We start from the raw sequence: 115,343 nt of genomic DNA, 5'->3' as shown, positions 1-115,343 counted from the left end.
AAGACTGCTCGTGATAATCATGTTCCATCTTATATAATTTTCTCTGATAAAACTATAATTGATATTTGTAATTATAAACCAAAGGAAAAAGATGAACTTCTAAAAATAAGCGGAATTGGTGAAGCTAAATTTGAAAAGTATGGTAATGATATCCTTTCTATTGTAAATAACTATATCAAGGGATAAATTTTGAGCTTTATTATATGTAAAAAAGAGATAACTTTATAAGAATATATCGTTATCTCTTTAATTAATTCTATTTAAAAATCATGATTTGACTGCTGCTTCCAATTCTATATGGAATCATCCAAGTTCCTAGTCCTGAACTTACATATGTATGTGTATCTCCAATTTTTTTATATCCACCAGAATTTTCATACATATAATCTACTACTAGATTAAAAGGAAATATTTGTCCTTTATGTGTATGGCCAGATAAATACAAATCTACTTTTTCATTTCCTAACTCTTTTAAAGATTGAGGATTATGATCAACAACTATAACAGAAGTATTTTTATCGATATTTTTTAAAAGTTCATCTAATGACTTTCTCTTTTTATTATGTCTATCATCTCTTCCTACAATTGTTATCCCTTCAATTTCAACTATTTCATCTCTTAAAATATTTATACCAAGACTTTTAATATATTCAATATTTCCATCTATTCCACCATAATATTCGTGATTTCCTAAGACCAAATAAATTCCATGTTTAAAGTTTGTTTTATCAATTATACTTTTAATATCATCTGTTACACTTTTATATGAATTATCTAAAAAATCTCCACCTATAAGAACTAACTCAACATTTTCATTTTTCATTTTTTCAAAAGCTGCTTTTAATTTGCTCCCATCAAATTTTCCATTTAAATGAACATCACTTATGAAAGCAAATTTTAAGCTTTTTTCATTTTTAATTATCTCTCTTGGTGTTTCATAATTTTCTACAACGATATTCTTAAAGTTTTTATATCCTAAAATTGACAAAATACCTAAACTGAAAATCATAAAAATATGAAGGCTCGTTTTTCTATAGCTAACTTCTTTTAGAATATCAATTGAAAATACCTTAAAAATAAAGGCTATTAATAAAAGAAGTAGAGCTCCAAATATTATGTAGTTGAGATAAAATAAATAATGTCCTAAAAAAATTTCTAAAGATATACTTCTTTTATTTCGATAAAAATAAAAAAGAACAAAAGGTAAAAAAGTTAAAACTGGTATAAAAAGAAAATACCATAAACTCCCATATATTTTATAAAAAATATACGCTACTCCTAATATAGGAAGTATTAAAAGTAGCAATCTTTGTAAAATCCAAATCATAATTATTTACCAATGTCATTTTCAGCACCAGAGTAGATAATTCCATTCCAGTTAACCATGTTTCTTTCAATTGCTACTTCTTCTAAGTTAACCCCTTCTAATGCAAACTTTTTAAACTCATTGAATCCTGTTCTATCAACAATATATCCAATATGTTCTTTTGGAAGTGCTCTATTAATATATGTATCTACATATCTATATGTATTTTTAATAATTTTTATTATGCTCTCTTCATCAGCCCATAAAATCCAATCTTCAGCAAGTCTTGGATTTTTCTTTCCTGTTCTACCCATAATAGCAAGTCTATAGTATTTTTTATCGTCTCTAACCCAAGCAGATGTAGGACAATTTAAAATGCACTCTCCACATCCAATACATTTACTATGCTCTCTTATAACAGTATAATTTTCCGCTCTTAAAGCACCTGTTGATAATCCTTTACATTTTTTTACACATGCTCCGCAAGAAACACATCTTTCTTTTTCATATAAAGGCATAGCCATTCCAATTATACCAAAGTCATGCATTCTTGCTTTTATACAATCATTTGGACATCCAGTTAAAGCTATTTTAAAATGAAAGTCATTAGGAAAAACTTCTTTCTCTATTTTTTTAGCAAAGTTTGTTGTATTATATTGAGCTTTAGGACAAACACTATTTCCAATACAAGCTGTTATATTTCTTGTTCCAGCTGCTGGATAACCATTTCCCTCTCCATTTGGTTGATTAATATCAAAACCATCAATTAAAACTTGGATCTCTTTATTTACTTCATCAATTTTTGTAATATCGATCCCTTTAATTTCAAATCCTTGACGTGTTGTTATATGAACTTTTCCATTTCCATATTTTGAAGCTATTTCAGAAACTTTTAAAAGTAGCTCTGCTGTTATCTCTCCACCAGGAACTCTAACTCTTAAAGCTGTTTTTTTTCTATCCTTTGTTATTCTATATGCATTTTTTGTAAAACTTTTTCTACTTAACTCTAAAGCCATGGTCTCCTCCTAATCTAAAAGCTTTTTAGCTTTTACATAATTAAATATAGGTCCTTCTAAACAAACATATGTTTCATCAATTTTGCAATGTCCACACTTTCCTACAGCACAAGACATATTTCTTTCAAAAGAAACCCAAATTTTTTCCTCTGGAATTCCTAATTTTAAAAACTCTAAAGCAGAGTATTTCATCATCATAGGAGGCCCTACTATAACAACTTCTAAATTATCAAAATTTTCATACATTTTTAAATGAGGAATGTACTCAGTTACAAGCCCTACACACTCTCCATCAATTCCACAACCTTTATCCACAGTTAAAATCATAGGAGTTTTTTTTCTCCATTCATCTATCTCTTTTTTAAATAATATAGACTCTTGATCTTTAAATCCAAAAATTAGCTCAATATCTGTATTCTCATCATCTATAAAATGTTTTATTAGTGGTCTTACTGGAGCAGTTCCACTTCCACCAGCAACTACAATCACTCTTTTACCAGAGTATGTATCCATAGGGAAACAGTTTCCGTAAGCCCCTCTTAAAAATATTGAATCTCCTGGTTGAAGATTAAATATTGCATCAGTAACTTTTCCAACTTTTCTTATTAGAAACTCAATCCATTCCTCATCGTGATTATAATTAGCAACAGATATTGGTGCTTCTCCAACCATAGGAATAGATAGTTGTATAAATTGTCCTGGAGCTGGTTTTATAGTTGTTTTAACTTTAAATAACCACTCAATTGGACTCTCTTGAACTATTGATAAAATTTCTCCTTTTTCAGGCATATATATATTACTCATTATTATCACCTAACTTTTTCGATAGTTTATTTATACAGTTTATATAAGATATATACTCTGGGCACGCATCGTCACATCTTCCGCATCCTATACACATATGAGTTCCAAATCTTTTTTTATAGTCAGAGATTTTATGCATAACTTTAAATCTCATTCTATCTCCAGATTTTTGTCTAAATTCATGTCCACCAGCCATAGTTGAAAATCCATCTACATGGCAAGAAGCCCAAACTCTTCTTCTTTCTCCTGTTTTAGAGTTGTCTCTATTAAAGATATCTTGAGTTGTAAAACAAGTACAAGTAGGACAAACAAAATTACATCTTCCACACTTAATACATCTATCGTAATCTCTCCACATCTCGTCATTTATAATATCTTCTAACTCTATATTTTCAGGAACTATAACTTTTTCAACATTTTCTGTTACAAACTCCATTTGAAACTCTTCATCTTTTCCATTATTGAAGAACTCGTTTAACTCTTCATCTTTTATATGAGTATAAACTGCACCATCTTTAAATGTAAGGCCTAAGTTATAGTTCTCTGTTGTATTTGTTCCCATTGAAGCGCAGAAGCAGCTCTCCCAACCTTTTCCTGGACAACCAATAACAGCAAATTTAACCATTTTTTTTGCATCAGCATAATATTCATCTGCAAATTTGTTATTTAAATATATATTATCCACTCTTTCAATAGCATGAAGGTCACAGCTTCTTAATAAAACTAAAGCTTTTTTTGTTCTTCCTTCTGGTTTTTTAAACTCATTCTCATTGAAATAAAATATTGTTTGTCTTATTGGTAGTAGAATCTCTTTAGCTGAATAGTAACTTTTGTCTTTTAGATTGATCTCTTCTAATTTAGTTATCTTTTCATATTTAACTAAATCAGTATCAGAGAATGTTCCTTTAAAAGGAAGTGTAACTGGAGCATAGATATCATACTCTTTTGATAAATTTAATAAAACACTATTAAATTCATCATTTGTTAATAATTTTTTCATCTCTTCACCTCTTATACGACTGTTTTTATACTAGTATCTCATTCTATTACTTTATATAGAAAAAAATGTGTGACTCTAGTCACACATTTCTATATTGACAAAAAATAAATTTTTTTAAGATCAATTTGTAATCTTATTATTTCTCTCCTCTAAAAAGTTCAGTGATTCCCTTAATAAATACTCTAACATATTTATCTCCAGCTTCTCTGTAATTTTTGTGGTCTGGTCTTCTGAAGATTGCACTTAATTCTGATTCAGACATATTAACTCCACCAGTTTTAAATGCATCTATCATATCTTCACTTCTAAAAGCTAAAGCAATCTTTAACTTTCTTAAGATATAGTTATTTATATTTTTGTTATTTGGTACCTCTTCAACTCTTTGCGGAGCATCTTTTTGAGGTCCTCTTTTATAAGTGATAAGTCCACTTAAAAAGACATCTAAAGTTTTATTATTACAAGTTTTAAAGTTTTCATCTTCAGGTTTACTTAATAGAGCAGTTAACTCTTCTAAAGAGATATTCATTCCTCCTAATTTGAAAACTTCTAACATTGCTTTGTCATTTATTCTTAAAGCATATCTAACTCTTCTTAGAACGTCATTATTTGTCATTTGTTCCTCCTAATTTTTTAAATTTACTCATAATTATACCACAAATATAGGAGTATTCCTATTTTTTATTTTAACGTCTATAAAAATCTTTGATTTCAGTTTTAAGTATAAAAATCTGTCCATTTTCAACTTTTACAAGACCTAGTTCTTTAAGTTTTTTTATTCCTCTAGAAACTGTTTCTCTATTTGTACCTAACATATCAGCTAAATACGTGTTATTAACTTTTACTGTAAATCCATGAAATTCCTTGTATTCGTATCCAAAATCTTTTGCTAATTTCCATAATTTTGCAGCAATTCTTTTATCCATAGATATTGTTGTTGTATTTTTTAATTGTCTATATAGACGTTTTGTTTTTTTCGAAAGAGATTTTATCATTAAGATAGCTAAATCTGGATGATTTGAAATCAATTTTTTTAGCTCTTTAATTGGGATAATTAAAACTTTAACATCTGTAAATGCATCGCAACTAATATTTGTTTTTGAAGGATTATCGTAGATTGCTGTATCATTTAAAAATGAATCTTTTCCCAACAAATAAATTATCTTCCTTTTTCCATCTGAATTATCTTTATATACGGTAACATTTCCACTAATTATAAAATATACATTTTCACAAAAGGCGTGCTCTAAAAAAAGAGTTTCTCCCTGCTTAAACTCTTGGCATTGAGAAACTCTTAATAAATTATTTAAGCACTCTTTTGAAAGTGAGTTACTTAAGTAATCTTGATTCATAATTAATATTTATTTGGATCTGCAGTTCCAGTAGTTACTAATTCAACTCCTGAACTTGTTCCTAATCTTGTTACACCTAAAGATATATATTTTTCTGCAGTTGCTAAATCTCTTACTCCACCTGCAGCTTTTAATTCAGCTTTATCTCCAACAATCTCTTTCATTAACATAATATCTTCAAATGTAGCTCCACCTGTTCCAAATCCAGTAGATGTTTTTACAAAATCTGCCTTTGCATCTAAACATAATTGAGTAACTATTTTTTTCTCTTCATTTGTTAAGTAACAATTTTCAATTATAACTTTTAATACATTTGTTCCAATAGCCTCTTTAATAGCAGCTATTTCATTTTTAACATATTCTGTTTCTCCAGCTTTTAACATTCCAATATTGATAACCATGTCAATTTCAGATGCTCCATCTTCTATGCAAGTTTTTGCTTCAAAAACTTTTGCTTTTGTTGACATAGCTCCTAAAGGAAATCCAATTACAGCACAAACTTTTACCTCTGTTCCTGCAAGCTCTTTTGCTGCAAGTTCAACATAACATCCATTTACACAAACTGAAAAGAAGTTATGTTCTTTAGCCTCTGCACATAATTTTATAATATCCTTTGGTTCTGTTGTAGCTTTTAATACTGTGTGATCAATATATCTGCTTAAATTCATTTTCTCCTCCTAAAATATTCTTTTATTTATTATAACCCAATATTAGATAAAATTTCTAGAATAACTTTATTTTTTTCTACTTTTTTATCCACTATTGTATAAGCTCCCTCTAAAAATCTAATAGAAGATTCTAAATTTTTATCATTATGTTGAATAAATGCTAAAACTTCTCCTGCCTCAACATAATCTCCAACTTTTTTAGTTAATAATATTCCAACTGAGTGATCTATAATATCGTCTTTAGTCGCTCTTCCAGCTCCTAAAACCATTGCAGCTTTCCCTATCTCTTCAGCCTCTATCTTAGAAATCCAACCTGATTTTTTAGATTTAAATTCATATTCTGACTTAAATTTTGGAAGAAGTGTGTAATCTTCAACAAGTTCAGGATTCCCTCCAGCAGCTTCTATAAAATCTTTTAGATGTTGAATAGCTGCACCATTAGATATAACTTCAGCAACTCTCTCTTTTCCTTCTTCTAAAGATTTAACATCTCCTTTAATTTGAAGAGCAGTTGCTACTATTGTTTCAACAAGTTCAGTAAAATCTTTAGGTCCTCTACCTTTTAAAGTTTCAATTGCTTCTATAATTTCATTAGCGTTTCCAACAGCATATCCAAGCGGTTGATCCATATCTGTTAATAAAGTTACAACTTTTCTACCGAAAGAATCTCCTATATCGATCATAGTTTTTGCTAACTCTTCAGCTGTTTTTAAATTTTTCATAAATGCACCAGATCCAACTTTAACATCTAAAATTATTCCATCAGCATAAACAGCTAATTTTTTACTCATAATAGAACTAGCTATTAAAGGAATGCTAGATACTGTTGCAGTTACATCTCTAAGTGAATATAATTTTTTATCTAAAGGAACTATAGTATCTGAATATCCCATAATACCAGTTCCAACTTTATTTACCATTTTTACTAATTCATCTCTTGTCTCAGGAAAAACAAATCCAGGGATAGCTTCGAATTTATCTATTGTTCCACCTGTATGTCCAAGACCTCTTCCAGAAAGTTTAGCAGTTCCTATATTAAAAGCAGCAAATAATCCTGCTAAAGCAATAGTAGTTTTATCTCCCACTCCACCTGTTGAATGTTTATCAATTAGAAACTTTTCTATTCCGTCAAATTTTATAACTTCCCCACTATTCATCATAAGCTCTGTAAATACTTTTAATTCATCTTTTGTCATTCCATTAAAATAAACTGCCATAAGAAATGAAGACATCTGATAATCAGGAACTCTATTTTGTAAATACTCCCCTAGTAAGAAGTTCATTTCTTCAGATGTTAACTCAATATTGTCTCTCTTTTTTTGAATAATATCTACCGCTCTCATACTCCACCTCGTTTTATTTTCATATTTTATATATTTTTCTAGTATTTTTCTTATTTTTATGATATATAAATTCTTATATAATAGATAGGACAATTGGCCCAATAAGGAGAATTTATGAAAAAAATAGAAAAATATATAAATTTTTACCATTTAGACGAAATTTTAAGCAAAGAAGTTCATGAAAAACTATTGATAAAGCATTATAAAAAAGGTGAATATATTTTAGAAGCTCATAAAGGAGCAAATAGCATTTATTTTATAGTAGAAGGAACAGTTGAAGTTTCCTGTATCTTAGACAATGGAAACCAAATTTGTCTAAATATTTTGAGACCTTTAGAAATTTTTGGAGATATTGAATACATAAATAAAGAGGAAGTTCTATTTGATGTGGTAGCTAAGAGTGATGTAGTTGTTCTTCTTCTTCCATTTCAAATTGCAAGAGAAAATCTTGAAGAAAATATAAACTTTTGGAGATTCTTAGCTATTGAAGGAAATAAAAAACTTTTAAATACAAATAGAGCAATTTTTTATAAAAGTACACTTAAAGCCAAAGATATTTTTATAAAATATTTAGAAGATAATGGAGGAGAAATTACTTTTAAATCTTTAGATGAACTCTCTAGCAGACTCAATATTAGCTATAGAAATCTAACTAGAATCATAGCTTTTTATGTTGATAGTGGTACTATAGTTAAAGAAAGAAATTCTATTAAAATTTTATAGGAGGAAAATAATTATGAAGAATTTTATTTACGATGTTCCAACAAGAATTTTGTTTGGTCAAGGACAAGTTTCAAACTTAGGAAAAGAAGTAAAAAAGCATGCTTCTAAAGTTTTATTACTTTATGGAAAAAATAGCATTAAAAAAAATGGTTTATACGATGAAGTTATAAAATCTTTAACTGAAGAAAATATAGAAATTATAGAACTTTCAGGAGTTGATCCTAATCCTAGAATTGAAACTGTAAGAGAAGGAGCTGATCTTTGTAGAAAATATAATTTAGAATTAGTTTTAGCTGTTGGAGGAGGAAGTACAATTGATTGTGCTAAAGGCATTGCGGCACAAACCAAATATCATGGAGATATTTGGAAAGATCTTTGTGTTGATAAAAAATTTAATTTGTTAACTGAAGCACTTCCTGTAGCATCTATCTTAACTCTTGCTGCAACAGGAAGTGAAATGAATGGAAACAGTGTTTTATCTAATCTAAAAGAAAATTTAAAATTAGGGTTTAGCAGTTATCTTTTAAGACCTGTATTTTCTATACTTGATCCAACTTATACTTTCTCTGTTAGTAAATATCAAACTGCAGCTGGTGCTGTAGATATAATGAGTCATATTTTTGAACAATATTTTTCTCCTGATAAAAAAGGATATCTTCAAGCTAGAATAATGGAAGGTCTCTTAAAAACAGTTATTCATTATGCTCCAATAGCTTATATAGATCCTATAAATTATGAAGCAAGAGCTAACATTATGTGGGCGAGCTCTCTTTCTTTAAATGGATTGACATCTGCTGGAAAAGAAACAACAGACTGGGCTACTCATCAAATAGAGCATGAACTTAGTGCTAAGTATGATATTACTCATGGAGTTGGATTAGGTATTTTAACTCCATATTGGATGGAATATGTTTTAGATAAAGAGAATGTTCACAGATTTGTGGAATATGCTAATAATGTTTGGAATATATATGGCGATAATGATTTTGAAGTTGCTAAAAAGGTAATAAAAAAAACAAGAGAATTTTTTGATACATTAGATATTCCATCTACTTTAACAGATGTAGGAATAGATAGCTCAAAATTTGAAGAGATGGCAACAAGTGCAACAAGATTAGGTCCAATTGGAACTATGAAAAAGTTAGAATATAAAGATGTTTTAGAAATATTAACAATGTCTTTATAGATTAAAAGTCTGAGATTTTCTCAGACTTTTATATTTTTCTTATTTAATTTGATTATAGGCTTTTTATAATAATTAGTAAATTTATATAATATACTAATTCCTAAAATTCCTCCTAATGTATCTATTCCTACATCTTTAAACGCAGGCCCTCTTCCTGGAACAAAGCTCTGATGGAATTCATCTGTACATGCATATAAAAAAGTTAACACTATACTCAATATTCCAGCTTTTTTATCTAAGTTTTTAAAACTTAAGAAATAGCAACTTCCAAGTATTAAATAAATTGTAAAGTGAGCTAACTTTCTAACGTCTAAATTAAATATTGCTAATAATTCTTTTAAATACTGTAAAATTAAATTAGATTGCTTTAAAGATTCTTCACCATCTTGATTAGAAAACCAAAATATTATTCCCATAACACAAAAGGATAAAATTTTAAATAAATTTGCTCTTCTCATTAGTATCTCCTATTTTTCATTTTATACAACTCTATATCAGCTTTTTTATATAAACTTTTTAAACTCTCACATTGATCTCTTTCGGCAAATCCTACGCTAATTGAAAACTTTAAATCATTTAATAACTTCTCATTTGAAATATCACTTTCAACTCTTTCATAAATTTTTCTAAGATCTTTTAAAGAGCCTTCAACAATTATTGCTAACTCATCTCCACCAATTCTTATAATAAAATCATTGTCTTTTCTAACATTTCTTTTTAAAAGCTTTGAAAAATTTTTTAAAACTAAATCTCCAATATCGTGGCCTTGAGTATCATTTATTTCTTTAAATTTATCAATATCCATAAGCATAATAGAAAACTTTGTATTTTTATTAACTTCAAAAATTCTTTTTATTTTTTCTTCATAAAAATTTCTATTATATATTCCAGTCAAAATATCTTTATAAACTTTCTCCTTTAAATCAAGATCTTTTTTCTTTGACTCTGTTATCTCTTTAATCATACCTAAAATTCCAAATTCATTATTTTCTAAATCAACTCTTGATTTAAATGTATGGTACCAGTTATCTTGAAAATTTTCTTCTTCATAAAAATTACCATATTTTAAAGCTTTTTTATTATTCTCTTCGCATTTACAAGCCATCTCTTTTGAGAAAAACTCACTTTCTTTTCTACCAATTATATCTTCATAAGATCTTCCTATAAAATCTGCATAAGCTTTATTAAAGTATTCTATTCTTCCCTCTGAATCTAGATAAAATATAAAATCTTGAACTGTATCAAGCATTGCAACTAACTTATTTTCAGAATTTTTATTTATTTCATGGAATTCTAACTGTAAAAATTTTTCTGTATTATTTTCTATACTATAACTTTTTATTTTATATCCATTAATACTGTAAAGTTTTTCTAAAGAAATTTCAGAATTATTAAGCATTATATTTTGATCTATTAATATTTTTTTCATTAATTTATTTAAATAGTTAATTTTAAAATTACTATCTAAAACTAATATACCTACTGTTAGATTGTCTAATAAAATATTTTCAAACATTCTATACCTCTTATACTTCCTAAATTTTATTTCTACTTTATATTTTATCACATTTCTTAAAATAAAAAAATGTTTTTATCTTTATAAATTATTTTATTTCCACACTTAATATAGAATTTCTTGTAAAACTATGTTAAACTTATTACAGTTTAAATTAAAATTTTGGAGGCATTATGAAAAAGAAAATTATAACTACTTTAATAACATTATCATTACTTTCTTTAAGTGGATGTAAGGATGAAAAAAGTGAAGAGAGTTCTAAAATGATAATTCCCATTAAAGTAGGTTTTAACTCTATAGCTCCTAATACTGACGTTTCTGCTGCTACAAAAGAGGTTATTAGAAATATAAACTCTGGATTAGTAAAATTTGATCCTGATTCTAAAAAACTTGTTCCAGCATTAGCTGAATCTTATGAGATAGAAAATGAAGGAAAAACCTATATTTTTAAATTAAGAGATAATATAAAATTTCATAACGGAAAAAATATAACTCCTGAAGATATAAAATACTCTTTTGAAAGAGTTTCAGGTATAAACACTGGTCGAGCTATTGTTGGTGAGTGGAATAAAAAATTAGATAGCGTAAATATACTTAATGACAACACTGTTGAAATAAATATTAAAGATGATGTTAAAAGTAGTTCTGATATCTATAATATAGCTGATGTTTCTATTATCCCAGCTGGAATTTCTGAAGATCAATTGGAAAAAAATCCTATTGGAGCTGGTCCATATAAATTTGTAGAATATATTCCTGGACAAAAAATTGTATTAGAAGCTTTTGATGACTATTATTTAGGAGCTCCTGAAGTAAAAGAGGTTGAATTTAAAGTTTATAAAGAGGGAGCTGGTCGACTTTTATCTTTTAAAAATGGAGAAATTGATTTTCTGCCCTTAAATCTAGAATCATTAAAAGAGATTGAAAAAGATAAAAATATTGAGATAGTCTCTTCTTTAGGAAATGATGTTAATGTTCTTTATCTTAATAACTCTTTCAAACCTTTTCAAAATAAAAATGTTAGACAAGCTATTTGGCAAGCCATTGATATGGATAGAATTGTAAAAAATTTGTCTTTGCCTAAAACTGAGAAACTTTACACACATATGTCTCCTTATTTAAAAGAGATCTATGAGAATAGCGTTAAAAAAAGTTATCCATATAATCCAGAAAAAGCTAAGGAACTATTAAGAGAATCTGGGTACTCTGCTCTTAATTTTACTTTAACTACTATTTCTGAAAATACTTTTGAAAATGACTTAGCTCTCTTTATTAAAGAAGATTTAGCTAAAGTTGGTATTGATATAACAATCAACCCTATCCCATGGGGACAATATCTTCCTGAAGTTTATAAGGGACATAAATACGAAGCTGCTCTTTTAAGAGTTGCTGGTTATCCAGACCCACAAAGGATTCTTCAAAGATATGAAACAAATTATTCATCAAATATGAGTAGTTATTCAAATGAAGAGGTTGATAACCTTTTAAAAGAAGCAGCACAAACTTATGATGAACAGAAAAAAATTGATATCTATAAAAAAATTCAAATTTTACTAAATAAAGATATTGCATCAGTTTATTTAATAGATCAAGGGGTTTCTGTAGCTCTTTCTTCTAAATACACAGGATATAAAACTTATCCTTTTGCTTTCATAGATGTTTCAACTATAAAATTAAAAAATAATAATAAGTAGGTGAAAATTTTGAACTATTTAAAAAAGATTTTTTCATCTTTTATAACTATATTTATAGTTTCTTTAATTATTTTTTTACTTTTTGAATCTTTGCCTGGAGATCCTGTTTTAGCTAGATTAGGAGTTGAAAGTGATCCGTTATTAGAAGCTCGGTTAAGAGATGAGTTTGGATTAAATGCACCTTTATATACAAGATTTTTCAAATGGTGCTTTCAAGTTATAAATGGAAACCTAGGTAAATCATTCTCTTATTCTAGTTATACAGTATTAGAGCTAATAAAATCTAGGTTTCTCACTACCTTTATAATTACTATTACTACATTAATAATTGTAATAGTCGTTTCTATTCCTTTAGGAACTATTTTAGCTAAAAATCATAAAAGAAAAGCTTTTAAATTCATAAAAGTTTTTTCTCAAATTGGATTTTCTATTCCAGCATTTTGGATAGCTATAGTTTTAATCTATATATTTTCTTTAAAATTAAAACTTCTTCCAACTTTAGGAACTATAAATTGGAATAGATACCCTATTACTTCTATAAAATCTTTAATTCTTCCTATTTTGACTTTAAGTATTAGTAAAGTCCCATTAGTTAGTCACTATCTTTGCAATAGTATGATTGAAGAAAGTTCAAAAGATTACGTTAGAGTGGCTCGAAGTAAGGGGTTAAACCAAAGCGAAATTTATAAAAGGCATATTTTAAGAAACTCTTTAATTAGTGTTATTACAATTATAGGAATGATTACGATCTATCTTATTACTGGAACTATTGTAATTGAAAATGTTTTTGCTCTTCCTGGATTAGGAACACTTTTAATGGAAGGTATTAATCGTAAAGATTATCCTCTTGTTCAAGGTATAGTTCTTTATATAAGTTTTTCTGTTATCTTAATAAATTTTATTATTGATATAATTTATAACATAATTGATCCAAGAATTAGAAAAGGAAAGGAAAAAAGATGAATATAAAAAAAAATACTAATTTAAAAATAGGACTTTTAATCATTGGAACTCTTTTCTTTTTTATGATTTTAAGTATTTTTTGGACTCCATATGATCCTTATTTAATTGATGAGATTAACAGATTAAAACCGCCATCATTTAAACATATTTTAGGAACTGATCAATTAGGAAGAGATATCTTTTCTAGAGTTATGATTGCTTCTCAAGGAGCTTTTTATGTTGGTCTTATTTCTGTTCTTATTGGTGGGATTATCGGTAGTTTTTTAGGAACTATATCTGGTTATTTTTCTAATTGGATTGATGAAATTCTCTCTAAAATAATAGATGCTTTTATGTCTATTCCATCTATTTTATTTCTTTTAGTTTTTATAACTATTTTTGGGAAAGATCTTAAAAATACTGCTATTTCCATTGGTATTTTAAATATACCTACATTTTTTAGAATAAGCAGAAGTAAAGTTATGGAAGTTAAAAATCTTCCTTATATAACTTGGGCTAAAATTATGGGGATTAAAGAGTTCAAAATTATCTATTCTCATATTTTTCCAAATATACTTTCAACAATAATTGTTGTTGGTGCTTTATCTTTTTCCACTGCAATTTTAACAGAGGCTAGTTTAAGTTATTTAGGTATGGGAGTTAATCCTCCTAATCCTACTTGGGGAGAAATCATTTATAGAGCTCAAGAATACATCACTACAAACCCATCCTACGCTTTTGTTCCAGGAGTTTTAATTAGCTTAGTTGCCATTGGATTTAATCTTCTTGGTGAAGGAATTAAAGAGTATATAAAAAAATAGGAGTATATATGATTATTTTAAAAGTTAAAAATTTATCCATAAAAGAGATTTCAAAAATTAATCGAGTTGTTGTTGAGGATGTATCTTTCACTTTAAAAAAAGGCGAGGCTTTAGGAATTGTTGGAGAAAGTGGAAGTGGAAAAACTGTCACTGCTATGAGCCTTTTAAATCTTTTGTCTGAAGATTTAATGGTTTCAAATGGAAGTATCAAATTTCTAGGAATAGATATGTGTAAAAGTTCTGAAAAAGATTTAGAAAAAATTAGAGGTAATCAATTTTCTATTATTTTTCAGAATCCTATTAGTTCATTAAATCCATTGATGAAAGTTGGAAAACAAATTTTAGAAGTTATTGAAAAACATCAAAATCTAAATAAAAAAGAGAGACTCAATAGAACTTTTGAAGTTTTATCTGATGTTGGTTTTAAAGATAATTTTTTAGAGATATTCAATAAATATCCTCATGAACTTAGTGGAGGACAAGGCCAAAGAATCGGGATTGCTATGGCTATTGCCAATAACCCTAAAATTATCATCGCTGATGAACCAACTACAGCTCTAGATAAAAATATTCAAAATCAAATTTTAAATCTATTAAAAGATATACAGAAGAAATATGAGACAGCTATAATATTAATATCCCATGATTTAGAAGTTATTGAGAATTTTACAGAAAACTCTCTTATTATGTATTTTGGACAACTTGTAGAGAGTGGAACAACAAAGGATATTTTCTCCAAACCAGCTCATCACTATACTGCTGGTTTACTTGCTTCTCTTCCTAAAAATTTTAAAAAAGGAGAACCTATTAAGGTTATGAGTGGTGGAATTCCAGGAGTAAATGATATAATTGAAGGTTGTGTATTCTCTCCTAGGTGCCCTATGTCTTTAGAAAAATGCAAACAACAAAAAATAGAATTTATATTAAATGAAAAAAATAATACGGGTATTCGTTGTATAAATCCCATAAAGGATAATTCTTATGAAAAATAATATAATTTTAAAAATAAAAAACTTAAATAAAAATTTTAGAAATTCTATTGTCTTAAAAGATGTTTCTTTTGATATCTTTGAAGGTGAAACTTTAGGTTTTGTAGGTCCTAGTGGATGTGGAAAAAGTACCTTTGGAAAAATTCTTCTTTTACTTCTATCTCAAGATTCTGGAGAGATCATATATAAAGACAAAAATATCTTTAATTTCAATAAAAAAGAGATTTTAGAATATCGAAAAGATTTACAAATGGTTTTACAAGATCCTTATCTTTCACTTAATCCTAGGAAAACTATAGGCTGGCATCTAAATCAACCTTTAGATATTCTAAACTATCCAAAAGATAAGCGTTTAAATAGAATAGTGTCTATGATGGAATTAGTAGGTTTATCTAAAGATTATTTAGATAAATATCCTAATCAACTGAGTGGTGGCCAAAAACAAAGAGTTTTAATTTTAGCAGCTTTATTAATAGAACCTAAAATTATTGTTTTAGATGAATCTGTATCAGCTCTAGATATTTCTGTTCAAGCTCAAATTTTAAATCTATTAATTGAATTACAAAAAAAACTAAATCTAACATATATTTTTATATCTCATGATGTTAATGTTGTAAAATATATGTGTGACAGAGTTATCTCTTTAAAAAATGGAGAAATTTCATATATATAAAAAGAGGGATATAAATATCCCTCTTTTTATATTATTATTGCTTATTTATAAATTTAACTGCATTTTCTCCTGCTATACGCCCAAATATAACAGCTGCACTGTAAGCTGCACTACTATTTGTAACTTCTCCAGCAGCGAATACACCTGGTACTACGTTACCATCCACATCTAATACCTCAGTTTTTTCATTTGCTACTACTCCACCTCTAGTCATATGAACTGCTGATTCTACTTGAACTCCATAGAATGGCCCCTCTGTTCTAAACTCTCTTTTAAATGGCTTTTCTCTAAATGGATCTTGTTCCTCTCCACGTATAGCCTTGTTAAAATGATCTCTTGTAGCAACTAATTTATCTGCTGGTACTCCAAGTTTTTGTGCTAACTCTTCTAATGTATCAGCTTTTACATGATATCCTTTTGCTGTATGTTTTTGTAAACGATAGCTTGACTCGTATAAAGCTTGATCATATACATAGAATGCTTTTCCTTCTGGTTGTGCAAGAATTGTTTGAGCAGCTTTAAATCTGTCATTTTTAGAGATATTTTCATTTAAGAATCTTTCTCCATTTGCGTTAACTAGCATAAATCCATCTCCACCACCAGTTAAATCTCTAGTAGTTCTAACTATAAATGGAAATAAATTTAACTCATCTAAATTAGCTAATTGTATATTATTTTCTTCAAATACAGGTATAAAATCTCCAGTTGCTCCAAGTTGATTTGAAGTTTGTAATTTTTCTGTTCCAGGAGAATACTTTGCTAATAGATCTTTATTTGCTGAGAATCCTCCAGTTGCCATAACAATAGCTTTTGCCTTTATTTCATAGAAGTTATTTCCATTTTGAACTTTAATCCCTTTAATAACTCCATCTTCTACAACAAAATCTGTTCCTCTAGTTCCTGTTCTTATATCTATTCCTAAGCTTTTAGCTTTTGCTTCCATTCCATCTTGAACCTCTTCTCCAGCATAAGCATCTTTTTCAGCCATATGACCTCTTTTTCCATAATAATGGTTTAGCTTTACTCCCATACTTCTTAACCAAGAGTCTAACTTTGATGCTCCTTCTGCTTGGGCTTTAGTTCTCTCTGGAGTATCCATCCAGTTTGTATTATCAGCTATTAATTTTTCAACAGAATCCTCTACTCCTGCATTTTTTTCTGCTTCTGAATTAATTAGATCATAGAAATTCATATCGTATTTTCCATTTCCACTTAATATATCTAATTTTTCTATTAATATTATATTATTTAATCCAGCTTCTTTTGCAGATATTGCTGCTGCAAGACCTGCTGGTCCTCCACCAACTATGACTAAATCTGTAGATACCGGCTCTAAATAAGCTACTGGTTGCTCTGGCCCCGCTGTTTTAACAGTTATTCTACCAAAATCCTTTCCACCCTCTTTTAAAGCTGCAGCTACTGCTCTTTTAACTCCTAAAGATGTATAAGTTGCTCCTGATACACTGTCAACAATTGGAGATTGAGCTTTTAAAATTCTATCTTTTAAAATTGGAAATGATCTTGACATTATATGTGAAGTTTCATTATCTGAAACTAACTCAAGATTTTCAATCTTATCCCCTTTTGTAATTACATTTACTTTAATCTCTCCAGAAAATCCGTTTCCTTTACCTATAATAGATTTTTCCTTCTCACCGCAAGCCATTAACATTAAACTTGCCAAAAATATTGCTAATTTACACCTGTTTACTTTCATTATTACCCCTTTTTCTTTTATATCTGAACAAATATTCAAAGAAAATTTTAGCACATAATGATTTTTTTAGCAATGTTTTTAACTATTTTTTTAAAAAATATATTCAAAACCACATCTAATTTTTATATATAGTCCAGATTCAGAAACACTTGAAAATTTTGTTTTAACCTCTTCAAAATTATATCCTACAACTCCAACCTTAGCAAATATACGGAATTCATCAGTTATATCTTGACTGTACAATATATATGGACCTATATTAAATTTAAAAGATTTATCTTGATCTGTATTTCTAAAATAGTTATACGAATCTATTTCTGAATCTATTGACAAAGCAAATTTTTCACTAAGATCGTATGTCCATCTAAAGTTATTTTCAACTCTAAATAAATATGTTCCTCTATTGTTAGCATAATCTAAATACTCGTTGTAAATTGTGAAAAAATTCTGAAAACCATATCCTAAATTTATATTTCCTGTGAAGTTTCCCTCAAAAGAGTATCCATCTCTTGAGTTTGTATCAATAGATGAAATAAAAAAGTCAACTCCCCAATAAGCTCCACCTAAACCTAAATCTGAATTTGTTCTGACTCTGTATCTCAAAGAATATTTATTTTCTTTAAAATCTTCACCAAAATCTCCAGCTATATCACTTACATTATATTTAACATATGGTCCTATATCCATATACCAACTTTTTCCAAAAATCTCTTTTTCTGTTAATTTTCTAGATAAAGAAAAGGTATTTTCCCATCCATCAGTATTCTCCTCTTTATCATATTTTTTTTCTATATCATAGTCAAAAATCCAATTTTCATTAAGATTTGATGATCCAGTTCCTATTTTCCACTTATAAAATTTTTTACCAGCCTTACTTTCTAACTCTCCATAATTTTGATAAATATTGTTTTCTGATTCCTCTATATAAAAGTTTAAGATCTCTCGACCAACAGCAAAAGAGGTCATATTAAATAGAAAAAATATATAAACTATTTGCTTAATATTCATCTCCCACATACACCCCTTTTCTATTAAATCCTTCTCTATTTACTCCATTTTCATCATAACCGTATTTATCGTAACCATCCTTATCATAAAGCTCTTCTTCATTCTGGTTTCCTGTAATATTTTCTATCTCTTCTTTTGGTTTTTTATTTCCATTTATATCATATCCTGCTCTATTATATCCCTCTTCATTATAACCTTCATAATTATATCCAGCTTTATCATAATAATTATTTGTCTCTTTATTCAATCCATACCATGTCCATCCATTTTTATCATACTCTGTATTTGTTTCTTTATTTATTCCTAAAAAATCAAATCCATTTTTATCATATTTTGATTTTGTTAAATAGTTGTATCCCTTATAATCAAATCCTCTTTTATCAATATTCTTACCAGTTTCACTATTTATACCTGTAAAATCAAAGTTGGAATAATCATAGGGAGAATCTGTATATGTATTCCATCCCTCTTTTGTAAATCCCCTAGAGTTTATCCCCTCTTGATTATATCCATCATAATCAAATCCAGCTTTATTGTAATAACTCATTGTGTGCCAGTTTCTTTTAGTTTTCATATTAAAACCATCTTGGGTATGAGATGAAGTACATCCACTTATCAGCAAAATAATAGCCACTAAAATTGGTAATAAAAATCTCTTATTTAATATTTTTTCAACTTTTTCAATTATTGGAGCTTGAATATTAAAAGAAAAATTTTGTTTGTAAAAAGTTATATAGTTTAAATCTTTTGAAATTTTTTCTAAAGTTAACTCAGAACATATAAGAGTTATAAAAGAGGCTATAAAAAAGCCTAACCCACTATATTTTTCACCTAAAAAAGATGTCCCTAAGGTACATAATACACTCAATAAAAAAAACAAACAGGATATAAAAAGTGCTTCTTTTCTAGAATCAAAATATAAAAATATAGTTATATATATAGTTATAAAAACTGTACAATACGCCGCAAATATCATAATTCTAAAAAGATCTAACAAATATAAATCCATACCAAAATTTAAAAATATCAATTTTGAAATTAATGCTACTGAAAGAGAGATAAAAAATTGTAATTCCATTATGTAATAGATCTCATCTTTTAAAATCTCCATCATCTTTTTTCTTTCCTCGTTAATCTCCCTTAACTTTCCATTTAATGTTAACATAGCATAATATCTCTTGTAATTTGGGAAAAATTTTGTTTCCATAAAAACTAAAAAATATATCATTGTGGGAATTGTTAAAAAAAATGCGTAAAATACTGCTACTTCGTATAAAGGTGAACTTAAAAATACTCCACCTACCCTATATGAACTTCCATATATCCAATTTATAAAAACATGAGACCACATAGCAAAATTTAAAAATATTCCAATAAAACTTAATGAAGAATATCTTTTAAATGATCTTAAAAACTCAAATTCATTTTCTTGAGAATTTTCAAATATATAGGTTAAATAGATATATAACATAAAAAATGTTACTGCTATCCCTACTGTATAAGAAAGAACAATTGAAAAAGCTAAATTACTTTTAAAAAAATCATTTTTTGAATACTCTAATAAATATAGTCCCATTAAAATAGCTACAACATTCCCTAAGACATAAGCTATAATAGAATAGCTATAATCTTTTATAACAGATATAAAATTCATGCTTATCCAAATACCTGATAGAAAACAGAATAATAGTATTAATGTATATGTAAAAAACCAAGATAGATTTGTATTTTTAAAATAAAATACACCTATAAAAAATGCTATTAGTGTTATAAATTTTATTGCTCCAATATATGTTGAACGCAGCTTTTTCTGTTCTCCTGAATATATACAATCTGAAATAAATCTTGTTATTAAATATTGAATAGTTCCTGTTAAAAGTTGAGAAAATATAAATGAATATACAATAGCTGTCATGAATAAGTTTCTTTCACTTCTCAGTAAGATATATTGTTTCCCAACAAACATTAATACATTTAAAGTAATTACAGTTATAAGCCAAGGTCCTACTCCTATAAGAGCTGAGTAAGCTATAGCTTTTATATCTTCTAACGTACTATTTTCTTCAGAAAATAAATTTTTCAATTCAAATCCTATTCCTGCCATCTCTTCTCTCCTAACTCTTTGTACAATATCTTATAAGAATCAATAAAATGTTTTTTAGAATAATATCTTTCTACAATTTTTTTTCCAACTATTCCCATCTCTTTTATTTTTTCTTTATTTTGAAAAAATGAAACTATTGCTTCCCCTAAATCTGAGTATGAAGTAGGTGGAACTATTATCCCAGCTTCTCCCTCCTCTTTCTCTTTTAATATCTCTCTACAATTCCCTACATCAGTAGCTATAAATGGTATTCCACAAGCTAACCCTTCTAAAATACTAAGTGGTTGTCCTTCTGATATTGATGTTAATAATAAAATATCTAAAAATTTATAATACTCTTTCACGTCTACTCTTCCTGTAAATATAACATCATCTTCAAGTTGTAAATTTCTTACTAATTCTAAACATTCATTATAATACTCTTTATTTTCTTCAGTTGGCCCTATTAGATATAGTTTTGTATTTTTTAATTTTGGAAGAGCCATTTTAAATCCTTTTAACATCATTTTTACATCTTTTATAGGAACTACTCTCAAAACTGATCCTACACTAAATCCATCTCTTTTTTCATGTATAATTTTAGAATACATATCTACATCTATTCCATTTGGAATAACCTTACATCTCTCTTTTTTAGCTCCATTTTCTATTTGTAATTGCTTATTATACTCAAATAGAGATATAATTTTATCACACTCATCATAAGTTAACTTAGATAGAAAATAAAAGAAATCTATCCATATTTTTTTAAAATCTTTCTCGATCCACTTAGCTCCAATAATCTCTTCCTCTCTTTCTCTTGGGTATATCCCATGTTCTGTTAATAAAAGTGAGCCTCCATTTTGTAACTTAGCTAAAGCAGAAATATATCCTGAATATCCTGTAGCAACTGGATGGTATATATCCGCCTTAGGTAAATCCTCTTGTGCTAAGGATATTAAATTTAAAAATATATTTCTATAAGTCCAATAAAAGGTATTAAAACCAATATCTTCATAATTTTTATTATAGTATTTTAATAAACTGTTCCAAAAACTTTTATTTAATATTATCTCTAATGGATTTCCATATTTTTTATTTGATATTTTTTTTATAATTCTAGTTGTTTCTTTTAATTCTTCTGTTTTAAAGTTTAAAACTTTTTCTATTTCATTTTCTAATTTATTAAAAATAACTCTATTTTTTAAAACTTTAAATGGCGAAACCTCATATTTTTTATCTAAAACTACATTTTTTATCTCAACAATATTTTTAGGAATTTCATACTTATTCTTTGCAAACTCTAAATTTGGTATTATGCATACTATTGAAAACTCGTGCTCTTCATTTGATTTTACAAGCTCTTGTATCCAAGATGAAACTCCACCTACAACATATGGATAAGATCCTTCACATATTAGACAGATTCTTGCCATTTTTCAACCTCTTTCAACATTTTATAATCATTTAAATCATAATAATATTTTTTTATAAAATTTAAAATTTCTGTATTATATCTCTTACTCTCTTTAATTTTAATAATCAATTTACTACAAAGTTCATACTCTTTCATATCACTATATATGATCAAAAGTTTATAGTAATCATATACTTCTAAAGACCCCTTCTCTTTAATAAGTTCTATAAATTTAAGTTGATAAAACTCTAAAACTTCTCCTACTAAAAGTCCAGAAGTACAATAATCAAAATAGATATTACACAAAGAGTTTAAATCTTTTTCTAATGTTTTCTCTTTGATTAACTTTTGAAAATTTTCATCTATTTTATTTATCTCTGTAGCTGCATAATGTATAACCTCTATATCTGAATCCCATAAAGCTTTTTTTAAAATTTGAACCTTAAAACTTAAATTTTGAGTTTCAAAACCTATTAAAAAGTTTTTTTTCTCTACTGGAGTCCCAACAGAGAGTATGTCATATGCACCAATTAAATTCAGATCAATAGATTGATTAACTATAATCTCTTTCTCTTCATTTAATATATATTTTTCTAAATCCTCATTTATTTCAACTTCACTATTAAAATATTTTCTAAAAAATAAAACTTTATTAATCATAAACAATATATAACCTACTATTGGAAAAATTAAAATAAATATATCAAATTGTTTGTCTTTTGAAAACTTGTTTGTTATATATATAAAAAGTATGGCTAATAACATATGCCCTATCCAGAATTTAGATCTAAATGTTAAAAATTCATTTTGAAAATATATAAATAAGATTGTATCTGCAATACAAAATACTAACCCTAATAATAAACATTTTATCTTCATTAGAAATCCTCCATAACAATTTTTAACTCTGGACTTTTAACACTTATTAGATACAGAATATCTTCTGATGTTTTATTTATTACTTTAAATTCTCCACCTATGACATTAATTATTTTTTTTCCTTTTGCTCTAAAATGAGCTGCAAACTCGTCTCTATAGTTATCAATATTTATATATACATTTTCATCTTTTTTCTCATACGCAACACTTATTGTTTCTATAACACTATAATTATAGGTCATTTCACTCTGAATATTGGGCTCTAATACACTATATTCTTTATTTATAGTATAAAAAATTTTTTCAAACTCTTTTTTTAGTTCTTCCCAAGATTTTCCCTCTCCTCTTTCTTTATCCATAATATCATCTGGATGAATAAAATGAGAAAGATAACCATAAGCACCTATTCCATTTAATATTTGCCAAATAATTGTATCATTATAAAAAAATCCTGAAGACATTCTTGGCAAGCTATATACATCTTTAAAATCAGGATCTCTTCCTATCTCTTGTAAAAGTAATCCTGGTTCATATTCTCCATAAAATATTCCACAAAATGCTTTTAAATCTGGAAAAGTTTTTACTATAGCTTGTTTACCACTTTTAGGCAACAAATTACTAGGTGGAACATAACTGTATATATGAAAGTTATCCCCATAAAGTTTTTTAATCTCATCTTTAGCTATAGTTAAACCTTTTTTCATAGCATCTACACTTTCCCAAGGGGTATATCCATAATGTTCATAATTAATTTCCTTTTCTAAACCTAAAGAGTAGTGATTGTATCCATGTAATCCTAATTCTCCTCCTATAGATTTTAACTCTCTTCCTCTTTTGCTTAAGTCATTAAACGTTCTCTTTCCAATTCCAAGTATTTTATCTTTCACTGTTAAATCATTATATTCCACAATTAAAAAACCAGTCATTTTAAGTCTTTGTCTTTCAACAATTCCCATCATATCTTGCCACCAAATAAGATTAAAAAATCCACTTGTATCTAGTCCATACTCTTTTTGAATTATTTCATTTTCTACAACTGGAATAGGAGATGGAAAGTCATCTATTTGAAGAATTTTTGAATTTAAAATTGGATAAAAAGAAACGTCTTCAATATAACTAATAAGTTGTTTCATAATTCCTCTAAATATTTTCCCTTGAAATAAAGTTGAATTGCTATAAAAAACTTTTCCTTTTCCATATTTATTAATCCACATTAGTGGTTTTTGATCGTCAGTTGTAGCAATTATATCCACGTCATTTTTCAATGTTATTTTCAAACCTGAACTCCCAAAAATAATGCTTCCAGGCCTTAAATTTTTTAAACCTGGAAATATCTCTTTTTTAAATTGAAAACTTTTTGTTTCAATAAATTCATCTACTTTTTCAATACCTGCTAAAGAATTAAAAGGACTTCTGTAAGCTCTTTCTGTTATAAAAAGATTTTTACCACTTTCAACTCCTTCTTTTATTCTTATATAATTATCATAAGTTAATCCACTATAATTTTCTGCTACTAATAGTATTAAACTATAATCTTTTAAATCTAATACCTTGGTAGTGGAAATTGGTAAAATATCATACTTTATTTTAGAAAATCGAAAAACCTCTTCTACTCCATTTTTTATTTCTTCGCTTCCTTCACTTTTTTCTTCATATAGCACTAAATATTTTTTTGGATTATCTATTTTTAAATTTCCAGAAATTGGTGGAGGAAGTTCGAAGTTGTAAGTTTGCTTCAAATTAAATAGATCTTCTATATTTTTTACTCTTAGCTCTTGAAAGAAAAAAACCGCTACTAATACTAATCCCAATATATATTTAGATTTCATAAAGTTCAACTCCTAACAATATATCTCCAATTCTTTTAGTGAGAAGATCTTTATCTTTTTTAGAAGCATTTACAAATAAAAATTTTATAACCTCTTCATTCATACCTATAATATCTATATCTCTAACTTTTCCTTTCAATAGTTCATTTAATTGAATTGGTGTTAATCCTGGATTTTTTCCTTCTAAAGCTATATATTCTGTATTAAAAAGTTTTTTTCTTTTCTTATCCTCTTCTAATACATAGGAAAAGTATTTTAAGTTATAAATTCTTGTATTTTCAAAAACATTATTTTTTATTTCTTTTTCATTTTCTTCAAAAGCTTTTACCAAAGCATTATTTATCCATTGACTAATAACTTTAAAAAGTTCTAGCAAATATTTCTCTTCATTTCCATATTTTAATCTTTCAATATTAATAACTCCTACTACTTCATTATTTTTTAAAATTGGAGAAATATAAACTGGTTCTTTTAGCTCTCTGTTTCCTTCTAAAGTAACTTTATTTTTTAAAACTTTAGAATATAAATCACCCTCTTTAACCTCAATAAAATTAGGCAATAAACTATTCCCAATTTTTATTCTTCCTCGAAAAATATTTCTCTCTTTATTATAAATGTATATTGAAACTACGTCACTTCCTAAAAAATCTATTAAAATTTCTAAGATCTGTGTGAATATTCGCTCTACATTTTCTGTTAATATTGAAGAAGTTATTTGATGTAAAGTTAAAATACTCTCCTTACTTCCTATTATTCTCGTTTTTAATCTTTCATTTATATTTACTAACATAATGTTTTTTTCTCTTTGACTTTTTAATCTTTCATCTAAATCTATATTTTTTTCTTGTAGTTCAACTATTCTATTTCTAAAGTTATCTGAAACTCTTCCTAGAGTTAATGCTATAAAAAAGAATATTAATATAAATTTATAGTAATTAAAATCTAAAAAGAAAACAACTGGGTCATTTCCTAGTTGATAATATGAAAAAATATAAAAAAATGAAGCTACTAAAACAGTTTGTAAACTGCTGTAAACTCCATATTTTAAAGCTATTAACCCAACTACAATAGCTAAAGGTTGTATATTCATAGTTAAAAATTCACTTTTAAAATTTGAATAATAAAAAAATATTAAATATACTAAAAGACAATATAAAATACTTTCTGCTATACTTATAAAAAAATTTTTTTTCATAATAAACCACCTTTAAAACTGTTCATATGTATCAATAGTATCTAGATAATATCCATCAACTCCTATATCATCTAATTTCTTTTGATAATTTTTTATAATCTCTTTCCACTCTAAATCCCAATATTTTATTATATAATTACCTTTCCAATTCTCATTTTCCTTTACAATCCAACTAGGTAATTTTTTATTCCACGATTTTTTCCAATAATATCTATAATTTTCTGCTTCTCCTATACTAAAATAAGCAATTATCAATCTTTTAGTTCCATCTTTTCTAACTTTTAAAGATTCTATCTGCTTTTTAGATAAGAATTCTCCATTTAAACTTGGTTCCATTATAAGTAAATCAAAATCTGTATTTTTTAAAACTCTATAATAATCATCTAAATTATTAAATTTTTCAGGATTTAATATATATAAAAAATTTTTAACATCTTTTAAACTTAATACATCTTTTGAACTATTTTTTTGAAGAGGATTAAATATTGCGTTAGCACTATAAGATGGCACTGCTTCTCCTATAAAATTATACTTTCTTGTATCTTTTAAAATTATATCTCTTAATTTTTTATCATTTGCATAATTTACTGAAAATACAACTTTTCCACTTTTTTCTATCTCTACCAAATTTTTCAAAAGATAGTTTCTTTCTTCTATTGGTGTTTCTTTATTTACTCCTCCTACACCATAAAAAAGAGATTCCTGTGAAACCCCATCTATATTTTTAATAAATTCTTCATCTAATTTATCTCCATTAAAAAAAATATTAGTTCCATTTTGTGGCACTAATATTTTTTCTTTGGATTGGATTTTTATTTGTTTAATAAGTTCTCTCATCTTTAATTTACTCATATCATCTCCCTTTAATAAAGATATCGACGTGATAAATAGGAAAACTATAACTTTTTTCATAAATCTTCTCCATTTCTAAACTTAATAGTTTTTTAATAATTTTTCTAAATAAACTGACTTCATCTGCTTACTTGCCATAAGTTTATGTACAGGAGATAGCTTTAAAATTGCACCTAATATGGCTGCCATTGCTCTATGACTAAACAGTGCTTTATTATCAAATATCAACTCTTGAAGCATTCCTTTTTCAATAGCCATCAATACCGATCTGTGAACTGAATTTACAGGAGTAATTACTCTAGTTTCACGAGGAAGTAACAGAATACAACTTTTTGGACAAGCTCTTCCACAAACTCCGCAACCTAAGCAAAGTTCTTCCTGAACAACATACTTATCTTCAACTTTTTTTATTGCATTTACAGGACAAACTTTTAAGCATTTACCACAACTTATACAACTATCATGATTTATTTTAGGTAAAAAATTTGTTGTTTCAACAGGATGCATCATACCAAACTTTTTAGCTGCAACTAAAGCTTCGCAACAACATCCACAACAGTTACAAATAAAAGTTACTCCTTCTCTAACATTTTCACCACACTGCACAAGATTACTGTCGTATGCTTGTTGAAGAAGATCCATTCCCTCTATTTTATCAACTCTTCTAGCATAACCATTGTTTATTAAAGAATTTGCAACATTTCCAAAAGTCATACAAATATCCATAGGCGCATCACAAGCTTTTCCCACATGCTCCATCTTATGTCTACAATAACACATACTTATTCCCATATGCTCAGATGTTTCTATTATATGAGAAGCCCTTTCATAGTCTAAGACTTGAACTAAATTATCTACAGTATTAGATGACATTGCACTCTGAGCTTTTTCACTTTTTTCTAAGGCATCCTCATTTACAAAAACTCTTCCTAATTTTGTCTCTGCACTATAAAATAGATCTTTTATAAAATCCTCTTCCACATTCATATACTGGTATAAAAGTTCTCCTAGAAGATGTTGATCAATATCTCCTCTAGTCCTCATCATAGAAAACTCTATAAAACCAGCCATAGGTGGCGGTAGTATATAAGTTTGAACACCTTTATGAACTGTATCTAATAAAATAGCTCTTGATGCTAAAGTATCTAAAATATTCTTAGCATCTTTTTCTGATATTTTCCATATTGCTGCTGCTTTTTTTAATGTAAATGGCTTTATTGGAAGCTGAGCTACTAGTTCCGCCTCTCTTTCTGAAAATAATATTGCTAATATATCGTATAAAACTTTAGATGGTGGTGCTCCTTGAGGAAATCTATTCAATCTTTCCTCTAAACTTTTATATGCTGACTTACCGACAATATGGCTCATGTTTTCCTCCCAATTAACTTTTATCGTTTTTTGACTTCTGTTAATAGTATAGATGTAAAAATAAGTAATCCACCTATTATAACTTGTAAAGTCATTTTATCTCCTAAAAGTAAAACAGAGAATAGCGCTCCAAAAATAATCTCTGTTGTTAAAATTAAAGAGACTTGACTAGGATTAATCTCCTTTTGAGCATATGTTTGAATTGAATAACAGATAAAAGTATTAAATAAAATTATATACATTAATGCTAAAACCTGTTTTAAATCATATGATCTAGTAAAGATTGTTGCTCCTTCAAATATTATATTCAGCAAAATTCCTATAATTCCTGCTGAAAACATTTGAAATCCATTAATTGTGAAGGGATTTTTATTTTTTATTCTACTTCCTATCACTACAATTTGAAGAGCAAAACAAATAGCACATATAAATGTTAAAAAATCTCCGAAATTTATTGTCAAATTTTTTTCAAAAGAAAGAAAACCAATTCCTATAAAACAGATGATAGATGATAAAATATATATCCACTTTGGTTTCTCTTTTGTAAATACCCAGGCTATATAAGGAACAAAAATAACATTAGCTCCTGTTATAAATGCATTTTTAGATGCAGTTGTATAAACTAATCCTACAGTTTGAAATGCAAAGGCTGAAAATAAAACTACTCCTGCAACTATCCCCAAATTCCTCTCATTGTTTTCAACTTTAATTTTTTTTATTCTCATAATAATAAACATAACTATAGCTGTTATAAAAAATCTTATTGCCAAAAATTCAAATGGTTGTATACCACTATCTAAAATTATTTTTGTAGCTGGAAATCCACTTCCCCAAATCATTGCAACTAAAAGTAATAAGAATTTACTAAAATTTTCTTTTTTCATCTTTACTCCCCCTGTATTATTTATTTTTTTTACTCCCCTATTTACTAAAAAAAAATAGCACCGAAGTACTATTTCTTTATTTTTATTGGTATATTTGCTATTAATGCTGTTTCTCTTCCCGTTTCAGCTTCTTGAGAAACTTCAATATTTAAAGAATCTCTATCTATATCTACATATTTAGATATCACTGCAATTAATTCATCTTTTAAAGTTTCAAGCATTTTTGGAGACAGCATAGCTCTGTCATGTATCAGTACTAACTTCAATCTGTCTTTAGCTACTGAACTAGATTTTTCTTTATTTAAAAAACTAAAAAATCCCATATTTCGCCTCCTATTACTTTTTAAATATTTCTCTTATTTTATCAAAAAATCCAATTTTAGGATCTAAGTCTAAAAATTCTACATTTTGTCCTAATGTTCTTGAAGCTATATTTACATATGCTCTTGCAGCTAAAGATTCTCCTCTATAAACTAAAGGCTCACCTTTATTTGTAGATATAACTATATTCTCGTCATCAGGTACAATTCCAATTGGTTTTATTCCAAGTATATCTGTAACATCATCTACACTTAACATATTTCCATCCTTAACCATCTCTACTCTTAAACGATTTACGATTAATTTTGGATTTCTTATTTCATTTGCTTCTAATAATCCAATAATACGATCTGCATCTCTTACAGCTGAAATTTCTGGAGTTGTAACTACATATGCTTCCTCTGCTGCTGAGATTGCATTTTTAAATCCTTGCTCTATTCCTGCAGGACAATCAACTAATACAAAATCATACTCAGCTTTTAATACATCTATTAACTCTCTCATTTGCTCAGGAGTAACTGCATTCTTATCTCTTGATTGAGCTGCTGGTAGTAGATGTAAATTTTCATTTCTTTTATCTTTTATAATGGCTTGCTTTGGTTTACAAACCCCTTCTATAACATCGATTAAATCATACACAATTCTATTTTCTAATCCCATTACAACATCTAAATTTCTTAATCCAATATCTGTATCAATTAATAGTGTCTTTTGATTTTGCATAGCTAGTGCTGCCCCTAAGTTTGCACTACTTGTCGTCTTCCCTACTCCACCTTTTCCTGAAGTAATTACAATAACTTTTCCCATAATTCCTCCTGCTTTTCCCTTATATTTTTATCATATGCTCTAGAGTCGCCTTGTTGAATTTTTCAATAAATATATTTCCATCTTTTAGATATGCCACTTCAAAATCCATAGTTTTTTTTACTTTATTAACATCTAACACATTTGTACTTGGATTTTTTGCAATAATCTGTCCTATCTTTATTTGAATAGGATTTAATGAAAATGCCCCAACAAATGCTTCTGATCCATCAACTTCTCCTGCATACACAGTTCCATTTAAATAACCTAGTACAATAACATTTCCTTTTGATTTTATTACAGCTCCTGGATTTACATCTCCAAGCACAACTACATTTCCATCAAATTCTAAATTATGACCAGAACGCAAAGTTCCTCTGTGAAATTTTGTAGTCCCCTCTTCTGTAATATCTTTTATATTATTAAAAGGAAGTTGTCCTCCTGGCAACTGTGAAAAAGTTGATTTTTCAGAAAAAATAAAGGCTATTTTTATATTAGTCTCTTTATTTATTACTCCGATTAAAATATTTTCCTCTATTTCTGTTAATTTTCTATTTGTAAATTCAATAGCTATCTTTGTATCACCTATAAATGCTTCTGCCTGTTTAATCTTTTCAGAAAATTTATCTTTTAAAGAGCTGAAATCGATGTTACTATCTAATTGTACAACCAATCTGTCCTTTTTTCCTTTTAAAATTACACAGTCATTCATACTTGTACGCTCCTAATTTTAATTTTTTACATATTACCAAATTATAGCACTTTTATGTTCAAACTTCAATCATTTTATCATTATTTAGTTTTTTTTTAGTGGATAATTTTTTATACATTAAATAAATAAAAAAGAGTTATAAAACTTATTATAACTCTTTTTATACTATATGTTCTAACTATTTACTTTATAACTTTGTGTACTCATCAGAAAGTTTTTTCAAATTTTCACCAGTAACTCTAAATGTTGTCCATTCATCCATTGGTTCGGCCCCTATTTTTTTATAAAAATCAATAGAAGTTTTATTCCAATCCAAACACCACCACTCCAATCGTCCACAATCTTTTTCTTCACACAAATTAGCTAAATAACTTAACATTTCTTTTCCAAATCCCTTTCCTCTAAAAGCAGGCTTTACATATAAATCTTCTAGATATATTCCTGGTTTCCCTAGAAAAGTTGAAAAGTTATAAAAAAATAGTGCAAACCCTATTGGTTTTCCATTTAACTCTCCAATTAAAACTTCTGCCATTTTTCTTTTGAAAAGAGACTCTCTCAAGATCTCTTCTGTTGCTACAACTTCAGAAAGTAATTTTTCATAATCAGCTAACTCTTTTATAAATTTTAAAATTAACTCTGTATCTTGTTCTTTAGCAACTCTAATTTTAAACTCTTGCTTTCCTTTTAAATCTTTTAACATCCCTTACCCCTTAATTTTTCCATAGATAGGTCCAAAATTTTTACAAGCTCTATAATCTGCTCCCTCTTTGTCCATTGTACCAAATGATGACCAAACTTTTGGTCTAAATATTTTTTCATCAGACACATTGTGCATAGCAACAGGTATTCTTAACATAGATGCCAATGTTATAAATTTATCTCCAACATGTCCATAAGAAATTGCTCCATGATTTGCTCCCCATGTATCCATAACAGTGTGAACATCTGTAAATGCTCCCTTACCTGTTAAATTTGGAGCAAACCAAGTTGTTGGCCATGTAAAATTTGTTCTTCTATCTAAAACATCATGAATATCTTTTTGTATGTCAACAGCATATCCTTCTGCTATTTGTAAAACAGGACCCAATCCTTTTATTAAATTTATTCTTGTCATTGTTATTGGCATTTCACCTTTAGTTAAAAATTGTGATGAGTATCCTCCACCTCTAAAATATCCTAAATCTGCTTCACACCATTTTGTAGAATCTAAACATCTATTTACCTCTTCTTCTGTTACTTCCCAAAATGGTTTCATCGCTCTGTTTCCATCTTTATCTATTTGTTCTCCTGTTCCATCTAAAGATGAAGAACCTGAGTTTATTAGATGTATTAATCCATTTTTAGCTTTTCCATCTAACTCTTTTCCTGTAACTCTTTTTACAGCTTCTGGAGACCAAAATGTTCTAACATCAGAGAATATTTGAGCTCTTCCTGTTAATAAATGACCAAATAACATTGCCACACCATTTAAAGAGTCATTTTCTGTTGCTACAATAAAAGCCTCTCTAATTCCATTCCAATCAAAAGATGAGTTTAATATTGCTTCTGAAAAATCTCCATTTGGCATATAATCAGTCCATTGTCTTTGACCTTGGAATCCTGCGGCTATAGCATTATGACCTTCAGCTTCCTCTACATATCCTTTTTCTTTTAACTTTTTGTTTCCAATCATAAGATCTCTCATTATAATTGTCATTTTTACAACAATTTCCCAATCTTTCTCTTTTTCATCTCTAGTTTTTTGAACATATGAATTGTTACAATCCTCTCCCTCTTTACAGTGAAGTTTTGTCCACTCCATAGCTTTTTTAAACTCTTGAGCATCGTATATCTCTTCGTCTAATCTTCTTTTTAATTCTATCATATCAACATATTCATTTCTCATTCCTAAATAATCAGAGAAAAAATCTGGGTTTACTATAGAACCTGCTATTCCCATAGAAACACTACCAATAGATAGATATGATTTACCTTTCATTAAAGCAACTGCTAAACCAGATTCAACAAATTTTAATATTTTTTCCTTTACATCTTCAGGAATCTCTTTATCAGTTCCATCTTGTACATGTTTTCCATATATAGAAAATACTGGATCTCCAATTTGAGCGTGCCCTGCTGCTGCTGCTGCTAAGTATACAGCTCCCGGTCTTTCAGTTCCATTAAATCCCCATATAGCTTTTGGTATATTTGGAGTACAATCTATTGTTTCTGTTCCATAGCACCAACAAGGAGTTACAGTTAGTGAAACACCAACGTTATTGTCTTTAAATTTTTGCTCACATCTTGCAGCTTCAGGAACTCTTCCAATAGTCTCTTCAAAAACATAGCATTCCACTGGTTCCCCACTAGGATATTTCAAATTTTCTTCAATAAATTTAGCAACCATTTTAGCCATATCCATAGCTTGTCCTTCTAAGGATTCTCTTACTCCTCTTCGTCTTCCATCTATTGTTGCCCTTATTCCAACTTTCGGTAATTTTCCATTTAATCTATACACGCGCATCCTCCTTAGTTTGTGCTTTATAACTGAAGTCTCTATCTAACGGAAAAATAGGTCTTTTAACTTTTTCATATTTTATATTTAAAATATCTTCATTTGTACTTCCTGTTGTTAAAGCCATAATATTTCTTTTAGAAAGAAGTTTATGATGTTCAGTTAAATATCCTAATTTACAAACAATAATATTACGATTTTTAGGATCTAATCCTAAATCCTCATACATTTCAGGAGTCACATATCCTACATGTTTCTCTGCTAAAATTATATCTACATTATTTACTCTTAAAACTGCTAAATCACTTTCATATGTTCCCCATTTTTCTAAATAATTAATTACCTCTCCCTTTAAAGTTAAAGGTTTTGTAGTTTTGGTATCAAACTTTGCTCCTGCAACAACCTCTATAATTTGTCCAACTTTTCCTTTACAAAACAGTGTTGCTTCAGGATCATAAATCCCTCCATAAATAACTGGACTTATTATATCCTTTGTTTTGGGATTTTCTAAAATTATTTTTAAAAATCCTGTACAATCTGATGATGATCCAGCAGTGGGATTGTCTCCAGAATCTGATAAATATATTGGAAATTTATTTTCCTCTAAAGCTTTTAAAGCAACCTCATAAGCTTTTTCAGGCTGATAAGTTTCTGTGTGAAAAGAAAACTCTTCTCTTCTATCAAAAAACTCTTGACCTAGCTCTTTTGAAATTGTATTTGCTAAATTTTCATCTTCTGCTATAACATAGATTCCCACAGAAGCATCTTCGCTATCTGCCCAAGGATATCCCATAAGAATGGAAACAGCTAAAACTCCCTGTTTCTTTTCATACTCTCTACATCTATTTATAAAATAAACCATTGGCTCAGTTGAAGTTTCTGATTGTTCTCCTGCTATTAACATAGGAACTCTTACCCAAGATTTTTTAGGTATTTTATTTTCTTTAAAAATATGTATTAACATCTTTGCAGCATGCTCTCCAGTTTCAAAACAATCAGTATGCGGAGCACATTTATATCCAACATATGCATCAGCATATTTATGCATTTTATCAGTCATAGTTGTATGCATATCAAGGGCAACTACAATAGGAATATCTTTAAAATGTTTTCTAAGCTCCTCTAAAAGATCGCCTTCTGCTTCTCCTAACCCAACTACTCTCATAGAACCGTGAAGAGCTAAGTTAATCCCATCTAATTTTTTAATTTTATCTGCTTCTAAAGCTCTCTCTATAAATTCTTTTTTTAATCTACTATAAAGTTCGTAGCTTACCTCGCCATTTGGAACTGCTCTTGCACTAAGTGTTGGAACAACATCATATCCATTTTCTTTTAAAGTATCAACTATTCCTCTTAAAGAATTATTTTTTGTTTCAAAATTTAATGAATCCTCTCCATATTTTATAGAAAAATCCTTTTCATCTGTGATAATTGGATTAAAAGAATTTGATTCATGATGCATAGATCCTACTAAAACTCTTTTCATTTTCATTTTGTATGATAAATATAAGTCTATTTATCACTACATCCTCCTTCTTTGATATTTTAAGCTAATTCTCATAATTAAATATAGTCATATGATGACCATTCATAGAGTTAATTTTAAATTTTATTGTTTGTCCATTCTGTTCAAATGGAATCTCATCTCTTGTTTCCTCTTCAAAAATAGATACAATCTTTTTATTAGGAATATTAACTTTAACTTCTAAATCATATAATTTTAATTTATTTTGGATCGTATAAATATCTTGAGAAGGTTTTTCTATAAGATAGTTTAAAAGATGAAGAACAATTCGATTCTCATTTTTCTGTTCATTTAAACTAGTTATTAGAGTTGTAGGACCATTGTGATCAACTAATTTTTTATCTAATAGCATATCCAAACTATCTTTAAGTATCTCCTTACACCATTTAGCACCATTTTTTCTATATATTCTAAAAATTGGATGCGAAAAATAGATGTAATTATCACCCTTTAAAGCTCCTGGAAACCCTTTTTTCCCAGATGATGGAGCATGTTGATGAGAACAGAAAAATATCCCCTCTCTATTAAAGTACGGTTCTATTGTTTCTAAAATAACTTCACTATTTATTTCTTCTATTTTAATTCCTTTTAAATACATTACGTGCTCTTCTTTAGGAAGAGATCTTCCTATCCTTTCATTAGGAAGAATAAAATCTCTGTCAAACTCTGATTCTCCAAGATACTTTAATGAAAAAAGATTATTTTCATTACTAGTATCTATTAAAGACATGTAAGAACTAATTATTTTTCCACCATTTTTCATATAATTTTCTAATTTATTTTTTAATGTTATATTAAATTTTATTTTATCTGGCAAAATAAGAACTTTGTATTTAGAAAAATCCATAGAAGAATCTATAATTTCAAATTGATAAGACATTTCTTGAAGCATTCTCATAGCACCTATAAGCCCAGGATCTATTCCACTTTCATTAGGAGAGTAGAACTCTTCTGGTGTTAAAAGGGCTATTTCTGACATCGGTGTAATTTCTGTACAAAACTCTTCTTTTCTTTCTATTTGTTCATAAACTTTTCCAATTAAATCATAAGAACTTAGAGATAATTGCCCTTTGTTATGAAGCTGGTCTCCTATAGAACATCCAGCTCCTAATGTCAGCATATTAAAGCATTCAAATTCTAAAGCTTCTAAATTTTTATATGAATGAAAATCTCCCCAATAAGTATGGAATTTACCAGTCATTCCAAAAATATCTTTTCCTAAATTTCTGGCATACCTTACCGTAGCAGGAAAGTGATCGTATCCCCATCCACCACTTGGTAAAGATTCTAGTTCTAAATGAGAATATACATCTAAAGCTTTTTTGAAATTTGGCCCCACATGAGAGCTATTAAAAAATAAACTTTTTCCTGGTACAAGATTTTCAATATAAGCTGCAATTTCTCTTCTAAACTCATCTAACATAATAGAGGAATAAATTAGTCTTTCCTCTTTATCATATATATCCATATTTAGAGCTTTCATTTTCTCTTGACACTGTTTACAATTACAATCAACTTTAAATAAAATATCTAGAAAAAACCCATCGATTCTATCTTTTCCAACAGAATCTACAATATCTTCCAAATGCTCTTTAAAAAATTGACGATACTCAGTATTTAAGCAAATTGTATTATAAAAATGAGGTTTTGGAATATTTTGTGTATCAATAAACTCGCCATTCTCATCTAAAGATAACCATTCTGGATTTTCTCTCATCACTCTTCCGTCCCATTGGACTGTTGTATATATTGGAGCTTTTATACCTTGCTTATGACAAGCCTCTATTTGTTCTATTAACAGATTTTTATTTTTTAAATTAGGATGAATTAAATGTGGGTGTTTTTTAGATGGATAGTAAAGCCATCCATGATGACATCGGGCAAACAACGTCACTGAATTAACATGGGCATTTTTTAAAGTTTCTCCAAACTCTGTTGGATTAAAATCTATTCCAATATCTTCTATAAATTCACTAGTATGGAAATCTAAATGTATTTGTCTTTGTATTTCTTTTTTCATAATTACTCCTTTATGGCTCCAGCGGTTAATCCACCTTCTATTTTTTCTTGAAATAACATATAGATAATCAGAGGTATCAAAACTGTAATTGTGATAGCAGCCATTAATAATCCATATTCTGAACCACGCTCACCATTAAAGTTAAGAAGCCCAAGAGTTATAGGCTTTAATTTATTATCATTTATAAAAAGGAGAGGAAAAACCACATTGTTCCATGCTCCTAAAAAATTAAAAATAGATACAGTAGCAATAGCTGGCATACTTAAAGGAAGCACTAATTTTAAGTAAACTTGCCAAAAGCTAGCACCATCAATAATAGCAGCTTCTATCAAAGAGTTATTTATCCCTTTCATAAATCCTGTCAAAACTAAAATACTAAATGGTAAAGAAAATGCAACATAAACTAAAACTAAAGCTACTAAATTGTTTTTTAGATTAAGAACTCCCACAAAATATGAGATAGGAACCAATACACTTTGCATAGGTATCATCATTCCAAGGAGAAAAAATACTGACAGATACTTATTAAATTTAAAGTTAAATCTCGATAAAATAAATGAAACCATTGATGCAGTAAAAATTAAAATAATAACAGTTGATACTGAAATCACTATACTATTGAAAAAATAAGTTCCCATATTAGCAGCATTCCAAGCTTCAATGAAATTTTCTACCCTAAAAATTTTAGGAATTGAAAAGGGAGTAGAAAATATCTCATTATTATTTTTAAAAGAAGAAAAAACTGTAAAAATCATAGGACCTATGAAAGATAAGCTTACAAAAATTAAAAATGAATAAGTTATAACTACGTGGTGAGTTTGCTTTTGTTTCATTTATTCCTCCTTTTTTCTCCAGTTAAAAAATTACTTAAAAATACTAAAGATAATGCTAAAAGTAAAAGTAAAACTCCAATTGCACTTCCCTTTCCAAAATTATCATATCTAAAAGATTCGTAATAAAGTAAAGTTGTTGGTAGATTAGTCAAACCATTAGGTCCACCCTCAGTCATAGCAAATATTAGATCAAAAACTTTAATAGAACCTATAATATCCATAACAATACATATTCCTATGATTGGCTTTAACATTGGAATAGTTATTAAGAAAAATTGTTTAATTGAATTAGCTCCATCAATTTGTGCAGCTTCGTAAAGTTCATCTGGAATTGTTGCTAATCCTGCCAATAAAATAACCATATAAAACCCAACACCAACCCAAATATTAACTGATATTATAGCATTCATAGCTGTACTTTCATTTATTAGCCAAGGTACAACATGCTGATGTAAATTTACAGATTTTAAAAATAAATTTAGAGCACCATTGGGCATAAATATAAAATACCACATAAGTCCTACTGCAGTTAAAGGAAAAATAGTAGGAACAAAGAATATAGCTTTAAAAAGTTTATGACCTCTACACTTTGAGTTTATAGCTACAGCTAACAAAAGAGCTATCGGAGTATGAAAGGCAACACTAAATACCACCATTTTTATCATATTTTTTAAAGATATTAAGAAATTCTTATCATTCATAAGAATTTTAAAATTATCTAATCCAACGAATTTAACAGGAGAGACAGCTAATCCATTCCATTTAGAAACAGAAAATACCAATGCCCCCATTAGTGGGATAATTTGAAAAGCAACATATATAAGTAATGCCGGTAAAACAAATCCTAGGATTAACATTTTATCTGATTTTTTATGAATTTTTATCATTAACTACTCCTTTCTTGAAATCTCTTCTTGAATTTCTTCTCCAGCTTCCATTGGCGAAGCTCCCATTAAAACACTAACAATAGAGTTTCTAGTTCTATCTTGCATAGATGGTATTTTATCAAAATCAAAGACATCAACACCTATTCCATCAGAAGTTTGAGCTAATGTATTATTAGCTAAGAATAACTCTCCTACTTTATTTCTATCCGCTTCAAAATCAGTACGAGGAAGTAAAAATTCTGCTTCATTTACATATCTAATTCCAGCGTCTTTAGAAGTTAACATTTTTAAAAGTTCAATTGTATAATCTTTTTCTTTTCCTTTTAAATTTCCAGAAATCATATATGGACTAATAACTTGCATGTCTTGATTTTTAAATTCTGCTTTTTCTTTAAAATAAGGAAATTTAGCAAAATCTATATTTGCATAAACTGGTGTTTTTTCAGGATCTACAAATGTAGATATATTCCACGGACCAGTAAATATCATAGCTGCTTCGCCATTTTTAAACTGAGTTGTAGCAATATCATTACTTATTCCAGGAGCTGAAGGAGAAAAAGCATCTTTATCATTTAAAACTTTTATAAACTCTAAAGTTTGAACAACTTCAGGGTCAGTCCACTTAATTTCTCTTGAACCTAGTTTTTTAGCTGCATCAACACCTAACCAACGATAAAAAATCTGATTATGTAAATGTCCTACTGAGTAAGTAGATTTTGCACCTAAAGCAATTGGAATAACATTAATATCTTTTAATTTATCAATAGCAACTAAGAATTCATCCCAAGTTTCAGGAAACTTTTCAATACCTGCTTTATTAAACAAATCTTTGTTATAATAAAATCCCATTAATCCTTGTTCCATAGGAATTGCATATATTCCATCTTTCCCAGGAATTGTGTAATAATTTAAAGCCCCTTTATTAAATCCTTCACCCCACTCTTTATCTTCATCTAAAATTGGTTTCATATCAGCTAATAAGTTTGTATCAACATATTCCCCTAAATTAGCGACTCCTTGTATTCTAAAAATATTAGGTAAAGTCCCAGAGGCTAAATCTGTTTTTAATTTATTATTAAAAGAAGATTCATCTCCTTGAGATTCATCTACAACAATAACATCTGGATGTTTTTGTTCAAACTGAGAAATAATATCTTTATAAACTTTGACTGAATTTGATGTTCCAGCCATTCTAGTTAATAATCTAATTTTAACCTTATCGTTATCTTTAGATTCATCTCCACAAGCAAGAAAAGCTAAACATATGCTACAAAGAGTAAGTGATTTAATTATTTTTTTTATCATAAATTCCTCCTATTAATTATAAACTTTTAAATTGTGCTAAAGCATTTCCTGTAACTGAAGCTTCAATTGGACCTATTGTAATGGAACAATCAAAAGATTTTTTAATAATTTCTATTAAAAAACTATCTTGATTACCTCCTCCTAAAAGCACAACATTATTGATCTCTTTATTAGATAACGTTTTTATTAATTCTAAAGATTCTCTATAGTTATTTCCTAAACTGTTATAGATTATTCTTAAAATATCTTCTTTAGAATTTATTACAGAATGATACTTTTTAAAATATTTATCTTTTATTAGATTTTCAATATCAGTGGTGTTTAAAAACTCTTCAGTTATTTCAATATGATTATCCAAAATAGAATTTTTAGCTAGATTTGAAAAATCTTTGAAATCTATATCTTCATTTTCTTTTTTCCATTGATTTCTTAAAGACTGTAATGGTAACGTTCCTATTGTCATAGACATAAATCTTATTTTTTTTTCTAAAGATCCTTCATTTACCAATCCCTTTTTTAACCCTACTAAATCAGTTATAGTTTTAGAAAGCTCAACTCCTAAAAGAGACCAAGTTCCATTTATCAAATATGCACTATTGTTATCTAAATTAGCTCCAATAACTGCACAAGCTGAATCATGACCTGGAACACAAACTATTGGTATATTTTGAGATATATCTAACTCTTTTAAAATTTCATCTTTTAAAAAATAAGATGTAGTCCCTGGATGAGTCAGCTCACCTTTAATAGTTGAAGGAAGTTCTAACTTTTGGAAAATAGTTTTAGACCAATCTCGATTTTCAGCATTTAATAATCCAGAGGTAGAAGCTATAGTATATTCCCATACTTTTTCTCCTGTTAAATAATATAAAATTAAGTTTGGCATAAATAAAAATTCTTTAGCACCATTCTCTAATATATTTTCATACTTTATATCATGATATAATTGATATATTGAATTAAATGCAAAATGACCATTTCCACAAATATTATAGTGTTCTTCCAATGATATTTTATTATGAACCTCATCAATTACTTTTTGTGGTATAGAAGTTCTATATGATCTTGGATTTCTAAAAAATTGACCATTTTCATCCAACCATCCATAATCACATCCCCAAGTATCTATCCCTAAAGATCGAATGTTTGCATTTTCTTTAAGTGCTTTTTTTATTCCTATTTTAATTTCATTTAAAATATAGGGCAAATCCCAATAAATTTTTCCATTTTTATTTAAAGTTTTTGTTGGAAATCTATGAACTTCATTTAATTCTAAGCAATTATTATTATTTGTAACAATAATTGCTCTTCCACTAGAAGCACCTAAATCTAAACATAAAACGGATTTCATAAAACCTCCCTATTTTATTTTTTTACCATAATCTTTGAATCTTTCTATCATATTATATATTTCTTCATCTTCTATAATTACTGGCTCTCCAACAGATGAAGATAATAGATACAAACTTGAAATATATTCTACTTGAGTTAAAACATTATAAGCTATTTCAATATCCTCTCCTGCTGTTGTTATTCCATGGTTAGCTAATAGACACGCTCTTGAATTTCTCATAGTATTAAAACAATTTTCAGCTAGTTCTTTTGTTCCATAACTTGCATAATTAGCACATCTAACTTCTTTGTCACCAGTAACTGCTATCATATAATCTATTGCAGGTAAGTTTTTTCTTAAACATGCTATGGCTGTTGAATATTTAGTGTGACCATGTATCACTGCATTTATATTATTTCGATTTCTATAGAGCATTAAATGCATCTCTAACTCACTACTTGGTGTTTTTCCTTCTATTAAATTTCCATCTAAATCAACAACTGATACATCTTCAGGTTTTAAAAGTGAATATGGAATTCCTGAAGGAGTTATTGCGATTAAATTTTCACTTCTATCGTAGATACTAATATTTCCTGCTGTTCCATTTGTAAGTTGATCACTCAACATTTTCAGCGATGTTGCAATAATTTTTTCTCTAATATGCTCAATTTTCAATTAAAATTACCTCCCTATTTTCAGTAAAACACTGTGTATATTTTTTATTCTATTAGATATATACTTTATATTTTTCTTGAAATCAATAACAAAACAAGGAATTTTATAATTTATTTACGCAAAAATTTGCGTAAATTTCAGAAAAAATTATATTAAATATATACATTTTTTTCTATTTCTGGTATATACTTAAAAATATATCAGCTTAATTTTAGGGAGGAACCTTATGAAATTAAAAGAAATTGCTAAAAGTGCAAACACCTCTGTTTCAACAGTATCTAGAGTTTTAAATAATAAAACAGGTGTAGGAAAAGAAAAACGAGATTTAATTGAAAAACTTTTAATAGAGTCTGGATTTTATAATAACTCTTATAAAATAGCTAATGATATAAAAAGAATTGCTGTTATTGTCTCAGATTTGAAAAATCCTTTTTTTTCTGAAATTGTAAAAAAGATAACTGAAGAGTCAAGAAAAGAGTCCTATCAAGTATTAATTTTTGATACAGATGAAAACTTTCAAAATGAAATAGAATCAATTGATTCTATAATTAAATCAAATATTCTAGGTGTTATAATGTGTCCTTCTGGTGGTAGTAACTCTGAAAAAAATTTAAAAAAACTAGAAGACTATTCTATCCCCTTTGTTTTATTTGATCGAGAGCTCGATTTTTATCATGATGGAGTTTTTTTAGATGATTTTAAAGCAGGTTTTCTCGCAACAGAAGCTTTAATAAAAGAGAATCATAGTAATATCGGAATTTTAGTTGGAAAATTGAAACATAAAAATATGTATAATAGATTTCTTGGTTATTGTCACGCTCTAAAAGTTTATAATATTGAATTTAATAATAATTTTATTTATGAAATCGACTTAGAAGTTCAAGATGGTTACAATGTTGCAAAGGATATTTGTTCAAAAAACTCCAATCTATCAGCTATTTTTTCCTGTAGCAATCTTATTACACTTGGTTTTATAAAATACCAAAATGAAGTTAATAAAAAAAATAAAATTTCTATCATCGGATTTGATAATCCAGATTATTTTGATATATTAAATTTAAATATAAGCTCTATTACTAGATCTATTTCTGAAATAGGATTGATTTCTGCAAAAATGTTATTTAAAAAATTAAAAAATAATACAGAGCATACTCAAAAAATTATTATAAATCCTATTTTAAAATTAAAAGGCTCTGAAAAAATAAAAAATTAAGCTGTAGACAACTAATCATCTACAGCTTTTAAATTAAATCTTTTATCTCATATTTATCTCTTTTAAGGTATCTGAAAGATAACCAATCTCCTCTAAAGACATCTTTTTTATTTCATTTTTTAATTTTATACGCTTTTTTATAAAACTATCTCTTTTTAGAGAATAAAAAAGAGAAAAAATCATTATTGGAAATAAAATTAAAAGTGGAAATGCTATTATTATAGACGCTGTCTTCAACATATCTAATCCTCCAGCAGATATAAGAGCTATTGCCAAAAGAGATTGAAAAACTCCCCATATTAATTTTTTATATTTTGGAGGATTTAAATCTCCATCTGAGCTCATCATTCCTAAAACATATGTAGCTGAGTCTGCTGAAGTTATAAAAAATGAAGCTAATAAAACAATTGCTACCCCGCTCATTAAATTTCCAAAAGGATATTCTCCAAAAACTAAGAATAAGGCTGTTTCAGTATGTTCTATAGCTATTTTTGCAAACTCTTTTCCCAAAGATATTCCTAATGTTCCAAAAGCTGAAAACCAGATAAAAGAAACTAGAGATGGTATAACTACAACTCCTATAATAAACTCTCTTATAGTACGACCTTTAGATATTCTAGCTATAAATGTTCCCACAAATGGTGTCCAAGCAACCCAGTTAGACCAATAAAAAATTGTCCACGAAGATAACCATGTTTTATCTCCAAAACTATTTGTTCTTAAACTTATCTTTAAAAAATTATTTAAATAGTTTCCTAAACTTTCTGAAAAAACATTAAAAATACCTATTGTTGGACCTAAAATAATTACAATTAATAGTAACAGAAATGATATAAAAACATTTAAATTTGACAAGGTTTTTATTCCTTTATCTAGTGATCCCAATGCAGAGTATACAAAAATAACTGTTACAACTCCTATTATTATAATTTGACTAGCTATATTATTTGGAATATTAAATAAATAATTAAGACCACTATTTATTTGCAGTGCCCCAAATCCAAGTGTTGTAGCTACTCCTGTTATAGTTGCTAAAATCGCAATTACATCTATTATCATTTTACATTGTTTTTCATATTTCTTTCCTTTTAAAATAGGAGAAAACAAAGAGCTAATTAGTCCTTTCTCATCTTTTCTAAATTGAAAATATGCCATTCCTAAAGCTAAAAAACTATATATTGCCCACGGATGTATTCCCCAATGAAAAAACGAAGTATTAAAGGCGAAATCTATTGCTGATTTCGAACCACTTTCTATTCCACCTATTGGATTTACAAAATGAGTCATAGGTTCTGCTACTCCAAAGAATACTAGCCCTACTCCCATTCCAGCTGAAAAAAGCATTGAAAACCAAGACATATTTGAATATTCTGGTTTTGAATCATCCTTTCCTAATCGAATATCTCCATAACTACTACAACAAAGATATAAACAAACTAAAGCTATTAACAATACTATTATTAAATATAAAAATCCAAAATTTGTTATTATGGAATTTAATAATACTTTTGTTATCTTTTCAAACTGAGATTTATTTAACCCAATAATTGATAGAATTGTAAAAATGATAAAAAATGAAATGTAGAAAATTAGATTTTCTTTCAATAAAAATTTACTAAAAAAATTTGCTCTGTTGTTATTTGATAAAATATCTCCTCTTTTGTTCACACTCATGTAAAACCTCCCTTTTTGTAAATAATAAGTATATTGTAACATGATTTAAAGCTCTGGTCAAATTGAGCATAAAAAAAGTTGCAGTTTAACATGCAACTTTTTAACAATTATTATGAAAAACGAGCATCACACAGTCCACATCCTGAGCAAACATGTCCATTGTAAGAGAATGCAATTTTTTGTGCTCTCTGCTTCTTTCTTAACTCTGCAACGTGTCCATCTCCCTCTCCATTAACATGATACTTTAACATTTCAGCTAAGTTGTCCATGCATGAAGATAACCCTTTTATTGGAGCTCCAGAGCATTCGTTGTCATCTAAAAGCGCAATAACTTTTTCTACCTCCATTCCAGGAAGTAATTTAGAAATTGCATTTAAATTTCCTGGACATCCCCTTACTGCTGAAAATGATACTATTTTTCCATCTTTAACCTCTACACTCATCTCTTTAGAGCAAGCTCCATAAGGTACCTCTGTAAACTTAACATCTTTTTTTACTTCTGCATTAGCAAAAGTACTTGCCATTAAAACTCCAGCTAATAAAAATAGATCTCTTCTCATAACTTTTCCCCCTTGTATTTTTATATTATTAATATAGCTATATAGCTCATTATTTTCAATATGTCAAGTAAAATAAAAAATTGCAGATTTCACTCTGCAATTTCCTTATTTTACAACTATTCTTCCCTCTAATTTAGGATTTAATACCTTTATTTTTTTCACATAATCAATAAAAATATCTGAATCAATATTTTTTTCTGAATCTATTTCTACTACTCCTACAGTATTTTTTAACATTTGGAATCCATCTCCACCATTTTTGATGTATAAAGGAAGAGCCACTGTATAGATAGTTTCTAATTGAATAGGTTTACCATTTATAGTAACACTACTTACTCTTGATCCCACTTCATTTTTTGGATTATAACTATACTCCATTCCTGAAACCTGTAAAAATCTTCCAGCTTTCTTATCCACACTACTAACTCCATGCTCCAATGCTTCTACTATAGTTTTTCCACTATATTTAAAAGCACCAACTTTATTTGAAAATGGAAGAATTGATATTGCATCTCTTAATCTAAAATCTCCAGATTCTATATTTGCTCTAATTCCTCCACCATTCATAAATGCAATCTCTGTATCAAAGTGATTTTTATAAGCATCTGCTATTAGATTTCCTACATTGCTTTCCTCATATCTAGCGTGATGATTCTCTCCAAACCCTGAATCTAGTTTTACATTGTTTTTTGCAATAACAGTTCCTAGGTCTCTATCTAATTTCTCTTTATAAAACTCTTCTAATTTTAACATCTCCTTATCTGAAGGAACAGAGCTATCCACTGGTAAAAATTCTAAACTTTGTTTTATTTTTCCATCTTTATTTTTAAATATATCAATTTTTACAATAGATCCCATATTTCCTTGTGGAGAAACAATTGGCTTTTCTCCTACATATGTCACAAAATTATATTTTTCAGATTTTTCTTCTGCTAATACTGCATTTATTTCTGGATATTTTTCTAAAATCTCTATATTAAGCTCTGGTTCTGATTGAGTTAAAAGAACTATGAAATCAACTTTTTCTTTTTTTAGTTTTTCTAAATTTTCTCCAATACTTTTGATTATATCCTCTTGATAAATTTCAGTTGTTTGAATTGTTGTCTCCATTCCATCAGTAGTTCCTAAAAAACCAACTTTAAAGTCTCCTATCTTTTTTACAATATACTCTTTAGAATTATTAAAAGGCTTTCCTGAACTCTCCTTTAAGTTACTGCTTATCCATTGAAACTTAGATTTATTAACTAAGTTTCTAGCTTCAGTTACTCCAAAATCAAACTCATGTTGGCCGAAATTTGAAATATCTATTGGCATTTTATTAAAAGCTTCGATCATTGGAAATCCATGATAAACAGCTCCAAACAAAACTCCCCCTCCTAAATCTCCACCTTGAAGAACTACAGTGTTTTTATTTTCTTTTTTTACAGAGTCAACTAAAGTTTTAGTTCTAGCAACTCCTCCTCTCTCACCATGTTTATCTACAACTGGATAAATCACATGAGAGTCATTAAAATATAGTAGCGTCGCCTTTTCTTGAGCAGCAACCAATGACGAAATAAGTAAAAAACTAAGTAATAATTTTTTCAAAATACACCCTCCAATAAAATAATTAAATTTAAATCTGAAGTATTATATCACATATATCAACTATAAAGCAAAAAGCTGTAGATTTTTCCACAGCTTTAATATTTTTTATTTATTTTTTATATCCTCAACAGTTATTGATCTTATATTTGTAGCTCTTCCCTCTTTTGGTAGAGTTATTTTTCCTTCATTTATAAGTTCAACTGCTATAGCTTGATTTTTATCTCCTGGTAATCCTATTATTTCCCAGTTATTGTCTGGCAGTCCATCAATTACCTTTTTCTCTTGGACATATTTCATAGATAGTTGTTGAATAGTCCCCTCTGTTTTTCCATAAGCGGTTTTAGAATCCCATAAAATAGGTATATTTCTATTTTCAAATATTCCACCTTTTTTAGCTAACATATCGAATCTATATGAATTCATTCCAACTTTAACTTTCATATCATCTGTTATTGGAGTTCCGTTCATAAGTTTTAAATCTTTTATTCTATTTCCTTTTTCCTCTCTTAAATCAATCTTATATTGTGCTCCGCCAAATTGATCATATAAGCTATATTTAAAAGATCTTTTATCTAAATCAAAACTTATTGTTAAATCTCCAGGTTTTAAAGTATTAAAATATTCAGCTGACCACTCCATATAATTTTTTAGGTCTTTCCCTGTGAATTCATATACAGTAATCTCTCCACCTGTATAACGATAGTTATAAGCAATATCTTTTTTCTTCACCTCTCCTGCATCCCATTTAGAATCGTCTCTATCTAAAGAAAGTGCAACAACTTGTGCATCACTATAATTTAACATAACATTATGTAAAAAAGTAGCAAGTCCTGTATCCTCAACATAGATACTTGGAATTCCTTTTACCTTATCCTTTGGTACAAGAGGATTAGTTGCTTTTCCTATAACTATATTAGCTTCCTCTCTTAACTTTTCATGATAAGGAGCGTATATCTTATCTACTCTTTCACTATTTTCAACACCTTTTAAAGAAACAGTTTTAGCCTCTTTTGATACAAGTTTTGATTTTTTATTAGTGTCAAACTTTAAATCAACTATTGATAAGTCTTGTCCATATTTATAAGGTGCTGTTATTACCACACCATTTTCAACTACACTTGAAATCTCTTTATGTGCATGTCCTGATAAAATAACATCTATTTCTGGAATTGCATTTGCTATATCCTTTACTCCACTTCCAGGAACTCCATTTTCATTATCATATCCCATATGAGCAACTAAAACTATAGCATCCACTTTTCCTTTTAATTTTTCAACCTGTGCTTTTATAGCTGGAATTGAATCCATAACCTCTAAATCTTTTACATTTCCTGTATCTGCTTCAAACTTTGTAATAAGAGGAGTTGTTACACCAATAAATCCAACTTTAATTCCATCTTTTTCCATTATTGTAGAACCTTCTAGAAACTCTTTTCCATCTTTTTTATAAAAAAGATTTGATGCTAAAGATTTTCCTTTAAAATCCTGTGTGTACTTTGATAAAACATCTAATCCAAAGTTAAACTCATGATTTCCTGGAACAAATATATCATAATCCATTACATTCATAACTTTTGCCACTGGATTTGGAAAAACTTTTGAAAACTTTTCAACAGAGTTATCTTGAATTGCATCACCAACATCAACTAAGATAACGTTGCTATTATTTTCTTTTTCTTTTGATACATAAGTATCTATTTGACTAAAACTTCCAGAAACATATGAATCTCCAGAATACTCCCAAGGAATAATTCTTCCATGTACATCTGAGCTAGATATTATTTTTATATCCACCTCTTTAGCTAATAAAAACGATGTTGTTAAAGTTCCTATTAGCATCACATTTTTCAATCTCATTTAATCTCCTCCTGATTTCGTATTATACAGCTTAACATTATTTTAATTCTTTTTTTAATTACTAGCAAGTTTTTCTTAAAAAAATGAAAAGGAATTGATTTTTATAGAAAAAGATGATACGGTTTAACTAAAAGAATAGTAAAGATTACTATTTATTAGAAGAAGTAAAGAAAATTATTATTTAAATATATTTGAGAATAAATAATTAGGAACAGTAGTGAAAATATCGAATAAATTAAGGAGTTGAAAATTATAATGAGCTATAAAATAGAAATGCTTTTTGTAAGTGATGATTTTCGTGGAAAAGGGATTGGTAAGCAACTTATTAATTTTGCAATTTCTAGTCTCAACGTAAAATATGTAGATGTTAATGAACAAAATCCACAAGGAACTGCTTTTTATGAGCATATAGGTTTTAGCATATTCAAAAGATCTGAATTTGATGACCATGGTAATCCTTACCCAATCTTACATCTGAAATTAAATAAGTAAAAACGTCGTGAGGCCTAGAGGTTTACACTAAATTTTGGAAAACTTCAGAGAAAATTCAAAGGAGATTGAAAAAATCAATCTCCTTTTTTATTATATAAAATTTTTATCAACTTTCTTCCAAGCCCTTTTCTATGATATTCAGGTGAGATAAAAACTGGCCCAAAAGATATTGTTTTATATTCTACTTCGTCTTTTTCTATTATTTTCTTTTTTGTCTGTCTTTTATAAATTTTCTAGCCTTTTTCACTCCACCAACTTCTTTAAACATTTGATTTAATTTTTGTTGTTCTAACTCTTTACTAGTTAGTCCATCGTATGAACTTTCTCTTTTTAGCTTAAAGTAGTTTTCAATTCTTCTTTCATCTATAAGGCCATTTATCAATGCTTTTTTCACAGCACAACCTGGTTCATCAGTGTGAGAACAGTTATTAAATTTACATTGATTCACTAAATCTTCCATCTCTAAAAAATACTTAGATACATCAGCACTTTGAATTCCAATCTCTCTCATTCCAGGGGTATCAATTATGACTCCACCAAAAGGTGAAACAAACATTTCACGCCCTGTTGTAGTATGCTTACCTTTATCTCCTTTACTAATACTCTTTGTTTCTAGTCGATTTTCTCCTAAAATTTCATTAATTAAAGTTGATTTTCCAACTCCTGAAGAGCCAATAAAAGCTGTAGTTATATCTTTTTTTAAATATTTTTTAAATTTATCAATGTTATCTTCTTTAAATGTTGTAACAATAATATCTGAAAAAGCTGATATTTCTTCAACTTCTTGTATACACTTAAGCAAATTTTTAGAAAGATCAGACTTTGTTAAAACAATAACAGGAACTGCACCACTGTCCCAAGTTATAGAAAGATATCTTTCTAGTCTATTTAAATTATAATTTTCATTTAAAGACATACAAATAAAAACAATATCAATATTAGTTGCAATAATTTGAACTTGATCACTTATTCCAACTGCCGTTCGAGAAAAAGTAGTTTTTCTTGTTAAAATTTTATGTATAATAGCTTTAGAATCATTTTCATCAAATGAAACCATCACATAATCTCCAACTGCAGGAAATTCAATCGATTCTGTAGCTTCATATCTAAACTTCCCAGATATTTCAGCTAATTTTTCATTACATTCAGTAATAATTTTATATAAACCTTTATATTGAGCTATGACTCTAGCTAATTTAAGCTTAGGATAGTTTTTAGCTTCCTCAATATAAATATTTTTTAAACCATAATTTTCTAATATATTCAAAATAAACGCCTCCTATTTTTTAATTTAACTTAAAGGAGGTATTGAAGTAGGTTATTTATTCAATCCCTCCTTCTTCATTACACTCTCTAATACACTTTTATTTTTTCTCATAAAACACACTCCCTATATATTTTTTTTAATTTTCAATTTAGTAATAAATTATACCAATTTTTTTCAAATTATGAAATCATTTTTCTGTGATAAAAAAGAAAATCTAAATAATTTAGTCAAGGTCCCCCCTTTTCTGTTAGGGATAATTTTCTTTAATGTAAAATCTAGCACCTAATAATATTCTAGCATTAATTCCAAAAAATAAAAAAATTGCAGATTTTACCTGCAATTTTTTTATTTACCAACTTTTTTTTCTAAGTATATATTTTATAAGAGGATAAACTAACATCAATACACAAGCAATCATCAATACTGCTGTTATTGGTCTTGTAAATACTTTTACTAGATCTCCATTAGCTAAAGTATATGCACGTCTAAAGTTAGATTCACTCATTTGACCTAACACAAGACCTAAAACTAAAGCTGCTGAATTATAACCTAATTTTACAAACATATACCCTATTATTCCAGCTGCCGCCATTAAAATAACATCTCCAGTATTATTTTTTAAAGCATACGCTCCTATTGTTGCTAACATAACGATAACTGGTCCTAATATTGTATATGGAATTGCTAAAATTTTCGCAAATACTTTTGCTACAGCCATAGCAACAATAACCATTACAATATTTGTTATAAGCATTGAACCAAATACAGATGCTAAATATTGTGGCTGTGTTTTTATTAATAAAGGTCCTATTTGTACACCTTTTATAACTAGAGCAGTCATCATTATTGCCGCTGCATTTCCACCTGGAATTCCAAGAGATAACAAAGGAACCATAGATCCACCTGTTGCAGCATTATTAGCTGCTTCTGATGCTACTATTCCATCAGCTATTCCCGTTCCTAATTTCTCTGGATGTTTTGACACCTTTTTTTCAATAGCATATGATAAAAATGATGCTATTGTAGCTCCTGCTCCTGGAAGTATTCCAATTACAGTTCCTAATATAGAAGATCTTGTCATCGTACCCTTTGTTTCCCAAATCTCCTTTACAGATGGAAGAACTGTTTTCATTTTTGTTGATTCATTTTTTTCTTTATCACTTACTTCAATTTTTTTTGATTTAGCAGTTTGCTTCAATACTTCTGTAACAGCAAATAATCCAATCATTATTGGGATCATCTCTATTCCAGAAAGTAGTGTAGAACTTCCCCAAGTAAATCTAGAAATTCCCAACATTGGATCCATTCCAACACAAGCTAATAAAAGTCCAATCAAACCTGATATTAAAGTTTTTACTATATTATCACTATCTAAACATGATAAAACTGAAATTCCTAAAAAAGATACAGCAAATAGTTCAGAAGGTCCAAACTCTAATGCTATACTTGCAAGTTGTGGAGATACTAAAGCCATTGCAAATGCTGCAACTAATCCTCCAACAGCTGATGCAATTAGTGAGAATCCCAAAGCTTTTCCTGCTTCCCCTCTTTGAGCCATTGGGTATCCATCAAAAGTTGTAGGTGCACTAGAAGGTGTTCCTGGTATTTTAAATAATATTGCTGTTATACCACCTCCAGTTATTGATGCACAATATACTGAAACTAAAAATGCAATTGCAATAACAGGATCCATTGCATAAGCAAAAGGTAACGCTAGTGCAACTGCCATAGATGCACTAACACCAGGCATTGCTCCAAAAACAACACCTAAAATAGTTCCTGCAGTTATTAATAAAAATGTACTAGGGTTTAATATAATTCTTAATCCCATACCTAACAGATCAAACATAACTTATAGCCCCCTTTTAATATTTAATAATATACCTTCAAGGAAAAGTGCTAAGTTACGGAATATTCCTATTCCTCTTTCTAATCTTATATCTAATAGTCCCTGAAAAATTATATAAAGAATAAAAGTTATTATTAAAGAGTTTAATATAACTTTAAATATATTTCTCTCTCCTAATAAAATTGCATAAGTCACTAAAAATCCAAAACATGATGTTAAAAATCCAATGTATGGAGTTGAAAGGGCCATAATTGAAACTAGAACCATTCCTATAAATAATTTACTTTTAAAAAAAGATATTATGTCGATCTTTTCATGAACTGTTTTTTCTTTTCTTATTTTTAGTTGATTAATTAAATTAGCTATTAATAAAATAACCATTAAAGATATAACTATTCTTGGCCAAAACGCAGCTCCTAATTCCGTTAAGGTAGGAGCTGGTGATTCTATTCCAACTAAAAAGAAACAATAAATATTAAATATAATTAATGCTATTGAAAATATAATATCCAAATTTATTTCACTCCCTATTATAAGTATTCTTTACTTTGATATTACTTTTTACCAAACAGTTCAGTTAAAGAGTTATAATCATTTTTCCATTGAGCTTTAAATTCCTCTGTGTTTAACCATCCTTTTCTTTGATCTAGCCCTTCATTTTTAGCCCAATTCTGGAAAAAATCACTTTCTATTGCTCTTTGAGCTGCTGCTTCAAATGCTTCAATAGCTTTATCAGGAGTTCCATTTATATAAAATATTCCTCTTGCAGGTCCAAAATATGTATTTAACCCCAGCTCTTTTGATGATGGAACATTTTCATATCCAGGAAGTGTTAATCTATTCTCTGTTAAAGCTAGAAGTACTTTCATATCTCCAGAAGCTACCATTGCCGCAACCTCAGCAGGTCCAACACAAGCTATATCCACATGTCCTCCGATTACATCAGCATTTAACTGAGATCCTTCTGTGTAAGCAACTGGTTCTATCTTTCCATCTGTAGCTCCCATTACACAAGCTGCATCAAGACCTGTTATTGTCATAACTCCAGCCTTTACTTTTCCAGGATTTTTATCTACATACTCCATTAACTCTGTAAAATTATTATATGGTGATTTTGAACTTGTTACAAAAATATTAACATCGTGTACCATTTGAATTAATGGATTAAGTGTTCCATATACATCATATGGAGTAGCTCCTGAAATTTGTGCTAAAAGTGGTGATGGCGTTGACATTATATATGTATATCCATCTGCTGGTTGTTTTGCACCAAATTGAATACCAGATACCCCTCCTGCTCCTGATCTATTATTAACTACAACTGGAACTCCTAACTCTTTTTCTAGAGCTGTTGCAAATGTTCTTGTTGTAGTATCAGCTCCTCCACCAGTTCCCCAAGGACAAATTATCTCTACTTTTCTCTCCCATTTCCAAGGACCATCTACGGCAACTTTATCAGATGAATCCCCACATGCACCTAGTAAAAATGTTGTTGATAATACTGCCAAAATCTTTTTCTTTAACATAATATCTCCCCTTTTTATAGTTATTTTAAAACTTTAAAGAAAAGTTTTAATTTAATATTCTGGTATTCTGTATCCTGGATATGTTTTTTTGTATACAATAGAGTATACAACATTTTTTTGTAATGTCAATTTTATTTTTGCACTTTTATTGAAAATAAAATATTTTTTTCATACACTATGATTCTTTATAATAATTTATAAGACAACCTTTGATTAAAATATCTCTTTCTGTATTTGTTAAGGAATCTATTTTTAACTCTATTTTTTCTATACTATTATTTATAGATGAAATTAGATAGGCTTCTATTATCTCTACTTTATTTTTTATACTTTTCTCTATATCTTTTATATAAATATAATCACCATTTTCAAAATTAACATCTTGATCTAAAGTAAATGGTATCATTCCCCAATTTATTAAATTTGATCTATAACGTTTAGTTGCATACTCCTTAGCTATATTTGCCCAACCACCTAAAACTTTTTGGCATGAAGCTGCTTGCTCTCTTGCTGAACCATCTCCAGGTTTATTAGCATATATTGTACTACCTATTCCAATATCCAAAGGCTCAACATCTTTATCTATTTCTTTAATCTTATGAAATACATCTTTTAGTTCTTTTGTAAATGGATCTTGTCCAAGTTCTCTTTGAACTTCAAAACTATGTATACTTTTAGCATTTTTAACATAATCTGGAACTCTTCTTGAAAGAGTAAATTCAGCTAATCTCATAGGATTTGAACGATATGACGATGTTTCACCAGAAGGGATCAACTCATCTGTTGTTGTTACTGGATCATTTATTACTGCACAAACTTTAAGTAGTATATTTTTTGTCAATTTTGGCATTTTAGGCCAATCCACTATGTTTGGAGCATATCTTAACTCTAAGTCATAACTTTTTTGAAATCCTTCATAAACTTTATTTTTATAGACCTTATCGTTAAATATATACTTTGGTTTACTAAAATTTATATCTAACTCTGTTGCTGCTGTTAATTTTCCACCATTAATAGCTGTTGCTGCTATAGATCTAGCATCCATTAGAGCTACCATAGATATCTGACCATCTCCAGGTTTTGATCCCTCTCTATTTGGAAAATTTCTTGTTGTGTGTCTAAGACTTAATTGTCCATTTGCCGGAGTATCTCCTGCACCAAAACACGGTCCACAAAAAGCTGATCTTACAACTGTTCCACTCTCCATTATTTTTTCTATCGATCCATTTTTATTTAATTCAATATATGTTGGTTGACTAGATGGATAAATATTTAGTGAAAAATCTACTCCTACAGATCTATTATTTAAAATATCTGCAACATCAACTATATTGTCATAAGTCCCTCCTGCACACCCAGCGATCACTCCTTGTTCTGCAAAAAAATCTCCATTTTTTATTTTACTTTTTAGATCTATTTTAATGCCTTGCTCAAAAGCTTCTTTTTCTACTTTTGTTAAAATCTCTTCTAAATTATTTTGTAACTCTTTTATTGAATATACGTTACTTGGATGAAAAGGCAACGCAATCATAGATTCAATCTGATCTAAATCTACAATAATCATTCCATCATAAAAAGCAACTTTCTTAGGCTCTAATTTTTTATAATCACTTTCTCGATTATGATCCTTTAAGTACTCTTCTACACTTTTATCTGTTTTCCATACTGAAGTTAGGCATGTTGTTTCTGTAGTCATAACATCTATTCCATTTCTAAATTCAACATTTAAATTAGATATTCCCTCTCCGATAAATTCCATAACTTTATTTTTTACAAATCCATTTTTAAATACAGCTTTAATAATTGTCAAAGCAACATCTTGTGGACCAATTCCATTTCTAGGCTTACCTTTTAAATATACTCCAATAACTTCTGGGTACTTTATGTCATAAGTTTTATTTAAAATCTGTTTTACTAATTCTCCTCCACCTTCGCCTATTGCTATTGTACCTAGAGCTCCATATCTTGTGTGACTATCTGATCCTAAGATCATTTTTCCACATCCTGCCATTGTTTCTCTCATATATTGATGAATTACTCCTTGATGAGGAGGAACGTAGATACCACCATATTTTTTAGCAGCTGATAACCCATACATATGATCATCTTCATTTATCGTTCCACCTACAGCACATAAAGTATTATGACAATTTGTTAATACGTATGGAATGGGAAATTTTTCAAGGCCACTAGCTTTTGCTGTTTGAATTATTCCAACATAGGTTATATCATGTGAGGCTAGACAATCAAATTTCAATTTTAAATTTTCCATATCATTTGAAATATTATGTTTTTTTAATATTTCATAAGTTATTGTTCCCTTTTTAGCTTCGCTTTTACCACTTTCTACAATACTTTCATTTTGAATAATATCTTTTCCATCAACTAAAAAAACCCCTTTGTTATATAGAGTTATCATAAATTCCTCCTTTTTCATTTTTGAATAATTGTATACAATTATAATTTATTATTTTTTTTTTCATTTGTCAATTTTTTTTATAAAAAAAATGCTATCAATTTTACTTGATAGCATTTTTCACTCCCTCTTTTGCATTTAATAGGTGTATTCTATTGGCTTCTTTTGCTTTTTCTAACTCATCCTCTTTCAATAAATTTATAATTTCTAAATGCTCATTATAAGCTTTTAAAATTCTATTCTCATTTTTTAAAGATTTTCTCTTTAGAGCTGAAATAATAAAATCATAGTGTCTTAAAATTTTCACTGCATATTCTAAAGAGGACGCCGAATAAACAAGAGAGTTATATTCTAAAAATAGTCTTCTTACTTCACTCCAATTTTCCGTATCTATTAAATATTTTGTTAGAACAAGATTTTGATATATTCTTTCAATTTCATTTTTATTTTTAATAATTGAATCAAATAAAATCCCCTCTAAGCAAATTCTAATTTCAAATATTTCATCAATTTTTTGTGGAGTAATCTCCATAACTCTTAATCTTCCATTAGGTAATCTTTCTATGATCCCCTCAATTTCAAGTTTTTTTATAGCTTCTCTCAAAGGAGTCCTACTTACATTTAGCTTATTAGCATAATCAATTTCAACAATCTTATCTCCAAAATCTATATTCCCAACTAACAAATCATTTTTTATTGTTTCATAGATATTATCACTACTACTTTTTCTCATGAATTATAATCTCCTAAATATATTATATACAATATAATACTTTCTTTTAGATGTTTTAGCAAGAAAAAATATTTTAGTAACTTTTATTTTCACGTATTTCTAACTGCTGTATTAAAAACTCTTTTGCCTCTAATAGATGTTTTTTATTTAAATCTATTATCTCTTTTTTTCTATCTTTTTTTATAAATTCTACCATATTAACATGATCTTTGTGAGCATTTAATCTCCGATTACTGTTTTCAATAGATATTTTTCTAAATTTTTTTAAGTATAGATTTAAATTATTAATTAAATTTACAACTCTTGGTGAATCTGCAATATGATAGAGAATTCTATTAAATTCAGAAAAATATTTAAATACATTTGAAGATTCTTTCTCATTTTCTATTATTAACTTTGTTTTATCTATATTTTTTTCTAATTTTTTTATATCATGTTCAGTAACCTTTTCAAATATTTCTTGAAAAATAACAGTTTCTAAAGCCATTCTTATTTTTATTACCTCTTCTACATCTTTTTTTGTTGTTTTAGGAACTATTACTCCTCCTTTTTCTCTTCCTTCTATAAGCCCCTCTAACTCAAGCATTCTAATAGCTTCTCTCAAAGGAGTTCTACTTACATTTAATTTCAATGCATATTCCTCTTCTACAATTCTACTTTCTTCCTCTATTTTTCCGTTTACAATCTCCTCTTTTAAATATTCATAAACTTGTTCACGAATTGATTTTTTTCTTTTTATCTGCATTTTTCCCCCTTAGCCATCTCCTAATTAAATCCTTCAGTAATTTTATATACCTCACCCTTTATAAATTTGCAAAATTTTATATAATATTTCAAAAACATCTAAAAAACAAACTTATAGATTATACTTGAAACATTTTTCACTAATACCAAACTTGTATGTATATAGTTCGTTTTTTTATACTAGAAAAAAATTAAAATAAATATACAAAAATTTCTAATAGAATTTTTTTTTAAAATGCTCTATAATTATAGCCAATCATAAAATAAAATATGGCAAACTCAAAGAAATTTGAGGACGCAAAACTATAGGGCCTGTTAAATGGCAGCCAGTTGCACAAGTTGTATCGCTATACAATAGGTGCAACTTTTTTTTATAAATTTTTAACTTTATAACGGGGGGCAACATGAAAAAATTAATTACACTTTTTTTTATAATTTTAAATATCATTTCTTACAGTTTTCACATAATGCCAGATGGATTTGAAAAAAGAATAGATAACGGTGAAGGGTATCAAGAGTTTTATTTTCCTAATAACGGCTTAGAAACTTTAAGATATAAGTTTGCTGTATCTCCTGGAAGTGACATAAGAGGAGATATGAGCCAATGGGTTGAATTTTATCCAAAAGTTTTAACAGTTAAACCAGGAGAAACTGGGCTTTTAAAAGTTTTTGCTAAAGCACCAAAAGAATCAAAAGATGGTGAATATGGTTTTCACTTAGATAGTTCACTCATATCAGTTCCAAGTATAAAAAAGGATGGAACAGGAATAAAGTCCAATGTAGGAATTAGAATAAATGCATCTATAGAGATGATTGGATATGTTGGAAATTTAGAACCGTTCATAAAAATAGATAACTATAAAGTTTATGAAGAAAATGGAAAGACAAAATTAGATATTGCTATAAAAAATCCATCTGATAAAAGAGGGGTAGAGTTTGGGATACAAGTTAAGGGTAAAAACAATACTTTAGTTAGAAATACTTTAGGGCGTATATATGCAGGAGAAAGTAAAAAGATAACTTTAGAGTTAGATGGAATGAAAAAAAATCATCCTTACGAAATAGAGATATACGAAGATATAAACTATAGAACTATCAACAAACTAAAAATATAGATAATATAAGGAGGAAAAAAATGAAAAAGGTTTTATTAGGATTATTAGCATTATCAGCAACACTTATGGCCGTACCATCAACGCCAATTGGACCATCACAATCAACTGGAACCCCTAGAGCTAGTGGTGAGAATCAAATTGATATTACAACAAAGGCATTTATAGTTGATTCAGGACTTATCATAACAGAAAGACCAGAGGGAGTAACAGCAATAAAATCAATTGAATTAGATCATGGAACAATTATGAAGGGAAGTACATCTCCTTCTAAAGTAAGTAGGTCTGTTTATATAAAAAGAGCAAATGATAACAATTTCCCTGACAATACTATGCTAAAAATATCTCTTACAAGTCCTCACAATAATTTAACTCATTCAGATAATAATGTCCGTATGGCGCATACACTAACTGGAAGAGTTTTTAATGCTGCTTCTGCTACTTCAAAAGGTCTTACCTTATCTTTAGCTGGTAATAAAAATACTCACACTAATATATTTTCAACAAATAAAAATATAAAGCATATACAAGTTGATTTAAACTCAAAAATAGAGGCTACTGAATTTCAACAAGCTAATTTAGATGAAGGCAGTTATTCAAATACATCAACATTAAGCGTTAAATTTAGTAAAAACCCAGCTCTAGTTGTTGATAAGGCCACTTCAAAATAAGATAACTAAAAATTTAAAAGCCTCTAAGAAGTTTAGAGGCTTTTTTAAGGAGAACAACTATGAAAAAAAATATCTTTATTATACTTATGCTTCTATTCTCTAAGGTATACTCATATGTTAATATTCATCCTGTAAACTTTGATAAAAATATAGGTGGTTCTGGGGAAATTGAAGAGTATTACCTATATAACGGCACTAATACTTCAATTAAATATATTTTCTCTGTGGAAAAAAGTAAAAAAGGAAAAGATATGACTAGCTGGGTGGAGTATTACCCGAAAACCCTTAACCTAAAACCCGGGCAAGAGGGTGTTTTAAAAGTTTTTATAAAAGCACCTAAGGGAAGTGAATCAGGAGAATACACAACAGTTTTAGGTATTAAAGAGATGCCCGTTGTAACTGAAAAAGAGATAAAAAATAAGAGTTCTACTCTTAAAATTTTAACAAATCTTAAAATGGAAATTGTAGGGTATGTAGGAGATCTAAAAACCAATTTAACTTTGAAAAACTTAGTTATAAAAAAAGAAAATAAAAAACTAGAGTTTTTTGGAAAAATAAAAAACACTGGAAATAGACGTGGAACATTTTCATTTTATTTAAGTGATTCAAAAAATAAAAATAGTTTTTTACTGGGGAATAAAAGATTTTTAATAAATGAAGAACTAGATTTAAAAGAGTTTAATCAAGAGATTAAGGATGATATTATTTTTAAAAATATTAAAAATTACAATACTTTATTAATAAAAGAAAACGAAGTTACAATCATGAAAATCAAAATCTAAAATCTATTTAGGGGGATGGAGAATGAAAAAAACAGATAGTAGATTTTTAAAGAATCTTCTTAGTGTCGGATTGATTCTATTTACAACTTCATATTCAACAGACTACTCCCTAGAGGATTTAGATGCTTTTAAAGCTCAAGATCTCATCTCAGAAGAGGAATATGAAATTTTAAAAGCTGAATTACAAGGTGCTACTCTTATAAATGATGAGATGATTTATTCTGTAATAGTTAACGGAAGAGTTCGAGGAACTCATTTAAAACTTTTAAAAAAAGATGGTTATGATTATATTCCATTAATAGAATTTTTAGAGATAATTAGATTTAAAAACTATGACTTTGAAAAAAATAAGATTTCCATGAAAGTTGGAAAAGACCTTGATAATATAGATATAAATTGGACACAACACACTGCAACTTTAAGCAATCCCAATAGAAAAATACAATTTAAAGAATCAGAAGTATTTAAAGATGGAAACGAGATCTATATAGAGATTGGATTATTTAAAGAGATTTTCACAGAATCTTTAGAGATAGATCCTAAAAAATTACTTATTAAAACTTACTTGACATTTAGCACTCCTTTTGAAATTGATACCTCTTTAGAAAATAGATTAGATAACGAACTTACAAAAGAGAATAAAAATGATATTGTCTATACAAATAAAAATAGATTCTTTGATATTGGATATATGAGATTCAATGTTCAAGGAGAGTTATCAAAGAATAAGGGAGAGAATTTCCAAACAGGATGGACTGGAGATTTAGAATATCAAGGTAATCTTCTCTTTGGCGAATTTACAACATCTTATGATATAAAAGAAAAAACACTAGGAGATACTTACCTTTACTACCCTGAAATTTATAAAAATCACTCACTTGAATTTGGAAGTTATGGAGCAGTGGAACGTGAACTAGGCCTTAGTTTAAAAAAAGAAAAGGGATATTTCTACGTGGGAAAAGATATTGTCATTAGAGAGAATGTTCCTATTGGTAGTAGAGTTGAACTGCTGTATCTTGGATTTCCCATTGCAGTTCAATATGCTGAAAATGGTATTGTAGAGTTTCAAAACTCAGAAATAAAAAATGATAGAGAATATACTTTAAGAGTACATGAACCAAATGGAAAAATATATACAATAGATATCAATACTGCTGTTGATTTTAGACAGCAAAATAGAGGAGAGATTGAGTATGATTTCAAAATAAGAGAGGATCATAACTCTAAAAAATATGCTAGCGAAGGAAATATATACTATGGTCTTACAGAAAATCTAACTTTAGGAACTGGATATATAAGAAGTATTGATACTTCTAATGATAGAACTCAATATATAGATCTTTTTAATGCTGAAGCTGTTTACTCTAACTATGTTTTTAGAATGCCATATACTTTAGTTTTAGGAGGAGAAAGAGGAAAAGAAAAAAGAACTAAGGAATACTTAGAAGCTCAAATACAAATATATGATTTTAAAGTAAGAACAGAACATCAAAACTTTGGTTTATACTATGATCTTGAAACAGCAAGATCATACACAATAGAATATAACCCTGGAAATGGTTACTCTATAGATACAAATTACTATATAAATGATTACTATAATGACAAAACTGAAAGAAACTATGATGTTGGTGTTTCAGTTTATAAAAATTTAATGAGAGATCTTCTTGTTACTGGGGAATATAGTACTGGAAATAACAATGGAGATGAGTATTCTATCAATCTTTATTACACAGGATTACACTACGTTAATACTAGACTAAACAACAGGTGGAGCGAGAATGGAAAAGATTTTGAAAGTGTCTTAACACTTATGAATAAAAATCTTTGGGACACCTTAGATTTTTCTATAGAGTTCAGTTATTCAAATAGAGATGAATCAAGATTTACTTTTAGATTTGATTTAAACTATGACAACTGGTTAAGTGCAGGAATGTTTGCTGGAAAAAACGGTGCACAAAACTACAAACTTGGAGTTGATAAAGTTGTTGATTTGAAAAATGTAACTAGAAATATTGAAAGTATGAATTCAAGTAGAGTTAAAGTTATAGCTTTTGTAGATGAAAATAGTAACAACATATATGATTCTGGAGAAAAATTAGTTGATAATGTAGAGATTAAAATTGGCTCTCAAAAAGAGGTAACAGCTGAAAATGGCCAAGCCTATTTCTTTGGAGTTCCAAATGGAATTCTATATGATTTAAATCCTAAAATTAGAAAACCTTCATACTCTTTAGGAAACAATAAAATTGCAGTTCGTGGAACAAATACAGGAACTATCGAAGCATTTATTCCACTAAAAGCTATGATGACTCTATCAGGATCATTTATAGTTGATAAAAAATTAAATTTAAGTGAAAAAGACATAACAGATATTTATGATAACACACTTATAAAAATAAAAGATAAAGAGGGAAAAGTTTTAGAAAATACCATTCCTGATGAAAATGGAATTTTTTATGTAAGTGGATTATTTACTGAAAGCTACAGTATTGAAGTAGATTATCTTGGAGAAGAATTAAATATACCGCCTTTAGTAGAAAAAATAGATTTAAAATATACAGAAGAAAAAGGAAACGAAATTGTTTTAGAGTTTACTGAAAAGGGAATAGTACTTTTAAAAAATTAAGATAGGGGTAATATTATGAAGGTTTTATTAATACTTTTTTATATGTTAACGCAACTAATAGTTTTTTCATCAGAGGGAATAATGACGCTCCCTTCTGATGAAACAATGGGAACTCCAGTTGCTAATCCAAGTATAGCCACACCTATGATTCCACTGATTCCTGCTTCTCCAGTAGAAAAAGTTGATGAAAATGAAGATGTTTGGATTTTAGAAAAAATCTCTACAGTTATGATGGAAAGTAAAGTTAAAGTCATAGTACCTTTAGAGATCATATCAGATATTGAAATAAAGGCTATGATTATTGATGATCAAAAACTTGATATTCCATTTGAAATCGAGATGAATAAAGAACCTGAAAAAAAAGATCACTACATGCTTAAATATTCTCAAAAAGAGTTAGATTTAGATAATGATGGCAATATCGATACTAAAATATACTCGCCTAAATATATTAATAAAAAAATTGTTGATGACAACGTATTAAGTATTGATGGTTCAAATATTACAAAAGAGGGATTACATAAAAAAAGAGTTTATATAACTGTGGAAGTTAAGGATGGGAAATAAATATGAAAAAATTAATTTTAATTGTGCTTCTATTTAGTATTCAAGTTTTAACCTTTAGTGAAATAAAAGTTAAAATAGCTGAGCCTATGAGATTTAAAAGTATTAATACTACACATTTAGAAAAAGGGAAAGTTTTAGGAAAAGGGATTATAGAAGTTTTTACAGATAATAAAAAAGAGGATTTTGGGAAAAAAATAATGTTTGAATTTCCAGAATATAACCTTATGACCAATCGTAGAAAATGGTTAAAAGTGGAAAAGCTAGGAATGGAATCATCTAAAAAAGAGATAATCATAGCTAAAGAGAGAGAGCAATTCGCTTTTTACGCTGTCTTAGATCGTAAAGATATTAATAAAGGTGAAGTTATTGATATTGAAGGTGAGTATGTTGGGTATATTCCTATTATTGTCTCTCAATACAAGAAAAGGGGAAATCTAAATGATAAATAGAGTTTTAATTAATTTAGTTCTTTTCATCTGTATTTTTTTTACTAGTTTTTCGAAAAATGAAGTTACAACACTAGAGGCTCTTCCTAAAAGAGAAAAAGCTAATTTAGATATTGAAGTTCTAAAAATAAAAACAGAGAAAATAACTGGGGTAATATATGAGGGTGAGAAGAAAATAATCTTTGATTTTAAAGATTTAAAAAAAGCAGCAGAAAAAATGAAACTTATAATAGATAGTACTAGTTATGATATTTTTATTTTAGAAAATTTAGACAATACTGCAACTTATATGAAGAAAAATATTGAAAAAACAAAATTAAAAAATATAAGCTATAACCTAGTAGAAAAAGACAGAGAAAAAATTTTGGAAGTATCCTATGATTTAAAACCTGAAACACTTTATTTAGGAATATTTAATAATAAAACAAGAGCAGTTGAAAAAATTTATAAAGCTGAATTCAAAAAACCTCAAGTTCATAGCATCGGTTCATTAAAGGATTTTTCATATGACCTTATTAATTATAAGGATATAATAATTGATCCTAACCATTTAGGAGATTATATATCAGAGCCTATAACTATAAAATTTAAACAAATTGCCAATAAAGAGTCTGAGTTATTTCCAGTTATCACTTTGGGGGAAGATGATATTTGGGAAAAAGAAAAACATCCTGGAAATCAACCTGTTCAGAATTCTCAAAAAGTTATAGCAATATCATTTAATTCATCATCTATTCAAGGAAAAATGATACCACAATTAAGATATAAAAGCTCAAGCCCTTCAACAAATATGGGAGTAAGCAAAAAAATCTATTATCACAATATTGAAGAAAATCTTTTAGATAAAATAGCTATAGGTGCTTATGAAACACATGAAAATGAATTCATAGAGGTGGAATTAAACTTTAAAATAGATGCTTCAACTATTGAACAGATGAAAAGTTATGCAAGCCAAATTCCAGCAGGAGAAAACGAATTAATAAAAATACCTTATAAACCTCTTGATACTGATGAGCAAATAACTTTAGCCGTAGGAAGTTCAAAGGGAGATGGATATTATGATATTCCCACTGAAAATATAGATGATGAAACAATTAATCTCACATACCCTAAAGTTTACATTGGCAAAATAAAAGATAAATACGAAGATTATTTTAGTTATAATGTTAATGCTTTAAAAGATCATATAATAGATGAAAAAGAAATAGAAAATTTTTCTAAAAATTTTTATATTGCATCTTTAGGCAGAGTTTCTGTTAACCGTCTCTTTGGAAATCACGGAATAGATTTAACTCCTACAATTGGTTTAGGTAACGAAGAGCATTGGAGGTATGAAGGATTTATAAATAAAGATAAAAATACCACAATAAATGCTAACTTTAATGAAATCCAAAATATTTTTATAAATATTGGTACAAATAAATCTATTTATCCATATTTAACAGAAATAAATAAAAAAGGCTTTTTATTTAGGAAAAGCCTAGGGAATGAAAACCAAATTGATAATGATAAAAGATCTGTTACTTTGGCAACATATGAAAAAAAATCAGCTGAAGCTAGTATTACCGCTGAAATAAAAATTGCTATTCCTAGTAACTTTTTAAAATCAATACGAGATTATGCTTACACAAAAAACGAAGATATTGTAGAAATCCCATATGGGGATAGTTATAAAATCTCTTTAATTCCAAGTTCAGCAAATAACGGCAACACGCATATTTATATTCCTAATAGGAATTTAGGAAAAATTCGAGAGATACTGTATCCAAAAATTAAATTTAAGAAAAAAACTGGAAATAGTAATACTACAGGCAATTTTACCTCTGACCACAAGCTTAACAATTTAGAGATTGGAGAAAAAGATTTAATAGAAACAAGTGACTTAGATAGAGAAGCTGGATTTGTTCATTTCCAGCAAGTAAAGATGTCACCAAATGATATACAAATTCCCATGATTGCTCTAGGTGAAAAAGATTATGCTCCAAAAGGCTATTTATTTGCAGGGAATTCCACTTTAATTAACAGAGATACTTATGTTGCTAACTACAATGATACTCTTAAAACTTATCCATATTTTAAAAATTCAACAGGTGGATTGTTAGAGGGAACATCTTCTATTCAAGGGGGAATCCAAAAAAGTAATGATAATTCTAATTTAGGTATTTGGGTTTATTCCAATAGTGGTAGAGAGGAAGTCAGTGGAAACTTATCTATAAAAATTAAAAATGAGGACAAAAAAGATTTTTTAACGTATATTAGGGGGATAAACTCTGAAAGAGTTCAACTTAACACTAATGAAAAAATAGCATTTGTTCAAGGAGAATGGTCTGATAATAATTACAAATTTCTAAAGGATTCTCCAATTGTTAAGGTCTCTTATCCAACTCTAACAGTAGTTAAAGATATTGTAAAAAACAATAATATTGTGATAGACTTTAAAAATAGTTATAACAAAGGTGAAAAAGTTGATTTTGATTTTGCTGGAAACACTACTAATACTAGTGTAGAAGTTAATTTAAACTCTGGACAATTTATTAATGGTCTAGAATTAAATGATGGAAAATTAGAGATATTTTATGAGAGTAGTAAACTGATCTCTATGGATATGAATCCTTTAGGTGATACTACAGGAAGTATTCAAAACTCTAAACTAGATATTGATTTTATCTATAAAAATAATGGACTAGTCTCTCTTTCTCTTATAAAATGGGTTGGAAGTTCTCATATACTTAAAATTATACACACAGAAAAATCTGGATTAACAAGACGAGAGTACACTGTAAACTTAAAAACTCCTGGTTCAAATTTTGAATTAATATCAGCAGAAGATTTAGATTTTGGAACTGTTTTAAAAGGTGATAATTCAAAAACTGCAACTTCTAAAATAACTATAAAAAATTTATCTGGAAATACATTAAAATTAGAACTAGCAAAACCACAAGTGGATTTAAAAAATGGTAATTCTATAATCAAAGCTGGAAATTTCTCTATAAGCGATGAAATAATAGAGAATAGTGGTGAAAACAGCTATTTTATCTTAGAGGGACAACTTATCGAAACTCAAAATAGCATTTTAGAGGGTGAACATAAAGAACAAATTCATTTAAATGTTTATTTAAATAGTTATTAAAAAATATATTAAAATTGGGGGATTTTATGAATAAACAATTGGAGAATCTTCTAAAATTTAACTTAGAAGATATTTTAAAAGTTGCTTTTCAACCAATCTATTCTTTAGAGGGAGAGGTTAAAAGTTTTGAAGTATTATCAAGATTTTATAATAAGGAAAATGATCTTATTTCAACAATTAAAGTTATAAATTTTTTGGAAAAATTAGACATTATACATCAATTAGATTTTCTAATCTTAAAAAAAATAGAAAAATATTTAAAAAAAGGTAAAAAAATTGCAATCAATATATCACCTTTAACTATATTGATGGATGAGTTTATAGAAAAAATAAACTTATTAAAATGTGATTTATCCAATTTAGAGATTGAATTGACAGAACGAGGGAATCTAGATTATGAAAAACTTATCATCAGAGTAAATCAACTACATAAATTAGGAATAAAAGTTGCAATAGATGATTTCCCTATAGAGAATTCTAGCTTAGAAACTCTTTTAAAAACTAAAATTAATAAGGTTAAAATAGATCGAAGTTTATTAAACAATATCGATTGTCCTTTAGGAAAAGAAACTTATAGAGGAATTGTAGCTCTCTTAAAAACCATGAAACATGAAATAACAACTGAAGGAATTGAAACAAAGGAGCAATTTGATTTTATTAAGGAGATTGGAGTAGACTTTATTCAAGGATATTATATTGGGGAACCTATTTTAGAAAATGAGTTGCTTTTTTAATAAAACAACAAAAGGAGAGTGTTTTATATAAAACTTTTATTAATTTATCTATTTTTTTCTACGATTTTGTTATCAACTGACTTTAATTTATCTATAAACCCTACGAAAATAGAGCTAAATTTAACTCATAACTCTGTTACAAATATTCACTTAATGAATAATGGTAATAAGACCGTTAAACTCCTTCCATATTTTGAAACTCCTATAGAATTTCAAAATAATAGTTTAGAATTAATGCTTGAATGTTTTCCAAAGTTTATAATGTTAAAACCACAAGAGGAAAAAATAATAAAACTAGTGTTTAAAAATAAGGGAAATATATTAAAAAAAAATGAAAGCTATAAAAGTTATATAATTTTTAAAGAACTTCCCAATGACTCTAAATCTATTTTAAACAAAGATATTATTATATTTAACGAAATTGGAATAGGTATAACTGGTCAAAACTAAATTAAGTAATAATTCCCTTACTATTGACAAATAAAAGGTCAATATAGTAAAATTTTATTGTAGATTAATTTGTAAAAATTAAAATAAAGGCAAAACATAGGAAACTGTGTGACGCAAAGCTATAGGGCCTTTAAAATGGTAGCCAGTTGCAGTATAAAGAAGTATAACTACTTTATTTTAATTTATTATTAATTTTATTAATAAATTTTAAGGGGGATTAAAATGAAGAGTTTGTGTTTCTTTATCTTTTTTATACTAAATTTTATTTTGACTTTTAGTTCAAAAGATATGAATGTTGATATCTATACAAAATTAAATTTAATAACTCCTACAAAAATAGCTATAAAAAAAATAGCTAACACTAATGAACTTAGCTTTAAGTTAGAAAATTCTAAAGAGGAAGCAGTTAGAGTTTATATTAAAGAACTTCACAATGATAATATCAATTTATATAATAAAAAAGATATAGATGGAAAATTAGCTTTAAGTTCAATAGAAAATAATTTCAAAGGAAAAGTTACTGTAAGAGTAATGTACAACTAATAATATAGAAAAAAATCCATTCGTTATTGAATGGATTTTTTTCTTTTTTATTTTACCTTATATTTTTCTTTCAACTTTTCAATAGTACCATCATTTACTAATTGTATTAGTACTTCATTTATTTTTTCATATTCTTTCTCATTTTTACTCAATGCAATAGCTTTAGGTTCTCCCTCTAAAATTCCCACTAATATCAAATCAGGATTATTTTTCACATATTCATCTGCTACGCTTTCATCTAAAACAATTCCATCAATTTGATTATTTTTTAAAGCTAGTAAAGCCGATGTATTATTTTGAAAAGGCACAACTGTGGATCCATGAATTTTTTTTGCTGTATTCTCCTTTGTTGTTCCTAACTCTGCTCCATATTTTTTATTTTCTAAATCGTCCATACCTTTTATAGGATTCTTTTTGTTTGTTATAAAAGCTACCTTTGAAGTTAAATAAGGCGATGTAAACTGAACCATTTTAGCTCTCTCTGGAGTGATACTCATACCAGCTATAACTACATCTATTTTTCCTGTTTGAAGAGCTGATATTAATCCTCCAAACTCCATATTTACCCATTTATATTTATATCCAAGCTTTTGAAATATCGCTTCTATTATGTCTGGATCTAATCCTACTATTTTTCCATTTTCTAAGTATTCAAAAGGTGGATATTCTGCATTAGTTCCTATTACAAAAACTTTTTCATTTACCTCTTTGTTATTTTGTTCTTTTTTACCGCAACTAAAAACAATTAATACTATTAACCCTATAAAAATTCCTTTTAACATTTTTTTCATAAAGACCTCCAAAATAGTTTAGAATAGAGGAATAATTCCTCCTTTATACTTCTCTAATATAAAATTCCTAACTTTGTCACTCCTTAGAACTTTCATTAAAGTTGCAATCTCTTTACTATTTTCGTCTCCTTTTCTCACAGATACAACATTTCCATAGGCACTTTCTTTTCCCTCAACAATCAAAGAATCTTCTTGAGGAGATAAGCCTGCATCTAAAGCGTAATTGCAATTTATAACTGCTAAGTCTACGTCATCTAAAGCTCTTGGTAGTTGTGCAGCTTGAAGAGAAACAACCTTTAGTTTTTTAGGATTTTCAACTATATCAAACTCTGTGGCCATAAGATCCTTTGGATTAGATAGTTTTATAACTCCATTATTGTGAAGTAAGATTAGAGCTCTTCCAGCATTTGTTGGATCATTTGGGATAGCTATTTTATCACCCACTTTTAACTCCTCTAAACTTTTATATTTTTTAGAATATCCTCCTAATGGTGGAACGTATATATCTTCTAAAGGAACTAAATCTAAATTTTTCTCTTTCATAAAATTAGCTAAATATGGTTTATGTTGAAAAAAATTCGCATCTAAAGATCCATCTGCCAAAGCTAAATTTGGCATTATATAATCTGTAAATTCAACAATTTCTATATTCAACCCCTCTTTTGCTAACTCCTCTTTTATTTCACTTAAAATTTCTCCAGCAGGTATTGGAGTCGCTCCAATTTTAAACACATCTTTTCCAAAAGCCAAATTTGAAACAATTGTTAATAGCAATAATGTTCTTTTCATAAAATACCCCCAGCTATAAATGTTTTAAAAATGATAATAATTTTTCACAAATTTGTCAATCTTTTTTTATTTTATTTTTTTTGAAAAAATTTTTTCAAAAAAATGTTTACAACGATCTTTTTTTATGTTATATTGATGCAAATAAAAAAAATTTGGAGGTTATTTAAAATGTCTTTAAGAAAAGTTAGGGCTATGTTTTGGTTTATGTATTATTTTAAAACTAAGGTTTGTATCTAGAAATATAGATATAAGCCTGTTTGCATTAAAAAAATATAGGCTTATATCCCAACTAACTTTATTAAAGAATCTCTTATTTAAAGCTTTTGGGAAACCAAAAGCTTTTTTATTTTATCTAAATCTATTTTAACTGGGAGGAATTTTTATGGAAAAATCTATTTTAACAGAAGTTTATATGGACAACAACATTTGGGGCACTTTAAATAAAGAGATTGAAAAATATAATAAAATCTTAGTTATTCATGGAGAGAAATCTCTTTTATCAATAAAAACTGAATTTTTTAAAATTTTAGAGCATAAAAATTTCCACTTAGTTCACTATGGTAATGAATGTTGTCATAATATTATTAACTCAACTTTAGATAATTTAAAAAATAATACCTATGATCTAATACTTGGTATTGGAGGTGGAAAATCCATAGATGCTTCAAAAGTTATGATGGATAAATTAAATATCCCACTTTTTACAATTCCAACTATTGCTTCTACTTGTGCTGCTGTTTCTTATATCTCAGTAATGTATGAGGAAAATCATGTGTTTCAAGAGTTATACTTTTTAAAAAGACCTCCTCATAAAACATTTATAGATTTAAACACGCTAATTTTAGCTCCTAAAAAATATTTATGGGCTGGAATTGGAGATACATTGGCTAAATATTACGAAATGAATCTTAAAGCTCGTGGAAAAAGATTAAACTTTAATACTACTATGGGAGAAAAACTGAGTCATCTTTGTAAAGAAAGTATGTTAAATTACGGAGACCTTGCTTTGACAACACCTATAGTCGATGACAATTTCAAAGAGGTTGTTGGAGTAATTCTTGTTACAACAGGTATTGTTTCAAATCTTATTGATTTTAAATACAATGGAGCTCTTGCCCATGCTATTTTTGATGCTTTAACAAAAATTAAACGTGTTGAAGAGGAACATCTACACGGGGAAGTTGTAGCTTTTGGGATCTTAGTTCAATTAAGGCTCGAAAATAATTCCGAGGAGCTTAATAAACTTTTAAAATTCTATGAAAAAATCAATCTTCCAACTAGTCTTAAAGAGATTGTAATTAAAGATGAATATCTAGAAAAAAAAGATGAGATTATTGATAAAATTTTAAACTCTGTTGCAGGAAGTGAAATGCCACTTAATTTTACTAAAGAAAAATTTACAACTATTTTAGAAGGAGATTTATAGGGAGGGAAGTAAAATGAACGGATCAAAATTTTTAGCTAAGAGATTTCAAAATAAAGAGGAAACAACTTTTAAGTCAATTGATGAATCAGAAAAAAATAGTATTATAAATTTAGGGATTGGGGATTTAGATATACACACTGATGAACTGATTATTAATTCCGCTTTTCAAGATGCTTTAAATGGTCACACTCATTATACTGATCCATTGGGAGATTTAGAACTTCGAAAAGAGATTATAAAATATCATAAAACTGAATTTGAAAATTATCGTATTGACTTAGATGAAGTTATTGTGTTATCAGGAGCTTGTCATGGAATGTATTTGGCACTTCAAGCTACTTTAAATCCAGAGGATGAGGTTATTGTCATAGCTCCTTTTTTTCCAGTTTATGTAGATCAAATAAAAGAGGCCAAAGGAACTCCAGTTATTGTTCATACAACTATTGAAAATAATTATCAAATTATTAAAAATGATTTAGAAAAAGCTATAACAAATAAAACTAAGGGGATTATTATTAATACTCCTTCTAATCCCACAGGAGTTTGCTACTCTTTAGAAAGTTTAGAAATTGTTAGCCAACTGGCTAAAAAATATGATCTAATTGTTTATGCTGATGATATCTATGATTTCTACGATTACTCTGATAGTTTTATACCAATTTACACTTTAGATGGAATGAAAGATCGAACAATCTCTGTTTGTAGCTTTTCTAAAAATTTTGCTATGACTGGTTGGAGAGTTGGTTATAATGTTGCTCCAAAAGCTATTGTTGATACTATTCGAAAAATTAACGAAGTTATTGTCTACAGTGCTTCAGCTATATCTCAAAGAGCAGCTCTTGCAGCATTAAAAAATAGAAATCATATTAAAAATAGTATTGTTCCTCTTTACAGAGAAAGAGTTGAATATTGCTTAAATCGAATCAATAAAATCCATGGTTTAAAAGCCTTTGCTCCTCAAGGAGGAATATATATTTTTATAGATATTAGTGAAACTAATCTAAATTCTATTGAGTACTCAGACTATCTTTTTGAAACGCTCAAAGTTAAAGTTATTCCTGGTAAACCTTTTGGAGATGATAAGGCAATTAGAATAGCTTGCTCTAACTCTCTTGAAGTTTTAAAAGAAGCTTTTGATAGAATTGAAAAAAAGTTGTAGATCTCTCTACAACTTTTTTAAAAATGATTCTCCATTGTCAGGTAAATGTCTTTCAAAATATTCAGCTACACTTTGACCAATATCTGAAAGAGAACCTCTCTCTCCTATATCTATTCCATTTAAACCTTTTTTATAAATTAAAATTGGAACTTTTTCTCTTGTATGATTAGAATGACCAATATCTGGATCATTTCCATGATCTGCAGTAATTATTAATATATCATCTTCATCTAATAGATCTATAACCTTTTTTAAGTTTCTATCTACAACTTCAAGTTTCTCTCCATATTTAAAAGGATCCTCTTGGTGTCCAGCTAAATCTGTTTCCTGTATATTAGCACATATAAAAGCATTTTCATTAGATTTTATCTCTTCTATCAATAACTCCATAACCTTTGCACTATCTACACAAAATATAGATTTCCCTTTTGGATTTTCAACTATATCTGCAACTTTACCTATAAATACAGTTTTTGCAACTCCTTCTAAAATTTTAGGTAACTGTACTTCACTATCTATTCCATATCCCATGTGTTGAACTTGATAACCGTTTCTATAAACTCCAGATTTAGGAGCGTTTATTCCTCCAAAAAGTCCATCTCTACACTCATACGCATTTTTCAAATCTTCAATTGTCACATTTTTTCCACCAAAAGTTATAACTCTTGGAACTTTTACAACTCCTCTTACAATTTTTCCTATCTCTAATAGATTTTCATAACTTATAAAATCTAAAGCTCCAGTTATATTGTAAACTTGTCCTAAATCTGCCTCTAAATTATCACCTATAGTAGCACAATTATTCACTATTAAAACTTCTCTTGGAGAACCAAATCTCTCCACAGAGTATCCGTGATTTTTCAAAACTTTTTCCACCTCATCTATAGCTTCAGAAAAAGGTTCTGTTTTAGGTTTTTTAGGATAAGTTCCCATAAGTTCATGATGTCCATAGAAAGTATCACACCAAAAGTGCATAAGGTTTGCTCTTCCGTATACAGCATCTTTTGAAAACTTTACATTCCCAATCTCCATTTTAGCTGCATTAGCTATACCTAATCTTTCTAAATTAGGTATTTTTAAATTTGGATTATCTCTTAAAACACTTCTATATGTATTAGCTCCAATATCTTGGGGACGAACATCTTTTACATCATCCATCTCTCCAATACCAAAGCTATCTAAAACTAACACTACAAATCTTTTCATAATTTATATCTCTCTTCCTAAACTGTCATAAATACCTATAATTTGAGGTTCTTCATTTTTAATCCCTTCAACTAGTGCCACATTACTTCTTGTAACAAATATCTGAGTTCTAAAAGCTCCTACAACTGTTTGTCCAACTGGATTATTTCCTGATATTTCAAAATAATAATCTATACTCTCCATTGTTGGAGCTTCTACTGAACACCTTTTCATATCTTTAATATCTTTACCAACTAAAACGCTGCTCATTCCAGATCTTCTATAATGTCCACCTCCATAGCAGTAAGATTTATAATCTAAATTATGAGATATTTCAGAAACATATAAAATTGCTGGAATCTCTCCATGTAAATTTTTGCTATTAAAAGGTGTTGTTCCTGTTAAAGCATGTCCAGGTTCACCATGTGTTCCACCATATTTTTTTATACTTTCCATATTTTCTAAAGATGTAGCTGAAGGCATATTTAATTGTTTTACAAATATTCCCATCTCTTTTAATATTTTTTCAGCCTTTTTTATAGTTTCAATATTTTTAGTTCCCTCTATTATATTTTTGTCACAATTATATAAAAAGCATGGAAAAGATGTAAGTCCATTTAGTTTTACATTTTCTAATTTTAAAACCTCTTTAGCAACTGCCTCTATCTCATCTAAATAAAAGCCACCACTTTGACCTGAATAAATTTTACTATCTCTTTCTAAAACTCTTAGCATTATATCTTGGACTTTTCCATATCTTTTTGCAGCTTCATCAATCTCTTTTATTTTTTCTAAAGAGTAAACAGTTATAATTTCAGGATTGTGTCTTATTACTTTATCTACAAGAGCTGTTGGAATTTGAACTAGATGACCTACGTTTCCCAGTTTCACACCGTTGTCCATCATAACTAAAGCCTCTTTAAAATCAACAGTTACAATTCCAGCAAATCCTATCTCCACTAATTTTTTTGCTAAATATGGTACTCTTCCAAATTGTTTTGTCATTGCATAAAGTTTAATACCATTCTCTTCAGCTTTTTTACAAAGAGCCTTTCCATTTTCTAAAATAGCATCTACATCTAAAATATATGTATCTGGTAATATCTCTCCTCTTTGATGAAGTTTTATTGCTGCTTTTATTAATTGAGGATTTTTTTCCTGTACAATATCTAAAAACATACTACTTCACCTCTTTTGCCATTTTATAGCTCTCTTTTAATATTCTAACTATTGTTTCTACCCCAGCTCTATTTGGATTTATTCTAATCATTCTCTTTTCTAAAGTTGCATCTGCAGCTCTAAAAGTTCCTGATACTCTATAAAAAAGTGGAGAAAACTCATACTTTGATTCAGCTCCTACAGGATTTGGTAAAGCTCCTAACTTCTCAGCATAAACTAACATATCCTCTGCTATATTCTCTTTTAATTCTACAACAATTACTTTTGATTGGGCATTTACAAGATAAGCTCCTTTAATAAACTCTATTTCTCCACTATTAAATATAGTATGTAGTTTATCATTTACTTCTCCTTGGATAGCTAAAGAAACTGGTGCATAAACTAATCCTCTTAAAACATCAAGAGCCTCGTGCCCCTGTACTTGTCCACCACCAGAGTAATTACTTTTTACAATTTTTTCAATATACTCTCTTTTTCCAACTACACATCCAACTCCTTCAGGACCTAAAAGTTTAAATGTTGAAAATGCTGATAAATCAGCTCCTAGTTCACTTCCTATTTTATTAACTTTCATAACAGCATAGTTATCATCTGTAACAACTGGTATATCATACTTTTTTATCTCTTTAATAACCTCTTCAATATCGTATGAATCATCAATTTTTTGACGAGTATACTGTACTAAAGCTGCGTCAAAGTTGTTATTTTTTAATACCTCTTTTAAATCCTTTAAGTTATTAAAGTCAGCCTCTACCTTCTCTATTCCCATCATTTTAAAAGTCACATCTGTTGTAGGATAAACTGGTGCTTTATGAACTAATACTCTTCTCTCACTTTTTTCACCTAAGATACTATAAAGTCCCCATTTTATAGCAGCAGTTCCAGAACCTCTAACTAAAACTGCTTTTTCTGCACCAAAAAACTCTGCTATTACTTTTTCAGCTTTATCTGTAGTAAGTGGTTTATTTAAACCTTTTACAACTCCAAGATCCCCTCTTGTTAAAACCTCATGTCCTTGAAAATACTTTGTTATTATATCTATCATTTTAAATTGTTTTTCTTTTGCTATCTCTATTCCTATAGATTCCAATGGATATGTCTTCATTTATTTCTCCCCAATTCCTAATATTTTTTTTGGATTTTCCACTAACATCTTTTTTAAATCGCTCTCTTTTACTCCTGCCTCTATTAACATAGGCACAAACTTTTCAATTAAGTATGCATAACCGATCCCACCATTTATTTTCAGATGAGATCTTCTAGTTAAATCAACAGACATTATTAATCTATCACTCCATCCCTCTTCACAAAGTGTTTTTATAAATTCAACTCTTGTTTCATCAGGAAGATAACTGTTTTTACCAATAGTATCAAACTCTATATACACACCTCTTTCAAGAAGAGATTTTATATAAGGTAAATCATTTTTTAAAGCTGTATGACCTAAGATAACTTTGCTTAAATCTACTCCTAAACTCTCTAAAAAATCTAGTTGTTCATGTCCTAATTTTCCTAAACTTGTATGAGTTGTTATAAAAACTCCTGTTGCTTTTTGAGCAATTGCCGCTGCGTGAAAAACCTTTTTTTCAAGTTCAGTTATAATTTCAAATCCTGTTCCAATTTCTCCTATAAATTTTGCACATTTATTTCTTCCATCTATCCCTACTGTGATATCAGTTATCATCTTTTGAGCCAACTTTTCAACTGTTAACTCTTCAACCTCTTTTGGTAAAAAAGGTTCTTTATAATATCCTGTAGACATATATATATCTAATCCTGTTGCCTCTTCCATTCTCATAACATATTCTACATCTCTACCAATTCCAACATTACTCACATCTACAACTCTTGTCACTCCAAGCTCTTTTAATTTTAAAAACTCCTCTTTTGTAGCATCAAAGGTATCTAACTTACAATCTATATTATTTTTCTCCTTAGAGAGATCAATTGTTACATGTTCATGCATATATGTTATATCTTTAATCATTTCCCCTCCAAATTTTAAAATCTCTATTATCTATATTTTTTAATGGATAATTTAGAAAATACTCTCTATAAAGTTTTGGTCTTTTATCTTCACTAAGAATTTTAGCTATTTCTAATAATGATTTTAAATATCTTTTTCCTTCTGGTACAACTACAACTATGGCTGTTCCAATATCCTCAGTTGGAATAGTTATAGCAGAGCAGTTTAACATATTTAAAACTTTTAAAAATCCCTTATTTGAATCTCTCTGGATTTCATTAGCTTTTTCTCCCATAACTCCAAAGACAGAGTCTCCTAAACCTAGAACCTCTATATTTTTTTCAAGATATATAAACATTTTATATTTTTCAAAAATCTCTTTTAAAAACTCTAACATCTCCTCTCTTTCAAAATATTTTTTTCTATTTTCTAAAAGATCAATATTAAAATTTTTCTTTAATTTTTCACAATTTTCATAATTTAAATCCAATATACAAAACTCTTTTATACTCTCCTGAATCTCTGTTAAAAATATCTCACAAACTTTTTCCAATTCAGAAAAATCTTGAGTTATAACTCCAACTCCAGGAATAAAGTCTATAGAGTCTGTAGATTTTTTACTAGTTCTTCCTTTTATTCCAATTCCAGAAAGTAAAGCTGAATATAAATTTAATCCTATAGCAGGACCTAGAACAGATCCTCCTCCATCAGTTCCAACTCCAATAGTGTTTAGACCATATAAAACATTTATCGCTGTTCCGCTAGATGATCCAATCATAAGCTTTCCTGTAACAGGATTTAAAAGATTTAAATCAACTGCTCGTCCTCTATCTGTAGAAGTGTCAATTGTATTCCAAGAGTATCCTTTTTCCAAAAGACTTTCTATAAACTCATCACTTATTTCACTGGTATCTTTTATTCCAAAAGTTTTATAATTAGATTTTTCTCTAAATAGATCTAAAACTATATTTGGATTTTGTTTTTTTACACTCTTTCCTAAAAACTCCTTTACTCTTTGTACTCCAGAAAGAACTTTTAAATTCATCTTTCACCTCACTATAATTTAAGAGGAGTATAAACTCCTCTTAAACTTTATCTATGCACCATATAATCCTAAAACTGAGAATATATTTAATAAAATTCCAAAGAATATAGCTGCAACTGGTCCTACTGCCATATCCACAAGTGGTTTTTTAGCTGTTTTATTTAATATATAAACTCCAGCTACAAATAGATAACCAAGTCCAGGAGCCATTGCATCAGCTGCAATCATTCCACCAACAATAAGTGCCACTTCTAAAACTCTAGACATAGCTGTTCTAATCTGATCTCCACAACCTTTTACTCCTGGGAACTTATCTAAGAATTTAGCTATAGCTCCAAGAGCATATATTTCAATACATATAGCTGCTGCTCCTCCAATAAAAGCTACAAAAGGATTTCTTAAAAATATTCCAATTGCAAATACAAATGTCATACCTGCAGGAGCATAAACTCCTGTTGCTATAGCAGTTGTTGCAACTAATGGAACAAATCCAATGGCTCTAGCTAGTGCTGCAAGTCCAGCTTCTGATGTCTTTCCATCTGCTAAAAGATTTAAAGATATTGGATCTCCTGCTACTAAGTGTAAGCTTATAGCAGCAGATATTATTCCACCCATAAGTGCTAGACCTAAAATATTTTTCTTTATTCTTTCAACTCTAGCTGCAAATATATTTAATAACATTGCATTTGAACCTGGAGAACCTGCTGCTGCTTTTTCTCTCATGGCAAAAGCTATCATTATTACCATGGCAACAAGTAGGGCCATTCCATCTGGGTTTAATACTACTTTACTTCCATCAAACATAAAGGTACCATACTTTTGAATAATTTGTCTTACAACTATAGTTAATCCAAAAGTTGTTGCTCCTTTTTTTATTCCATATTGATAAGCTACAACTAATGCTGGGAATGCTGCAAAGGCAACTATAATTGGTGATCCTACCTTTCCAAGAGATGGTAAGAAGTTTACAGGTAACTTTGCAAAAAGTTCTACAACGATTTTTAAACCAAGAGTTATTAGTAATCCATAAAGTCCTCCAGCTATAGTTGATAGAACTGCTCCTTTTTTATCATAACTAAAAGATGTTCCAATTATATCTGTTCCTAAAAGAATACTGTGAATAAGAATTATATGTGTTGTCAGTGAAAATGGTATTCCAAATCCAACAACTAATCCAAAACTTAAAGCAAAACTTGTGGCTGCTAAAGATTTTCTATCCATTCTTCCCTCTAGGAATTCTGGAACAATTGGTCTTAATCCATCATTAAATATAGCTACTCCTCTGTTAGCTAAAAGTGCTGCTAAACCTCCTAATAAAACTGCAACTATATAGTTCATTTGAACCCTCCTATTTTAAAATCTCTGCTAAAATAACTGGTACAACTGCATCTATATGCTGAGCTGTAAATCCAAATGCTTTCTTTCCAGCTGCAATTTCAGCTTTTATCTCATCATCACTTTTTATATTTCCTGGCATAGAAACTGTAGCACAGTTATTTGCTCCTAGTAGTGCTATAGCCATAGCTAATGCTCCACCTCCACCTGTATTACAAGCTCCTAAATAGTAATCTGCCATATTTGTTTTTACATCCATAGCTGCTTCAATATCAGTTTTTACTGTTATAACTGCCTTATCTCCACAGATTTTTCTTACTGTGTCAGCTAATCTCTCTTTATCAATTTGTCCACCTACAACTATTCTTTTCATTAAAATCCACTCCCTCTTATTTTAAATTTTTTTCTTTTTTATTATCTTTCTAAAATTACACAGATATTTACAAGCATATATTTTTTTTCATCCTCTGGTAAAGTTACATCTAAAACCTCTGATAAATCATCATAAATAAGATTTGCTCTTTCAATATGCTCACTTTCTAAAGTCTCTTTAAATACCTCTTCATCTATTGTCTTAACTGGCTCATTATTTTTTACCCTCATTATAGCCATTGATAGATGAGTTACCATCATTGCCCCATTTTCCTCTGTAAGCTTGATATTATGTTTTTCATTAAACATCTCAATTACATTTAACATAGTATCCTTTGTGCAATCTGTTATAGCCCCTGAGCTATTTAATATCTCTAGTCTAGTTTGTAAATTCATCTTCCCTCCAAATTTTACTTAATCTATAAGTTTAAATTTTTCCTTATCGAAAAACTTTTTAAATATATTTTTTATAACCTCATTATCTTTTTTTATTACTATAACTGACTCTGTAGCTAAAAGATTTCCCTCATTCTCATTTAGCTCCTCTATTATAATTCCATGTTTTTCAAGATGAACCATCTTATCTAGAACATCATCATAATTCCAAATTGCTGCATCTATTTTTCCATCTATTAAATTTTCAATAACCTCTGAGTATTTAATATCTATGAATTTTATATTTTCATTTTTTTGAAAATTAAAATTTGTTAAAAAAATATGGTCGTTAGACTCTGGATCTTTTCCAACATTAACCACTTTCTCATTTTTTCTTTTTAAAATAACATGTTTCGTCACATAAGTTCTCGGTCCAAATTGCTCTATGATCTCTAAATTTAATCCTGATTCAATTGCATTTTGAGCCGCTAATTTTGAGACAACACCAAAATGATAGACACCCTCTTCAATAAGTTTTAATCTTACATATCCACCTCTCATATGAGAAAAATAAAGTGGAATAGGTATTTTTAAACTATTTGTTATACTATCCATTATCTTTTTGTATCTCTGAGAATATGTTATTGGCATAACACATAGAAGATAATCCATCTTTAATACGTGTAAAAGTTTTTTATAATCTATATTTTCAATAACAGTTCCGTATTTACCTTTTTTCTTTAGATCAATTACTTTTATATCTGTTAACTCCTTTAGAGCTTTTTGGATAGTTCCTAAAGATAACTCTAAATTCTCTGAATAATTTGTAATTGTGTCTAAATTGTCCTCTACATCTCTACCTAAAATATCTTTAGATAAACCTACTATAGCTTTTTGTAATTTTCCTGTTGTGTTGTTCATATTCTACCTCTTTTCTAATTTTCATTTTTTTGAAAATAAGATTTATGTACTTATTATAACCTATTTTTTTATAATGTCAACACTTTTATATATTTTAAAACAAAAATAGCAATTCTTATGAACTGCTATTTTTTATAATCTTTAATCTCTACCTTTTATCCAAATTGGACTTCCCCAAGCTTGATGTTCATCTTTTTGTGTAACTCTCACATAATAGAAATTTTCATTTTCTTTAACCTCTTTAGCAAAAGTAAAATCACAAGCTCTATTAGTAGATTCTTTTTCTATTATAACTTTATTATTACAAAGCACTTCAACCTTTAATTCATCTGTTCCTAAAACACTTATTTTAAATTCAACTTGGCTACCAACCTCTTTTTCAACAATTGTACCCATCTCGTAGTTATCAGCTTTAAAAGATAATAAAATTCCAGCTCCAGATGTTCCATAAGCAAAACGATCATACAGATTATCCCATACTGTTTCATTAGCTAATTTATCTACAAAAGATACAATTATTCCACCTTCTAAACCATGTTCCATCTGATGAGAATCACTTCCTGCAATAAATCCTAAATGATATCCTTTTGCCAAAGCGTCTTGTGCACTACAACGTTCAATCTGCATATTATTTTTAGTATATTTAGAGTAGTTACCATAATATTCAAATGGAGCATGTCTTGAAAAGATCTCTACCATCCTTTGTACACTATCATCATGGAAAGACCAATCAGTTGCTGCACTTACTAATTTCCAACTAGCTGCTGGATGGTGTGGAAAAGCCATCGCTTTATATTTTTTTATACTAGCAAATAGACGATCTGGCGTTAGACCACCCTCATCTCCTGAACGGAATAACTCCCCTTCAAAACCTCTATAGTATATATTTTTATGACCAAAATCATAACGATATTCATTTGGCGTCCACTCATAAGCTAACAGAGTTGCCATTTTCCCCTCTACATTAAATAGTCTTGAAGTTGTACGAATCCATTCCCACTCTGACTCACTTAACCAATATGGATAACAATCATGATCTGTTAATGCAGTAAAATCTAGATTCGCCCATACTTTTGCAATATTGAAAAATTGATCTATCTCTCCAACTCCATCAGACATTCCACTTTGACCATGAATATCTCCAAATATCGGGAATTTTTCTCCATATCCATTTTTAATCATCCACTCTTTAGTTTCATTTTCATTTATACGATCTAGTGATTTTTCTGCTGGAATTGGACGAGTAAATGGATCACTCACTTTTTCTGCCTCTGTATCAATATAGTTTTCAAACTCGTTAGATTTTAACCACGTATAGATAACTTGTGCATTTCTAATTGGTTTGTGTCCATTTTGATTTCCATACTGCCACACTAAATGAATTGTTCCCTCTTCATCTATAAAAGCTCTTTGGTTAGCTGCAAAACTATTCTCATCATAAGTGAAAACTACTGGTTCACTCCATTTATTTTTATAATCATAATGTCTCACATGTAATTTTGTTTTTCCCCAAGAGTAAGAAAAAACTACCTCTCCCTTAGAATTTTCTGCCACTGCAATATCTTCATACCAATCAATCCCTCTTCCAATACAATGAGGTTCCTCTACAACTAATTCATTGCTCTTTAAAAAAACCACCGAACTATTGTATGAAAAATCAGATCCATGATTAAAATCATACCAACACACTAAAACTTTATCTTTTAATGAAGCAACTAAAGGTTGAGCTGCCCAAGCAGTTTTTGATGTACTCACAACTTTTTCCTCAGACCATATTCCATCTCTATAAGCTCTTACTAAAACATCATAGTTTTTTCCATTGAAAGAATCATAAGCTACATATCCCGTTCCATCATCTGTCATAGTATAACTTGGTCTATAAACCTCTTTCGAAGATGAAACTACTTGAATATTTTCTACTCCACTTTCTCCAATTGTTCCCATTACAACTTCTGCAGAGTTACTATGTTGACGATTCCAAAGAAGAGACACCACTCCATTTTTAGAGTATAAATATGGATAGAAAAGAGCTTCTCCCTCCTCTGCACATTGGATCTCTCCATAAACTCCATTTTCATAACTTCTATAATAAATTCCCCATTTTTGATCTCTATTTTCTCCCCAAGCATACCAAACACGGTTTCCATCTGCTACACAAACAGGCTTTAGAGCTTCTCCCTCTCCTGATATTACAGTTCCTTTTGTAAACTCCTCTTTTTCTTGAGTTAAAACTCCAGCTACAATAACATCATGTCTATCTTTATACTCTTGATAACAAACATAACTTTTTCCATCTACAGTTTGAGTCATACATGGATATTTTCCACTAACTGCAACAATGTCTGTCACCTCTTTTGAATATTTTTGGTTTAATTCATTCATTTTATTCCTCCGTATTTTACTTTGTTATGCAACGTCTCTTCTTTTTTCTAGCTCTTTTGAAATCTCTTTCGTTTTCTCTGGAGTTATCTCATAAAAATATAGAACAACTACCACTAAAACAAAAAGTATTGCTGGTATAATAAAACGTAATGAAATAATCATTTTAAGAGAACTTTCAACTTGGTCTTTATTAGCTACAAATCCAGCTATTCCTAGTAAGAAACTTGATAAAAATCCACCAATAGCTATCCCACATTTTTGTACAAATGTAAATGTTGCAGTGAATAGTCCATTTGGTTGTACTCCATACTTCCACTCAGCATAATCTATACAATCTGGTATCATGGCCCAAGGTAATGCACTTGCTATTCCATACATAAAACCAAATAAAACCAATTGAGCAAGAAGTGCGTATATTGAAGTTACATTAGGATTTAATCCCAACAAAATTAAAGGAATTACACAAATAAGTGTTGAATACATAAATGCTTTTTTCTTTCCAAAAATACCTTCAACCTTTGGTAAGATCATCGATGCAAAAATACTTGCACCCATACTAACTGCCATAACTGTTGGAATCCAATTTTGTTTATTTAAAATATATTTAAAATAATACATATTTGCTGAATTTACAAGAGTATTTGCAAACATTGATAATCCAAAAGCTACTACAAGAACTAAAAGTGGTTTTGTTTTTAAAAGAACTTTAAAATCATTTTTTGATTTACTTTCTTTAGCTCTATTTTTTAACTCTTCTGTATTGCTAGAAACATCATGAGCCTTAGCTCCATCTGCTGCAATCCACACAAAAATAGTTGCTGCTATTCCAACAATTGCCCCAAAAGTTGCCCATCCTTTTTGTCCACCGCCAAACATATTTACCATAGGCAGTGCAAAAGTTGATATACATAATACCGCCACTTGACACATTACACTTTTCCAAGAGATAATAATTGTTCTCGTATGTGAGTCTTTCGAAATAACTGGCACTAATGCAAAATATGGTATAGATACAATTGTTATAGCTATTGAATAAAATATAAATACTCCGTAAGCGTATATAACTTTCATACTTTCTGGAATATTCGGTGTATAAAAAAGTAAAAATACAGCAAAACCTAGTACAGGTGCAAAAAATATCATCCAAGGTCTAAATTTTCCCCAACGAGATCTTGTTCTATCTGCTCCCATTCCCATAACAGGATCTGTTATAGCATCTACAATTCTTGAAACTAACATTATTCCAGCTACAGCAAAAGCTGTGATTCCAAAAATATCTGTTAAAAAAAAGTTTAAATATGACATAGTTAAATTTGTTGCAAGTGTTACCCCTAATCCGCCTAAAGAATACTTAAAAATATCCACCAGTATATTTTTATTTTTAGCCCTTCCCGCTTCAGGCTCCGACGAATACCTCGGAATATCTAATGATATCTCTCCACTTCTTAATTCCTTCATTTAATCCTCCCGTTGAATTTATAATATATTTTTTATTTTTTCTATCTGTAGATTATTTATAACTATGTTTCCTTTTTCTGTAACAATTAGTTCCTCTTCTTTTAACTCTCTCAATATACGATAAAAAGTTCTAGTACTTATTCCTATATTATCCATAATATAGTCATTTTTTAATTTAATAATTAATCTATCTTCCCCTTTGTGGTTATTTCTCCAGTAGTCATTTAACCAACATAAAAATTGTAATTTTGCATCATTAATTAGCATACTCTCTGCACGGCTTGATGTTAATGACATTTTCTTTAATAAATTTTTTATAATATATAATGACATCTCTCCATTTTTCTGAAGACATTCTATAAAATACTCTTTTTCTACATCTATTACAATACACTCTTCTGTCACATAATCTTCTGTTATATTTGCATTTTCTTTATCCAAAACTCTATCCATTCCAATCCATTCTGGAGCTTCATTTAAAGCTATTAGATTTCTTTTTCCTATCTTTAGTTCTCGATAATGAAAATATTTTCCAACTATTACATAATGTATATACTTTTGTGTTTTATCATACTGATGTATTTTTTCTCCTTCTTTTACAACTCTTATTTGCATGTGTTCATTAAGATGATTTTTTATTAATTTCAAATTAGGATTTGTTTTCCATTTCTCATCTTTTGTTATATAAATAATATTAAGTAAATCATTACATTTTTCCATATTTGACATTACTCCCCTTTTTTATGCCATATACTCTAAATATTTTTTATTTACATACTATATTAATTTTATTTAATACTAATATATTTCTATAAAAAATTCTATGTCATATAGCATGATTTCCTAAAATTTTATATTTTTCTTTAAAAATAAAAAAAGTCTTTTCTCTATTACAAGAAAAGACTTCAATAAATCAGATGAAAATATAAAAATATATTTCAAATATATGTGTGTCTCTTCTCATAGTGACCTATTTACGGTAGGTCGTAGAGACATTCATCCATATTATGAATATATATGAGAAAATTTTTATGTTATTTGTAAAACTTTAATCCAATTCCAAGTTTCACTATTTTTTATTTATAAACTTCACTGCATTTTCCCCAGCTACACGTCCAAATATTACAGACGCACTATATGCTGCACTTGTACTTGTTACCTCTCCAGCTGCAAAAAGCCCTTTTACTATCTCTCCATTGTTTTGAATAACCTCAGTTTTCTCGTTAGCTACAACTCCTCCTCTTGTCATATGAACAGCTGGCTCAACTAAAACTGCATAGAATGGTCCACTCATATCAAACTCTCTTTTTGCTTTAGCCTCTCTAAATGGATCTTTTACCTCTCCACGTACTCCTTTATTGTAATTTACTACTGTTTCTTTAAATGTTGCCACTGGTACTCCCATTTTCTCTGCTAACTCCTCTATTGAGTTCGCAACTAAATGGTATCCTTTTTTTGTATGTTTTTGTAAACGATAGCTCGAATCATATAACTTTTTATCAAATACATAGAACACTTTGGCTTCTGGTTGAGCTAACATCTTTTTAGCCATATCCATTCTTTCATCTTTAGTTATATGTTCCTTTGTAAATCTCTCTCCATTTATATTAACTAACATCATTCCATCACCATTAGGACCTGCTAAATCTCTTGTTGATCCTAAAATAAATGGAATCAGATTCATTACTTCTAAATTAGCTAATTGAATATTATTTTTTTCAAATACTGGAATTAAATCTCCCGTAGCACTAATTTGATTTGAGTGCTGTAATTTCTCTGTTCCTGGAGCATATTTTTCTAATAACTCTGGATTAGCTGAGAATCCACCTGTTGCAACTACCACAGCTTTTGCATTTATATCATAAAAATTATTTTTGTTTTGAACTTTTACCCCTGTTGCAACACCGTTATTTATAATTAAATCTAGACCTTTTGTTGAAGTACGAATATCTACTCCTAACTCTTTTGCTCTAGCTTCCATTTTATCCTGTATAACTTCACCAGCATACACATTCTTTTCAGCCATGTGCCCTCTTTTTCCATAATGGTAATTTAATTTAATTCCCATCTCTCTCAACCATTTATCTAAAACAAAGGCTCCTTCAGCTTGAGTTCTTGTACGCTCTGGTGTATCCATTGAATTTGTATTGTCCTTTATTAAACTTTCTACTGTATCATTCATTCCATTAGCTTTTTGAGCCTCTGAATTTATTAAATCATAGAAGTTCATATCAAACTTTCCATTACCACTTAGCATATCCATTTTTTCAATTAAAATTACATTTTTTAGTCCCTGCTCTTTTGCTGATATAGCTGCTGCTAATCCAGCTGGTCCTCCTCCTACAATTACAAGATCTGTAGATACAGGCTCTAAATAGGCAACTGGTAACTCAGGTCCTTTTGTTCTCGCTGTAATTCTTCCATAATCTTTTCCTAGTTGTTTATAAACATCATTTACTGCTCTTTTTATAGCTGTAGATGTATGTGTTGCTCCAGAAACACTATCTACTATTGGTGATTGAGCCTCTAAGATTCTCTCTTTTAGCATAGGAAACGCTCTTGTCATAACAGGAACTGTTTCATTGTGTGATACAATCTTTATATCTTTCACTTCTTGTCCTTCTGCTATAACCTCTAACTTTATTTCACCAGAATACCCATTGGCCTTTGTTAAAAAAGTACGTTCCTTTGATAGTGTTGCTTGACTTAAAACTAGTAATGATGCCGCTAGTAGTATGATTCTTTTGTTCATTTGTTGTTTGTCCCCCTGTGTGTGTTTTTCGATATATAATAACACTTTTTTCACATTAAAACAAGTTTTTAGTTCAGCAGCTGTAAAAATATTGTATCTATATATTTTATTCCTTCTTTACCCTTCATAAAACCTTAAACTTTTTCCACTAAAAACCATTCCTAGTTTTACTATTTTATTGATTCCTCTATCTCTCATTCCTGTTTCATACATTTTTTTATCTATTTGATCCAGCGCTACCTCTCCAGCTAAATCCATATCCTCTTCACTTGAACTCTTGGCCACCTTAAACTCAAATATATATCCATAACCATTTTTATCCTTTGGTTCTAAGGCTAAGTCATACCTTCCAAGTCCCTCTTCTCTATTTGATAATACATGAAAATATCTATCTAACCCTATTAGCATTCCTAAAACTAAATTATGATAAAACTTCTCCTGTTTATCTCCATCGTGGTAACTCATACTAGATCTAAACATTTTATTAATTTTTTCTTCCACAGAACTTATCCCTTTAACTTTTCCTGCTACCAAAGCTTTTTCCAAATCAGAAAAACTATTTTTACTATTTTTTCCAATTATATCTATAAATGTTAGTTTAAAATATTTTTTTACTTCATAGTTTGGTATTCGGATATAGTATTCATCTTCCCATTCTTCTGACATACCATCTATTGTTAAGTAACCTGCTGAAAACATTAAATACAGCACAGTACTATCGCTGTACTCTTCACCAAATATCATATAGTCATTTAATAATGTCGAGACTTTCTTTCCATTTAATAGATCATAAAATATATCATTGATTTTTTCATCACTTTTTTCTAGTATCTCCATTATTAGTTTATTCGCACTTGTATTCACCCAATAACTTTGTAATTTTCCAGTGTCACAATGATTTAGTATGCTCCATGGATTATACACTTTTTTAGTTCCAAAAAGATAACCGTTATACCAAAGTTTTGTGTCCTCTAAAGTTGTCTCAAGGTCATAATATTTCAGTGCCTCTTCCACTTCCCACTCTTCCATTCCAAAGTATAAATAGTCTTCGCTTAATATTGTACTTACTTTTAAGTTATTTAGTGTTGAAAATATAGATTCTTTTGCAACTCTTAGTATTCCTGTTATCACTGAAAAAGCTGTAACACCATCTTTTAGTGCGCTTCCATAAAATCCACCAATAAAATCTTTTATCTCTTCATAATATCCATGCTCATTTGCTTTTATCATTGGTGCATCGTATTCGTCTATTAATATCACCGGCTTTAAACCTGTATATCTATAATATAATTTCGCTAAATAGTCCAAAGACTTTTTATATCTTGCACTATCCTTTCTTTTCTGTATAGATTCATATTTCTCCAAATCAATTTCATCTAATATCTCTTTTAACTCTTTATGCTCTTCATATAAATTTACAATTATATCTTTAAACTCCTCTAAAAACTCTGAGTAATTTTCTCCCTCACAGTCTTTCAAAGTTAAATATATCACTGGATATTTTCCCTGCTCATGCATATATTCAGTACTCTCTATATTTAAATCTTTAAAAAGTTTTCTATTTTCTTCACCATTTTTTATATCTAAAAAGTATTTTAGTGTTGTCATGCTAAGTGTTTTACCAAAACGTCTAGGTCTTGTTATTAGTGTGGCCTCTGCTTTTTTCTCCAATATCTCTGCTATAAAGTTTGTTTTATCAACATAATAGTAGTTACCTTCTATTATTTTTTTAAAGTCAGTTACACCTATTGGCAATCTCTTTTTACTCACGACTTCCACCGTCCTTTTTCACATATATTTTTTCTTATATTATACCATACCTTATATTTTTAAACAAAAAAAGTAGTGCATTCACATTACTTTAATTTATAGATACATTTACAATATATTTTCAAACAATAATTCATGTAAAAAATTCAACTTTTCATGTTATAAAAAATAATTTTCTATGTTTTTACTTTATAATTATTTTACAAATATTTTGATTATTAAAATATTTGTAAAATGATATAGTGGAGGGATTTAAATGAAAAAATATCTATTTGTTATGTGTTTAGCATTTTGTGCAAACTCATATTCAGATGATATAGGAGCGGTTGAATTACAAACCTCTCATATAACAGATAACACTAGAAGTGGGGGTTCTATATTTAATGTTGTGGAATCTAAAAATACAACAATCATTACTCAGGAAAAGATACAAGAAAAAAAATATGAAAACGTTGAAGCTATACTAAGGGAAGCTCCTGGAGTTATCGTACAAAATACAGCTTTTGGCCCTAGAATAGACATGAGAGGAAGTGGAGAGAAATCTCTGAGTAGAGTTAAAGTTATGGTAGATGGTATCTCTATTAACCCAACAGAGGAATCAATGGCTAGTTTACCCATTAACTCTATCCCTGTTGAAAGTATAAAAAAAATTGAGATAATCCCAGGTGGTGGAGCAACTCTATATGGAAGTGGAACTGTTGGTGGAGTTATAAACATTTCTACAAACTCCAATGCCACAAAAAATAACTTCTTTATGGATCTAAATTACGGCTCGTTTGACGATAGAGATTTAGGATTTGCAGGTGGATACAACGTCACAAAAGATCTATATGTAAACTATGGATTTAACTATAGTAATAGCGAAGGGTATCGAGAGGATGAGGAAAAAGAAAACAAAATCTTCTTAGGAGGGTTTGATTATAAAATAAGTGATAAACATAAAATTCGTTATCAAGGTAGAAGAGGTAATGAAAAAGATAATGGAACAAATGAAGTTAGTAAAAAAATATTAGAAATAAACAGAAGAGCTCCTGGTTTAAACTTAGATGTAGATACAAAATCTGAAAGTAATGTTTTTGATTACGAATACAGAGCTACAGATAAACTACTCTTTGGAGCATCTTTTTTCAATCAAAAACAGGAAAGAGATATATCTACAGAAAGTGTCGATGACATACTAATAGAGTTATCTTCTAGAAAATACTCTGATGTGAGATCCTATTATAATTTTTATGATGTTAAATCTCTTATGAGTGCAAAGTTTAAAGAGGAAAAAAATGGAATTAAACTTAAGACTAAATATGAGTATGACAAAGGGGAGTTAATTTTAGGATATGATTATACAAAAGCCAATGTAAAAAGAGATTCTAATGTTACTTCTGAAATTTTAAAAACATATTATAACGAGTATGGAATGTATGTAGCTCTATCTCCAGAAGATCGAAAAGCTGTTACAAATAAAGTTAAAATCAACTTAACTAAAGAGTCCCACGGAATATATGCCTTTAATAAATATAATCTTACAAATAAACTTGATCTTACAACTGGAGTAAGAGGAGAGTACACAGAGTATACTGGAAGCAGAATTAATGGTCCTAATGAGATGCCATTAATTAATCCTAAAATTCAAACTATAGAAACTGATAGAAAAATGGAAAACTATGCTGGTGAGTTAGGACTTTTATATAAATATAGAGATACTGGAAATTTCTATACAAGATATGAACGAGGTTTTATAACTCCTTTTCCATCTCAATTAACAGATAAAATTCATGACAAAAAATTGGCTTCTGATAAAAGTGTAGGTTTCTTTGTTCCACCTAATGTTAATGTATCCTCTATATATGTGGATAATCATTTAAAAGCTGAAACTACAAATACTATAGAGTTAGGAGTTAGAGATTATATCTATGATTCATATGTTAGTTTAACTTTCTTTGCAACAGATACAGATAATGAGATTGTATTAATTCAATCTGGAGTTACTAATCCAGCTATAAAAAGATGGCAATATAAAAACATTGGAAAAACAAGAAGACTTGGTTTAGAAGCAGAAACAGAGCAATACTTAGGGAAGTTTACCTTTAATGAGTCTTTAACTTTTATAGATGCTAAAACTCTAAAAGGAAATGAAAAAGCTCAAATTAAAAAAGGAGATAAAGTTCCTTTAGTTCCAAAGGTAAAGCTTACATTAGGAACAAAGTATAGCTTAACAGATAATCTATCTTTAAACGGAACCTATACCTATATAAGTAGCAAAGAGGGAAGAGAGATGAGTGAAGAGGATAAAAGCTTTAGTTATAAAATTGATGGTTATGGTGTTTTAGATGTGGGAGTTACATATAAATTAGATGAGTATTCATCAGTTAGAGCTGGTATTAAAAACTTAGCTTCTACTAAATATAACTTGAGAGAAACAAGTATTGAAGCAGTTCCTGCACCAGAGAGAAACTACTATATAGGATTAAATGTTAAATTTTAAAGGAGAGATTAAAGATGAAAAAAAATAAATATTTACTTTTAGCACTGTTAGCATTGAGCGGAAAAATATATGCAAATGATTTACCAATAATATCTATTCCTCCTGAAACAATAGAAAAAGGAGCTTATGAAAATATATTAAGAGTTGTGGATCAAATAAACAAAAAAAAAGGTATAAATTCCGCTTACTTAGAGGGAAGTACACATGATTTAGGTCCCAAAGATAATGGAATTGATATTGTTGCAATGGCCCATGCTAACGATAAGCTAGAACTTACAGGAGTCAGAGGATTTTATAAAGGGGAAACTTATCACTCTGCAATTGATATTGTAGAAAATAAGTTAAATGCAATTGATAAATCTTTAAAAGAGAAACTTCCCTTTGTTGGAAACAACTATGAAAAGAGATTTTACTTTGGAAATGGAAATAGTGTAAAAGATATTATTTTCAAAAAAAGTGATGATTATAATAAAACTGTAGAAAAAATAAGAGATAATAAAAATGAAAAATATAGTATTGAAGGTGTTTATACAAATATAAATAAAACTTTAAATAAAAGTTACGATACTGCAAATCCTTTAGATATATCTATGAAAGATTATAGAGAGAAAATTCAAGATAAACCTAAAGAGGAAGTTGCTAAATATCTCCATGAAAAATTAAAAGAGAATGGTGTTGAAACAGAGTTAAAAAATGGTGAGTTATTTACTAAAAATGATAAGGAGGAGTGGAGAGTTCTATGGAATTTACAAGGAGTTAGAATTAGAGAGGGGTATGACCAAACTTTAAATGAAACTGTATATACAAAAATATATACTTACGAACCTAAAAATGAGCAGGGACAAATTTTTTATACAAAAGATTCAAATATGTATATTGAAGATAAAGGTATTTCTAAAGAGAATCTTAGAATAACAGGGGGAAGTTACTACGGAAACGAGGGGAAAAGTTTAGAGGATATGTTAAAAGATGAATCTAAATATGTAACTAAATATTCTAACTCTATTGAAAAATTAACTGCTGATAAGCAGAAGTTAAAAAGTGGTGAGATGGAAGAGGAGGAGTTTAATGCTAAATGGGTAACACCTTTTAAAAAAGGTGGAGAGTTTGAAAAAGCATTGGAAAAATATTTAGCTGAAGTAACTCCGCTTTATGAGAATATGAAAAAATATGAAAAAACAGACTTTAATAAATACTTAGCAGAGTATGAAAAGATTGAAAGTATTCAAAAAGAACATGGTTTTTTCACTGGATTTGCTAGTTGGAGAGATGATAATCCCGAGGAGAAAGAGGCAATATGGAGAAAGTGGACTGATCGAATCCTTTCTGATAAAAATTTAATACTTGAAATAGAATCTAAAAATATAGAGTTTAGAGGTAAGGGTAGAGTTGATGGAACTATTGATTTAGGAGAAGGATATAATAAACTTAGAATAACAGAGCAATTTACAGGAAAATATGGAACAAATATAATTTTAGGACCATATGCTAAACTTAAAAATATAGCTGTTGTAGAAGTTGGAAGAGCTATAGGAGATGAAAATAATCCATCTCTATCAGGAAACCACTCTTTAACTTTAGATATAGATACAGATGTTAAAGATAATAAGGGACATCTTATACAACATGCCTTTAGAGATTCTGATAAAGATATTGAGTTTACAAATGCATATGTTTTAGATTTAAATGAAAAGAATAAGTTTTCTATTGAAATGATAGTTTCTAAAATTGATGAAGACTCAACTATAAATATGGGAAGACCTTTGGAAACAACAGTTAGAAACTTCACTACTAGTGGGGAAGAGTTTTTAAAATCTAAAATTAAATTAGATTCAGATTCGATAGTCCACGAGATTAAAGAGCTTAATAAAAGTGATGAGAATGGTAACTCTTTAGTTCAAGTTGTTGTAAAAGATAGAGTTCAAGGTTTAGATAATCTAGAAAATGAAGTTTACAAAAGTATTAAAGATGCTAAAAAAATTGGAAGTATCTGGGAAACAACTACTTCTACAAATAAGAAAACTGTATTTGGAGGTGTGAGAGAACAAGAGGCTTTAAGTGAATTAAAGATGTTAACTGACCAAATGTCAAAAAGAAATATCTACAAATATTTAAATAAAATATCTAAAAATGAGTTGAATACATTTACTTCATTGCCTTTTGGAGTTCAAAATAGTTTTGAAAAAGATTCATATGTAGATGGTGGATATATATCTAATAGAGATGTGGAAGATGATTTTAAAGGAAATATAAACACAGGATATGCTCTTTATGAAAAAAAGATGAATGATTCTTTTAAAATTGGTGGAATTTTTGGAGGAGCTACTTCTAATCACCAAGAAATAAAAAAAGATAGCCTTGATACAGTGACAACAAATTCAAATGTAAAAGGACAATCTCTATATTTAGGTGGATATGGAAGATATGCATATACTCCTAACTTTAATATAATATCTGGAATAGGAGCTCAATATGGAGAATATGATGTAAATAGAAAGTTAAAAAATAACTACCAAGATTTAAGTTTTAAAAGTAAACCTAAGACAAATGGATTAAATCTTTATAGTGGAGTTATTTATGATTATCCACTTCCTAAAGATATGAGAATTGGTGCAAAAGGGCTATTATCATACTCATTAATTATTCAAAATAGTATTGAAGAATCAAAGGAGAAGTTGGCTTTAGATATAGCTAAGCAAAACTATAACTATTTAGATGGGGAGTTGGGATTTAACATTAGTAAAACTCTTTATAGTAAAGGAACTGTTAGTCAATTATCTGCTGGATTATCTGGAATTTATGGATTAAGTGGATATGATAATGAAAATATGAGTGGTAAAATTCAAGGTTCTACATCAAACTTTACAATTTTAGGTAAAGACAATGAAAAAGAATCTCTAAAGCTAACTTTAGCTTACGATGTACAAAGAGATTCAGGAATAACTTACGGAATCGAAGGAGATTACTTAACAAATAAAGAAAGAAAAAATGTCACTATAGGTGTTAAATTAGGGTATATATTCTAAAATATATCTTTAGTAATAATTTTTTCCCATAAAAACCTTCAAGTTAGATAGTTTAATATTATCCCAACTTGAAGGTTTACACAAACATTTTTTCTTTTATTATACCATATCTCATATCTTTAAACAAAAAAAGTAGTGTATTCACACTACTTTAGTTTATATTTTTTTCATTGTTTTCTAGATATAAGCAATAAAATTTCTAATGAAAATTGCTAAAATTAGAGTTAACACTCCTGCAATAACTATAGAAAGAGCACTTATAGCACCTTCAACCTCTCCCATCTCCATAGCTTTAGTAGTTCCACCAACGTGACTAGATATTCCAATAGCCACTCCTTTAGCAACAGGGTGATTTATTTTAAATAGCTTACAAATGCTTACTGCAAATATATTTCCACAAATTCCTGTTAAAACTATAGAGAAAATTGTAATTGCAGGAATTCCACCAAGGTTTTTACTCACTTCTACCCCTATTGGAGTAGTTATAGATTTAGGAATAAAAGATATTAAAAGTAATCTATCAATTCCTAATATTTTAGCCAATACAATAGTTGACGTTATAGTTGTCACTGCTCCAACTAATCCACCAATAAGTATGGGAATATAATATTTTTTCAAAAGGTTTAGCTGTTTATATAGAGGTACTGCTAAAAGCACAGTTCCAGGAATTAAGAAAAACTCAATCATATCTCCACCTTTTAAATAGTAATCTAAAGGTATTGAAAAGTAATAAAGAAATCCAATAACTAAAGCAGCTCCCACTAACAGTGGATTAAATAATGGAAATTTAGTTTTTTCAAAAATATATTTTCCTATTTCAAAAGCTAAAAAACTAATTGTTAATCCAAATAGAGGATTATTTAGTTGTTCCATTTTTTCTTTCACCTCTCTCAATAAGAAAATTAACAGTTACTCCTGTAATTGCCATTGTAATAATTGTTGTTAAAACTATCAAAAGAACAACTCTAAAAAAACTACTTTTAAGAACTTCCATGTAATTTAAAAGCTTTACAGCAGGAGGTAAAAATAAAAATAACATACTTCCTAAGATAAAGTTTGTGGTTTTTTCAATATTCTTAACTTTTAAAAATTTTGTTATTAATAAAACTAAAAGTATAAACATTCCAACTATAGTACCTGGAACAGGTAATGCTAAAAACTGTGATAAAAGTATTCCTGAATAAGTTATTGCAAAAATTATTAAAATTTCTAAAAACATACTTTTTATTATCGAAAATGAAACTTCACTTTACGATAATAAATCACCTCCAAAAAATATTTCATTCTACAGTTCTATATTCTATCACTAATTATACTTTTTTTCAACAAAACTTTATTTTTTTTAAAAATTCACAAAAGGATTGGATTAAAAAATAAGTAAAAAGATATACATATATTGAACGAGGTGAATTTTATGGTAAGAGCTCTTAAGATGATATTTTGGTTTTTATTTATTCCTTTAACTAGAATGGTAAAAGTTAATTCCACACAATTTTTAAAAGACCCTAAAAATAAAGATATTATTTATCCTGATGAAACTCTTTATTCTGTTTATGATAATCGATTTAATTCTTTTTTAATAACTAATACTAGAATAGTTAGTGTTTTTAGATTAAAAAATAGAGTAAATATATTTTCAGTTCCTCTTTTTCAACTTGGAACTTTAAGTACCTATAGTTTTAATTTTTTTAACCTAAATGTAATATGTATAACATCTTCTCCTGGATATAATTTTTATTGGTTTTTTAAATATAGTGTTAATATGGAGAATCTATCTAACGAAATATCTAAAGTTGTTGCAGATGTTCAAATTAGCGGTGGTTCAAAATTAAAAAAGATATTACTATAAAAAAGCTGTAGACATATTAATTTGTCTACAGCTATCTTTAACTCTCTGTGTAAAAAGACATTCTTAAGGTAACTTATAAAATTCAAGGTGACTACTTATCAACTTCACTTTCAATAACTACATCTTTACCACTAAAGGCCATTCCTATTTTTATAACTTTTGATACTCCATTATTTTTCATAGATGTATCATATTTCTTTTCCTTTATTTGAGATAACGCTTTCTTAGCTTTCTCTTCAATAGAGGTTTTATCTCCTATTTTAAATTCAAATATTAATCCATAATTTCTTTTATCTTTCGGTTCTAAAGCTATATCATATCTTCCATATCCGCTTTCTCTATTAGAGGTTATTATATATTTATCTCCTAATATTAAAAGCAAACCTAGCATAAAGTGATGATAGTATTTTTCACTATCTCCTGTATCGTGATAGCTCACAGCTGAATAATATAGTTCCTTAAATTTAAATTTGAATCTGTCTACATCACCTTTATATAAATCTTCTAGCATTTTAAAATACATCGCTGTTTTACCATGACTATATTCTTTTATAAATGTATTCTTAAAAAATGATTTAACTTCATAATTTGGAATTTTTAAAAAATATGTTTTTGCCTCAGTTATATCTGATATCTCAAACCTATCATAAGTTAGATATCCTGAAAATAGCATTAAAGACCATATTGTATCAACATCTTCTAAATCAGAAAATATGATATTTTCTGTTATTACTTCCTCTATTTCATTCCCACTAAATACAGCTTTTAAATCATCTATCACCTTAGAATCGTTTTTATCTAACAGTTCTTTTATTAAAGAGTTATCACTTGTATTTACCCAATATGGATTTAACTCATTTTTACTAGCAAAGTTAATTAAAGACCACGGATTATAAACTAACTTCTTGCCAAATTGATATCCGTTATACCACTTTTTAACCTCTTCTAATTCATACTCTAACTCATAATATTTTAATAAATCTTCCACTTCCTCTTCAGTTAAACCAAAATGATTAAAATCTCTATCTAAGATTGTTGATACTGCAAGATTATTTAATCCTGAAAATATACTTTCTTTAGCTACTCTTAATATCCCTGTAAGTACTGAAAACTCTAAATATGGATTACCTTTTAACGCTGCACTTAAAAAGTTTCGAAAGAAAAATATTGCCTCATCGTAATAACCCTGTGAATGTGCTGTAACTAACGGCGTATCATATTCATCTATCAATATTATCACTTTCTTTTTATATTTTTCATATAAAAATTTTGATAAATCTAAAATGGCATTTTCTTGATTTTCTCTTTTCTTCTCTAAAGTTAAATTGTATTTACTATATTCATTTTGCAATAATAGGTGCAACTTATTTAAGCAAAGGTCCCAATTATTAACCTTTATCTCTTTTAAACTTATATATATTACTGGATACTCTCCCATATACTTCATTTTATCTGTATTTGAAATAGCCAGTCCTTCAAATAGCTTTTTATTATTATCTTTATCCTCTATATTAAAAAAATAGTTCAGCATTGACATATTTAAAGTTTTTCCAAATCTTCTTGGTCTTGATAATAGTGTCACTTCTGATCTTTTATTTAATAGTTCGTCTATAAACATTGATTTATCTACAAAATAATAGCTATTCTCTATTATTTTTTTAAAATCATCTATTCCCACTGGTAAACTTTTCTTAATCATGCTCTCACCTCACCATATATTTTTTCTTTTATTATACCATATCTCATACTTTTAAACAAAAAAAGTAGTGTATTCACACTACTTTAATTTATCTAAATTTTTATACTTTTTTAAAACTTTCAATAAAATCCTCGATATACTCTATCACATCTACAAGGATTCTCTCTCCAAGATCTACTGTTGAATTTTTAGGATCATACGGTCCTATCCAACCATTTGGAACAACACTTTTAAAACTTCTCATTATTTTAATATTTCCATTTTTATAGTTATGAAGTGTTATATACTTATTAGTTATTTTATCTGATAGCTCGTTTATTACTAATGGTTCACAATAATCTAGATTTACTGAATCTCTATCTATTGCCATAACAGTACTTGTCTCTTGAATATCTCCATGACCACCATCATAATCTGGATTTAAAAGCTTTGCTAAATTCCACCAATCAATTGTTGCTACTAATCCACCTTTTTCAAAAGTATCTAATCCCACTTGATCTAAAGCTGATATATTTCCTCCATGACCATTAACAAATATGAATTTCTTTAATCCACTAGCTAATAAGGAGTCTACAATAGAATTTAAAATATTTATAAGATTAGTACTTCCAATATTTATAGTTCCTGGAAAATCCTTAATTGATTGACAATTTCCATAAGGTATTGGCGGAAGAGTTAAAATATCATCTCTATAAGAAAGTTTTGATACTATGTAATCTGGTATTATATAATCTGTTCCCAGAGGAGCTTGAGCTCCATGATATTCAATACTTCCAATAGCAATTACAGCTATTGGAGATTTTTTCATAAAATTTACAACATCTTTAGCTGGAGTATTTGATATATTCATAATTCACCTCATTTATTTATTAGAAAAATTAACATTGTATAAATCAAAATATCCTGTAGGATGTAGAACAAAATTTTCTACATATTTTTGTGTGGCAACATTCTGATTGTTATAAACCATAGTTATAGAAGGAATCTCTTCCTGAATTATTTTTTGAGCCTCTTTATAATTCGATATTCTTTTCTCTTGATCAGTTGAAACTCTTGCTTCATCAAGCAATTTGTCTACAGTAGCATTTGAATAAAAAGATCTATTTCCCGGTCTACCATGAGCTGAACTGTGGAAGACAGGATATAATCCATAGTCTGGATCTCCTGTTACAGTAATCCATCCTAGAATATACATATCATGTTCTCCAGCTGCTGTTCTATCTATATATGCTCCCCACTCAAGTGTTTCAATAGTTGCATCAATTCCTATTGTTTTAAATTGATCTTGTAAAATTGTTGCTATATCTTTTCTAATTGTATTATCACTTATCCAAATAGATGTTTTGAATCCATTTGGGTATCCTGCTTCTGCTAAAAGATTTTTAGCTTTTTCTACATTATATTCGTAATTTTTAACATCCTTATTGTATCCTGGAATTTTTGGGCTTAATGGAGAATTCCCTGGAACAGCAGTATTTTTATATGCAACCTCTATTATATCATCAACATTTATAGCGTGAGCAATAGCTTGTCTAACCTTTACATCATCAAAAGGTTTATGCTGTGTATTTAATCCTAAATAAGCATTTCCTAAAGATTGCTCCATTAGAAATTTAAGATTACCATTCTCTTTTATTTTATCTATATCAACTGGTTCAACATCATAAACTATATCTGCTTCTCCAGTTTCTAAAGCTATTGTACGATTTGTTCCTTCTGGAATAGCTTTTATAACTACATTTTCAATTGAAGTTTTTCCTAAATAGTAATCTGGATTAGCTTTTAGAAATATTCTATCTCCTGCTAACCACTTATCAAAAATATATGGTCCTGTTCCAACTGGATTTTGGTCATATTTTTCACTAGAATTTGTCACTGCTTTTTCATTTAATATAACAGCTCCTGGGTGAGATAAATGACTAAGTAATGGTCCAAAACCATCTTTTGTCACTATCTCAACTGTATAGTCGTCAATAATATTTACTGCCTCTATCTCACTTATAAGAAAAGAAACAGTAGGTTGATTTTTCATTCTATCCAATGTAAATTTTACATCTTTAGCTGTTAATGTTTCTCCATTATGAAATTTTACATTTTTTCTTAAATTAAAAATAGTTTTTGTTTCATCAATTTTTTTCCAACTCTCCGCTAAACCTGGAACAATATTCATGTCCTTATCTTTTTTTAACAGTCCATCATAAATTTGATTATATACTCTTACTGTTGGAGTATCAATAGCTTTTTGTGGATCCATTGTCCTTGCATCTGATCCTTGAACTATAATAAGCGATTTTTCCTCTTTCTTGTCTTCCTTTTTTTCACATCCTAACAGAGTAAATATTCCAATAATTAATAAAAATATTTTTTTAATCATAATCCCCTCCTATTTTTTAAAAAAGTTTTTTTATTTTTAAGGACAATGATAACATATTTTTATACAGTTGTCTTATATAAGAATATAATAAGGTTTATATATTTAATGACTAATTAAAAAAAATAAAAAAGTTGCAAATTTTACTTTGCAACTCTCACCCTATTTACAAGACCCCGTCATTCCTTGCACAAAACTTTTTTGCATGCTGAAGAATATTACTATCATAGGTATTGTACTTATAACAGTATTTGCAAAAAATCAAATATATATAATAAATCTGAATAAATTAATTTGCCTAAGTTAAAAAAGTTGTAGATCTCTCTACAACTTTTTAACTACTTCATCTTCAAATGTAATCTCACACTCTCCTCATCTAAAAAGTAAACAGTCTTTTCAAACGGTCTTTGAGTTATCTCTACATCGCTTCCATAAATTACAAGCCCTAACTCACTTCCTTTCTTTAAAGTATACTGAGTTGGAACCATCTCAAAACTATACCTATGGTAAGTCTTAGGAATAACCCTATTTTTATAGTAATCACTTCTCCTATTTTGAATATTTATATGTCCCCTTGTAATCACTCTATACTTAGAAGGATTCTCCTCAAATTTAAAATCCACCTCATCCATCATTCCAGCGTCTCTCCCCAAACTAATCTTCTCTTTCTCAGTGACGATTTGCTCTTCACTCAGTCGTCTTCTCTCTCCTATCTCAACTAGCATAGCACTCAACACCCCTCTATTCTTGTTAGCACTAGCACAAAACTCTATTCTCACATCCCCTGAAATAGTCACATCCTCCTCTAAAACCCCACTCCTATAGATAATCCTATGTTTCTCTCTCTCCCCTAAAACCAATCTGTCTCTCCATTTATTATAATCTCTTTCCTCTCTATCAAATCCACTTCCATCTATATCATCTATAAACTTTTTTACTTTTTTATCACTTTTTCCATCAGCTTCTACATCTTCACTCTTTATTAACTTTTCCCCATCCACTTTAAATACCTTCTCTTGATAATTCTTTGAAGGCCAACTTTGAGATCTCTCCCACTCTAAACTATCTAAATTACTTTGAATCATAACATCTGGAATCTTATTTAAAACATCATTTTGTATACCATACAACCAATAGCTTAACCATCTATTCATAATGTCATTAAAATCAAACCCTTTTAGATTTTGTATATAGATGTGATCACCTTGATGTAAAATAATCTTAGATGGAATATTATATTTTTTCAGTTTATCCCACAATAATTTACAATGAGTAGTTTTTACATTCCAATCATTTAATCCATGAACTATAAAAACAGAAGCTTTTACCTTATTAATATCCTTTAGATAGTTTCTCTCATCCCAAAACTCATTGTAGTTTCCATTGTTTCTATTCTCTCCCTCTATCATCTCAGGAAGGAACTTGTTTCCTATCTTTTCAGCTCTACAATATTTTGTTAAAAGATCAGCATCATCCCCTTGCCATCCCAGTGGAGCTCCTGTAACTCCATTAACTCTGTAATAGTTATACCAATTAGATATAGCTGCCTCTGGTATAATGGTTTTTAAACCTTCAACTCCTGTTGTTGCTGCTGCAATACTTAAAGTCCCTAAATATGATTTTCCACACATAGCAACTTTTCCTGTGCACCATTCAGCTTTTATTTCTATATTATCTGTTAAATTAGTATAAGCCTTTCTTTTCCCATTTAACCACTCAATAACTGCTATTGTCCACTCTTTTTCCTCTTTTGAACCTGTACAATTTACACCTTCTGAGCCTTTTGTTCCAAGTCCAGCTGAAAAAACACTTGCCACTCCACGGCTATTATAATATTTATACCACTCTGTTATACACTCTAAAGGTTCCTCTTGAGTCAAGGATACCTCTGTCTTCCCTTTACTAACCCTTTCATTTTCACAATAAAATTTACTTCTAAAACTCTTAGATTTTATTTTCTCATATCTTATTTTTTTCTCAGAGAAAGTTTTTAGATTTTTATCTACACTGTGCATATTTTCATACACTTCTTCATTGCAACTCATCATATATGGATTTGCCACATATATAGCTGGAACTTTCATCCCTTTTAAAGTCTCCTTAGGTCTTCTTACGAAAACTTCAATTAGATCTCTTTTTCCATCTCCATCTGTGTCTAAAGATGTTTCTACATAAACTTTTTCTAGTAAACACTCTTTATAGCTAAAAATAGGTTGTAACTTTCCATTAAAAGTTAAAACTTCTGGTATCTCTTTCTCATCATTGATCTTATCAAAAAAACCATTTTCACAAAGAGTTTCAAATGTATTTCTACTGTTTTTATCCCAGCTTTTAAAAACATTAGTAAAAAGTATCTCATCTGATTGCTCTTTTAAATCTATCTTTCTAATCTCTAAAATCTCATTTTTTTCATCTTCTGTTAAAGTAATATCCTTATATCCCAAAAGCTCTAAAATATACTCTTTTTTATTTTCCATTGATATCATTCGATCTTTGTCTAAACACTTTAAAATATCCTTATTCATAAGCTTTAACCTCCGCCACTTCACTTTGATCAAGTTTATTTTTATTTAGATGTGCTTTCCAAACTTTTACAAAAACTGCTCCTACTAAAAGCACTGCAATTAAAATCATAAAAAAGTATCTATATCCATTAACTCCTGGATAGCTATCTAAAATTTTTCCAGCCATTAAAGAGATAAAAATGTCTGGTAAATAACCAATTGTTGATATAAGTCCAACTGCAGTTCCTGAATACTTATCAGGTATTGCTCCCTCTTCCATCATAGCCCAAGATAAACTAAAGTTCACTTGATAAAATAGATAGTTTAAGATGTATAAAAATACAAATCCTATAATTGCAATCATCGATCCATTTAACGGTAAAAACATAATCCCTGCTACTCCTAAAGCCATTGCTATAAAAGAGAAAAACAGTAAATTACTTGTTCCCATTTTGTCTCCTAAAACTCCCCCTCCAACATTTGAAACAGGAGAGATATATCTTTTTACTGCTGCTAAAACTGCCGCTGAAGTAACTGTCATACCAAGTAGTGATGTTGCATATGGAACAAAGTAATAAAGTGATAGTGTAAATACATAGTTACAAAATGTTACAATAGCTATAATCCAAACTGCTGGAAGTTTTATAACATTTTTTATATCCCCTATAGATATCTTCTCACCGCTATTGATTACTTCATCTTTCATATTAAAGTGAACAAGAACTCCAGATAGTATTGTTAAAACTGAATAAAAAACTATTATGTATCTCATACCAACATATACACCTAGAGATTTCACTCCAACTTTAAAAAGTATAACTGCCACTGATGCTGCTATAGCTGCAAATATTCCTCTTCCCCCTTCAAAAATTCCAAAGGCTTTCCCCTGTCCATCTGAATCTGAAAGCATTCTAACTGCCTTTACACAAGCTGGCCAAAATGCAAATAACGATGAAAATCCCCAAAATGCATAAAGAAGAACTAAAGAGTAAAAAGACAGTGGTAGAAGGTGTGCAAATCCACCAAGTCCTGTTCCTAATAGTGAGTAAACAATAAGTTTTCTAACTGAGACTCTATCAGCTACATATCCACCAAAAAGATATGAAACCATTCCAAAAATTCCAAATACACTTCCAAATACCCCCATTTGAGTGTTGTTTAAATTATAAGCTTCTAAATAAGCGTCATAATAGTCATATCTAAAGTAAGGTAATCCATAAATTATAGCTCCTCCAAAAGATACTAACAGTATTGCAAATAGATTTTTTTTAAGTTTTTCCCCAAAATTTAATTTTAAAAATAACTTGTTTAGCATATACCCCCCCTTAATTTATTTTATATTGTATAGTTTATAATATTTATTTTTTAAGTAATCTATATAGTATTTAGAATTTAGCTCTTCTTTTGTCAGTTTTTTCAAAAGCTCCTCTGAACTATAAAGAGCTCCATGACAATAGATGTTATCTTTTAACCAAGAGTTTATCTTTTTTAAATCCTCTCTATCTATATTTTCATTTAGTAAGTTACACTCTTTTTCTAAAGTGTTTTTCAGTTGGTGTGAATATAGCTCAGCTATTAAATAAACTGGGAAAAATCCAAAATATCCACTAGCCCAGTGTATATCTTGGAGTAATCCCTCTGAAAAAGAGCTCGGTACAACTCCTAGATAGTCTTTATATTTCTCATTCCAAACTTTTGGTAAATCTTCTACACTTAACTTTCCTTCTATTAGATCCTTTTCTATTTCATATCTTATAACTATATGTAAAATATATGTTAGTTCATCTGCTTCTATTCTAATTGGAGAAGGTTTAACCTCATTTATTAACTTATAAAAATCCTCTTCTTTATTATTTTTTAACTCAGGAAAAAGTTCTGTTATTTTTTTAAAAATAAGTTTTGATATACTTCTATCTCTTCCAATTATATTCTCATAAAACCTAGCTTGAGATTCTTCTAAAACTTGAGAGCTTACCTCTGCTAAAAGAGTACCTAAAAGTTTTTCACTTATTCCTTGTTCATAAAGACCCTTTCCCACTTCATGAAAAGTATTATATATTCCAACTTTTAAATTATTTTTATCAAAAGATGTTACCACCCTTACATCCTTTGAAGAAGCAGCTAAAGTTGTTGGATGCTCTCCAAGATCAACTCTTCCATAGTTAAAATTAAAACCTGTTATATCTAAAATATATTTTGATAGTTCCATCTGCTTAACATAATCATAATCCCCTATAAAGCTCTCACAGACTTCATCACTATTTTTTTCTATCTCTCTCACTAAAGGTATTATAAACTCTTTTAGTTCCTCTATTAATCTATCTAGTTTCTCAGAAGTTATATCTATATCATAATATTTTAAAAGTCCATCATATGGTTTTTTCTCGTATCCCCAATGTTTAGTAAACTTTTTAAAATGCTCTATAATTTTTTCTAAATATTCAGAAAACTCCTCATAACTATTCTCTTTTTTAGATTTTTTCCAAATATCTTCAGATACTGTTATTAAATTCATATAATTTTCATACTCTTTTAAAGGTATCTTTTGTACAAAGTTATAGTTGTTTTTGATTTTCTTTAGAGTGGCATCTAGTATTTTAGGTCTATTTGGATATTTTTCAAAATACTCTAAAAGTTTTATAAATTTTGCAGATGAAAACCTATTATAAATCTCTTTACTTAAAAATTGAACCATTTCAGATCTATACCCTATAGCTCCCTTTGGCATATATATTAGCTTATCCCAATAAAGAAGAGTGTTCAGTGTATATTTTAGATACTCTATCTCTTTTAACTCTGTTCTTAGTGCCTCTTGCTTTTTTTCATAAAATAAATCCATAATCTCCCCCAAAATTATTTTAAATTATACTGTGTAAAAAATGGATGTAAAGTATTGCTCTCACAACTATTTTTTAAAATCTCTTCATTCATTTTTTTAGATTTTAAGCACTCTTCAATCTCATCTTCGCCCTCTGAAATTTCTAATAAGTTCATTATCGTTAAGAATATTTTTGATTGTCTTTTTAGTTTTTGCAGATAAAACTTATGTGTTCTCACTGTAGATGGAGATATTCCCATCTCTTCAGCTAATTTTTTACTCTCTTTTTTCTCCATAAGACCTGTTATTATCTTGCTTTGTATCTCTGTTAATCCAGTTATATCTTTTTCTAAAGATAACAAAGTTTTTAATACTCCTTCATGCTCTCTTTCAATATGTTTCTCTATTGCTCTTTTGGCTGTTATAAAATTACGATCATCTTCATAGATTATTCCTTCATCAAAGTTTTCTCCACAAAAGATACATGTAAAATCTCTTTTTTTCTCATTATAAATATATCCCAAAGCTATATCCTCTATCTTTAAATCATAAATACTATCTAAATTCACTTAAACACCTCTTTTTAAACTTTTTAGTTAAACGTTTGTATATAATCAAATATATACCCTATAAAGTTTAATAAATCAATGAACATTCAATATTTAAATATTTGAATATATTTTATAAATAAATTTTAATAATAAAAAAAGGGCATATTTGTAATACATTTCACAAACATGCCTTTATTTAGCTTTTTACGCTTTTATATATCATTTTTTAACCTAACGAGTATTTTATAGGATATTTTTTTATACATACCTTAAATCTCAAATTACGCAGTCATTTTTTTGGACTTTTGTACGTTAAATAGTAATTCCATGAAACTATACTTATTTTTAAATACTTTATCTTATAAAATCTATATTTTTATGCTTTTTAGATACTTTTTTAAGTCTTCACTAGTTTCATTATTACGTAAACCAAACTCTATATTAGCCTTTAATAATCCAATCTTATTTCCTATATCATACCTTATTCCATCAAAATTATATGCGAGTACTTTTTTATTGTCGTTTATCATTGCTAAAATTCCATCTGTTAATTGGATCTCTCCACCTTTTCCAGGAGCTGTATTTTCTAAATATTGAAATACATCTGGTGTTAATAGATATCTTCCTAAACAAGCCTTTAATGATGGTGCTTCTTCTAATTTTGGTTTCTCTACAAAGTCACACATAGTTACAGTTTTAGAATCTAACTCTTCCACTGGTTTTATAACTCCATATTTTGATACATCTTTAGGTTCAACCTCTTGGACTCCAATTATAGAGTGTCCATACTCCTCGTATTTTTCTATAAGTTGTTTTGTTACCTCTTTCTCTGGATTATACATAATGTCATCTCCAAGAGCTATGATAAAAGGATCGTCTCCTATAAAGCTTTTAGCTTTTAATATTGCATGTCCTAGTCCTAATGGATGATTTTGTCTAACATAGTATATATTTGCCATTCCATGAATAGTTTCAACTTTTTCTAATAGTTCATCCTTTCCATGTCTAGCTAAAGTGTTTTCTAATTCAAATGAGTGATCAAAATGATCCTCAATGGAATTTTTATTTCTTCCTGTTACAATTAGTATATCTTCTATTCCAGATTCTACAAGCTCTTCAACAATATATTGAAGTGAAGGTTTATCAACAATGACCAAATGACGATAGGTAACTCTTTGAAGTTATCTCTAAGTTTTCCCCCGTCCCACACCGTGCGTGCGACTTTCACCGCACACGGCGTTCCATCAACATCTATAAATGCTGACTTGGGGCTATCCCTCCACCACTTATTATCATGGTTTCATTGGTACTATGCCCCTACTCTCACAAAGCTAAAGAAATTTCGTTAAAGTTTATTTAACTTATATTCACCAACGCTCTAACTAAGCTGTTTTGTTGTGCTTCGCTTTCCACGTTCCATATAACTTATCATAGAATCTACTTAGGTGGTTACTCTAGACCTGTAAGCTTGATATTGCCTTTAACAATATAGCGACTTTCATTGAGACGATACTTACTCATCGCCACTTACCTTGGATTTTTCCAAGTATACCATTTCTGGTATATCCCATTCTAGGCCTGTACATTCGTAACTTTGTCAGCACCACAGTGCATTCTCACCATATAGATTCGACCCCCGACCTATCACTACCTCGACCGCCTCTGGTTCGCATTTCCTCATCATAACATGTTAGGAGTAGTTCTCAGCCGACTTCACCGAGCTTTACACCACTAAATTTAGTTAGAATTTAATCGCATATCGGAGTATTAGGGGAGGCGTTTCAGGACGTTACTCCTTCATTCCACCTCTCAGTTATATAGTTCTCCATCTTTAGTTTATCGCTAAACTCTAGATGTGGCATAGCTTTTCACTATGCAACGTGTCGCACCATCTCTTTCGGTTGTGCCTTTGTTGCAGGTAGCACTCTAGTTCCTAATCCTGCTGCAGGTATAACTGCTTTAGTTACTTTTTTCATCTATAAACTCCTCAAACTTTTTCATGATTTTTATTAATTTTTCGTTTGCTTCTATCTCTGTTTTTCCAACGACACAGAAGTAATATTTTATTTTTGGTTCTGTTCCAGAAGGTCTAGCTGTAATATATGTATTATCCTCTAATACAAATTGAATAACATCTGATTTTGGTAACCCTTCATATCCAAGACTAAAATCTCTTTTTGATACGATTGCTTTACCTAGTAAAGAGTTAGAAACATTAGCTCTAAGATTTGACATTATTTTACTAATAGCTTCAACACCATCTTTTCCTTTTTTTGTAATAGCAATTATTCCTTCTCTATAGTAACCAAATTTTTCATATAATTTTTTTAATTCTTTTGGAATTGATGATCCAATGCTACTATAATAAGCCGCCATCTCAGCTATTAATAAAGTAGATACAACTGCATCTTTATCTCTAGCATGTGTTCCTACAAGATAACCATAAGACTCTTCAAAACCCATTAAGAATGTAGCATCATATTTTCCCTCTTCGAACTCTTTGATTTTTTCTCCAATGAATTTAAATCCAGTTAAAGTTCTAAAAATCTTTACTCCTTTTTCTTTAGCAACAATATCTAGCATAGGTGTTGAAACTACGGTAGATACAACTGCTGAATTTTTAGGTATATTTTTTTTGTTTTCTAAAATATAATTCATTAAAAGAAGACCAATCTGGTTTCCATTTGGATAGATCCATTCTCCTTTTTCATCCTTTACTGCTACACCAATTCTATCTGCATCAGGGTCATTTGCCATACATAGTGTGGCTCCAACTTTCTCTGCTAACTCTATGCTTAATTTAAAAACTGCTGGATCCTCTGGATTAGCATATGAACAAGTTGGAAAATTTCCATCAGGTTGTTCTTGCTCAGTTACTATATAGATCGATTTAAATCCAGTTTCATCAAAAACTCTTTTAACTGGTCTTCCACCAGTTCCATGTAATGGTGAATAAACAATTTTAAAATTTTCTTTCCCTGGAATCTCGTTATGAATAATTTGCTTTTTAACAGCCTCAATAAACTTAGTATCCATATCTTCAGAAATATATTCTAAAAGTCCTTCTTGAATAGCAGTTTCTTTAGTTAAAAGTTTAATTTCATCAAATGAATTGATAGCATTAACACTGTTTACAACTCCACTAGCTTGAGGTTCAATTATTTGACAACCGTCATTCCAGTAAACTTTATATCCATTATACTCTTGTGGATTGTGAGAAGCTGTTACAACTATACCAGCAATACACTTTAATTCTCTTACAGCAAATGAAAGCTCAGGAGTTGATCTAAGAGATTTAAAAAGATATGCTTTAATTCCATTTCCAGCTAAAACCAAAGCAGCATTTAGCGCATACTCTTCAGAACCAATTCTACAATCATAAGCTATAGCAACGCCCATTTTCTTCCCTATTTCACCAGTAGACTCTAAAATATAGTTAGCAAGTCCTTGAGTTGCTTTTCTAATAGTATATTTGTTAATTCTATTGATACCAACTCCTCTAACTCCTCTCATTCCACCAGTTCCAAAAGAAAGGTTTGTATAAAATCTATCTTCTATTTCTGCCTCATTTTCTTTAATACTCTCTAAATCTTCTCTATCTTTTAAGTCAATATAATCTGATGTTAACCAATTGTTGTAATTTTTTAATGTAAATTTATCCATTTTACAAATCCTTCCCCTATTTTATATCTAAATAATCTAAACATTTTAGTTTTTCTATTTTTATAGATTTTGTATTTGATATTTTTTTCAATTCATTTATTATATGAGTATCTTCTAACACTCCTTTTCTTTCTAATAAAATCATTCTTTTTTTATTACATATACATTCTGCAACAGTTCCCCAACCAGCTTTTGCTATAACTAATTCAGATGCTCCTATATAATTTTGAGTATCTAGTATATCTACTGGTAATTCTATAACTATTCCGTCTTTATTTTCTACATCTACTCCACTTGTTGTAAAAATTGTCCCTTTAAAATTTTTTACAACTATTTTTTCAAGTTGAGCTGATTTACCACAAGATATAAAAATAGATTTACCATATTTTTCTTTTATATTTTGAATTTTTTTATTATCTATTTTTCTACAAATAAACCCCATCTTTATTATTTTAGGGTTTATATATGAAAAATCTAAATTTAATGGATAAATATATAAATTATCTATCATTTTATCTAGCTCTAAATATTTTTTAATAATATAATTATCTAATTTCAAATGCTTATATTGTTGATACCAAGTAAAATTAGTAATTAAATTTATTTTTTTATTTAACTTTTTACTAACTATAACTCCAATAGGAGATATATCACAATATATATCTCCTATTTCATAATTTTTTAAAAATTCTATCTCTTTTTTTAATAAACTATCCCAAGATTTTATAAATATTTTTAATTTAGACTCTAATTTCTTTTTATCAACTTCTAAACTATTAATTTTATTTATTAATCCTATATCCGTTAGTGCTTCTCTTAAAATAATCCTATCTAAAAACTCTTTTAAATAAAGTTTTACAAAATCTATTTGATTTTCTTCACAAATAATTATACAATTATAACTCTTATCTGATTCTAATTTTCTTTCTATTTGAGCAATACACCTTGTTATATGACCAAAGCCATGACAAGATACATACCAAACTTCATACATAAAAACTCCTATTTTTTTAACTCATTATATTTAATAATATTTTTTATATCTTGTATGCTATTTTTTTAAGAGATCAAAATATTATCATTTACCTCATAAATTATAGTTTTTGTATCTCTAATTATATTTCCAGTTTCATCAGAGGAAAAATCTTCCAACAAAGCAGTAAATTTTACTTTATCATTTCATCCAATAGAAACTGATATAAGCTTTATATTTTTCTTTCTGTATACTTTTTAAATACTAACATTCTAGATATTTTCTTGAATTTTTTTAATTATTTAAAATTTTTTTCACTTGATATGGTATTAAAATTCCTATTGGCAAAAGACAAATTAAAGTCGCTAACTTCACTCCCATAATTCCTAAATTTAAATATTTTATAAAATATATTGAAAGAGGAATATTAAAAATAGCTGCTATAATATATAACCACATTTGTAATTTTAATTTTCCTAATCCATTAACTATATTTAAGCTAATTCCAGACCAAACCATTAACATTGTATAAATAAAAAATACAAATCTTATATAAAATTCATAATAAAGATTTTCTTTTGTCCAAATAAATATAATTCTATTAAAAAAAATAAAAATTACTAATGTTACTAAAAAAACTGGAATTAATGTTAATTTAAATTTCAACATGAGTTTGTTTATAGATTTTAATTTTCCTTGAGCTTCTATTTTACTTACTTTTGACCATAATCCAACCAATAAAATTGAATATAAGTTAACTATTGTACTAAATATTTTTTCAATTAAACTATATTTAGTTACTTGCTGTGGTCCCAAAAATTTTGTAATTATTATAGAATCTGTTGAAAATAATATTAAAAGGCTAACTTGGATTATAAAAAATTTTATTCCTACTCCTAAAATTTCACCTACTAAATTTTTATCAAAATTTATAAGTTTAGGTTGAAAATATTTTTCTTGAAATATTTTTATACTTAAAACAATATTAGCAATTGTCGTAGAAATAAAATATATTAAGGATATACTAATTAATTTTTCTTTTACTTGTATTTTAAATAATAATAAAATCATTATTATCAGTAAAATCGAATAAAAAACTTGACTAAATCCTACTAAATAACTTTTATGAATAGCATTTGCTATATTTTTACTTAATCCTAATATAAAGTTAACTGAAAAACTAAACAATGTTATTATTAAACATACTTTAATTTCTGCTTCACTTATATTAGTATTAAATACATTTTGAAAATTTAAAATATAAAAAATTAATATTCCTAAAAAAAATATTAATACTGATATCCCCGTTAAAGTTATGTAAGCTGTTGAAACATATTTTTTCAAATTCTCAATATTTTTATTTGCATAATTTTCTGTTATTTTGTTTCTGAGTCCATTTCCTATCCCAAAATCACTTATTTGTGCCCAAGAAATTAGCGTCATTACAGTTACCCAAATACCATATTTTTCACTTCCTAAATATCTAATTACTAATGGAATTAATATAAATCCTACTCCCATTAAAAAAGCTTTTGATATATAATTAAATAATATTTCTTCTAAAAATTTACTTCTTATTTTCATTTTAAAATTTCCTTAAATTGTCTTAAGTTGTTAAAAATACTTTCTCCAAAAATATCAAGAATGAAAATTCTTATTTTCATTCTAATTAAACTAGACTTCCTTAATGATAATATAATTTTCTTAGAATGGATTCTATTTACATTACTTTCAATAAAAATAAATTTTTTATGTTGATTATATAACCATGGATAATCTCCATATTGTGTAGGCTCTACAAATGGAATTATTTCATATTTTTTACATAATAAACTAAAAATAGATTGATCATGTCTATGGTCTATAAATTCTTTATATTGTGTCATATATTTTATGTCTGTAACTAATTTTTCATCTTGAACTTTATCTAAAAATTCTTTGAAAAATTTTACTGTAAAATCTGTTTTTTTTAAAATAAAATATGTTGCCAAAATTTGATTACTGTTCATATATTTTTTAGTCTTACAATCTAATATTTCAAAAGTTTCTCTTTTTGTCCATTGTTTTTCTAATAATGGCAATTCAAAAGGAAGTATGTCTAATTTATTTTTCTCCATATAATCAATTAATTCCATAGGATTTTTCAAAAAAATAGCTCCTGAATCACAATAAAATAAATAATCTCCTTCTGATATTTTTTCTAAAGATTTTAAAATTATATAAGGCTTCCAAATCCAATATCCTCCACCTCTTTTTTCTTTTAAAATCACTTCATTTTTCTTTTTAAAATCTAAATCTAAATCTTCTGGACCATATTCAAAAACTTTTTTAAATCCATTTTTAAGAGCACTGTTAGTATTTAATTTTTGTTTAGCTTTAAAATTTAAATCAGAATAATTAACTGCATAAATCATTTTTTCACATCCTGAGTCTTTAAAAACCATTCATATACCCTTTGGATTCCTTCTTTTAACTCAACTTTATGTTTAAATCCTGTTAAATTTAGTCTTGTTACATCTAGAAGCTTTCTAGGTGTTCCATCTGGCTTAGATAAATCATTTACTATTTCTCCTTCATAATCAACTATTTCTTTAATAAGGTTAGCTAGCTCACCAATCTCTATATCTTCTCCTGTACCAAGATTCACATGTATTTCATCAGAATAATTTAACATTAGATGAATTAAAGAATCTGCTAAATCATCAACATACATAAACTCTCTTCTTGGTTTTCCAGTTCCCCACATAACAACTTCTTTAGAGTTGTTTACTTTAGATTCATGAAACTTTCTAATAAGTGCTGGCATAACATGCGATGTTTCTAAATTAAAATTATCATTTATACCATATAAATTTGTTGGCATTGCTGATATAAAATCGCACCCATACTGTCTTCTATAAAACTTACATAATTCTATCCCTGTTATTTTTGCTATCGCATAAGCTTCATTTGTTTCTTCTAGAGAACCAGTTAATAAATATTCCTCTTTTATAGGTTGTTGTGCAAATTTAGGGTATATACAAGAGCTTCCTAAAAATAGTAGTTTTTTAACTTTATTTTTATAAGAAGAGTTTATAATATTTGTTTCTATCATCAAATTATCATAGATAAACTCTGCTGGATAACTGTTATTCGCATGAATTCCACCAACTTTTGCTGCTGCTAAAAACACATACTCTGGCTTTTCCTCTTTAAAGAATTTTTCAACAGCAGCTTGATTTCTTAAATCAAGCTCTGTTGAAGTTCTATATATAATATTTGTATATCCATTTTCTTCTAATCTTCTTACTATTGCTGACCCTACCATGCCTCTATGACCAGCTATATATATTTTAGAACTTTTTTCCAT

The 115,343-nt window shown here is 28.5% G+C and carries 98 protein-coding genes, 2 pseudogenes and 3 riboswitches (1 of these 103 running past the window's edge); of the genes and pseudogenes, 25 read left to right on the top strand and 75 right to left on the bottom strand.

Annotated elements, in window-relative coordinates; genetic code table 11:
- Positions 1-186, top strand: partial view of a DNA helicase RecQ gene (gene recQ / locus NON08_RS09740; RefSeq protein ID WP_256691363.1) — the 3' end only. 1,641 nt of this gene lie to the left of the window's left edge; only the last 186 of its 1,827 coding nucleotides appear in the window; its start codon lies off the left edge, out of view; it ends in the stop codon at positions 184-186.
- 70 nt (positions 187-256) lie between these two features.
- Here recQ and NON08_RS09735 read toward each other — a convergent pair whose 3' ends face one another.
- The 8 genes from NON08_RS09735 to NON08_RS09700 form a co-directional block, all read right to left on the bottom strand.
- The gene (locus NON08_RS09735; RefSeq protein ID WP_256691362.1) at positions 257-1,327 is read right to left on the bottom strand and encodes a metallophosphoesterase; all 1,071 of its coding nucleotides are present in this window, start codon (positions 1,325-1,327) and stop codon (positions 257-259) included.
- Between the two features lie 2 nt (positions 1,328-1,329).
- Positions 1,330-2,322 (bottom strand): sulfite reductase subunit C, encoded by a 993-nt coding sequence (gene asrC, locus NON08_RS09730; protein WP_256691361.1) that lies wholly within the window; start codon positions 2,320-2,322, stop codon positions 1,330-1,332.
- A gap of 9 nt (positions 2,323-2,331) precedes the next feature.
- Positions 2,332-3,126 carry an anaerobic sulfite reductase subunit AsrB gene (gene asrB, locus NON08_RS09725; RefSeq protein ID WP_256691360.1) on the bottom strand — a complete coding sequence of 265 codons (795 nt, stop codon included), beginning with the start codon at positions 3,124-3,126 and terminating at the stop codon, positions 2,332-2,334.
- Positions 3,119-4,126: an anaerobic sulfite reductase subunit AsrA gene (asrA, locus tag NON08_RS09720; protein ID WP_256691359.1), complete on the bottom strand. Its 1,008-nt coding sequence runs from the start codon at positions 4,124-4,126 to the stop codon at positions 3,119-3,121. Before asrA ends, asrB begins: the two co-directional genes overlap by 8 nt.
- Positions 4,127-4,262: 136 nt before the next feature.
- Complete coding sequence (locus NON08_RS09715; protein WP_256691358.1) at positions 4,263-4,739, bottom strand: DUF1456 family protein; 477 nt, start codon at positions 4,737-4,739, stop codon at positions 4,263-4,265.
- A 70-nt stretch (positions 4,740-4,809) separates the two neighbouring features.
- Positions 4,810-5,475 carry a Crp/Fnr family transcriptional regulator gene (locus NON08_RS09710; RefSeq protein ID WP_256691357.1) on the bottom strand — a complete coding sequence of 222 codons (666 nt, stop codon included), beginning with the start codon at positions 5,473-5,475 and terminating at the stop codon, positions 4,810-4,812.
- 2 nt (positions 5,476-5,477) lie between these two features.
- Positions 5,478-6,143 carry a deoxyribose-phosphate aldolase gene (gene deoC / locus NON08_RS09705; RefSeq protein ID WP_256691356.1) on the bottom strand — a complete coding sequence of 222 codons (666 nt, stop codon included), beginning with the start codon at positions 6,141-6,143 and terminating at the stop codon, positions 5,478-5,480.
- A gap of 29 nt (positions 6,144-6,172) precedes the next feature.
- Positions 6,173-7,486, bottom strand: a complete 1,314-nt coding sequence (locus tag NON08_RS09700) for a thymidine phosphorylase (RefSeq protein ID WP_256691355.1) — start codon at positions 7,484-7,486, stop codon at positions 6,173-6,175.
- A 114-nt stretch (positions 7,487-7,600) separates the two neighbouring features.
- On the opposite strand from NON08_RS09700, the gene NON08_RS09695 reads away from it, so the two are divergent.
- Positions 7,601-8,209: a Crp/Fnr family transcriptional regulator gene (locus NON08_RS09695; protein WP_256691354.1), complete on the top strand. Its 609-nt coding sequence runs from the start codon at positions 7,601-7,603 to the stop codon at positions 8,207-8,209.
- A gap of 13 nt (positions 8,210-8,222) precedes the next feature.
- A complete protein-coding gene (locus tag NON08_RS09690; protein ID WP_256691353.1) occupies positions 8,223-9,395 on the top strand; it encodes an iron-containing alcohol dehydrogenase in 1,173 nt (390 codons plus the stop codon).
- Between the two features lie 20 nt (positions 9,396-9,415).
- Here the strand turns inward: NON08_RS09690 and NON08_RS09685 are convergent, their stop codons facing one another.
- Together NON08_RS09685 and NON08_RS09680 are read right to left on the bottom strand one after the other, a co-directional pair.
- Positions 9,416-9,853 (bottom strand): VanZ family protein, encoded by a 438-nt coding sequence (locus tag NON08_RS09685; protein ID WP_256691352.1) that lies wholly within the window; start codon positions 9,851-9,853, stop codon positions 9,416-9,418.
- Positions 9,853-10,911: a sensor domain-containing diguanylate cyclase gene (locus NON08_RS09680; RefSeq protein ID WP_256691351.1), complete on the bottom strand. Its 1,059-nt coding sequence runs from the start codon at positions 10,909-10,911 to the stop codon at positions 9,853-9,855. Before NON08_RS09680 ends, NON08_RS09685 begins: the two co-directional genes overlap by 1 nt.
- Positions 10,912-11,084: 173 nt before the next feature.
- Between NON08_RS09680 and NON08_RS09675 the strand changes: the two genes are divergently transcribed.
- Genes NON08_RS09675 through NON08_RS09655 form a run of 5 tightly spaced genes read left to right on the top strand, consistent with a single transcriptional unit; the run spans position 11,085 to position 16,030 of the window.
- On the top strand, positions 11,085-12,605 hold the full coding sequence (locus tag NON08_RS09675; RefSeq protein WP_256691350.1) for an ABC transporter substrate-binding protein: 1,521 nt from the start codon (positions 11,085-11,087) through the stop codon (positions 12,603-12,605).
- 9 nt (positions 12,606-12,614) lie between these two features.
- Positions 12,615-13,568, top strand: a complete 954-nt coding sequence (locus tag NON08_RS09670; protein ID WP_256691349.1) for an ABC transporter permease — start codon at positions 12,615-12,617, stop codon at positions 13,566-13,568.
- Positions 13,565-14,368 carry an ABC transporter permease gene (locus tag NON08_RS09665; RefSeq protein ID WP_256691348.1) on the top strand — a complete coding sequence of 268 codons (804 nt, stop codon included), beginning with the start codon at positions 13,565-13,567 and terminating at the stop codon, positions 14,366-14,368. The genes NON08_RS09670 and NON08_RS09665 overlap by 4 nt, the downstream gene beginning before the upstream one ends.
- Before the next feature lie 8 nt (positions 14,369-14,376).
- Positions 14,377-15,360: an ABC transporter ATP-binding protein gene (locus NON08_RS09660; protein WP_256691347.1), complete on the top strand. Its 984-nt coding sequence runs from the start codon at positions 14,377-14,379 to the stop codon at positions 15,358-15,360.
- On the top strand, positions 15,350-16,030 hold the full coding sequence (locus tag NON08_RS09655) for an ABC transporter ATP-binding protein (RefSeq protein ID WP_256691346.1): 681 nt from the start codon (positions 15,350-15,352) through the stop codon (positions 16,028-16,030). The genes NON08_RS09660 and NON08_RS09655 overlap by 11 nt, the downstream gene beginning before the upstream one ends.
- A 34-nt stretch (positions 16,031-16,064) precedes the next feature.
- On the opposite strand, the gene NON08_RS09650 is transcribed toward NON08_RS09655, so the two are convergent.
- The 22 genes from NON08_RS09650 to NON08_RS09545 form a co-directional block, all read right to left on the bottom strand.
- Positions 16,065-17,747, bottom strand: coding sequence for an FAD-binding protein (locus tag NON08_RS09650; protein WP_256691345.1), 1,683 nt, complete (start codon positions 17,745-17,747; stop codon positions 16,065-16,067).
- 90 nt (positions 17,748-17,837) lie between these two features.
- Positions 17,838-18,755 carry a hypothetical protein gene (locus NON08_RS09645; protein ID WP_256691344.1) on the bottom strand — a complete coding sequence of 306 codons (918 nt, stop codon included), beginning with the start codon at positions 18,753-18,755 and terminating at the stop codon, positions 17,838-17,840.
- Positions 18,745-20,859: an exopolysaccharide Pel transporter PelG gene (pelG, locus tag NON08_RS09640; RefSeq protein WP_256691342.1), complete on the bottom strand. Its 2,115-nt coding sequence runs from the start codon at positions 20,857-20,859 to the stop codon at positions 18,745-18,747. The genes NON08_RS09645 and pelG overlap by 11 nt, the downstream gene beginning before the upstream one ends.
- Positions 20,847-22,274 (bottom strand): GT4 family glycosyltransferase PelF, encoded by a 1,428-nt coding sequence (pelF, locus tag NON08_RS09635; RefSeq protein WP_256691341.1) that lies wholly within the window; start codon positions 22,272-22,274, stop codon positions 20,847-20,849. The genes pelG and pelF overlap by 13 nt, the downstream gene beginning before the upstream one ends.
- On the bottom strand, positions 22,256-23,134 hold the full coding sequence (locus tag NON08_RS09630; RefSeq protein WP_256691339.1) for a hypothetical protein: 879 nt from the start codon (positions 23,132-23,134) through the stop codon (positions 22,256-22,258). Before NON08_RS09630 ends, pelF begins: the two co-directional genes overlap by 19 nt.
- Positions 23,134-24,963, bottom strand: coding sequence for a DUF2194 domain-containing protein (locus tag NON08_RS09625; RefSeq protein ID WP_256691338.1), 1,830 nt, complete (start codon positions 24,961-24,963; stop codon positions 23,134-23,136). Before NON08_RS09625 ends, NON08_RS09630 begins: the two co-directional genes overlap by 1 nt.
- On the bottom strand, positions 24,953-26,158 hold the full coding sequence (locus NON08_RS09620; RefSeq protein ID WP_256691336.1) for a GAF domain-containing protein: 1,206 nt from the start codon (positions 26,156-26,158) through the stop codon (positions 24,953-24,955). The genes NON08_RS09625 and NON08_RS09620 overlap by 11 nt, the downstream gene beginning before the upstream one ends.
- Before the next feature lie 12 nt (positions 26,159-26,170).
- Complete coding sequence (locus NON08_RS09615; protein ID WP_256691334.1) at positions 26,171-27,070, bottom strand: endo alpha-1,4 polygalactosaminidase; 900 nt, start codon at positions 27,068-27,070, stop codon at positions 26,171-26,173.
- A 21-nt stretch (positions 27,071-27,091) separates the two neighbouring features.
- Positions 27,092-28,378: a 4Fe-4S dicluster domain-containing protein gene (locus tag NON08_RS09610; RefSeq protein ID WP_256691333.1), complete on the bottom strand. Its 1,287-nt coding sequence runs from the start codon at positions 28,376-28,378 to the stop codon at positions 27,092-27,094.
- Between the two features lie 20 nt (positions 28,379-28,398).
- A complete protein-coding gene (locus NON08_RS09605; RefSeq protein WP_256691331.1) occupies positions 28,399-29,262 on the bottom strand; it encodes a DMT family transporter in 864 nt (287 codons plus the stop codon).
- A gap of 68 nt (positions 29,263-29,330) precedes the next feature.
- On the bottom strand, positions 29,331-29,585 hold the full coding sequence (gene minE / locus NON08_RS09600) for a cell division topological specificity factor MinE (protein WP_256691330.1): 255 nt from the start codon (positions 29,583-29,585) through the stop codon (positions 29,331-29,333).
- 13 nt (positions 29,586-29,598) lie between these two features.
- A complete protein-coding gene (gene minD / locus NON08_RS09595; protein WP_256691326.1) occupies positions 29,599-30,390 on the bottom strand; it encodes a septum site-determining protein MinD in 792 nt (263 codons plus the stop codon).
- Positions 30,391-30,409: 19 nt separating this feature from the next.
- Positions 30,410-31,099 (bottom strand): septum site-determining protein MinC, encoded by a 690-nt coding sequence (gene minC / locus NON08_RS09590; RefSeq protein ID WP_256691325.1) that lies wholly within the window; start codon positions 31,097-31,099, stop codon positions 30,410-30,412.
- 187 nt (positions 31,100-31,286) lie between these two features.
- The gene (locus NON08_RS09585; RefSeq protein WP_256691324.1) at positions 31,287-31,799 is read right to left on the bottom strand and encodes a GNAT family N-acetyltransferase; all 513 of its coding nucleotides are present in this window, start codon (positions 31,797-31,799) and stop codon (positions 31,287-31,289) included.
- Positions 31,800-31,802: 3 nt separating this feature from the next.
- A complete protein-coding gene (locus NON08_RS09580; RefSeq protein WP_413774049.1) occupies positions 31,803-33,596 on the bottom strand; it encodes an L-fucose isomerase in 1,794 nt (597 codons plus the stop codon).
- Positions 33,589-35,085 carry a M81 family metallopeptidase gene (locus NON08_RS09575; RefSeq protein ID WP_256691321.1) on the bottom strand — a complete coding sequence of 499 codons (1,497 nt, stop codon included), beginning with the start codon at positions 35,083-35,085 and terminating at the stop codon, positions 33,589-33,591. The genes NON08_RS09580 and NON08_RS09575 overlap by 8 nt, the downstream gene beginning before the upstream one ends.
- Before the next feature lie 58 nt (positions 35,086-35,143).
- On the bottom strand, positions 35,144-37,138 hold the full coding sequence (locus NON08_RS09570) for a beta-galactosidase trimerization domain-containing protein (RefSeq protein ID WP_256691320.1): 1,995 nt from the start codon (positions 37,136-37,138) through the stop codon (positions 35,144-35,146).
- 2 nt (positions 37,139-37,140) lie between these two features.
- Positions 37,141-37,971, bottom strand: a complete 831-nt coding sequence (locus NON08_RS09565) for a carbohydrate ABC transporter permease (RefSeq protein ID WP_256691319.1) — start codon at positions 37,969-37,971, stop codon at positions 37,141-37,143.
- A complete protein-coding gene (locus NON08_RS09560) occupies positions 37,968-38,858 on the bottom strand; it encodes a carbohydrate ABC transporter permease (protein WP_256691318.1) in 891 nt (296 codons plus the stop codon). The genes NON08_RS09565 and NON08_RS09560 overlap by 4 nt, the downstream gene beginning before the upstream one ends.
- A 3-nt stretch (positions 38,859-38,861) precedes the next feature.
- Positions 38,862-40,163: an ABC transporter substrate-binding protein gene (locus tag NON08_RS09555; protein WP_256691317.1), complete on the bottom strand. Its 1,302-nt coding sequence runs from the start codon at positions 40,161-40,163 to the stop codon at positions 38,862-38,864.
- A gap of 16 nt (positions 40,164-40,179) precedes the next feature.
- Positions 40,180-41,514, bottom strand: coding sequence for a rhamnulokinase (locus tag NON08_RS09550; protein ID WP_256691316.1), 1,335 nt, complete (start codon positions 41,512-41,514; stop codon positions 40,180-40,182).
- Positions 41,515-41,523: 9 nt separating this feature from the next.
- A complete protein-coding gene (locus NON08_RS09545) occupies positions 41,524-42,171 on the bottom strand; it encodes an L-fuculose-phosphate aldolase (protein ID WP_256691315.1) in 648 nt (215 codons plus the stop codon).
- Between the two features lie 226 nt (positions 42,172-42,397).
- Between NON08_RS09545 and NON08_RS09540 the strand changes: the two genes are divergently transcribed.
- Complete coding sequence (locus NON08_RS09540; protein ID WP_256691313.1) at positions 42,398-43,384, top strand: LacI family DNA-binding transcriptional regulator; 987 nt, start codon at positions 42,398-42,400, stop codon at positions 43,382-43,384.
- Between the two features lie 42 nt (positions 43,385-43,426).
- Here the strand turns inward: NON08_RS09540 and NON08_RS09535 are convergent, their stop codons facing one another.
- From NON08_RS09535 to NON08_RS09520, 4 genes are all read right to left on the bottom strand, one after another.
- The gene (locus tag NON08_RS09535) at positions 43,427-45,058 is read right to left on the bottom strand and encodes a BCCT family transporter (RefSeq protein ID WP_256691312.1); all 1,632 of its coding nucleotides are present in this window, start codon (positions 45,056-45,058) and stop codon (positions 43,427-43,429) included.
- A 110-nt stretch (positions 45,059-45,168) separates the two neighbouring features.
- Positions 45,169-45,618: a TSCPD domain-containing protein gene (locus NON08_RS09530; RefSeq protein ID WP_256691311.1), complete on the bottom strand. Its 450-nt coding sequence runs from the start codon at positions 45,616-45,618 to the stop codon at positions 45,169-45,171.
- A gap of 105 nt (positions 45,619-45,723) precedes the next feature.
- A complete protein-coding gene (locus tag NON08_RS09525) occupies positions 45,724-47,205 on the bottom strand; it encodes a bifunctional metallophosphatase/5'-nucleotidase (protein ID WP_256691310.1) in 1,482 nt (493 codons plus the stop codon).
- Positions 47,206-47,310: 105 nt separating this feature from the next.
- The gene (locus NON08_RS09520) at positions 47,311-49,062 is read right to left on the bottom strand and encodes a bifunctional metallophosphatase/5'-nucleotidase (protein ID WP_256691309.1); all 1,752 of its coding nucleotides are present in this window, start codon (positions 49,060-49,062) and stop codon (positions 47,311-47,313) included.
- Positions 49,063-49,317: 255 nt separating this feature from the next.
- On the opposite strand from NON08_RS09520, the gene NON08_RS09515 reads away from it, so the two are divergent.
- Positions 49,318-49,554 carry a GNAT family N-acetyltransferase gene (locus tag NON08_RS09515; RefSeq protein ID WP_256691308.1) on the top strand — a complete coding sequence of 79 codons (237 nt, stop codon included), beginning with the start codon at positions 49,318-49,320 and terminating at the stop codon, positions 49,552-49,554.
- Between the two features lie 199 nt (positions 49,555-49,753).
- Here the strand turns inward: NON08_RS09515 and rsgA are convergent, their stop codons facing one another.
- The 7 genes from rsgA to NON08_RS09480 form a co-directional block, all read right to left on the bottom strand.
- Positions 49,754-50,821, bottom strand: coding sequence for a ribosome small subunit-dependent GTPase A (rsgA, locus tag NON08_RS09510; protein ID WP_256691307.1), 1,068 nt, complete (start codon positions 50,819-50,821; stop codon positions 49,754-49,756).
- Between the two features lie 349 nt (positions 50,822-51,170).
- Complete coding sequence (locus tag NON08_RS09505; protein ID WP_256691306.1) at positions 51,171-52,670, bottom strand: tripartite tricarboxylate transporter permease; 1,500 nt, start codon at positions 52,668-52,670, stop codon at positions 51,171-51,173.
- 3 nt (positions 52,671-52,673) lie between these two features.
- On the bottom strand, positions 52,674-53,183 hold the full coding sequence (locus NON08_RS09500; RefSeq protein WP_256691305.1) for a tripartite tricarboxylate transporter TctB family protein: 510 nt from the start codon (positions 53,181-53,183) through the stop codon (positions 52,674-52,676).
- Positions 53,184-53,224: 41 nt separating this feature from the next.
- Entirely contained in the window at positions 53,225-54,196 is a 972-nt protein-coding gene (locus NON08_RS09495) for a tripartite tricarboxylate transporter substrate binding protein (RefSeq protein ID WP_256691304.1), read from the bottom strand.
- Positions 54,197-54,371: 175 nt separating this feature from the next.
- The gene (locus tag NON08_RS09490; RefSeq protein ID WP_256691303.1) at positions 54,372-56,615 is read right to left on the bottom strand and encodes a hydratase; all 2,244 of its coding nucleotides are present in this window, start codon (positions 56,613-56,615) and stop codon (positions 54,372-54,374) included.
- 100 nt (positions 56,616-56,715) lie between these two features.
- Entirely contained in the window at positions 56,716-57,345 is a 630-nt protein-coding gene (locus NON08_RS09485) for a GntR family transcriptional regulator (protein ID WP_256691302.1), read from the bottom strand.
- A 73-nt stretch (positions 57,346-57,418) separates the two neighbouring features.
- Complete coding sequence (locus tag NON08_RS09480; RefSeq protein ID WP_256691301.1) at positions 57,419-58,090, bottom strand: GntR family transcriptional regulator; 672 nt, start codon at positions 58,088-58,090, stop codon at positions 57,419-57,421.
- Between the two features lie 261 nt (positions 58,091-58,351).
- Positions 58,352-58,427, top strand: a riboswitch (cyclic di-GMP riboswitch).
- 66 nt (positions 58,428-58,493) lie between these two features.
- Between NON08_RS09480 and NON08_RS09475 the strand changes: the two genes are divergently transcribed.
- The 10 genes from NON08_RS09475 (at position 58,494) to NON08_RS09430 (ending at position 69,153) form a co-directional block, all read left to right on the top strand.
- Positions 58,494-59,204 (top strand): hypothetical protein, encoded by a 711-nt coding sequence (locus tag NON08_RS09475; protein ID WP_256691299.1) that lies wholly within the window; start codon positions 58,494-58,496, stop codon positions 59,202-59,204.
- A gap of 20 nt (positions 59,205-59,224) precedes the next feature.
- Positions 59,225-59,872, top strand: coding sequence for a hypothetical protein (locus tag NON08_RS09470; protein WP_256691298.1), 648 nt, complete (start codon positions 59,225-59,227; stop codon positions 59,870-59,872).
- Between the two features lie 59 nt (positions 59,873-59,931).
- Entirely contained in the window at positions 59,932-60,654 is a 723-nt protein-coding gene (locus tag NON08_RS09465) for a hypothetical protein (protein WP_256691297.1), read from the top strand.
- 22 nt (positions 60,655-60,676) lie between these two features.
- Positions 60,677-63,283, top strand: coding sequence for a hypothetical protein (locus NON08_RS09460; RefSeq protein ID WP_256691296.1), 2,607 nt, complete (start codon positions 60,677-60,679; stop codon positions 63,281-63,283).
- A 15-nt stretch (positions 63,284-63,298) separates the two neighbouring features.
- Positions 63,299-63,850, top strand: coding sequence for a hypothetical protein (locus NON08_RS09455; protein WP_256691295.1), 552 nt, complete (start codon positions 63,299-63,301; stop codon positions 63,848-63,850).
- Positions 63,851-63,852: 2 nt separating this feature from the next.
- Entirely contained in the window at positions 63,853-64,299 is a 447-nt protein-coding gene (locus NON08_RS09450) for a hypothetical protein (protein WP_256691294.1), read from the top strand.
- The gene (locus NON08_RS09445) at positions 64,289-67,426 is read left to right on the top strand and encodes a hypothetical protein (RefSeq protein WP_256691293.1); all 3,138 of its coding nucleotides are present in this window, start codon (positions 64,289-64,291) and stop codon (positions 67,424-67,426) included. The genes NON08_RS09450 and NON08_RS09445 overlap by 11 nt, the downstream gene beginning before the upstream one ends.
- Positions 67,427-67,452: 26 nt before the next feature.
- Positions 67,453-68,160 carry an EAL domain-containing protein gene (locus tag NON08_RS09440; protein ID WP_256691292.1) on the top strand — a complete coding sequence of 236 codons (708 nt, stop codon included), beginning with the start codon at positions 67,453-67,455 and terminating at the stop codon, positions 68,158-68,160.
- Positions 68,161-68,178: 18 nt separating this feature from the next.
- A complete protein-coding gene (locus NON08_RS09435; protein WP_256691291.1) occupies positions 68,179-68,610 on the top strand; it encodes a hypothetical protein in 432 nt (143 codons plus the stop codon).
- A 78-nt stretch (positions 68,611-68,688) separates the two neighbouring features.
- Positions 68,689-68,764, top strand: a riboswitch (cyclic di-GMP riboswitch).
- A 68-nt stretch (positions 68,765-68,832) separates the two neighbouring features.
- Positions 68,833-69,153 carry a hypothetical protein gene (locus NON08_RS09430; RefSeq protein ID WP_256691290.1) on the top strand — a complete coding sequence of 107 codons (321 nt, stop codon included), beginning with the start codon at positions 68,833-68,835 and terminating at the stop codon, positions 69,151-69,153.
- 47 nt (positions 69,154-69,200) lie between these two features.
- Here NON08_RS09430 and NON08_RS09425 read toward each other — a convergent pair whose 3' ends face one another.
- Together NON08_RS09425 and NON08_RS09420 are read right to left on the bottom strand one after the other, a co-directional pair.
- The gene (locus NON08_RS09425; RefSeq protein WP_256691289.1) at positions 69,201-69,944 is read right to left on the bottom strand and encodes a transporter substrate-binding domain-containing protein; all 744 of its coding nucleotides are present in this window, start codon (positions 69,942-69,944) and stop codon (positions 69,201-69,203) included.
- 18 nt (positions 69,945-69,962) lie between these two features.
- Complete coding sequence (locus NON08_RS09420) at positions 69,963-70,733, bottom strand: MetQ/NlpA family ABC transporter substrate-binding protein (protein WP_256691287.1); 771 nt, start codon at positions 70,731-70,733, stop codon at positions 69,963-69,965.
- 382 nt (positions 70,734-71,115) lie between these two features.
- Here NON08_RS09420 and NON08_RS09415 point away from each other — a divergent pair, with 382 nt between their 5' ends.
- Positions 71,116-72,159, top strand: coding sequence for an iron-containing alcohol dehydrogenase family protein (locus NON08_RS09415; protein ID WP_256691286.1), 1,044 nt, complete (start codon positions 71,116-71,118; stop codon positions 72,157-72,159).
- A 13-nt stretch (positions 72,160-72,172) separates the two neighbouring features.
- A complete protein-coding gene (locus NON08_RS09410) occupies positions 72,173-73,318 on the top strand; it encodes an aminotransferase class I/II-fold pyridoxal phosphate-dependent enzyme (RefSeq protein WP_256691285.1) in 1,146 nt (381 codons plus the stop codon).
- A gap of 6 nt (positions 73,319-73,324) precedes the next feature.
- Here NON08_RS09410 and NON08_RS09405 read toward each other — a convergent pair whose 3' ends face one another.
- The 14 genes from NON08_RS09405 to NON08_RS09340 all read right to left on the bottom strand — a co-directional run bounded on the left by NON08_RS09405 (position 73,325) and on the right by NON08_RS09340 (position 90,058).
- Complete coding sequence (locus tag NON08_RS09405; protein ID WP_256691284.1) at positions 73,325-74,524, bottom strand: phosphopentomutase; 1,200 nt, start codon at positions 74,522-74,524, stop codon at positions 73,325-73,327.
- A gap of 3 nt (positions 74,525-74,527) precedes the next feature.
- Positions 74,528-75,682: a YhfX family PLP-dependent enzyme gene (locus NON08_RS09400; protein WP_256691282.1), complete on the bottom strand. Its 1,155-nt coding sequence runs from the start codon at positions 75,680-75,682 to the stop codon at positions 74,528-74,530.
- 1 nt (position 75,683) lies between these two features.
- Positions 75,684-76,787 (bottom strand): aminotransferase class V-fold PLP-dependent enzyme, encoded by a 1,104-nt coding sequence (locus tag NON08_RS09395; RefSeq protein ID WP_256691281.1) that lies wholly within the window; start codon positions 76,785-76,787, stop codon positions 75,684-75,686.
- Positions 76,788-77,669, bottom strand: a complete 882-nt coding sequence (locus NON08_RS09390; protein WP_256691280.1) for a phosphotriesterase — start codon at positions 77,667-77,669, stop codon at positions 76,788-76,790.
- Positions 77,662-78,693: an amidase family protein gene (locus NON08_RS09385; RefSeq protein WP_256691278.1), complete on the bottom strand. Its 1,032-nt coding sequence runs from the start codon at positions 78,691-78,693 to the stop codon at positions 77,662-77,664. The genes NON08_RS09390 and NON08_RS09385 overlap by 8 nt, the downstream gene beginning before the upstream one ends.
- A 51-nt stretch (positions 78,694-78,744) precedes the next feature.
- Positions 78,745-80,031: a YhfT family protein gene (locus NON08_RS09380; RefSeq protein ID WP_256691277.1), complete on the bottom strand. Its 1,287-nt coding sequence runs from the start codon at positions 80,029-80,031 to the stop codon at positions 78,745-78,747.
- Positions 80,032-80,041: 10 nt separating this feature from the next.
- The gene (locus NON08_RS09375; RefSeq protein ID WP_256691276.1) at positions 80,042-80,401 is read right to left on the bottom strand and encodes a DUF2620 domain-containing protein; all 360 of its coding nucleotides are present in this window, start codon (positions 80,399-80,401) and stop codon (positions 80,042-80,044) included.
- 41 nt (positions 80,402-80,442) lie between these two features.
- Entirely contained in the window at positions 80,443-80,796 is a 354-nt protein-coding gene (locus tag NON08_RS09370) for a PRD domain-containing protein (protein WP_256691275.1), read from the bottom strand.
- An 18-nt stretch (positions 80,797-80,814) separates the two neighbouring features.
- Positions 80,815-81,696 carry a YhfZ family protein gene (locus tag NON08_RS09365; protein ID WP_256691274.1) on the bottom strand — a complete coding sequence of 294 codons (882 nt, stop codon included), beginning with the start codon at positions 81,694-81,696 and terminating at the stop codon, positions 80,815-80,817.
- 141 nt (positions 81,697-81,837) lie between these two features.
- Positions 81,838-84,078, bottom strand: coding sequence for a hypothetical protein (locus tag NON08_RS09360; RefSeq protein ID WP_256691273.1), 2,241 nt, complete (start codon positions 84,076-84,078; stop codon positions 81,838-81,840).
- Between the two features lie 24 nt (positions 84,079-84,102).
- A complete protein-coding gene (locus tag NON08_RS09355) occupies positions 84,103-85,536 on the bottom strand; it encodes an MFS transporter (protein ID WP_256691272.1) in 1,434 nt (477 codons plus the stop codon).
- 18 nt (positions 85,537-85,554) lie between these two features.
- Positions 85,555-86,256, bottom strand: coding sequence for a Crp/Fnr family transcriptional regulator (locus tag NON08_RS09350; protein ID WP_256691271.1), 702 nt, complete (start codon positions 86,254-86,256; stop codon positions 85,555-85,557).
- 223 nt (positions 86,257-86,479) lie between these two features.
- Positions 86,480-86,577, bottom strand: a riboswitch (purine riboswitch).
- Positions 86,578-86,605: 28 nt separating this feature from the next.
- Positions 86,606-88,288 carry an FAD-binding protein gene (locus NON08_RS09345; RefSeq protein WP_256691269.1) on the bottom strand — a complete coding sequence of 561 codons (1,683 nt, stop codon included), beginning with the start codon at positions 88,286-88,288 and terminating at the stop codon, positions 86,606-86,608.
- 117 nt (positions 88,289-88,405) lie between these two features.
- Complete coding sequence (locus NON08_RS09340) at positions 88,406-90,058, bottom strand: AAA family ATPase (RefSeq protein ID WP_256691268.1); 1,653 nt, start codon at positions 90,056-90,058, stop codon at positions 88,406-88,408.
- A 256-nt stretch (positions 90,059-90,314) separates the two neighbouring features.
- Between NON08_RS09340 and NON08_RS09335 the strand changes: the two genes are divergently transcribed.
- Positions 90,315-92,540: a TonB-dependent receptor gene (locus NON08_RS09335; protein WP_256691266.1), complete on the top strand. Its 2,226-nt coding sequence runs from the start codon at positions 90,315-90,317 to the stop codon at positions 92,538-92,540.
- A gap of 14 nt (positions 92,541-92,554) precedes the next feature.
- Positions 92,555-95,566, top strand: a complete 3,012-nt coding sequence (locus tag NON08_RS09330) for an autotransporter outer membrane beta-barrel domain-containing protein (RefSeq protein WP_256691265.1) — start codon at positions 92,555-92,557, stop codon at positions 95,564-95,566.
- 177 nt (positions 95,567-95,743) lie between these two features.
- Here the strand turns inward: NON08_RS09330 and NON08_RS09325 are convergent, their stop codons facing one another.
- Positions 95,744-96,439 carry an LrgB family protein gene (locus NON08_RS09325; RefSeq protein WP_256691264.1) on the bottom strand — a complete coding sequence of 232 codons (696 nt, stop codon included), beginning with the start codon at positions 96,437-96,439 and terminating at the stop codon, positions 95,744-95,746.
- Complete coding sequence (locus tag NON08_RS09320) at positions 96,423-96,785, bottom strand: CidA/LrgA family protein (protein WP_256691263.1); 363 nt, start codon at positions 96,783-96,785, stop codon at positions 96,423-96,425. Before NON08_RS09320 ends, NON08_RS09325 begins: the two co-directional genes overlap by 17 nt.
- A gap of 195 nt (positions 96,786-96,980) precedes the next feature.
- On the opposite strand from NON08_RS09320, the gene NON08_RS09315 reads away from it, so the two are divergent.
- Complete coding sequence (locus NON08_RS09315) at positions 96,981-97,415, top strand: hypothetical protein (protein WP_256691262.1); 435 nt, start codon at positions 96,981-96,983, stop codon at positions 97,413-97,415.
- 91 nt (positions 97,416-97,506) lie between these two features.
- Here the strand turns inward: NON08_RS09315 and NON08_RS09310 are convergent, their stop codons facing one another.
- The 14 genes and pseudogenes from NON08_RS09310 to fcl form a co-directional block, all read right to left on the bottom strand.
- The gene (locus NON08_RS09310) at positions 97,507-99,114 is read right to left on the bottom strand and encodes an AAA family ATPase (protein ID WP_256691261.1); all 1,608 of its coding nucleotides are present in this window, start codon (positions 99,112-99,114) and stop codon (positions 97,507-97,509) included.
- A 100-nt stretch (positions 99,115-99,214) separates the two neighbouring features.
- On the bottom strand, positions 99,215-99,964 hold the full coding sequence (locus tag NON08_RS09305; RefSeq protein WP_256691260.1) for a creatininase family protein: 750 nt from the start codon (positions 99,962-99,964) through the stop codon (positions 99,215-99,217).
- A gap of 12 nt (positions 99,965-99,976) precedes the next feature.
- Positions 99,977-101,488 carry a glutathione ABC transporter substrate-binding protein gene (locus NON08_RS09300; RefSeq protein WP_256691259.1) on the bottom strand — a complete coding sequence of 504 codons (1,512 nt, stop codon included), beginning with the start codon at positions 101,486-101,488 and terminating at the stop codon, positions 99,977-99,979.
- A 335-nt stretch (positions 101,489-101,823) separates the two neighbouring features.
- Positions 101,824-104,010 (bottom strand): Xaa-Pro dipeptidyl-peptidase, encoded by a 2,187-nt coding sequence (locus NON08_RS09295; protein ID WP_256691258.1) that lies wholly within the window; start codon positions 104,008-104,010, stop codon positions 101,824-101,826.
- Positions 104,003-105,304, bottom strand: coding sequence for an MFS transporter (locus NON08_RS09290; protein WP_256691257.1), 1,302 nt, complete (start codon positions 105,302-105,304; stop codon positions 104,003-104,005). The genes NON08_RS09295 and NON08_RS09290 overlap by 8 nt, the downstream gene beginning before the upstream one ends.
- Positions 105,305-105,319: 15 nt before the next feature.
- A complete protein-coding gene (locus tag NON08_RS09285; RefSeq protein ID WP_256691256.1) occupies positions 105,320-106,828 on the bottom strand; it encodes a carboxypeptidase M32 in 1,509 nt (502 codons plus the stop codon).
- Between the two features lie 14 nt (positions 106,829-106,842).
- A complete protein-coding gene (locus tag NON08_RS09280) occupies positions 106,843-107,376 on the bottom strand; it encodes a helix-turn-helix transcriptional regulator (protein WP_256691255.1) in 534 nt (177 codons plus the stop codon).
- A gap of 350 nt (positions 107,377-107,726) precedes the next feature.
- Positions 107,727-108,515, bottom strand: a pseudogene (locus tag NON08_RS09275) (UTP--glucose-1-phosphate uridylyltransferase); the annotation flags it as partial.
- Positions 108,516-109,244: 729 nt separating this feature from the next.
- Positions 109,245-109,334, bottom strand: a pseudogene (locus NON08_RS15115) (UTP--glucose-1-phosphate uridylyltransferase); the annotation flags it as partial.
- Positions 109,318-111,021, bottom strand: coding sequence for a phospho-sugar mutase (locus NON08_RS09270; RefSeq protein ID WP_256691254.1), 1,704 nt, complete (start codon positions 111,019-111,021; stop codon positions 109,318-109,320). The pseudogene NON08_RS15115 and the gene NON08_RS09270, both read right to left, overlap by 17 nt.
- Positions 111,022-111,037: 16 nt before the next feature.
- Positions 111,038-112,015 (bottom strand): glycosyltransferase, encoded by a 978-nt coding sequence (locus NON08_RS09265; RefSeq protein ID WP_256691252.1) that lies wholly within the window; start codon positions 112,013-112,015, stop codon positions 111,038-111,040.
- 273 nt (positions 112,016-112,288) lie between these two features.
- The gene (locus tag NON08_RS09260) at positions 112,289-113,578 is read right to left on the bottom strand and encodes a lipopolysaccharide biosynthesis protein (protein WP_256691251.1); all 1,290 of its coding nucleotides are present in this window, start codon (positions 113,576-113,578) and stop codon (positions 112,289-112,291) included.
- On the bottom strand, positions 113,575-114,408 hold the full coding sequence (locus NON08_RS09255) for a hypothetical protein (RefSeq protein ID WP_256691250.1): 834 nt from the start codon (positions 114,406-114,408) through the stop codon (positions 113,575-113,577). Before NON08_RS09255 ends, NON08_RS09260 begins: the two co-directional genes overlap by 4 nt.
- On the bottom strand, positions 114,405-115,343 hold a 939-nt coding region (fcl, locus tag NON08_RS09250), incomplete at its 5' end, for a GDP-L-fucose synthase (RefSeq protein ID WP_256691249.1). The genes fcl and NON08_RS09255, both read right to left, overlap by 4 nt.

The organism is Cetobacterium sp. NK01 (assembly GCF_024506395.1).
Taxonomy (GTDB): domain Bacteria; phylum Fusobacteriota; class Fusobacteriia; order Fusobacteriales; family Fusobacteriaceae; genus Cetobacterium_A; species Cetobacterium_A somerae_A.
The sequence above is the reverse complement of the archived record's forward strand: the minus strand, read 5'-3'. Positions and strand labels throughout refer to the sequence as shown.

Coding starts and splice junctions, on each gene's coding strand:
- minD (WP_256691326.1), bottom strand. CDS start 30,390: ATGGGAAAAGTTATTGTAATTACTTCAGGAAAAGGTGGAGTAGGGAAG.
- NON08_RS09475 (WP_256691299.1), top strand. CDS start 58,494: ATGAAAAAATTAATTACACTTTTTTTTATAATTTTAAATATCATTTCT.
- NON08_RS09550 (WP_256691316.1), bottom strand. CDS start 41,514: ATGAAATCCGTTTTATGTTTAGATTTAGGTGCTTCTAGTGGAAGAGCA.
- NON08_RS09610 (WP_256691333.1), bottom strand. CDS start 28,378: ATGAGCCATATTGTCGGTAAGTCAGCATATAAAAGTTTAGAGGAAAGA.
- NON08_RS09485 (WP_256691302.1), bottom strand. CDS start 57,345: ATGAGAAAAAGTAGTAGTGATAATATCTATGAAACAATAAAAAATGAT.
- NON08_RS09400 (WP_256691282.1), bottom strand. CDS start 75,682: ATGTTTTTAGATATTGTACAGGAAAAAAATCCTCAATTAATAAAAGCA.
- NON08_RS09685 (WP_256691352.1), bottom strand. CDS start 9,853: ATGAGAAGAGCAAATTTATTTAAAATTTTATCCTTTTGTGTTATGGGA.
- NON08_RS09255 (WP_256691250.1), bottom strand. CDS start 114,408: ATGATTTATGCAGTTAATTATTCTGATTTAAATTTTAAAGCTAAACAA.
- NON08_RS09565 (WP_256691319.1), bottom strand. CDS start 37,971: ATGAAACAAAAGCAAACTCACCACGTAGTTATAACTTATTCATTTTTA.
- NON08_RS09375 (WP_256691276.1), bottom strand. CDS start 80,401: ATGAAAAGAATAGTTGTAGGTGGACAAATTGATAAAGAGAGATTAGCT.
- NON08_RS09735 (WP_256691362.1), bottom strand. CDS start 1,327: ATGATTTGGATTTTACAAAGATTGCTACTTTTAATACTTCCTATATTA.
- NON08_RS09330 (WP_256691265.1), top strand. CDS start 92,555: ATGAAAAAAAATAAATATTTACTTTTAGCACTGTTAGCATTGAGCGGA.
- NON08_RS09285 (WP_256691256.1), bottom strand. CDS start 106,828: ATGGATTTATTTTATGAAAAAAAGCAAGAGGCACTAAGAACAGAGTTA.
- NON08_RS09380 (WP_256691277.1), bottom strand. CDS start 80,031: ATGAACTATATAGTTGCAGTTTTATTAGGAGGTTTAGCAGCACTTTTA.
- NON08_RS09450 (WP_256691294.1), top strand. CDS start 63,853: ATGAAAAAATTAATTTTAATTGTGCTTCTATTTAGTATTCAAGTTTTA.
- pelG (WP_256691342.1), bottom strand. CDS start 20,859: ATGGCAGGAATAGGATTTGAATTGAAAAATTTATTTTCTGAAGAAAAT.
- NON08_RS09415 (WP_256691286.1), top strand. CDS start 71,116: ATGGAAAAATCTATTTTAACAGAAGTTTATATGGACAACAACATTTGG.
- NON08_RS09265 (WP_256691252.1), bottom strand. CDS start 112,015: ATGTATGAAGTTTGGTATGTATCTTGTCATGGCTTTGGTCATATAACA.
- NON08_RS09370 (WP_256691275.1), bottom strand. CDS start 80,796: ATGAATTTACAAACTAGACTAGAGATATTAAATAGCTCAGGGGCTATA.
- NON08_RS09460 (WP_256691296.1), top strand. CDS start 60,677: ATGAAAAAAACAGATAGTAGATTTTTAAAGAATCTTCTTAGTGTCGGA.
- NON08_RS09260 (WP_256691251.1), bottom strand. CDS start 113,578: ATGAAAATAAGAAGTAAATTTTTAGAAGAAATATTATTTAATTATATA.
- NON08_RS09695 (WP_256691354.1), top strand. CDS start 7,601: ATGAAAAAAATAGAAAAATATATAAATTTTTACCATTTAGACGAAATT.
- NON08_RS09290 (WP_256691257.1), bottom strand. CDS start 105,304: ATGCTAAACAAGTTATTTTTAAAATTAAATTTTGGGGAAAAACTTAAA.
- NON08_RS09690 (WP_256691353.1), top strand. CDS start 8,223: ATGAAGAATTTTATTTACGATGTTCCAACAAGAATTTTGTTTGGTCAA.
- NON08_RS09715 (WP_256691358.1), bottom strand. CDS start 4,739: ATGACAAATAATGACGTTCTAAGAAGAGTTAGATATGCTTTAAGAATA.
- NON08_RS09305 (WP_256691260.1), bottom strand. CDS start 99,964: ATGAATATATCAAATACTCCAGCTAAAGATGTTGTAAATTTTATGAAA.
- pelF (WP_256691341.1), bottom strand. CDS start 22,274: ATGGCAAGAATCTGTCTAATATGTGAAGGATCTTATCCATATGTTGTA.
- NON08_RS09585 (WP_256691324.1), bottom strand. CDS start 31,799: ATGTTAAAAGATTTAAAAGGAAAGCAAGAGTTTAAAATTAGAGTTGCT.
- NON08_RS09520 (WP_256691309.1), bottom strand. CDS start 49,062: ATGAGATTGAAAAATGTGATGCTAATAGGAACTTTAACAACATCGTTT.
- NON08_RS09570 (WP_256691320.1), bottom strand. CDS start 37,138: ATGAAAAAAGAAATACAAAGACAAATACATTTAGATTTCCATACTAGT.
- minC (WP_256691325.1), bottom strand. CDS start 31,099: ATGAATGACTGTGTAATTTTAAAAGGAAAAAAGGACAGATTGGTTGTA.
- asrB (WP_256691360.1), bottom strand. CDS start 3,126: ATGAGTAATATATATATGCCTGAAAAAGGAGAAATTTTATCAATAGTT.
- NON08_RS09495 (WP_256691304.1), bottom strand. CDS start 54,196: ATGTTAAAGAAAAAGATTTTGGCAGTATTATCAACAACATTTTTACTA.
- NON08_RS09315 (WP_256691262.1), top strand. CDS start 96,981: ATGGTAAGAGCTCTTAAGATGATATTTTGGTTTTTATTTATTCCTTTA.
- NON08_RS09665 (WP_256691348.1), top strand. CDS start 13,565: ATGAATATAAAAAAAAATACTAATTTAAAAATAGGACTTTTAATCATT.
- NON08_RS09355 (WP_256691272.1), bottom strand. CDS start 85,536: ATGAAGGAATTAAGAAGTGGAGAGATATCATTAGATATTCCGAGGTAT.
- NON08_RS09425 (WP_256691289.1), bottom strand. CDS start 69,944: ATGAAAAAAATGTTAAAAGGAATTTTTATAGGGTTAATAGTATTAATT.
- NON08_RS09700 (WP_256691355.1), bottom strand. CDS start 7,486: ATGAGAGCGGTAGATATTATTCAAAAAAAGAGAGACAATATTGAGTTA.
- deoC (WP_256691356.1), bottom strand. CDS start 6,143: ATGAATTTAAGCAGATATATTGATCACACAGTATTAAAAGCTACAACA.
- NON08_RS09430 (WP_256691290.1), top strand. CDS start 68,833: ATGAAGAGTTTGTGTTTCTTTATCTTTTTTATACTAAATTTTATTTTG.
- NON08_RS09490 (WP_256691303.1), bottom strand. CDS start 56,615: ATGATAACTCTATATAACAAAGGGGTTTTTTTAGTTGATGGAAAAGAT.
- NON08_RS09465 (WP_256691297.1), top strand. CDS start 59,932: ATGAAAAAAAATATCTTTATTATACTTATGCTTCTATTCTCTAAGGTA.
- NON08_RS09360 (WP_256691273.1), bottom strand. CDS start 84,078: ATGAATGAATTAAACCAAAAATATTCAAAAGAGGTGACAGACATTGTT.
- NON08_RS09270 (WP_256691254.1), bottom strand. CDS start 111,021: ATGGATAAATTTACATTAAAAAATTACAACAATTGGTTAACATCAGAT.
- NON08_RS09515 (WP_256691308.1), top strand. CDS start 49,318: ATGAGCTATAAAATAGAAATGCTTTTTGTAAGTGATGATTTTCGTGGA.
- NON08_RS09710 (WP_256691357.1), bottom strand. CDS start 5,475: ATGAATCAAGATTACTTAAGTAACTCACTTTCAAAAGAGTGCTTAAAT.
- asrC (WP_256691361.1), bottom strand. CDS start 2,322: ATGGCTTTAGAGTTAAGTAGAAAAAGTTTTACAAAAAATGCATATAGA.
- NON08_RS09420 (WP_256691287.1), bottom strand. CDS start 70,733: ATGAAAAGAACATTATTGCTATTAACAATTGTTTCAAATTTGGCTTTT.
- NON08_RS09295 (WP_256691258.1), bottom strand. CDS start 104,010: ATGAATAAGGATATTTTAAAGTGTTTAGACAAAGATCGAATGATATCA.
- NON08_RS09445 (WP_256691293.1), top strand. CDS start 64,289: ATGATAAATAGAGTTTTAATTAATTTAGTTCTTTTCATCTGTATTTTT.
- NON08_RS09480 (WP_256691301.1), bottom strand. CDS start 58,090: ATGCAGATAAAAAGAAAAAAATCAATTCGTGAACAAGTTTATGAATAT.
- NON08_RS09620 (WP_256691336.1), bottom strand. CDS start 26,158: ATGAAAAAAAATTTTTTTATAAGTATAGCAGAAAGTATTTTATATTGT.
- NON08_RS09630 (WP_256691339.1), bottom strand. CDS start 23,134: ATGAAGATAAAATGTTTATTATTAGGGTTAGTATTTTGTATTGCAGAT.
- NON08_RS09675 (WP_256691350.1), top strand. CDS start 11,085: ATGAAAAAGAAAATTATAACTACTTTAATAACATTATCATTACTTTCT.
- NON08_RS09455 (WP_256691295.1), top strand. CDS start 63,299: ATGAAGGTTTTATTAATACTTTTTTATATGTTAACGCAACTAATAGTT.
- asrA (WP_256691359.1), bottom strand. CDS start 4,126: ATGAAAAAATTATTAACAAATGATGAATTTAATAGTGTTTTATTAAAT.
- NON08_RS09505 (WP_256691306.1), bottom strand. CDS start 52,670: ATGTTTGATCTGTTAGGTATGGGATTAAGAATTATATTAAACCCTAGT.
- NON08_RS09680 (WP_256691351.1), bottom strand. CDS start 10,911: ATGTTTGAAAATATTTTATTAGACAATCTAACAGTAGGTATATTAGTT.
- NON08_RS09535 (WP_256691312.1), bottom strand. CDS start 45,058: ATGAGTGTGAACAAAAGAGGAGATATTTTATCAAATAACAACAGAGCA.
- NON08_RS09660 (WP_256691347.1), top strand. CDS start 14,377: ATGATTATTTTAAAAGTTAAAAATTTATCCATAAAAGAGATTTCAAAA.
- NON08_RS09395 (WP_256691281.1), bottom strand. CDS start 76,787: ATGAAGACATATCCATTGGAATCTATAGGAATAGAGATAGCAAAAGAA.
- NON08_RS09645 (WP_256691344.1), bottom strand. CDS start 18,755: ATGAATATTAAGCAAATAGTTTATATATTTTTTCTATTTAATATGACC.
- NON08_RS09650 (WP_256691345.1), bottom strand. CDS start 17,747: ATGAAAGTAAACAGGTGTAAATTAGCAATATTTTTGGCAAGTTTAATG.
- NON08_RS09625 (WP_256691338.1), bottom strand. CDS start 24,963: ATGAAATCTAAATATATATTGGGATTAGTATTAGTAGCGGTTTTTTTC.
- NON08_RS09655 (WP_256691346.1), top strand. CDS start 15,350: ATGAAAAATAATATAATTTTAAAAATAAAAAACTTAAATAAAAATTTT.
- NON08_RS09385 (WP_256691278.1), bottom strand. CDS start 78,693: ATGAATTTAAAAGTTCTTTCTGGAGTACAAAGAGTAAAGGAGTTTTTA.
- minE (WP_256691330.1), bottom strand. CDS start 29,585: ATGGGATTTTTTAGTTTTTTAAATAAAGAAAAATCTAGTTCAGTAGCT.
- NON08_RS09470 (WP_256691298.1), top strand. CDS start 59,225: ATGAAAAAGGTTTTATTAGGATTATTAGCATTATCAGCAACACTTATG.
- NON08_RS09310 (WP_256691261.1), bottom strand. CDS start 99,114: ATGATTAAGAAAAGTTTACCAGTGGGAATAGATGATTTTAAAAAAATA.
- NON08_RS09300 (WP_256691259.1), bottom strand. CDS start 101,488: ATGATTAAAAAAATATTTTTATTAATTATTGGAATATTTACTCTGTTA.
- NON08_RS09540 (WP_256691313.1), top strand. CDS start 42,398: ATGAAATTAAAAGAAATTGCTAAAAGTGCAAACACCTCTGTTTCAACA.
- NON08_RS09560 (WP_256691318.1), bottom strand. CDS start 38,858: ATGATAAAAATTCATAAAAAATCAGATAAAATGTTAATCCTAGGATTT.
- NON08_RS09335 (WP_256691266.1), top strand. CDS start 90,315: ATGAAAAAATATCTATTTGTTATGTGTTTAGCATTTTGTGCAAACTCA.
- NON08_RS09325 (WP_256691264.1), bottom strand. CDS start 96,439: ATGGAACAACTAAATAATCCTCTATTTGGATTAACAATTAGTTTTTTA.
- NON08_RS09575 (WP_256691321.1), bottom strand. CDS start 35,085: ATGAAAATGAAAAGAGTTTTAGTAGGATCTATGCATCATGAATCAAAT.
- NON08_RS09350 (WP_256691271.1), bottom strand. CDS start 86,256: ATGGAAAAATGTAATGATTTACTTAATATTATTTATATAACAAAAGAT.
- NON08_RS09530 (WP_256691311.1), bottom strand. CDS start 45,618: ATGAGAAGAGATCTATTTTTATTAGCTGGAGTTTTAATGGCAAGTACT.
- NON08_RS09615 (WP_256691334.1), bottom strand. CDS start 27,070: ATGAAAAAAGTTATAGTTTTCCTATTTATCACGTCGATATCTTTATTA.
- NON08_RS09405 (WP_256691284.1), bottom strand. CDS start 74,524: ATGAAAAGATTTGTAGTGTTAGTTTTAGATAGCTTTGGTATTGGAGAG.
- NON08_RS09365 (WP_256691274.1), bottom strand. CDS start 81,696: ATGAACAACACAACAGGAAAATTACAAAAAGCTATAGTAGGTTTATCT.
- NON08_RS09320 (WP_256691263.1), bottom strand. CDS start 96,785: ATGTTTTTAGAAATTTTAATAATTTTTGCAATAACTTATTCAGGAATA.
- NON08_RS09390 (WP_256691280.1), bottom strand. CDS start 77,669: ATGATTAAAGATATAACATATATGCATGAACATGTAACAATTGATCTC.
- NON08_RS09440 (WP_256691292.1), top strand. CDS start 67,453: ATGAATAAACAATTGGAGAATCTTCTAAAATTTAACTTAGAAGATATT.
- NON08_RS09410 (WP_256691285.1), top strand. CDS start 72,173: ATGAACGGATCAAAATTTTTAGCTAAGAGATTTCAAAATAAAGAGGAA.
- NON08_RS09345 (WP_256691269.1), bottom strand. CDS start 88,288: ATGAACAAAAGAATCATACTACTAGCGGCATCATTACTAGTTTTAAGT.
- NON08_RS09555 (WP_256691317.1), bottom strand. CDS start 40,163: ATGATAAAAAAAATAATTAAATCACTTACTCTTTGTAGCATATGTTTA.
- NON08_RS09605 (WP_256691331.1), bottom strand. CDS start 29,262: ATGAAAAAAGAAAATTTTAGTAAATTCTTATTACTTTTAGTTGCAATG.